Here is a 104,438-nt window from a genome sequence, read left to right on the forward strand (position 1 = left end):
CGACGCTGGCGGTCAGCCACCGGCCGGCGGTTCAACAGGAAGCCTCATCCGACGCGACCCAATCGCGCTACAGAAGCGATGGTGCACCAATGAGCGAGATCGTCTTCGACAGGGTGAGCCACGACTTCGGCGCCGAGCGAGTCGTCGACGACGTGTCGATCGTGCTGCACGAGCGGCGCGTCGGCATCGTCGGCGCCAACGGCTCGGGCAAGTCGACGCTCGCCCGCATGATCAACGGCCTCGTGACGCCGGTGTCGGGCCGGGTCGTGGTCGACGGCCTCGACGTGGCCCGGCAGGGTCGCGAGGTGCGACGACGCGTCGGATTCGTCTTCACAGATGCCGACAACCAGATCGTGATGCCCACGGTGCGCGAAGACGTCGCATTCACCCTGCGTCGCCACAAGCTCGAGAAGGCGGATGCCGCGGCCCGCGTCGACGCCGCCCTCGACCGCGTGGGCCTCACCGACCTCGCCGACCGGCCGGCGCACCGCCTCTCCGGCGGGCAGAAACAGCTGCTCGCCATCGCGTCGGTGCTCGTGGCGGAGCCGGCGATCGTCGTCGCGGACGAGCCCACCACCCTGCTCGACGCACGCAACGCACGGCGGATCGCCAAGCACTTCGAGGCGCTCGACCAGCAGCTCATCGTGGTCAGCCACCAGCTCGAGCTGCTCGAGTCGTTCGATCGCGTCATCGTCATGGAGGCCGGACGCATCGTCGCCGACGACGTGCCGGGCCCCGCGCTCTACGCCTATCGGACGCTGATCGGATGAGCGTGCGACCATGATCGGCATCTTCCATCCCGGCACCTCGCTCGTGCACCGTGCACCGGCGCTCGTGAAGCTCGCCGTGCTCGCCGCACTCGTCACGGCGGTGGCGCTCATCGGCTCGCTCGTGTGGCTCGGCGCGGCATCCGTGCTCGTGATCGTGCTGTTCACCGTCGCGAGGGTGCCGTTCACGCTCGCCGGGCGGCAGGTCGTGCCGATCCTCTGGGTGCTCGCGTTCGCGGTGCCCGTGCAGGTGATCTTCGGCGGCTGGGAGGCGGCCGCGGTGATGGCGGTGCGGCTCGTGCTCGCGGTCGCGATCGCCGCGCTCTACACGCTCACGACGCCGGTGACGGCGACGCTCGACGCGATGCAGGCGCTGCTGCGACCGTTCCGGCGGTGGGTCGACGCCGACCGGGTCGGCCTCGCGCTCGCGCTCACGATCCGTTGCGTGCCGCTGATCGCGGATCTCGTGCGCGAGGTACTCGAGGCGCGGAAGGCGCGCGGCGCCGAGGGGTCGCTCCTCGCCCTCGCGGTGCCCGTGATCGTGCGGGCGCTGCGCACCGCGGAGCACCTCGGCGAGGCGCTCACGGCGCGGGGCTTCGACGACTGATGGGGTGATCCCGCCCGCCGCGGCCAGCCGAACGGTCGATGTCGCTCCGCGCCAGCAGACTGGTCGTCGGCCGACCGAGGAGACCAGTACGAATGATGGGTGTCACGCACGCCACGAGCGGTGCCGCAGCGTGGATCGCGATCACGGGCGCCATGCCGATCCTGAGCCTCGGGGCGTACCCGCTCGACCCGGTCGGCGTCCTCGCAGGCGCTGCGGTGTGCGCCGGGGCGGCGCTCCTGCCCGACGCGGACCACCACAGCGCGACCATCGCCCAGGCGGTGCCGATCCTCGGCCGCATGACCGCCGCCACGGTCGAGACCCTTTCGGGCGGGCACCGGCACGGCGCGCACTCCCCGATCGGCGCCGCGATCGTCGTGGCCGGCGCGTGGGCGCTGACGCTGCTCACCCTCCCGACCGAGGAGCTGGGCACGATCGCAATCGGCGCGGGCGTCGGCGCGGCGGCGCTCACGTGCTTCGGCCTGAAGGCGCGCGACTTCGTCCGCACATGGGCGGCAGCGTGGGTGCTCGGGGCGCTGCTCGGGGCCTTCATCGTGGTGTTCGCCCCCGAGCAGGTCGCGTGGTTCCCGCTCGCCGTCATGGTGGGATTCGTCGCGCACCTCGCGGGCGACTTCCTCACGACGGGCGGGCTCCCCGGCCTGTTCTGGCCGTGGGTGCCCAGGCCGCCCGAGCCGTTCCGGCTGGTGCCCGTGCTGAACCGGCTGTGGCAGCCGAACGGCTACGTCGCCCTCCCGCTGCTCGGCGACACCGGCTCCTTCCGTGAGGCCATGTTCGGCGTCGTGCTCGGCCTGTACTGTCTCGCCGGCTTCGCCAACGAAGGCCTGCGAATGGTCGGGGTGGACCTGTTCGCTGCAGTGTGACCGTCAGGCGGCAGTGTGACCGTCAGAATGAGCCTGTGAACACCTCGCCGATGAGCGCTTTCGCGGTCGGCATCGAGCCGGCCGCATCCGCCGACGACGCCGAGCTCGTCACCGGACTCGCCGAGCTGGTCAACGGCGTGTACCAGCTGGCCGAGGCCGGGCTCTGGGTCGACGGAGCGCGCCGCACGAGCCCCGCCTACATCGCCGACCTGATCCGCCGTGGCGAGATCGCGACGGCACGGGCGGGCGATCGGGTGGTCGGTGCCATCCAGGTCCAGCGCCTCGATGACGACACGGCGATGTTCGGGATGCTCGCCGCGGACCCGGCACACCGGGGGCTCGGCATCGGCCGCGCCCTCGTCGGGTTCGCCGAGCGGTGGGCCGTCGACCGAGGGGGCCTGGCCATGGAGCTGGAGCTTCTCGTCCCCACCACTTGGAGCCATCCGTCGAAGGAGTTCCTCCGCGACTGGTACACGCGCATCGGGTATCGCGAGGTTCGCAGGGGCGGCCTCCAGGAGGCCTACCCCGAGCTGGCGCCGCTGCTCGCCACGACCTGCGTCCTCGTGGTCTACCGCAAGGACCTCGCCGGGGGAGCCGCGGGCGGTACCGCGCGCGGTTGAACCGGGCGGCACCGGTTCGCGCAGGCGCTGCGCAGTCCGCGCACCTGTGTGCTCATCCGTTTGTCTCGCCGCTCGAAGCCGTGCGCACGACGTATCGTGAGGTCGGATTCCCGGAACTCGATGAGGGGTGGACACGATGGCGTGGAGCACGGACCTGGCCGAACGGGGGCGCCTCGAGGAGGCCGCCCGTGCGTTCCATGTGCAGCAGGTCGCCCGCTGCGCTGACCTCGGCATCGACGCGAGCGGGTATCCGTTGAGCCATCTCGCGATCCGGGTTCCGACCTGGCGCGATTACGTCGTCGCCCGCGACGGCATCGAGGGGTTCGCAACGTCGAACCTCGAGAACGTATGGAACGGGCGACCGATCTCCAAGATCGTTCTCGCCGAACCGATCGAGGTCGCGGACGGCATCTCGATCCCCCTCATCGAACTCATCCCGCCCTTCCACCAGCGCGTGTACCGCATGGGGCTCGAGCACCTCGGTTTCGTCGTGGGCGATGGCCACCGCGACTTCATCGATGAGCACCGCGACGTGCTCACGGGCCAGCAGTTCCAGAGCCCGGTCTGCATGCCCGTCTACCGGCTCTTCGACGATTACACGCACGTCAAGTTCTACGGGACCTCGCTCGGCGATGTCTGCGTGCTCGAGGGCGCGCGCTTCGAGGGGTTCCAGCACGCGGACTGGCATCCGGCCGACGAGGACGCCGGTCCGTACGAGATCGGCTGCTAGGAGGAGCGCTTCGTGCGCCCGGTGTTCCAGGGACGGACGGTGCTCATCACGGGCGCCGCGGGCGGCCTCGGCGGGGAGATCGCCATGCGCTTCGCGATGGCCGGCGCGCGCGTCGTGTTGCATCACCGCTCGCCCGGAGACGGCATCGCGGCCCTCGCCGAGCGCATCGCGTCGGAGGCCGGTGTCGCTCCCGACACGGTGCGGTGCGACCTCACCGACGAGCGCGACCTCGAGCGGATGTTCGCGGACTCGCCGACGCGTGTACCCACCGGCCGCACGGTCCGGCCCCGTGAGATCGCCGACGCGTGCGTGTTCCTCTGCTCGCCCAGGCGGCGGGGATCACCGGCCACGAGCTCGTGGTCGACGGCGGCATCACGGCGGTCTCAGACTACTGAGGCCCGCGGCATTCGACCCGAAAACCTTGACTGCTCGCCCGGCGTGGGCGGTCCATGACAGGATCGCCGTGTGGCCGACCGACTGATGCTCCTCGACACCGCCTCGCTCTACTTCCGCGCGTTCTACGGCGTGCCCGACTCGCTGAGGCGGCCCGACGGCACGCCCGTGAACGCCGTGCGCGGGCTGCTCGACATCATCGCGCGGCTCGTCACCGACTTCGAGCCGACGCATCTCGTGGCCTGCTGGGACGACGACTGGCGCCCGCACTGGCGCGTCGAGCTCATCCCGAGCTACAAGGCGCATCGCGTCGCCGAGGTGGTGCCGGCGGGGCCCGACATCGAGGAGACGCCCGACCCGCTCGAGGTGCAGATCCCGATGATCCGGCAACTGCTCGCGGCGCTCGACATCACGGTCATCGGCGCCCCGCGGCATGAGGCCGACGACGTCATCGGCAGCCTCGCCACGCAGGCCGAGCTCCCGGTCGACGTGGTCACCGGCGATCGCGACCTGTTCCAGCTCGTCGACGACGCACGCGACGTGCGCGTCGTCTACACGGCGCGCGGCATGAGCAAGCTCGAGGTCGTCACGGATGTCACGGTCGTCGGCAAGTACGGCGTGCTGCCGAGCCAGTACGCCGACTTCGCGGTGCTGCGCGGCGATGCGTCCGACGGGCTGCCCGGCGTGGCCGGCATCGGCGAGAAGACCGCGGCGAGCCTGCTGCAGCAGTTCGGGGACCTCGACTCGCTCATCGCCGCGGCGGCCGATCCCGCTTCGCCCGTCTCGAACACGATGCGAGCCCGCATCACGGGCGCCGCGGCCTATCTCGAGGTCGCGCCGACCGTCGTCGAGGTCGTGCGCGACCTGCAGCTCGGCGCGTTCGATGCCGCGATCCGCCCACTGGGCGTGGCGCGCGTCGCGGAAGTCGAGGCGCTGGCGACCGAGTGGAACCTCGGCGGTTCGGCGCAGCGCGCGCTGCTGGCGCTCGGCAACACGGTCGACCCGGCCTGAGCCCGAGCTGCGCCGGAGTTCGGCGAATCGTCCCCGGCAGCCCCAAAGCCGTATATAATATACAGCACAGACGTATATAAGGAGGTCGAGATGCCCGTCACATCCGTGAACATCGACAGCGAGCTCCTCGAGGAGGCGAAGCGCGCATTCCACGTGCGAACCAACCGTGAGGCGATCAACCTCGCGCTGGAAGACGCTGTCCGGCGCCAGCGCCAGCTTGACGCCATTCGCACGCTCAGCCGGATTCCCGTCGTGACCGACCCGCAACGGGTCGAGCATGAGTAGCGCCCTGCTCGAAACACCCCACGCGGTCGCGACTTCCTCGGAGACGCGATACCTCATCGACAACTCCGTCTGGGCACGCCTCGCAACCGATCAGACGGTGCAAGCAGCTTTCGAGGCGATCGTGATCGCCAACCGGCCGTCGTCGATCCTCATCTGCCCTCCAGTCGTCGCCGAGTACAGTTTCTCTGCCCGCAACGGTGTCGAGCACGATGCCATGATGGAGTCCCTTTCCGCATTCACTGAATGTGATGAAGCACCGAACTCGGCCCAGGTCCTCCTCGTCCAGAACTCCCTCTGGAATGCCGGTCTCGTGCGCACTGCCGGCGCCATGGACACGATCATCGCGACCTATGCAATCCAGAACGAGGCGATCATCGTCCACTATGACCGGGACTATGAGCTCATTGCCCGCGCTGTCTCGCAGCTGCAGCACCAATGGATCGTGCCTCGCGGGTCCCTCTGACAGAGCCCAGAACCCCGACGCCGGTTCCTACGTAGCGGGAGCAGCGCCGACTGCACCGCGCAGTCGAGCGCGAACGGCGTTCATCTCCGCCACGAACGCGTCCTCAGCCGCATGAGGGAACGGGACGCCGTGCGTCCCGGCGAAGATGTACGGAGCCTGCTCCGCCTCGGGCTTCCCCGAGTTGCGCTCGTTCTCGAACACCTCGAACCACTTGTCGTAATGGCCGATGAGGTCCATCGCGTGCTCCTGGAGGTGTTCGGGCAAGAGGTGGTACCTGGTGAGCAACGTCTGCCTGATGATGCCATTGCTCTCGGCGATGACCCTGACCTCGAGGACGGGGTTCGGTTCCCGCCAGCGCCTGAATGCCTGCTTGGTGCGGGCCAGGTTCCCGCAGACCGGACCGAGGACTTCGTAGAGCAACGCCCTGTCCGCTTCGCGGATCTCTGCGATCTTGCGGAACTCGTCGCCCACCGTGGCTTGAATCCTCGTCTCGACGTTCTTCTCCCATCGGAGGGTCAGCAGTCTGATGAACGTGACGATGACCGCGCCGCTGAGCAACGACCCGATGAACGTGTTGAGGATCGCGGTGGCATCCATCTCTCCAACCCCCTTGGTTGGCATCGACGATCCTCGTGGCACGGTGCAGTGTCAATGGCGCCGACGACGACGAAAACCCCGAACCTGGCGAGAGGTTCGGGGCTTCGGTGCACCCCCAGGGACTTGAACCCTGAACCCACTGATTAAGAGTCAGTTGCTCTGCCGATTGAGCTAGAGGTGCGTGATTCCGGATGTCTCTGACAACCCGAACCGAGGGACCACGTTATCAGGAGAACCACCCCTTCCGCCAATCGAGCGGATGACGCGGCGCGGCGCCCGCGGGACCGAGCCGCGGACCCGCCCGATAGCCTGAACGGGTGACCGCCGACTACGCCGAAGACCTCGATCTCGCCCTCGAACTCGCCGATCTCGCCGACACCGTCTCCCTCGGACGCTTCCGCGCCGTCGACCTCGATGTTCGGACGAAACCCGATCGCACCCCGGTCACCGAGGCCGACCTCGCCGTTGAGCGCCTTATCCGCGACCGGCTCGCAGAGGCCCGCCCGGGCGACGGCATCCTCGGCGAGGAGTTCGGCACCGAGGGCGACTCGACCCGCCAGTGGATCATCGACCCGATCGACGGCACCGCGAACTTCCTCCGCGGCGTGCCCGTGTGGGGCACTCTCATCGCGCTCGCCGTCGACGGGGTCCCCGTCGTCGGCGTCGCGTCCGCCCCGGCGATGGGGCGGCGCTGGTGGGCCGCGCGCGGCATGGGCGCGTGGACGACCGCGTCGGCAGGCGAGCTCGGTGCGAGCTACGCGGCGGATGCGGCATCCGCTCGATTCCCCGGCGCTCGACGCATGCGCGTCTCAGGCGTCGAGCGACTCGCGGATGCCTCGCTCAGCTTCCAGAGCCTCGCCCAGTGGCGCCAGGCCGGGTATCTCGACCGGCTGCTCACGCTTTCGGAGCAGGTGTGGCGCGACCGCGCCTACGGCGACCTCTGGTCGTACGCCCTCCTCGCCGAGGGCCTCATCGACATCACCGGCGAGTTCGACGTGAAGCCGTACGACCTCGCCGCGCTCGTGCCGATCGTCGAGGAGGCAGGCGGCCGGTTCACGTCGATCACGGGCGAACCCGGGCCGTGGCACGGGAGCTCGCTCGCGACGAACGGGCGGCTGCATGACGCCGTGCTCGTCGTACTCGCCGACGACGCCGCAGAGGCCTGACGCATGGAGCTGTGCATCTTCACCGAGCCCCAGGAGGGCGCGAGCTACGACGACCAGCTCTCGCAGGCGAGCGCGACCGAGCGGCTCGGCTTCGACGGCTGGTTCCGCTCCGACCACTTCCTCGCGATGGATGCCGTCGACCCCCTGCCAGGCCCCACGGATGCGTGGACCACCCTCGCGGGCCTCGCACGCGACACCCGGCGCATCCGGCTCGGCACCCTGGTGTCGTCGGCGACGTTCCGGCATCCGTCGATCCTCGCGATCCAGGTGGCACAGGTCGACGCGATGTCCGGCGGACGCGTCGAACTGGGCCTCGGCACCGGATGGTTCGCCGAGGAGCACGAGGCCCTCGGCATCCCGTTCCCGCCGAAGCGGTTCGACCTGCTCGAGGAGCAGCTCGAGATCGTGACCGGGCTGTGGTCGACCCCGGTGGGCGAGCACTACGACTTCACCGGCGAGCACTACACGCTCGAGCATGCCCCGGCGCTTCCGAAGCCTGTGCAACAGCAGGTGCCGGTCATCATCGGCGGCGCCGGCCCACGACGCACCCCGGCGTTGGCAGCGCGGTTCGCGACCGAGTTCAACATCGGGTTCCGCTCCGAGGATGTCGTGGCCGAGACGTTCGACGGCGTGCGTCGCGCGTGCGAGCGGATCGGGCGCGACCTCGCGAGCCTGCGCAGGTCGGTGGCGCTGCCCACGGTGGTCGCGACGAACGACGCCGACTACCTGCGCAGGCTCGCGGCGATCGGCGCGAACGCCGACACGTTCGCCGAGGTCAACATCGCCGGCACGCCGGAGGCGGCGGTCGAGAAGCTGCTGCGCCTGCGCGAGCTCGGCGCCGACCGGGTGTACCTGCAGCTCGTCGACCTGCGCGACCTCGATCACCTCGAGCTCATCGCCGCCGAGGTGCTGCCGCACGTGCGGTGAATCCGGGCGGCACCTCTCTGGGCACGACGTGGTCCGGCGAGTCACCATGGGGAGACCATCCCATCGCGCGTGGTTGCGAGCCGCCGATAGGCTGGCGCCGCCGCATTCCGCTCGCGGCATCCGACGTCTCACCCCGCAACGCACCCATCGCATCAACGCGCCCGGAAGGCCTGCCATGTCCACTCGTCGCCCGTTCGTCCGCCTGCTCGCCGTGGGTGCCGCCCTCGTCGTGGCGCTCCCCCTCACGGGTTGCAGCGCCATCCGCGACCTGCTGCCTGTGCCCGCCCCGCAGCCCGAGCGTGACGAGACCACCCAGGAGATCGTCGAGGAGGGCCAGGCCGACGTCTTCGCCCTACGTGTGGGCGATTGCATGAACACCGTAGAGGAGGACCTCGTCACCGAGGTGCCCGTGGTGCCGTGCAGCGAGCCGCACGACGACGAGGTGTACTTCGACTTCCAGCTCGACGACGGCGAGTACCCCGGCGACGATGCCGTGCTCGAGCAGGCCGACGCCAGCTGCCTCGAGCAGTTCGAGCCGTTCGTCGGCCTCGCCTACGAGACGTCGACGCTCGACTTCTACGCCTACCGCCCGTCGGAGGAGAGCTGGGCCCAGGGCGACCGCGTGGTCTCGTGCGTGGTGTGGGACCCAGCCGGCCAGGTGACCGGCTCGCTCGCCGGCGCGGCCTACTGAGCGGATGCCGCGACGGCGCGGCGCCGTTTCAGGGTCGCAGCTCGGGCAGTCCGCCGCCGCGCCGTGGACCCGCCCATAGGTCGATGCCGGCATCGACGGCGTACCGGTCGATCTCGGCGAGCTCATCATCGCTGAACTCGAGGCGATCGAGCGCGGCGACATTCTCCTCCAGCTGGGACACGCGGCTCGCGCCGATGACGAGACTCGTCACCCGCTCGTCACGCAGCGCCCACGCGAGCGCGAGCTGCGCGAGCGTCTGCCCACGCCGTTCGGCGATCGCGGCGAGCCCGCGGATCCGCCCGAGCGTCGCGTCGGCGAGCATGCCGCGATCGAGCGACCCGTCGGTGGCGGCGCGCGAGTCCGTCGGGATCCCCTCGAGGTACTTGCCGGTCAGCATGCCCTGCGCGAGCGGGGTGAATCCGATGACGCCGAACCCGAGTTCGCCGGCGGCGTCGAGCAGTCCCTCGGTCTCGATCCAGCGGTTCAGCATCGAGTACGACGGTTGGTGGATGAGCAGCGGCGTGCCGAGCCGAGCGAGCATGCCGGCGATCTCACGGCTCGCCTCGGCGCTGTACGACGAGATGCCGACGTAGCGCGCTCGACCCGAGTGCACGGCGTGGTGGAGCGCGCCGGCAGTCTCATCGAGCGGGGTGTCGGGGTCGGGACGGTGCGAGTAGAAGATGTCGACGTGGTCGAGTCCGAGCCGCTCCAGCGAGCGGTCGAGCGATGCGAGCAGGTACTTGCGACTGCCGCCGACACCATACGGCCCCGGCCACATGTCCCAGCCCGCCTTCGTGGAGATCACGAGCTCGTCGCGGTACGGCGCGAGGTCGGTGGCGAGGAGGCGCCCGAAGTTCGACTCGGCGGCCCCATAGGGCGGCCCGTAGTTGTTCGCGAGGTCGAAGTGCGTGATGCCGAGGTCGAAGGCGCGACGCACCATGCCGCGCTGACCGCCGAGTGGTCGGTCGTCGCCGAAGTTCTGCCAGAGCCCCAGTGAAAGCAATGGGAGTTTCAGCCCCGACCGTCCGGAACGGCGGTAGATCATGCGGTCGTAGCGGTCGGATTCGGCGAGGTAGGTCACTCCGACATCCTGCGCCGCGCTCGCGCGCGCGTGCAACACTCGTCTGGCTCATCGAGCACGCGCCCGAACTCGACCGATTTGGGGAGTCATTGCCGCGCACCTCACCGCCTGCGGCTCCACGCGACCCCGGCAAGGCACAGCACACCACCGATCATGCCGAGGATCGTCGGCAGTTCGCCGAGGATCAGCCACGACATGAGCACGACGATGGCAGGCACTGCGAGCGTCGCCGATGCCGTCGCGCCCGCCGTGCTGCGCTGGAGCACGTTCGCCCACAGGATGAAGGCGATCGCCGACGGGAAGACGCCGAGGTAGACCATCGCAAGCGTCGCAGGCACCGGCGCGACCGCGACCTCCGTGACGAGCTGCGGCAGGAACGGCGTGAGCGCGATCGCCCCGACGGCGCAACCGACCCAGGTCGCCCCGAGCGCATCCGTCGTCTTCAGCGCCACCTTCTGCACGAGCACGCCGCTCGCGTAGAGTGACGCGGCCAGCAGGCCGAGCGCGATGCCGACGGGATCACCGTGCGGGCCGACGCCGCCCGCGGCGATGAGCACGACGCCCGCGAACGCGACGCCGATGCCGATCATGAGCGACCTCGGGAACCCCTCCTTCAGCACGACCCCCGCGACGAGGGCGACGAGCAGCGGGGCGATGTTCACGAGCATCGCCGTCGTGCCGGCGTCGAGGTGACGCTCGGCGATGTTGAGCACGAGCGTGTAGCCCGCGAACCAGAGCAACCCGTATCCGACGACGAGCACGAGTCCGCGACCTCGCGGGAACGGCGGCCGCCGCACGAGGGCGATCGCCGCGAGCGCGAGGGCGCCCACGAGCTGGCGTCCGAGCGCGAGCGCGCCCGGTGAGAGCGAATCGCCGATGCCGCGGATCGCGATGAACGCCGACGCCCACAGCACGAGCACGATCGCGGTCGCCGCGAGCGCGCGCCAATCGAGCGCGCGAGGCGTCTGGATCTGCAGTCGAACGGGCGGGTCGGCGATGTCGGAGGAGGTGCGCATGTGTCCAGCCTCGACGCACTATGGAATTCAGCACAAGCGAACGATGCTTCCGTACTCTTCAGTTTCACTGTACGATCGCGACGTGGTCGATCCCCAGCGTCTCCGCGTCTTCCGAGCCGTCGTGCAGACCGGCTCGATCAATCGCGCCGCCGCACGCCTGGGCTACACGCCGTCGGCCGTGAGCCAGCACGTCGCGGCACTTCAGCGCGAGACCGGCCTCGTGCTCGTCGAGCGTCACGGCCGAGGCATCCAGCCGACCGCCGCCGGCGTCACGGTCGCCGACCATGCGACACGGGTGCTCGACCAGCTCGCCGACTTCGAGAGCCTCGCCGACGATCTGCGCGAGGGGCGCAGCGGTACGCTCCGCATCGGATGCTTCATGTCGGCCAATCGCGCATGGATGCCGGGGGTCGTCGCGCACCTCGCCGTCGAGTTCCCCGACCTGCGCATCGAGCTGAGCCTCGTCGAGCTCCGCGGGCAGCACTCCGCCGACTCCGACCTCGAGGTCTACATCGCCGAGGCGGTCCGCGCCGACCGCGATCCCGCCGCGGCCGACGGAGCTGCCGATGGCTACGACCTCGAGCCGCTCCGCACCGAGGGGTACGTCGCCGTCGTGCCCGACGGGCACCCGCTCGCCGCAGGCGACTCGGTCGCGATCGCCGACCTCGCCGCCCAGCCGTGGATCGACAACGACCACGCCCGCGGACCGTGCCGCGAGATCGTGCTCACGGCGTGCACCGCACAGGGCTTCTCGCCACGGTTCCGCATCGCAGCGCCCGACTATGCGACGGCGTTCGACTACGTCGCGCAGGGCATCGGCATCACGGTCGTGCCGCGCCTCGGCGCCTACCTGCTACCGAGCGGGGTGACCGCGCTCCCCGTCGCCGATGACGAGGTGCGACGCCGCATCATGCTGCGCGTGAAGCGGTCGATGCGCACACACCCCGCCGCGCAGCGCACTGCCGAACTGCTGCGCGCGGCGGCACGGGGCTGAACTCCACGACGAAGGCAGCCCCGATCGGGGCGGCCTTCGCGTCCATGTCGTGCGACAACGGCCGATGGTGGAGTTGGGGAACGTCAGCCAGACTCGTCTCGGCTTCTCAGGGGCTGATCGAGACGGAGGGTGCACGATGGCCAAGCTGATCTACTCGGGGTTCACGTCGCTCGATGGATATGTCGAGGATGAAACCGGCAACTTCGATTGGGCGGAGCTGGACGAGGAGGTCTACGCGTTCATCAACAACCGCGAGAGACAGATCGGCACCTATCTCCTCGGGCGGAGGATGTACGAGACGATGGCCGTCTGGGAGACGCCGGATGTGATTCCCAATGGGACCGCAGCCATGCTGGGGTACGCGCAGATCTGGCAGGCGGCTGAAAAGATCGTGTACTCGACGACGCTGCATACGGTCGCTGCCGCCAAGACGCGGCTCGAGCGGAAGTTCGAGGCGGACGTTGTGCGGGAACTCAAGTCAGGAGCGACCCGCGATGTTGCGGTGGGCGGGGCGGCGCTCGCAGCGCACGCCATTCGAGCTCGCCTGGTCGACGAATACAACCTCCTCATCGCGCCGATCATCGCGGGCGGCGGCAAACCCTATCTGCCAGGCAAGGTCGCCCTCGAGCTCGAACTTCTCGATGAGCACAGGTTCGACAACGGTATGGTCCACCTTCGCTACCGAGCGAAGAGCTGATGAGAGTGACACCCGTCGAGGATGCCCTGAACACCCGGGCCATGTCCGCACGTGTGGGGAAGAGCGGAAATGGGGCCGAGACGGGCTCGTGACCACTCCCCGTGAACGGAGAAAACCCCCGGGTGTGACCGGGGGTCTTCGCCGTGTGCGACAACGGCCGATGGTGGAGATGGGGGGAATTGAACCCCCGTCCATCGCTGTGATTCCACGCCTTCTCCGGGCGCAGCCTGTGCAAGCGTTCTGCTCGGCCCCGACCTTTGCCACAGGCACCTAAGTCGACAGGCCCAGCCTGAAAGAGTCCCGCACGTCGCTCAGGCGACGACGCGCAGCAAGTCCCCTAGATGACGCCAGCAACCGGGGCGGGAACGAACCCGGACTGACGGACTATCGCACTCGCTTAGGCAGCGAGGGCGAAGTCAGACTGCTTCTTATTGGCAGTTATTGTTTCGCAGAGATCGTTTACGAGATAACCCTGCATCCTCGGCCCGCTTCTCGTGGGTTCGCAGGCGATGTCGAAACCGATCATCCCCATGTCGCACCGCGCCGGTCGTTGCCGGTTCGGCGAGCCGTTGTCGCACGCTGTGGAGTTTCCAACCCGCGTCGTCCGAAGATTCCGCGGCCTTTCAGCTTACAACAGCGACCATGGCGCTGTCATTCCTTCGAGCGGTTGCTGCGGCATCCGCTCGGTGATTCCGGATGACGCGGCGTACGCCGTTCCCTCGGCAATCGTTCATCAGCCTGTAACCTACGCTCGATCCGTTGCACGTAGCGTCCCGACATGGGAATTCCCGAAGTCAGCGCCCGCATCGCGCCGCGGCGCGCACACGACGGCGCCCGAAGCCGCCCCCGCGCGGGAGCCGCATGATCGGGCGGGTCGATCCGTTCATCGGCACCGAGGCCACCGACCTGCCACCCCCCACCGGCATCGCCGCCACGTGGTGGTGGCCGAAGCCGCAGGTGGGCAACACGCATCCGGGCGCGACGTACCCGCTCGGGATGGTGTCCGCGTGCGCCTACTCGGGGGCCTACCCCACCGGCTACGGACGGTACGACCTCGGCACCGAGGGCGTTCCGACGACGATCCACGACGAGGCCGTGGCATCCGGGTTCACGCACTTCCAGCAGTCGGGCACGGGCGCCATCCGCAAGTACTACAACTACTTCCGGGTGACCCCGATGCTCGAACCGCTCGACGAGCTCGGCCGCAACTGGGGCCTCGTCGACGAGGCCGCCGAACCGGGGTACTACGCTGCGACGCTCGACTCCGGCATCCGCGCGGAGCTCACCGTGGGTCCGAAGAGCGCGGTGCACCGGTACACGTTCCCCCGGCATCGCAACGCCCGCATCGTCATCGACTTCTCGCTCGGCGGGCTCGCGATCCCGCACGGCGAGACCATCCCCCTGAGGGCGCACCTCGAGTCGATCGGGCCGGGCATCGCGCAGGGCGAGATCGTGGTCGAGGGCGCACCGCTCGCCGTCTACATCGAGTGCGACGTCAAGTCGTGGCGCCAGATGCTCTGGTACGACCGCCGGCTGATGCCCGGCGGCACGAGGCTCGCGTTCGATCACATCCGCCCCACCACCCTTCGGCCGTTCGGCCTCATGTGGGCGGGGCCGAGCGAACCCGGACAGCACATCGAGGTGCGCATCGGGTTCTCGCTCCGCGGCGTCGAGCAGGCGCGCGAGAACCTGCGGCAGGACTGCGGCATCGGGCCCGCCCGGTTCCCGCAGCGCCGGGACCGCACCACGAAGGCGTGGCGCAAGCAGCTGAAGGCGATCACCGTCGACGCGGCATCCGCAGACCGCCAGACGGTGTTCTCGACGGCGCTCTACCACTCGCTCATCAAGCCGTGCCTCGCCCCGCAGGAGAGCCCGTTCTGGCCCTCCGACGGTCCGTTCGTGTTCGACCTCAGCACGATGTGGGACATCTACCGCACGCAGCTCCCGCTCATCACCACACTCCTGCCCGAGCGGGCGGTGGAGCTCGGCACGGCGCTCCTCACGATCTGCGAGGAGGAGGGCAACTTCCCGATCGGATACCGGATGGCGCGGGGCAGCGACCGATTCTCACGGCAGGGCAGCGCGCTCGCGCAGACGTTCCTCGCCGACCTCTGCCAGCTCGGCCTGCCCGGCATCGACTGGGAGTGGGCGCTCGTGCACATGCACACCGACCTGCGCCGCACCTACGGCGAGGACTTCCTGCTGCGGGGCGTGGCGCACCCGATCAGCCACACGCTCGACCTCGCCTACGGCTACTGGTGCACCGCCAAGGTCGCGGCGCGCGTCGGCGACCGGGCGCTCGTCGAGGAGTTCACGACGCTCGCCGCCCGGTGGGTGAACGCGTTCGACGACGGCACCGGCCTGCTGCAGGACTCCACGTTCTACGAGGGCAGCCGCCACAACTACTCGTTCCGCCTGCTACACGACATGCGCAACCGCATCGGCCTCGCCGGTGGCGATGACGCGTTCGTGCGCATGCTCGACGCCTTCTTCGGCTACGGCGCCGAGCCCGTGCGCCAGCCCGGTGTGCGCCCGGGGCTCGAGGAGCTCGCGAACGGCTACGCGCTCGGACGGTTCGAGGGCCTCAACAACGAGCCCGACATGGAGGCCCCGTGGGCCTACCAGTACGCCGGACGACCCGACCGCACCGCCGAGGTCGTGCACGCCGCCGTGCACCAGCAGTTCGGCACCGGACGCGGCGGCCTGCCCGGCAACGACGATTCGGGCGGGCTCAGCTCCTGGTACGTCTGGGCCTCGCTCGGCCTGTTCCCCGTCGCCGGGCAGAACCTCTTCCTCGTGAATGCGCCGTCGTTCGCCGAGTCCGAGATCCGCCTGGGAGAGGGCGAACTCCGCATCGAGACCACGGGATTCGCAGAGCCCCGCGCCGACGGCCCCGCCCAGTACGTGCAGTCGGTCGCGTTGAACGGCGATCGGCTGGATCGCACGTGGCTTCGCGGCGACGAGGTGCACCGCGGCGGCCGATTACTCGTGGAGCTCGGCCCCGAGCCGAGCGAGTGGGGGCGGACTGCCCGCCCACCGTCGGCCTCCTCCGACTGAACCCGACCGCACACCGCACGACGCACGCCCCCATCGAACGAAGGACGCGCCATGAACGCCAAGCCCCGCAACCGCCTCGTCATCGTCAATCGCGCCGACCCCGTGATCTGCGGGCACTCGGTCGAGGGCCGCAACCTCGCGGAGGCCGCCCTCGAACGCGGTTTCGACGAGGTGCGCATCGTCACGTGGCGGATCGAACGCCTCCAGGCCACCGGCCTCCCGCTGAAGCCGCTCGATCGCATGCTGCCATACAGCCCGGGCATCATCGTCGAGCGACCCGAGCCGGTCGGCGACTACAAGGTGCCCGACGGCCGCTACCTCGCGGGTATCACCGGCCGACTGGTAGAGCTGTTCACCGACGGCGTGCCCACCGTGTGCCTCTCGCTCTACCTGAGCCCCCACACGGTCGCCGTCACCGATGCCGTGCGCGCCGCGTGGAGCACGGGCCTGCCGGTGAAGGTCACCACGATCGCCGAGGCCGTAGGGTCGGATGTCACGAACGTCGTGCGCTCGTGCGTCGACGAGGGGCGCTTCGGCGCGGCGGCGCACATCCTCTCGAGCTACCTCGCGCAGGACCACTGCGTCGCCGTGTCGGAGTACACCCGCGACCTCATCGTCGCGTCGGCGGCCGAGGTCGACGCGTTCCACGGCACCCGCTTCGCGGAGCAGTGCCGCGAGCGCATCCGCATCTCGTACCCGGCGATCGACACATCGCAGTACCTCGACCTCGACCCCGCCCTCGTCGACGGCGTGCTCGCCGCCCGCGGCCTGGAGCGCGACGGCTACGTGCTGTTCCTCTCGCGCCTCACGAAGGCGAAGGGCGTCGACGACCTCATCGCCGGCTTCGAGCGCACGCCCGCGAACCAGCGCCTGCACCTCGTGATCGCAGGGCGCGGGCCCGAGGCCGAGGCGCTGCGGGAGCTCGCCGCCGCGTCGCCGCTCGCCGACCGCATCGTGTTCCTCGATGACGTCGACGACGCAGAGAAGCCCTACCTGATGGCCGGATGCGCCGCCTACGTGCTGCCCAGCAAGCCACGGCCCGAGTTCGTCGAGACCTTCGGCATCGCCCTCGCCGAGCAGATGCTCGCGGGCGGCGGTGCGGTGATCACCACGGACACGGGCGGCATCGGCGAGGCCGTGGGCGAGCACGCGATCATCGTGCCGGTCGACGACCCCGACGCCATCGCGGCCGCGATCGACGCGGCGCTCGCGCTCGCGCCCGAGGAGCGCGCCGCCCGTGCCGAGCGCGCTCGCGCCTACGCTCTGCAGTTCGACCGCGGCGTGGTGTTCGAGCGGCTCTTCGACGGGGCGGGAGTGATGCCGGCGCGCACCCCGGCGTGACCTTCGCCCCTGCTCGCGGGCGGCAGGAAGCCGCAGTCTGAGGACATGACTTCTCGGGGTGGGGCTCCCGATCGCGGTGGAATGCGCGGTGCCGCGATCACGCGGTGGGCGTCGACTCGTCACGTCTACGTGGACAACCTCAAGGTCATCCTGATCGCCCTCGTGATCGTCGGCCACGCCATCATCGGATACACGGAGTTCGACGCCTGGTCGTACGCCGATGTTCGAGAGGTGACGCTTGCGCCGGTGACGGCGATCGTCCTGTTCGTGCTGGGAGCGCCGTTCGGACTGCTGGTGATCCCGCTGCTGTTCCTCGTCGCCGGACTGCTGACCCCGCCGTCGGTGGAGCGCAAGGGCACTGGTCGCTTCGTCGGTGACCGCCTGCTGCGCCTGGGTGTGCCGTTCATCGTGTTCGCGCTGCTCATCTGGCCGCTCCTGGAGTACGCGCTGTTCCTCTGACTGGGGAATGCCCCCGATCTCTGGACCTACCTTCGCGCCGAGCCAACGCTGGACACGGGCGTGCTCTGGTTCGTCGGTGCACTGCTCGTCTTCTCCCTCGCCTACGGAGGCTGGGTCGGGCTGCGGCGGGGTCGCGCTGGGCGGCGCCCGCCCGGCGAGGTCCACGTCGGCCAGCTGCTGGGGCTCGCCGGCGCGGTGGCCGTTGCCACGTTCCTCCTTCGCCTGGTGGTCCCGTTCGAAGGCGACAACTGGTTCGTCGATGTGAACCTGTGGCAGTGGCCCGCGTGCGCGGCACTGTTCGGCTTGGGCGTCGTCGCCTCCCGGAAGGACTGGCTCACGGCCGTTCCCGACCGGCTTCGCAGGCAGGCCCGTGCGGTGACACTGACGGCGGTCGGTGCGGCGGCCCTCCTCGCACTGGTAGTGGCCGGCTTGGGCGTCGACCCGAACAGCTCTGGGGCGGATGGCACTGGCCCGCGTTCGCGTTCGCAGCCGGCGAGAGCACGCTCTCCGTGTTCGGACCGGTGTGGCTGCTCGGGGTGGCGCAGCGGCGTCTCGATCGACCGCTCCGCTGGGCCGGCCCCGCCGTCAGGCGAAGCGCCTACGGCGCGTTCCTCCTGCAGGGTCCCGTCCTGATCGGGCTCGCCCTCGCCCTTCGTCCGGTGCCGTTCCCGGCCGAGGTCAAGTCGCTCCTCGTGGCCGTCGGTGGTGTCGCAGGCTCGTTCGCCCTCGCCTGCTCCTCATCGAGCGGGTGCCCGGGGTGGCGCGCATCCTGTGATGCACCGCCCGCCCCTGCCGCGCCCTCTCGACCGCACGTATGCTGAGGGCGACCGCGCGCCGGCGCGGCCGCCGGCGCGTCACGGCACCGGCATCCGCGCCAGATAGGGGCACCTCATGCCGACCACGATCGCCGTCACCGGCCGCGCCGACGAGCGCATCGCGCCCGAGCTCGCAGCGGTCACGCTCTCGGTGGGCGGCTCGGGTGCCGGGCGCGACGACGTGTACGCACGCACGAGCGCGGCGCACGAGCGCCTGCTCGCCGAGGTGCGCGCGCTCGAGGCATCCGGTGCCCTCGACACCTGGTCGGCGGGCCAGCTCCGCGTCTGGTCCTACCGCCCGTGGAACACCGAGGGCAAGCAACTGCCCGTCGTGCACCAGGCGAGCGCCGACGTCGAGGTGGTGTTCAGCGACCTCGCTCGGCTCGGCGAATGGATCGGCGACGCCGCGACCGGCGATGAGCTCACCGTCGGCGGCATCGACTGGCGGCTGACGGATGCCACGCGCCGACGCGTGCAGGAGACGGCGCAGCGCGCGGCCGTCGCCGACGCCGTCGCGAAGGCGGAGGTATACGCCTCCGCGCTCGGCCTCGGCGTGCCGACGCCCGTCGAGCTCGCGGACCACGGGATGCTCAGCGCGCAGCCGCTCCCTGTCGCGCCCAAGGCGATGATGATGCGGGCGGCGGCCGACATGGGCGGCGGCGCGCCCGCGACGGAGTTCGCGCCTGCGGAGCTCGTGATTGAGGCATCCGTCGATGCCCGCTTCACGGCCGAGCCCGCCTGACGCAGGCAACGTCGACCGGGCGGGCGATCAGGCGTCGGGATCGATAAGCAGCCGCTCGAGCGCAGCGAGGTCGTGCAGTCCGAGGCCGGACGCGAGCAGGTAGTCGCGCGTCGAGCCGTGCGCGCGCTCGACCGTGTCGAGCGCGCCCTCGATGGCCTCGCGCGGGCTGCCGCCCATGAGGATCCGGAGCTCGGGGGTGTCGGGGATGCCGTAGCGGCCGATGAGCCTCACCATCTCCTCGAGCCACTCGCCTGCGAGGTTCGCCTCGGTGCGCGCGTAGTCCTCGATGACGGCCTCGCGGTCGACGCCGGCCGCCAGCAGGGCGAGGGCGACCACGATGCCCGTGCGATCCTTGCCGGCGGTGCAGTGGACCACCACCGAGCGCTCCCCCGCGCTCGCGATCTCGCGCAGGGCGCTCACGACCACCGACGCGTGCTGGGTGACGATGCGCTCGTAGAGCGCGTCGAGCGAGATGCCACCCGAGCCCTGCGAGGCGCCCGATCCCTCGAAGACGGGCAACCGCAGCACCTCGACGTCGAGCCCCTCGAGGTCGTCGGGCATGAGCCGGGCCTCGTTCTCGTCGCGCAGGTCGATGACGATGCCGACCCCGAGTGCGCGCAGTTCCGCACGGCCGGCCTCGCCGATGCGGTGGAGGCCGTCGGAGCGGTAGAGCACCCCGTCGCGCACCGTGCCGTTCCGGGCCGGCATTCCGCCGACGTCGCGGAAGTTGTAGGTCCCGGGGACCGGGATGCGGGTGGAGGTCTCCATCGCGATGAGCCTACCCCGCGGTTCCGACGTGGCGGCTGGGAGGCGGCCCCGAACGCTGGGGCCCTCGAGCGGCCCCCGCGGCATCCGCTTAGTCACCGAGGTTGCGCCGGCTGGCCATCGCGCGGTCGGCCTCGCGCTTGTCCTGCCGCTCGCGCAGGGCCTGGCGCTTGTCGTACTCGCGCTTGCCCTTCGCGACCGCGATCTCCACCTTCGCCCGCCCGTCGGCGAAGTAGATCTGCAGGGGGACGATCGTGTAGCCGCCCTCCTGCGTCTTGTGGCTGATCTTCACGATCTCGTGCTTGTGCAGCAGGAGCTTGCGCTTGCGCCTCGGCGCGTGGTTGTTCCACGTGCCCTCGGTGTACTGGGGGATGTGCACCGCGTCGAGCCACATCTCACCGCCGTCGATGAACGCGTAGCCGTCGACGAGCGAGGCGCGACCCTCGCGCAGCGACTTCACCTCGGTGCCCGTGAGCACGATGCCCGCCTCGTAGGTGTCCTCGATCAGGTAGTCGTGGCGCGCCTTGCGGTTGGTCGCGACGACCTTCTGACCGCGTTCCCTGGGCACGGCTGGCTCCTTCGAATCGAGTGAACGGATGCCCCGGAGCATCCGGAGCAGCCTTTCACTCTAGCCGATTCAGACCTTCAGGTACCGCCCGATGGCGATGCCTGCAGAGATCGCCGCGAGCAGCACGCCCACCGCGACGAGCACCGGAACGACGATGAGCGCGTCGGTGAGGTCGACGAACGTGAACGACAGGCTCTCGGCGAGGTAGCCCTGCACGAAGAACTGCACGATCGCGATCACGGCCGCACCGGCAAGCAGCGACCCGATGAGCCCGGCGAACACGCCCTCCAGCACGAACGGCGTCTGGATGAACCGGTTGGACGCCCCGACCAGGCGCATGATGCCGAGCTCGCGCCGGCGCGAGAACGCCGACAATCGGATCGTCGTCGCGATGAGCAGGGCCGCGGCCACGAGCATGATCGCCGCGATCGCGATGGCCGTGTAGCTCGCCGCGTTCAGCACATCGAAGATCTGGTCGAGGTAGCGACGCTGGTCGACGACCTGCTCCACACCCGCGAGCCCAGCGAGGCTCTCGACGATCACGGCAGCCTGCGAGGGTTCCACGAGGTTCACCCAGAACGTCTCGTTGAGCACCTCGGGCGTCACGTAGTCGGCCGCGGGTGTGCCCTCGAACTGCTCCTGGAAGTTCGCGTACGCCTGCTCGTGGTCCTCGAAGTAGAACTCGTCGATGAACGGCGCGAGCGTATCGGAGTCGAGCTGCGCCTCGACGGCCGCCTTCTGCTCCTCGGTGGCCTCGCCGTCGGTGCAGCCCGCCGCCGTCGACACCGAGGTGCAGAGGTACACGGCCACCTGGGCGCGGTCGTACCAGTAGTTCTTCATCTGCGCGATCTGCAACTGCAGCAGCGCCGCGGTACCGACGAAGGTCAGCGAGATGAACGTTACGAGCACGACCGAGACGACCATCGAGGCGTTGCGGCGCAAGCCGTTCGCGGCCTCGGAGAGGACGAGTCCGAACCTCATCGCGTCGGACCCACTTCCTGTTGGTCGTCGCCTTCTCGCGGTCCGCCCGGCGCCCGCAGTCCCAGCCGCTCGGCCAGCGTCAGGTGCTCGGATGCTCCGCTGTCGGGCGTCGCGGCCTGCGAGTCGCCTTCCGACTCCGCGGCGGGGTCGTCACCGCCGCCGGCGGGCGCGACCGGCACCGACGCGGTGGCGGCCGCGGTGATCGCCGCCGCGGCATCCGTCACCTCGTCTCGCTCCTCGGGCTCGACATAGAGCGGCTGCTTCTCCTCCATGACCTTCTTGCCGACCTTCGGGGCGGCGGCCTTCACGGTCCTTGCCGCCGCCTTCGTGGCCGGAGCCTCCGTGGCCGTTGACTTCGCGGCCGGAGCCTTCGCGGCCGGCGCCTTCGCGGCCGGCGCCCTCGTGGCCGGCGCCTTCGCGGCCGGCGCCTTCGCGGCCGGCGCATTCGTTGCCGGCGCCTTCGCAGCCGGCGCCCTCGTGGCCGGCGCCTTCGTGGTTCTCGGCTTCGCCGGCTTCGCCGACGCCGCGGCGACCGCCGCGATCACGGCCGACGCGTCCTCCTCGGCGGCGATCTCAGTGGGCACCGGCGCCGCCACGATCGCTGGTGTCTCCTCGACGGCGAGGGCCGCGTCGACGTCGGCGAGCGCGGCGCCGTAGCCCGCGCCTCGCTCGTCGCGCACGACCTCGCCAGCGGAGAGCTCGATCACCCTGCGCTGCATCTGGTCGACGATGCCCGCCTCGTGGGTGGCCATGATCACCGTCGTACCGCTGGCGTTGATGCGTTCGAGGAGCGTCATGATGCCGGCGCTCGTGACGGGGTCGAGGTTGCCCGTGGGCTCGTCGGCGAGAAGGATCTGCGGCTTGTTCACGATGGCGCGGGCGATGGCCACACGCTGCTGCTCGCCGCCCGAGAGCTCATGCGGCATCCGCTTGCCCTTGCCGTCCAGGCCGACGAGTTTCAGGGTCTCGGGCACCGCTGACTGGATGAAGCCGCGTGACTTGCCGATGACCCGCAGGGTGAACGCCACGTTCTCGTAGACGTTCTTGTTGGGCAGTAGCCGGAAGTCCTGGAACACGACGCCGAGGTCGCGCCGGAAGTACGGCACCTTGCGGCTCGAGATCGACCCCAGGTCCTGCCCGAGCACGTGGATCTTGCCCCTGGAGGGCTTCTCCTCCTTGAGGATCAGCCGGAGGAAGCTCGACTTGCCGGAGCCGGAGGCGCCGACGAGGAAGACGAACTCGCCGCGGAGGATCTCCACCCCGACGTCGTCCAGGGCGGGCCTCGACTGTCCCGGGTAGGTCTTGGTGACGGAGTCGAATCGGATCATGTCGGATCGAGCCTAAGCAACGCGCCGTCGATCGGACCAGCGACTCGCCCCAACTCACAGGATGCGCCTCGCGCCGGAGGTGCACGCCGACCGTGACCGCGTGCGGATCGCGCGCCGCATCCGTAGGTTGGATACCGGAACCGAACACGAGGCGGGAGGCGTGATGACCGTTCCCTTCATCGGCATCGTCGCCGACCGCAAGTCCGCGAGCTCCGGCGCATGGGTGGACATCCCCACCGACGGGCTCCCCCACGCCTACGTAGCCGCGATCCAGGAGGCGGGCGGCGGGCCGCTGCTGTTCCCGAGCCTCGACGTGCACGTGGACGACCCGCAGCGCCTGCTCGACCTCGTCGACGGCCTGTTCCTCCCAGGCGGGCGCGACCTCGATGCCACGCTGTACGGGAGCGAGGCGCATCCGACGAACGACGCGCCGCTTCGGGTGCGCGACGAGCTCGAGATCGCCCTCACACAACTCGCCCGCGAGCGCGCGATGCCCGTGCTCGGCGCCTGCCGGGGAATGCAGGTGATCAACGTGGCCCTCGGCGGCACGCTCGAGCAGCACCTCGGCGATCGCCTCGACCTCACGCCGCATCGCGAGGAGTACGGCACGCACACGTCGCACCCGGTTGCGATCGAGCCGGGCACGCTGCTGAGCGACATCACGCACGAGGCCGAGTTCGACATCTCGTCGCACCATCACCAGGGCGTCGACCGGCTCGGCGAGGGGCTCGTCGCCGCCGCGCGAGCGCCCGACGGCGTCATCGAGGCCATCGAGGCCGTCGACGGCGCCTTCTGCCTCGGCGTGCAGTGGCACCCCGAGGAGCGGCTCGACCCCGAGGGCATCGCACTCATCCGCGCGTTCGTCGCGGCTGCGCGCACGAGGGCGCGGGCGAAGTTCGCCGTGCGGTCGTGAGGCTGCGCGATCCTCGACGGTCGAGCTAGTCCTCGGTCTTGCGCTTGCGCCACTTGATGCCGGCGGCGATGAACCCGTCGAGGTCGCCGTCGAACACCGCCGAGGGGTTGTTGACCTCGAAGTCGGTGCGGAGGTCTTTCACCATCTGGTACGGCGCAAGCACGTACGAGCGCATCTGGTCGCCCCAGCTCGCGGTGATGGTGCCCGCGAGCTCCTTCTTCTGGGCGGCCTCCTGCTCCTTCTGCAGCAGAAGCAGTCGTGACTGGAGCACGCGCATGGCCGCGGCGCGGTTCTGGATCTGCGACTTCTCGTTCTGCATCGACACGACCGTGCCCGTGGGCAGGTGGGTGATGCGCACGGCGGAGTCCGTCGTGTTGACCGACTGTCCGCCGGGGCCGCTCGAGCGGAACACGTCGACGCGGATGTCGTTCTCGGGGATGTCGATCTCCTCGGTCTCCTCCATGAGGGGGATGACCTCGACGGCCGCGAAACTCGTCTGCCGCTTGCCGGCCGCGCCGAAGGGGCTCATCCGCACGAGACGGTGCGTGCCGGCCTCGACGCTCAGGGTTCCGAATGCATAGGGCGAGTCGATCTCGAACGTGGCGGACTTGATGCCCGCCTCCTCGGCGTAGCTCGTGTCCATGACGGTGGCGGAGTAATTGTGCTTCTCGGCCCAGCGCAGGTACATGCGCATGAGCATCTCGGCGAAGTCGGCGGCGTCGACGCCGCCTGCACCGGCACGGATGGTGACGACCGCCGGGCGGGGATCCCACTCGCCGTCGAGCAGGGTCTGCACCTCGAGGTCGCCGATGGTCTTCTGCAGCGCGGCGAGCTCCTCGCGCGCCTCCCCCGCGGTCTCCTCATCGCCCGCTTCGTGCGCGAGCTCGATGAGCACCTCGAGGTCGTCGAGGCGGGAGTCGATGCTCTTCACCCGCGCGAGTTCGGACTGCCGGTGGCTGAGCGCGCTGGTCACCTTCTGGGCGTTCGCGGTGTCGTCCCACAGGTCGGGGGCGCCCGCCTGCTCCGAGAGCCGCGCGATGTCGGCCTCTAGGGCGTCGACGTCGACGACGGAACGGATGTCGCGGAAGGTGGAGCGCAGCGCGGCGATCTCCTGCGTGAGGTCAAGATCCAACATGGCCTCACCAGCCTAGTCGGGCGCGCTGAGAGGCGGGTGCGCGTGCCGGGCGGCGCCATCCGTGGGCCAGCGGCATCCGTGGGCCTGCGGCATCCGTGGGCCCGATGCCCCTATCCCGGACGCGTTCACCGCGGCAGAATCGACGGAGGCAGGTGCACATGGATGTCACGGAGTGGTTGCTCGACTCGGATCCCTCGATCCGCTGGCAGGTCATGCGCGACCTCACCGACGAGCCAGCTGAGATCGTCGCGACCGAACGGGCCCGCATCGCCGCGCAGGGCTGGGGCGCGCGGCTGCTCACGCTGCAGGGTGACGACGGGCAGTGGGGCGGCGGCACGTACTCGCCGAAATGGATCTCCACCACGTACACGCTGCTGCTGCTCCGACTCCTCGGGCTCGACCCCGCATCGGAGGAGGCGCGGGCCGCCGTGGACCGGGTGCGTGACGGCGTGACCTGGGGCCGCGGTGGCCGGAGACCGTTCTTCGCCGGGGCGACGGAGCCGTGCGTCAATGGCATGGTGCTGGCGATCTCGGCATACTTCGGCGTCACGGGCGCCAACACCGATCGCCCGCTGGAGCGGCTGCTCGGCGAGCAACTCGATGATGGCGGGTGGAATTGCGAGGCACCCTTGCATTCCCGGCGATCCTCGTTCCACACGACGATCCTGGTGCTCGAAGGGCTGCTGGAGGTCGAGCATTCGGTGGCCCGCGATCCGGCGATCGCGTCGGCCCTGGCGCGCGGCGAGGAGTACCTCCTGGAGCGGCGGCTGTTCCGATCGCTTTCCACCGGCGCGGTCGTCAAGCCGACCTGGATGCTGTTCTCGTTCCCGCCGCAGTGGCACTTCGACGTGCTCCGCGGGCTCGAATACTTCCGCAGCGCGGGTGCTCCGCCCGACCCGCGCTGCGCTGAGGCCATCGAGCTCGTGCACGACCGGCGGCGAAGCGACGGCCGATGGCCGCTGCAGCACACCCACCGCGCGAGGACCCATTTCGAGATGGAGGAGGGAGACGGCAGGCCGAGCCGCTGGAACACGCTGCGCGCGCTGCGGGTGCTGCGCTGGTACGAGGGCGAGCCCGTCGGCTGAGGCGCTGTCCGGCCGGAAACGCGGCGGCGTACACTGCGAGGCAGCGCGAGGTCGGGGGGACCTCGGCGCCGAAGGGGGCGACCATGTCGGGCCACGCGTACCTCACGTTCTTCGACGACGCGCCGGGCGAGTCACCCGCGGTCGGCCATGAGAACTGGATCGAGCTGCTGTCGTGGAGCTGGGGCGTCACGGCGAGCGCGGGTCCCGGCGGCCCGGGCGGCGGTGCCGGCGGCGGCGCCGGACGACCCGACCCCTCGGCGCTCGTCTGGGAGCACGCGTTCGACGCGGCCTCGACGAAGCTGCTCGGGTTCGTGGCATCCGGTCGTCATCTCCGGAAGGCGGAGCTGCATGTGACGCGTCCCGGCGGCCACGGCGGACGCGAGGCGTGGCTGACGGTGCTGATGGAGGACGTCACGATCACCTCGGTGACCACGACGGGATCCGCCGACGGCGAGGTGGAGCAGACCGTCGGCATGGAGTTCCGCTCGGTGAAGTTCGGGTACCGCAGGCAGTCGCCCGACGGCTCGCTCGCGGATCCGGCCACGTTCAGCTGGAACATCGCGACCGGGACGGTGACGACGGCGCCCTGACGAGCGGCGCCCGCGGCGGGTGTAGCGTCGAAGGCGATGACCGACGCCACGCACCCGTTCTCGTGGCGCTCGATCATCCTCCCGGCCTACCTGCCGACCCTGCTGTTCTCGGTCGGCGAGGGCGCGATCATCCCGGTCATCCCGGTGGTCGCCACCGAGCGCGGCGCCTCGCTCGCGATCGCAGGGCTCATCGCGGCCATGATCATGGTCGGCGAGCTCGCGGGCGACCTGCCCGCAGGCTGGCTGGTGGCCAGCATCGGCGAGCGCAACGCCATGATCGGCGCGTCGATGCTCGCCGTCATCGGCGTGCTCATCGCGCTCGTCTCCCCCACCGAGCTCGCACTCGGCATCGGCATGTTCCTGCTCGGCCTCGCGACGGCGGTCTTCGGGCTCGCGCGCCACGCGTTCCTCACGAGCTACGTGCCCGAGGCGGTGCGGGCCAGGGCGCTGTCGACCCTCGCCGGGGTGTTCCGCGGCGGCTGGGCAATCGGACCGTTCGTGGCGGCGGCGCTCATCGCGTGGACCGGGTCGTCGGAGGTCGTGTTCTGGGTGCTCGTCGCGGCGTGCTTCGCCGTGGTCGTCGTGCTGCTCGTGCTGCCCGACCCCGAGCGGGTGTTCGGCGCCGCGCGGCTCGCGCGTGCGGCATCCGCTGCCGATGGCGTTCGCACGGCCGGCGAGGCCGAAGCGGATGCCGCGTCGCACGGCGTGTTCCGGGCCATCGTGACGTACCGCGGTGTGCTGCTGCGGATCGGCAGCGGCGTGGGGCTGCTCGCCGCCGTGCGGGCGAGCCGCACGGTGATCCTGCCGTTGTGGGCGGTGTCGATCGGGATGCCGCCCGAGGCCGCGGCGCTCGTGATCGGCATCTCGGCGACTGTCGACTTCGCGCTGTTCTACGTGAGCGGCCAGGTGATGGACCGCTTCGGGCGGCTCTGGAGCGCGATCCCGGGGCTCGTGGGTCTCGGCATGGGGTTCGTCGTGCTCGCGCTCACGCACGACGTGCCGGGGGCCGAAGCGTGGTTCACCGGCGTCGCACTGCTCTTCGGCGTCGCGAACGGCCTGTCGAGCGGGGTGATCCTCACGCTCGGCGCCGACCTCGCGCCCAAGGCGAACCCGGCGCCGTTCCTCGGTGCGTTCCGCACCATCGGCGACGCGGGCGGTGCCGCTGCGCCGCTCATCCTCGCCGGCGTGACGTCGGCGGTGTCGATCATGGCCGCGAGCGCCACGATGGGCGTGCTGGGGCTCGTTGGCGCGGCGATCCTGTGGCGGTACGTGCCGCGCTACGTGCCCCGACGACCGCGCCGGTCGGGCGGCTGAGGTCGGCCGGCCTGCTCAGCCGAGCCGCTCGAGCGCCGTCTCGGCCGCCTCGACGTCGTCGCGGGCGCGGTCGACCGCGATCGCGGCCTTCGCCCGCACCCGCTCGGCCTCGCGCTCGTCGCGTTCGGCCTCGGCGATCTCGGTGCGCAGCTCCTTCAGGCGGGTCTCGAGGTCGTGGCGCTCGTCGCGGAGCTCGTCGGCGTTCCACTCGGCGGCGGCAAGGAGGTCCTGCGCCTCGTCGAGCGCTCGCTGAGCCGCCGCGGCACGCCCGCGGGCCTCCTCCACGTCGGCCTCGGCGCGCGTGCGCTGGCCGGCCCGGGCCGCGGCCTCGCGTTCGGCGGCCGCGGCATCCGCTTCCTCGTCGCCTGCCCTCAGACGACCGCCCCGGCCCGAGCCGCGAACGGTGCCGCCGACACGTGAGGGCGCGGGGCGTTTCCGGGTGGGACGACCGGCGGATGCCTCGCCGGCCACGGCCCCGTCGAGGTCGACGTCCTCGAATCCCACGGCCTGCAGGCTCCGCACGAGCCGGCCGGTGCGCAGCGCCTCGCCTGCCGCCTCGTCGACGGTCGCGGCGATGAGGGTCTGCTCGACCTCGTCGAGCACGGCTCGCGAGGCCGAGCGGTCGGCGGCATCCGCGATGCCGCTCGCCTGCTGAATCAGCCCGGAGACGAGCTTGCGGCGCTCGGAGCCGAGGCCCGTCAGCGCCTTGCCGTCGCCTGCGGCCTGCGCGTCACGCAGGTCGGCGCCGAGGTCGAGCAGCTCATCGACCGCGTCGGGGTGCTCGCGTACCAGCTGGTTGACGATCCACGCCGCCGGCGACGGCTTGCGCAGCTCGCCGATGCGCTGCCCGAGCTCGCGGTCGTCGAGCCTGGCCTCCTTCGCGCGTGCGTTGCGGGCGGCCGTGAACGCCTCGGGCACGAGGGCGTAGAGCTCGTCGGCTGCGGCGGTGAGCGCGTCGGTCGCCATGGGTCCCATCATGGCCCGTGACGGCGACGGATGTCTCGCCCCACGGCGCAGGCCGGGCCGCCCGGTCCTTCGTCAGCCCGAGACGGTGAAGACCGCGAGGAGGAGAGCCTGGCTGGCCAATACGAATCCGCCCACGATGATCGCGGCGAGCGACACCCACGACGGCCCCGTTCGCGGGTCGCGCCTGAACTGCCGGCGGCCGAGCACCCCGAGCACGACCGCCCCCGCGCCGGCGACGACCGCCGGAACCGCCGGCAGCATGAACGAGCCCACCGCGATGAGGAGCCCGATGATCGCGTACAGCGAGGTGCGCCGCGGCTTCGCGGGGCGACCGTCGCTGCCATCGGCGCTCATCGTCAGCGCCCGCCGATCCGGTCGACCTGCATCACGAGGATCACGCGATCGGCCCGGTCGGCCGGCGCGTGCGGGTCGGTCTCGCCGTAGCGCTTCGCGAGGTGCACGTAGAACGCCCCCTCGGGGTCGGGGATCACCTCGGCGAGCCGACCGCGCACCTCCACGTATCTGAGCGGGTTGTCGGGGTCGAGCGCCTCGAGGGTCATGTGCGGGTTGCGCTGCAGGTTGCGATACTTCGCACGCTTCGTGGTGTGAGTGAAGCGGATGACTCCGGCGTCGTCGTACTCGAACCACATCGGGTTGACCTGCATGCTGCCGTGGTGGCGCACGGTGGCGAGGTGGCCGAAGACGGGTGCGGTGAGGATGCGGGCGAAGTGGTCCCTGAGGTCGGCGGTCATGCCCTCCAGTCAATCGCACGTGCGCGCCGTCTGCGCCCCTGACCCACGACACGGCGCGTGTCGTCTGCGTGCTGCGTGCCAACGGATGCCGCGGTCCACTAGATTCGGCCTCAGGGGGTACGGTCCCGAGCACCAACCCGAACGGAGTCAACGGATGACACGATCCGAGCCGGCACGCATCGAATCCGCAATCCCCTCCCATGCCGGCAGCGGCATGCTCGAGCCCCCTGAGCCGGGCCGCAACGAGACGGATGCCCTCGTCGACCGGATCATCGCGGAGGAGTTGCACGAGCTGCGCCAGGCGTTCAGCCAGGGCGCGGAGTTCGCGGTGACGCACATGGACACGCCCCGCGAACGGACGCTGCACCGACTCGAGTGCCCTGCCCTGGAGCCGCACCTCGACCGACACGCCCTGTGGACGGACCATCATCGCCGGCGCCTCGACGCTGATCGTCGGCACCGCCTGAGCGTGCCCGCCCTGGTGACGCGAGACGCGGCGCGCAGCCTCTCCGGCGTGCGGAGCTGCAAGGTCTGCTGGCCGAACGTGCACGGCAGCGAGCCGCGACCGCTCCGACGCCTCAAGGCACGTGGACTGCGCACCCACCATGTCGGACACATGCTCTCCACCGAGGACGGCAACTCGCTCGGCACCATCGTGCGGTCGGCGCTCCGGTCGGGTACCGATCTCTTCGGGGTGAGCCAGGACTCGGTTGAGGTCGTCACGACCTCACGGACGTTGATGTACTCACCGTCGGACCACGTGTTCATCTGGGATCTCCCGACCGACGAGGACGCGATCCGCCGCAAGATGCAGCTCTTCCAGCGGCTCGGTTCGAACGTCGAACCGGCTTCCTGGCACTGACCCTGTCCTGACAGGCTGATCAGTGGAAGACCGACTGATCAGTGGAAGACCGAGCGCGCCGTCACCGTCACTTCGATCGGCACCGCGAGGGGCACGAGATCGGTGTGCAGCGGTGCGTGCCACACCGACCGGAGCGTGACGGTCGCGGTGCGTCCGTCGTCGGATGCCGCACGGACCAGCTCGAGGTCGTCGAGGTCGCTCGCCGTATCCGCCAGGTAGGCCGCCGCCGCCGCGCGGACGTCTGCCGCGTCGAGCTCGATCGCGAGACGGTCGCCGTCGATGCGCACGGCGTCGAGGCTCCACGCCTCCGCGGCCGCCAGCGCTGCACCGTCGGCGACCGTGAACAGTCGCTTCCGCTCGAGATACAACGTCGTCGCCGATACGACCACCACGATGATCGAGAGGCCGAGGAAGCAGTAGAAGATCGTGAGCAGCAGCGTCGACCCGCCCTCCTCCCTCGCGAGGCGCTCGCCCTCGACGCTCCTCACCGGGCGCCTGTCGCGAAGCGTGAGACGGTCTGCGTCGCGCTCGCCTCGATCGGCACGCTGCCGACGGCGGTGAGGGCGAGGAAGTCGGGCACGAGCGGCAGCTCGACACGGGCGAGCACGGAGACGCTCACGCGAGCGCCGGGTTCGCGGCAGTCCGGGCGATCGCACGACATCGACACGGATGCCGCGGCAGCGTCGATCCCGTAGTCGCCGAGCGTCACCCGCACCGCGCGGTCCACCGCGGCATCCGAGGCTGCGGCATTCGCCGCGAGCACAGCGACCCGCGCTGCCTGACGTGCGGCTCCCTCCACGCCGAGCGCACCGGCCTGGATGGCCGCGACGGCGAGCACGAGATACACGAGGGGCACGATCAGGATGATCCCGACCGTGAGGAACTCGAGCGAGGCGGACCCCCGGTCGCCTGCGAGCGGCGCGTCGAGCGCGCGGACTCGAGCCGACGTGGTTCGGATCGGACGGGCAGGTCCATCACTCCACGACCTCGATCGCCGCATGACCCGACACCTCCAGTCCGCGCTGGACGCCGAGCAGGCCGACGACGGGGAGCGTCGCACGCACGGAGACCTCCACGGCCGGCACGCCCCCGATCGAGGCCGAGCCGGCCGTGACGTCCTGTGCGTACTCCGCCGACACCGCCGCCGTGATCAGGTCCTTCGTGCGTGCGATGCCGTCCGCGCTCGACGAACCGCCGAGCGCGGCGTATCGAGCACCCTCGGCGGCCGCATCGAGCAGGGTATTGCGCACGTGGAGCGCCAGTGCGAGCTGTACGACCGCGAGCGCGAGCACCGTGAGCAGGATGCCGACGAGAGTGAACTCGGCGACGGCCGATCCCCGTTCCTCCACGACGAGCGCACGCAGCAACTGTGGCGCGCCGGTGGCGCGGCGGTCGGTCAGAACCCGAGTACGCGTCCGATCGCCTGATCGAAGACGCCGCTCAGCGCGGGGCCGGCGAGCCCCCAGATGACGATCACGAGCCCTGCGGTCATGAGGGTGATGAGCACCCATCCGGGCACGTCGCCGCGATCCTCCCGAAGCCGTTGGATCATCCGATGTCGCATCTGGGTTCCTTTCGTCGGTGCATCCGTCGGTGCGTCGTGCGCTTGCCTTGGGTTCGTTCATCAGAAGCCCGCCTGCAGCACCAGGTAGCCGGGGAAGAGAGCGAAGGCCACGGTGACCGGCAGGATGAGGAAGATCAGCGGAACGAGCATCGCGATCTCCTTGCGGCCCGCGAGCTCGATGATCGTGCGCTTCGCCTGTTCGCGCACGTCGCCGGCCTGGGCACGGAGCACGGCGGCGAGCGGCGCGCCGCGATCGAGCGCGCCGAGCACCTGGTCGAGGGCTCGTGACAGCGCCGGATGGTCGAGCCCGTCGCGTAAGTCGGCGAGCGCGGTACTGAGGGGAACACCGGTCCCGACCGCGGACACGACGCGCGCGAACTCGCCGGGGAGCTCGCCCGACCCCGTGCCTGCGACCCGGCGGATCGCATCGAACATGCCCTCGCCCGCGGTGAGGCTCAGGGTGAGGAACTCGAGCACGGTGGGCAGCTCGGCGGAGACGCGGGCGAGACGGCGCCGCGCACGCTGCTGCAGCAACCAGTCGCGTACCACCGCCCCGAGTGCCGCGGCGATCACCGGCAGAGCGAGCCGGATCACCGTCGGCATGGCGGTGACGGTCGGAACCGCGAGGGCGAGCGCCGCGCCCACCACGAACCCGGCCGCCGACCAGGCGAGCTGCAGGCCGCGGAAGCGCTCGACGCTCGCGGTCGAGCCGGCCTGGCGCAACCGCTTCGCGATCACCTCGTTGCCGCCGAGCCAGGCGGCGGCGACGCTCTTGAGCCGATGCGCCACCGGCGCGACCACCAGGCCGAGCACCGGGGCGGGATCCGACGGGCGACGCGCCAGCATCGCCCGTGCCTCGGCGGAGAGATCCGCCACGTACGGGGCGACCCGCTCCACGAGCCTCGGTCGACCGACTCTGGGCACGGCCGACACGATGAGCCACAGGCCGAGGCCGAGCACGGCGCCGAGGAGGATGCCGATCGGTGCGATCGCGTTCAGCGAAGCCATCGCCGCTCCTCGGGAAGCCGGCCGAGGGCGATCATGGCGCGGTACGCGACGAGGGTCACCCCGACGCCGACGAGGATGAGGGCTGCGCCGGCCGCGGAGTCGTAGGCGACGAGCGTCTCGTGACGCGACGCGAGGACGAGCAGCAGCAGCCAAGGGGCCGCGACGCCCAATCTGGCGGCGTTCCGGATCCACGACTGCCGGGCGACGACCTCGGCCCGCAGCGCGGCATCCTCCCTGAGATAGCCCGCGAGCCCGCGGAGCACCGCCGTGACGTCGCTGCCGCCCACCTCGCGTGCAATCCGCAGCGTCTCGAGGATGCGATCTGCGACCGGATCGGCGAGGGTCGCTTTGAGCCGATCGAGGCAGACGAGGAAATTGCCGGTACGACGGAAGTCGGCCTCGAAAGCCGCGAAGGCGCTCCGCGTCGACGCCGGTCCGAGCTCCCCCAGGGCGGCAACGCTGTCGGGCAGCGACATTCCCGCGCGCACCGATGCCACGAGGTGATCGACCACGTCGGGCCAGACGGCGCGATTCGCCGCGCGTCGCCGGGTCGCACGCCCTCGGACGGCGAGCGGTACCAGCGCGCCGCCGAGCAATCCCGCAACCGCGGTGAGCACGGGGATCTGGAACACCGCGTGAGCCAGAGCACCGGCGAGGATCGCGAGGACCACGCAGACCGCGGCCACGGCCATGAGCGGCGCGCCGCCCACACCGGCCAGCGCGAGGTCGTCGCGGATGCCGCGCAGTGGCGAGGCCACCGGGTTCCTGCCATCGTGTCGTGCCGGCCACAGCAGGGGCGACAGCGTGAGGAGCACACCCAGTCCGAGGATGCCGCCGAGGATCAGGCTCACCGAGCACCTCCGGCGAGCACGATCTCGGGGTCGAGTCCCGCGGCGAGGAACTTGGCGGTCCGAGCGGGCCGCGCACCGGTCGGCAGGAGGTCCCCGCGACGCCGGGTGAAGATCGCCTCGACGTCGACCGCGGCATCCGTCGTCGAACCGGTCGGCGCGGCGATCTCGACCACTCGGCGCGTGCCGTCGCGGTCGATGGCGAGGTGCACGACCAGGTCGATGCAGCTCGCGACGGTCGGCACGACGAACGCGGAGTCGATGTTGCGGAAGATTATCTAGGGGCAATGGAAGATTTCCGGGCCCACGGCTGGAAGTTGCGATGATTCCGGTTGTCAAGCACGTAGATGACGAGGCCTAGCGATTCGAACGCCATGCTGCAGTTGCTCGTCCGAAAGCGAACACGGCAGCGGGCGGGTTGCCCGGCACCTCGTACTCGAGTGCTTGCGGTGCTGGTCGCAGACGTTGTCAGGTATGCCTCCGGGTGCGGCGGTCCGTTTGACAGCGGCGGCCTTGTAGGCCTGCTCGATGGACGGCCAGGCAAGGTATGCGGGCTGCGTGGTCACGTGGGTACGCCGGCGACGTCGAGCAGGTGGTCTCTGAGGTCGGCGCCACTGTCGAAGTTGTCGCGGTGGGCGAGGTGTTCGAGGTGGTCGGCGAGCCGGTCGCGGTTCAGGATGCCCCGGTCGACTGCGTCGCGGGTGGCGTCGGCGACGAGGGAGAGGTCGGTCCAGCTCTCCACGAGGTCAGCGATGGTGCGCGCGGCGGTGAGGGTTGGAACGCCGTCGACGGTCGTGATCTCGTCGGATGCGAGGTTGCGGATGCGGATGCGGATGTCCTCTCGGCGGGTGGACCGGCGGGTCGGGGCGATGAAGTCGAGGCGGTCGAGCCAGAGGTCGCCGATCCCGTGCAGGCGCGCGGCGGCGGCGCCTGCGACCACGACCCGCGGCTGTTGTCCAGTGCTCGACTGACCGGTCTTTGTGGGTTCGAGGCCGAGCCAGGCGGCGAGGATCTCCTCGTGCTCGTGCGAGGGGACGCCGGCGAGCCGGTAGGTGCCGTGCGCGAGGCGCTCGAGGGCGCCGGCCCGGGCCATGCGGGACAGCTGCAGCCGGGTCACACCGGCCTCTGCTGCCTGGGCGGTGGTCACCAGGCCCCACTGGATCTCGGCGATTGCGCCGAGCCGTCGCGTCACGTCCGCGAAACTCATACGTCAATTGTGTCTGTATTTGATACATTTGCGGTAGCTATCGATCTAGCTCGAGCACCCGGATAGACCCTTTCGGCAGCAGGGTGGTGCGTTGACCGGTTGAGATAGCGAGCGTTTGTGACTACGGCACAAGGGGCGGCTCAGGTGCCCTCTCCAAAGCAGTGAATAGCTCATCGAACTTCATGAACGTGCGCCCCCTCACCTGCTCCCAGCGCTCCTCGTGTGCGCGGATACCCCATAGGGCCATGAGCCTGCTCATGAATGCGTCCAGCACGGTTGTGAGCGCGAATAAGTAGGTCCGAGCGTTACGGATCGGGAGCCCCATGCTGAAAGCAGCGACCTGATCGGCCAATACGGTAGCCCTGCGCGAGCCGAGACCGCCGACCGTGCTTGACTCTCCGTGCGCTACGCCGGAGAGGTGGGAGTACATAGCTGCTGGCTTGTCGATTTCCGCTGCCACCATGATTGCCACCGCCAACGCCCTATAGCCCGGGACAGTTTCGGTCACACCCTCCACCTGGACGGTCGCCAGGTGAGTCCGCGCCTCGCCAAGCGGATCAGCAACAGCTTCTCCGCGGGCATGATCATCAAAAACTCGTACCGACGCGACGTCATTGCGCGCGGCGGTCTCCTGCTCCCTTACCGCCGTGGCGGCGGCACGATGCTCCATCTGTGCGGCGTCCGCAGAGTCAAGCAACCACCAACCTCGACCGAGTGTCTCGATGCAGCTGCGGGTGAGCGCTGCAATAGATGGGCCGAACTCCTCTTCCAGGCGAATCAGGCGGGCAAGGGCGTGGTAGTGATCGGAACCGGCAGCAAGAGCGACCGAAACATCAGTGAACGCTGTAGAACTCATGGATCGCCCGGCAAGGATCACACTCGCGCGAGAATCGGGAGCGGGCTCGCTCTCCCATAGGGCGGATCCAATCCTGCTCGCAGCGGTTCCGAGGTCAATGAGCGGCCGAGAGATCTGGTGGCGCATCTCTGGCGGCACCGTGTGGAAGAAGTCCATACCGCGCACCGTAGCGCGGTGAACTTCGATCCAGTCGCCCCGGGCGACGATCGTGGACTAAGGTTCGAACCGCTGTCGGGGATCATTGCCGTATGGCGGATGACCGTGAGAGCGCAACTGTTGTCGAGCTACCGGAGCTGGATGAGGTCCTCGACGAGCACCGGTTGGCGCTCGATCCTGGCCCGGCGGTGGGGGATGCCCGCGCATCTCACTGTGCTGTACCCGTGCGGCCGGGGAATCTGGATGACGCCATCCTAACGGGGTGACCAACGAGGCCGGCCGACTCTTCCCCGTGCCGGCCGACCTCTAGAGCTCGTTAGCCCTTGATGTTGCGAGGATCGTTCCCCTTGGGGATCGTGTCCTTGGCGCGGATCTGGCCATTCCTGCCGTGAATGTCCAGCTCACCACCGCCCGCATTGCGCACAATGTCGCGGCCGCGGTCTATCGCATCCGCCTGAGTGTCGTGGTGTGATGAAGCACGGGTCGCCCCTGGCTTCACAACATCCCACCCGCCATCGGAGTTAGGTACCACGTGTCGGTCGTTGTTGTTGCTCATGTCTCACCTCCTCTCGCGGAGTTCCGTCCCGCAATTGGTCCCACGAGTTGTGAAACAACTCACAGTCGACACGCTCGGTACCGGCAACCACTCAGCGAGCTGCCGCGTACAAGGCTCGATTGACGCGGCCGACTGGTCGTCAGCACATCCAGCGCAAGTGAGTATCGAGGCTCGAACCTGTTACTCACCGCGCCGTTCCCACAACCGGATCGATCTGTGGGACAGTCGTGGCAGTCGTCACTGTCGAGGTGCGCCAGCGTCCTATAGCGCGTTGGTGGTGCCGTCGATGATGACACGCAGACCATGTTCGAAGACATCGTCACTCGGGATTCCGCCGCTTTGCCGCATCGCATTCAGAAGTCCGCCTTTCGGCGCAACGAGCCGCGGGAATAGGCTCTGCGATATGAGCCAGTCAGTCGAGCCGTACCAGGCCAAAGCCGTCGTCGGCGATTCGGCGACGTGCCCAGGCGGCCAATGCCAGTTCACGTTTCCGACGGTTCCCGCCGGCAAGCGTCTGCTGATCACGAGTGTTTCGGCCCAGCTCGGCCGGACCCACGACACCATCGTCCTGGAAGGCAACGGAGTGTCGTACTTCGTGACGAAGACCCACCCCGACCTCGGCAATGTGACCGCGCCGGTTAGCCTCTATTACGAAGCCGGAAGCACTCCCACAGCGCGTGTCTTCGCGCCCGATACAACACAGCACACGTCTCTGATCATCACGCTCGTCGGCGAACTGCACGGCGTGTAGCGGGGCGCACGTTGCGTGGACCGACCTAGTCGTCGGAGTGATCGTCGACCGGCCGCACGCTCGCGCACTCGTGCGCGCGCAGACCGCAGCGGCCGCGGACGACGCACAGGAGGCCGACACCCTGGCGGGCTCACTGCACCGCGACAGGATCGCGTTCGCACGCGTTGGCCCCCTTTCGCGCCATGCCCGGATGCGGATCCCCACGGCTGCTCCACCCAGACTGCGCCTGGTCGCATTTCTGGCGGCGCAGCTGGCCTCGCGAATTCCACCCTGTTGCCTCATGTCAATACCTCCGGCGCGGGGCAACGACCCGCAGCACGCGGAGGTTTCTGATGAGTCAACGCGCCCACTTATGCCTCGCGTGCCCCGACCGCTAAGCTTGGCCAACTTACGAATCGAGGCGCGTTGTGACCGAACCGTCGTCCGCTCTCGACGCGAAGGTGTGGCTGCCGATCGCCGCTCTCGTCCTCGGTGCGGTGAGCATCTTCTTCAATCCGTACTTGCTGGTGTCGGCGATCGCAATCGTGCTGGGCATCATCGCCATGGTCGGCGTGCGTCGGGCAGGCAATCAGCGCACGTACCGACTCATCGCCATTCTGGGCATCGTCGCAGGAGCAATCGGAGCGGTGTCGGTGATCGTCAGCAATACGATCAGCGCACTGTAATTGCGATCAGAAACAGCTGAGCGGCCTTCATCGTGTCAAGCCCACGGTGTCAAACAAGATGCGCTTGGGTTCCGATCCTCCTGCCGCAGGGGGATCCGCTTGCGCTCGACGCAACTGGAGCTGTGCGACCTCCCGATACGCAACCGACCGAGTTCGCGCACCGTTGTCGTCACGCAGTCAGTCGGGTGGGTTGGCTTCAAGCGCGATGATCTCTTGAACGATCGCACGGGCGGCGGTGAGGAAGGGTCGGTTTTCTGTTGGTCGATAACCCGCGTCGCGGTCAGTGGAAACGATCCTCTTCAAGTGGTCACCCTGGGTGTATTCGTGCGCGACTACCCACAGGTCCGCGAGCGTCAAGATGGTCGCTGCTGACCCGGTCCAGTCGGTGAGACCGTGGCGAATGATGCCGCGCTCGTTCTCGTTCGTCTCGAAGACAGCCAGGTGGTAGGTCATGCCGGCGTGGGTCGCATCGCTTAGGGCACCGTAAAGCGGCCCTGCCTCAGGGCAGAGTGCGGTGAGCTTCCCGATGGTCTTTTGAGGCTGGACCCGCGCCATCTGATCGTCCTGGGTGAAACCCGCGACTGCGACCGCCCAGGCGATTTGCTCGAGCACGTGGCGAGCTACCGAGTCAGCCTCGTAACGCAGCCGAAGCTGGTACAACAAGTGCGCGGCGAACATTGAGAACTTGAGTCGCTGGAGCGCGACGGCTCCCGCGTACATCCCGAGAGTCAGGGAAGCGTCCGGGTTGGTCTCGAGCGAATCGAGTGAATCCTCCACATGCCGCTGCGCCACGCGATACGCGTGCACATACCTGGACCGCGCAGGCTGCGCGGTATCGTGGCTTTTGAACTGGTGATCTTCGTAATCTCTTCGGACTTTATCGATGCTCTTGACGCCCAGCGACGTCGCAATCGCTACAGCGCGAAGATTCTCGGACAAGCCGCTGTCGTGGTCGAAACGTCGGTCGTACAGGATTGTGCCCGCGCCCAACGATGAAATAACAGCGAGATCTTCGAGAGTTTGAAACAACGCGGAAGCGTGCATTTGTGGGATCGATTCGGATCCAAACTGAAACTCGGCCACGTGTGAACGCTACTGGGTCTCGGTCATCCGGAAAGTCCCAATGCCAGTCGGGCTTGGCTCGCCTCAAGGCCAGAGCGACAGCCCTTGGCCTTGAGTTCGCATCTGCGCGGAGTCCGCAAGCGGATCCCGATGCGGGCGCCGCCTCTGGATCATCGGTTCGCAGGTAGTGGCTCGATGACGCCCCGGGTTTCAGCCAGCGGCAGCCTGCATCACGGCTGCCAGGAACGCGGCGGCCTCGACTTCTGAGACTCCCTCCGGCGCCGTGATCCAAGCGAGGTTCACGCCGTCGGTGGCCGTGATGCGCGCGGAGCCATCATCCTCCTGTTGCACGACCGCCGCGACGGCGCCGTCGACCACGATCGGTGCCGTGTCGGTCAGCCTGTCGATCGCCCAGCCCGCCCCGGGCATGAGCTCCGTCACGAAGCGATGCGAGTTCGACCAGTTGCAGCGCAACTCGCCCACGGTCACGGTGGCGGCAGGCACACCGGGACCGACCAAGCCCGTGAGTGTGGTTCCGGAAACGGCCCCGCTTTCGCCGGGGTATTTCTCCGCCACGCCGGCACTGAGAGCCCCGCACTGCATCGGTTTCCACATGCCGGCAGGAAAGGCGACCGGCGTCGCCGGATGATCGGTCGCTCGCTCCTCGACGATCGCTGCGAGCCCGTCGATGCTGTCAGTCGGGAAGAGGCCGGTGCCTCTCTCGACCTGGAAGACCCCGGCAAGCCAGTACCCGGCGACCACTCGGCCGAAATAGCACGCTCCCTCCGTGCCGACGTCGTTCTGGCCCCAACAATAGGGCTGGCCGCCCGGGTACGAGTACTCTGCGATCGCGGCCTCGAGGCCTTCTGCAGGGATCACGGTCAAGGCGACGTACCACGCATAGTCGCCACCGCCCCATCCGCAGGCGAGCCCGCCCAACACCTCGACGGCCGAGGCGCGCCCGCTGGATTGGACAGACAGCGGAGTCACGTCCGCACCGACCAGGTCTTCGATCTCCGCTTCAGTGACCATGGAATCGCAGTCACCCGCGAACGCGAATGACGGTTGCTCGCCGGGTGCCAGGGTTGCCGCCGCGGTTGCACCGAGTGCAACTGGCGTCGTCGCCGGTTCGCCGGCGACCGGCGAACTGGCGCATGCCGCCAAGAACAACGCGGCGGCCGCCGCAGCGACGAGCGACGGAAGACGTGGCATGTCGAAGAACGTATCGTCCCGAAGGACGTGGCGGAAGCACCAGCCGGTTCCGCGGTCGCAGTCGAGGCGCTCGAGCACGGATCGAGACGTGCGCTCCCAGATGCGGATCCCTCACCGGGTTGGGCGGTGCCTAGAGCAATACGCTGTGCGATCATCAACCTCATGAGCGAGCAACTGCCGCCCGCGATCGCCGCGGAGGTGCGCGGAATGTACGAGTTCCGAATGGGAGTACATCGCGTGGGTTTGGTGCTAGCGAATGGCATGCAGGTCAACGACGTGCTCGTCTCGGCCGGTCGAGTCACTCGTGCGCTCGGCCATGAGCATGTGCCATTCGATGCCTCTCATGTCGTGGAGGTCGTGGACCAATCCACCCGTGCACTCCCTCCGGGCGCCTACCCGGCAGACGCAGACTGACCGGCGCCACCCTGGCCGAACACGCGGTGCTTTGACCGGCTGAGACCGCCAACGATTGCCGAGCCCGGAACACGGACCCGCCGGGGCGACGAGCAGGCCAGTTGTTGCGTTGCGCGATCCCTTTCATGCATACGCGGCCTTCCGTTATCGGACCTGCGACCGCGGATGCGGTGTCTGCGTCGGCGGCGTCGCCGTCGGGCAGGTTGCCCGACGTGGCCGCGCGTTTGACGCCGATCCACAAGGGGCGCAGGACCGGCTCCTGTCCCCGCGTCCTCACGGACGAACGCGGATGATCGTCTTCCCCGTGCGTCGCTCTGTCGGGTTGAAGGCGGCGACGGCGTCGTCGAGGGTCGAAACGTTACCGATGTTCGTCCGCAGTCGTCCGTCCCGCACCCGCTGGACGATCTCACTCAGTTGGGCACGATCGGACTCGACAACGAAGTCGACCGCCAGGCCGTCGGCGGGCCGCGCCTCGGGCGGTCCGACGACGGTCACCAGTGTTCCTCCGGCTCGAATCAGGCTTGCGGACCTCTTCCCGATGTCGCCGCCGATGACATCGAAGACCAGATCGACTTCGCCGACGTCTTCGAGGACGTCGTTCTCGAGGTCGATGAACTCCTGCGCCCCGAAGTCGAGCGCCCTCTGACGGTCGGTGGCGCGTCCGGTGCCGATGACGTAGGCGCCGGCCTCTCGTGCGAGTTGCGTCACCATCGACCCGACTGCGCCGGCCGCGCCGTGCACGAGGACACTCTGCCCCGCCTGAAGACGGCCGTGCTCGAACAGTCCCTGCCACGCGGTCAGGCCCGAGATCGGCAGGCTCGCGCCCACGGTGAAGTCGACGTCGCCCGGCAGCGGCGCGAGGTTGCGTGCCTCGACGGCCGCGTACTCCGCCAGGGTGCCGTCTCGTGTCCAGTCCGTGAGGCCGAATACCCGCTGTCCCACCGAGAGCCCCGTCGTGCCATAGCCGAGGGCGGTGACCACTCCGGCCAGCTCGTGCCCAGGGATCGACGGTGTTCGGTCGCGGTCGAGGCGATCGGTCCAGGTCGAGGGCCATGTCAGCTCAGTCGGGACGAATCCCGACGCATGAACTTGAACAACGACGTCGTTGATCGCCGGTTTCGGCTCGGGCAGCTCCATCAGCGTCATCCCGGCCGTTCCCGCAGCCTGATCAGTTACCACAATCGCCTTCATCCGGCACCTCCTTGTATCCAGTCCGCTTGGGGAGCCGCCGGCACGGCCGCACGGTCCTGACTCATTCCTACCGAGGACGAAATGTAATATCGACTCCAATCAGGGGGATGCGTGACGTCTCCGCTGGAAACGTCTCTCAATGGGGCCATCGGACACCTGCGAACGTTCGCCGTTTAGCCTCGCGCCTTCATGGACGGCGTTCGGCGGGTCGGTGCCCGGCCAAGCAGCTCATCGCCACCGCGGGACGGTATCCCCCGGTACCCACTGAATCCCCCGGTGCCCGCCGACCGATGCCTCAGCGGGCGACGACGTAACTCGGGTCAAGTCACCGGCGCGCTTGCGTCACCTCGGCTGACCAACGACGTGCGGCGGGGCGCCACAACAAGATGGTGGCGGAGCCCACAACCAACACGCCCAGAGCGAGGAATACGTAGCCGGCCACCAAGCCAACGACGTTCGCTGCAATGACGAGCAGAGCGGTCCATCGCGGCCACACCATCCCGTGCCACGCGCCCAGGGCAATGCTCACTTGAGCTATGCCGACGGCGGTGATTATGAGAAGCAACGACAGCGAGCCCGGCGCGAGGTTCCCGATCGCGCCGAAGACGAGTGTGCCCATGAGCGGAATCAAGAAGAAGCCACCGCCTGCGGCCATTAACCCGCTTGCCCACGTGGTCTGCGACGGTCGTTGTTGCATCGCGTAGGTCACCTCGAACTTCATTTGGCCCCCAGCTGAACGTCACGCGTGCGGATACAGAAATGTAGCGCGTGCATGGTGCAGACGGTGGAGGGCGACAGCCCGAAGTGATCCCACAAGCCATCGTCGTACGGACGCGCATCGACCCTCGCAGCGTGCGGGATATTCCATGCAGGTGGCACGGAGAAGGGGCGCCGCGGATCGTTACCGGCCGGGATCGGGCAGGCTGAGGAGTGTCTACCTACCAGGCCGAAGGTGCAGGGCACCACCGGGGACTAATTTGCGACTCGCACTGCGGGAGGCATCCAAGACCCGTCGAGGATCGACGGGGCGTCGTCCTTCGGCCAGTAGAGCCGCAGGAAGAGCGCGAAAGGGCCGCTGGGGGACGGCAGCCAGTTGGCCTCATTGTCCTTGCCGGGTGAGTCGTGCTGTATGTGGAGGTCGAGGGAGCCGTCGTCGTTGAAGGTGAAGTCGTCTCGCTGGCTCAGGTTGACTCGGTCCAGCGGGTTGGGCACGAAGAAGCCTTCGCTGTCGTACATGGTCAGCGACCAGAAGCCGTTGACTGGCGGCAGCTGCCCGCTGGCGAAGTGGAGCACGTAGGTGTTGGCGCCGTTCAGCGCGTTCCCGTCGGCGTCCACCCTGGTCAACGGGTAAACAGCATCCTCGGGTCGATTCCAGCCCGGGCCCTGCCAGTTGAGGAGCGCCCTGTGCAGGTAGTCGGTGCCGTAGACCCCGGTGGGGAACGAGGTCACCCAGCCGTTCCGGATTCTTCCCGCGTTCGGCGCATGGGCCTTCATCGCTGTCAGGGCGGTTTGGGGTGCCTGCGCCAGTCCCTTGGCGACGGTCGGGTCGAGCGCGCTGACGTCCCAGTCCTCGCCCGGCACAAGCCCGATCTGCGCCATCTTGGCGACCATCGGGGCATCGGTCGTCGTCGGCGGATTGTGCTTCAGAAGACTCGCCAAGAGCTTGAAGTACGCCGCGGCATCCATGTTCATGACTTGCGTTGTCGTCGAGGTCGTCATGTCGATGTCGGAGTTGACTTCGCCCCTGGGCGGAGTGAACTCGCCGCCGTAGGCACTCAGCGGAACCAAGGCGACCCCGTCCTGGAAGGCGTGCACCCTTTCGTAGTCCTCCGGCGTGCCGGTGGTGTAGATGCGGCCAAGGATCCAGACCAGGTTGGTGGCCGATCGGTACTGGATGACTCCCGCGGGCAGGTCACCCGTCCAGTTCGGGCCGGTGATGGCGTACGTCTGGCGCCCGGTGCCCGTCGAGCGAGTGCCGGGGGCTTGAAACACCTGGCTCCAGCCGTCCAGCAGCCCCATCACGAAGTAGCGGCCCTCAGCGTCTGGAATGTCGAGTATGTAGGGTTCTTTGCCGAGATCCAGCCACGCCACGGAGTACAGCGTGTCGGCATTGGCGCCCGGCACGTCCCGGTACGTCACGGGAGGAAATTCCCGCGCATGGGCGAACTGTCCCATCGGCGCGCGCATACCGGCGGGCTCGGTCGTGTTCGTCGTCACCCGCCGGGTCATTTCCAACGTCACCAACGCGTAGCCGTAGACATAGACCTCCGCACCGACCTCGGCAGCCTGCTCTTCACTGAGCTCACGTTGGGACTTCATAGCTCGCTTCCGTTCGTTTGAAGAGGGTTCTCAACGTTCAGAGACGCGATGCGGGTCCGTTCCATCTGCCACCTGATCCGCCGCACCGCCGGAACGCAAACCCGGGGCAGACCCCCCCACCGCTGGCGCTCAGACTACTCGCGGCATGCGACTCGCGGAACGAAACTCTGTATGCCGGGTGGTGCAGTCCGCAACACGGTCCCGCGGCGCACCGCGGCCTCTGTCCGGCGTCGACGTGAGAACTCTCGGTGCCATGCTTCCCGCATGACCCGCCCGCAGCCGGCGCCCGGTGACGGGGCGCTGAACGATACAGCTCAACGAAGGAACGCAGGAGCGGATATCTCATACCCCGCGCACGGTTCAGAGAAGGACCCCACTGAAGTCGCGGCAGCCGTATGGGTGTCCGTGGCCGAAGTGGACCGCCGGCTTCGTTCCGGGGTCATGGCAGTACCCTGGGCAGCACGGCTCGACGCGCGATGGGCCCCGACCCTGCGAGCCATCGACACGATAGACGATCGGCTAACGAGCGTCTCCACAATGCCGGCCCGCCGGCGAGCACGAGTCCCCAGCTCTGGTCGCAGAACCCGGCGGTGGCGGTGCGATCGTTTCGCGCCGGGTCATCGCAAGCACGGATTGCTCAGGCCCTCGGGCTCAAGCTCGAGCTGAAGGACCGCAGCTGACTGCGGAGCGGTTGCCCAGGCCATCACTCAGGAGTAGCGCTCACGGAGGCACCTTCCTGCTTCCGGTCGCGTTCTCGCTGCGCAATTGGCCGTATGCGATCTCCAGCCTTCGCCGTAGTTGGCGATTCTCGTCTTGGAGCTTCTTGTTGCGCGTGGTCAGCGCCTCGATGCGGGTCAGCAGCGAGGCTGCGCTTGCCCGTTGGTCGGTCGGGGTTCCTGCAGGGCGGCCCGTGTTCTTCTGCTGCAGGCTCCGCGCGGCCGTGATCAGGTCGCGCTGGGAGTAGATGTAAGCGCGAGAAACCGACGCGGCGCGCGCCAGCTGGGTGATGCTCAGACATTGACCGTCTTGGTTTGCCTGGTTGATGACCGCGATGACACGAGCGCGGGCCTGCTCACCCCGCCTGGCGGCAGCCTCGAGGACGTGTTGCCTGTTGTCAGCTCGCATGCGCTGGGCGCTCCTGCTCGTCCGTTGTGGGCTGTCCCCCGACCACGATCTGTGCCGGTGCGCAGCTCTTGCAAGCGTCAATGATCCTGGTGAGGTTGCCGGCGATCTGGCGGTTCTTCTCTGCGATCCGTGCGTGGCCGGCGGCCTCGGACTTCTCTATGAGCGTCAGCGTCGTGCGCAGCTGGGTCTCGTGCTGGGGCAGGAACTCCGGAGTGGTGATGAACAGGGGGCAGGTCAGGCACGGGTTCGCGTGCGCGCAGTCGCTCTGAACCGGCATGCCGCAGTAGCCATTGGGTAGTGTCTGCTTCGCCCGGGCGATCCCGGTGCGAAGCCACTGCGCCGCCGCCAGTGGATGACTGCCGTCGAGCTCGACCTCGTTTCCCTCGGCGTTGATCTTTCGCGCCTTCTCCCACGCGCGTCGCACCGTCCTGTCGTGTAGGCGGGCATAGTGGCTGGTCATCTCCGGGGACGAGTGATCCATCAACTGCTGGACGATGTGCTGAGGCACGTCGTTGTTGATCAGCCGTGTGCCGAAGGTGTGCCGGAACTGATGTGGGGTTACCCGCACCGGCTGGCCGTGCTCGTCGGTCAAGGCGAGCTGGCCGAGCCATTCCTGGACCGCGTGCCGGAACCCGCCGGCGGTCGTCGCCCGCGTGCCGTCGATGTTCGCCGTGCGGCCGGGGAACATCTTCGTCGCGGTGCCACCCGAGTACCGGTCTTCCACCTCGCGGCGCTGCTGGCGAAGCCGCTCGGCGAGCTCGTCGTCGACGGGGGCGTAGGCGTCGCGTTTCATCTTGTGGTTGAGGTAATGCAGGTACGGGTTGCCCTCGTCGTCCTGAACCAGGCATTCCAGACCCAGGTGCACGGCGTCCCCGGCGCGCAGGCCGCAGCGGATCATCAGCTCGAGGATTACCCGGTAGGCGGGATCGCGCATTGTGGCGAGGCTCTCGGGCGTTTCAATCTGCGCCATCACAAACTCACTAATCGCGCGCCCCGGCATGTGCCGGGTGTCGCGCGGGACGTCGTCGCCGTGCAACATAGTCGAGGCTGGCAGCTCCGGCGCCCACTGGAACTGGTGAATGGTGCGCAGGAAAGTGCGGATCGCGTACAGGACAGCCGTGCGAGTGCGGTCGACCGGGAACCGGATCGCCGCTTGCGCCATCCACGCCTCGATATGCCCGCGGCCGAACTCCGCCGCGGAAGCCGGCGGCGTGGAGCCCGCCTCCAGGCACGAGCTCAAGTGCTGCAACGCCATCATGTCCAACCCCGTGGTCGTGACCGAGATCCCGAGGGCCAGCCGGTGGCGCAGCCACCGCTTGGCGAGCTCGCGCAGCCACGGCTGCCTGATCGGCACGAAGTCGAGTGTCCGCTTCGGGTACTCGGGATACCCGATGTAGGCGAGCCGCCACTCGTCGCGCGGATACTCGCGGTCCCAGCCCATCCCATTCAGCAGAACATCGAGCTCGTTCCAGCCCCACCTGAAGAACATTGCCGCGTAGTTGTTGATCCCGGTAGCCCGCCCACTGGCGGTTCCGATGCGGCTGACCCACTCGGAGGCAGGCACGTCGAGAATGCTCGTTTCATCCGCCTCGCGCAACGCCCGCATTGCGATGTTCCACCCATAGAGGTCCGTGCGCTTCGTGCCGCGATCCACCCAGGACTGGAAGACGTACTGAACCTCCAGCGCAAGTCGTGGCGGCAGATTGCTCAGGTTGAGGACCGGGATGCTCGTGCGCTCCACATACCCCACGAAATCCTCGAGCGTGGCGTCCGGGCGGGATTTACGGAAACCGTCCCACCGTTTCTGATCGGACGAGCAGAACGGCAGGTTGCCGTGCCGCCACACCTCGCATCGCGGGATCGTGCACGTGAGCGGCGGATCGGCCACGTGAATCGGGGAAATCATCGCCGCCCACTCCGCGGCCTGCGCATCCGGGCGCTCAGTGCGCCAGCGTTTCACGTGCCGGGCGCACAGACCGTGTCCGGATCTGCCGTACTCGCAGCCCTGCACGAGGCACGGCCGGGGTGCAGTGTGTGGCGAGGCGGTCGTGACCCATTCCTCCCACACGGCCCCGGCTTGTTGTGCGTGGAACCACCTCAGTGAGTGCGCTCCACACATATTGCGACGCGACCACGCCGTCTGGGCACAGCCCGGGATGTCGCAGTGCCCGAATTTGAACAGCCTGTTGCCCGGGGGCGGGACCAACAGCGGTGTCCGGTACTCGGGTCGGACCGCAGCGGCCAGAGCGGCCATCGCCGCATCCACGGGCGTCAGCATCCTCTCGGGCATACTCATCTACAGCTCCTCCTCATTGATGTTCGCCCAGGCCTTATCGAACCATCCGGCGGCGATCAGCGCGTCCCGGGCGTCCGCGGCGGTCAGGTGGCCATACGTGCCCAACGTGGTCTGAATACTCGCGTGGCCCAGCAGCTTCTGCACGACCGCCCAATCAGCTCCGCGGCGAATCAGCTCGGTCGCATATGTGTGCCGCAGATGGTGCGGGGTGAAGCCGCTCAGCCCGGTCGCCCGGCGCAACCGCAGCACCAGCGATCGGACGCTCGAGTACTGCAACGCGTGCCCGCGCGGCCCAGCCCACAGGTTCACGAAGACGTAATCGGAGTCGACCAGGCCGTACTCGTCGTCCATGTACGCGGCGTACATCGAGAACAACTCCGGGTTCACCGGCACACTCCGCGGCTTCCAGCCCTTCACCCGTGCCCCGTTAGCGTTCTGCCGCGGCTCGATGTCTACCGCCTGTCGAACCATGCTCAAGTCGCTATGCCGAAGCCCCAGCAGCTCTCCCACCCGCATCCCAGTCTCGAACAACACCGTCAACAGGAACCGGTCTCTCAACCGTGTGCAGGAGTCGAGCAGCCGATTCAGGTCGTCACGGATAACGACCTGAGGAAGCGGGGCAAGCGCCGCCCGCAGCCGGATCTCCCGCCGCGCGGCGCCGCGCTCCGCGTGTGCGAGGAAGCCCTTGAAGCCGCCGCGACGCGATCCCGAAGACCACTGCGACAACGTCAGCTCCACCCCAGGATCCGAGCGGCTGTGGAATTCGTAGAATGCCGAGGCAGCCGCCAGCTTGCGCTGCAATGTTCGCTCCGAAACCGCGCTACCGACCCCCGGGAGAACCGGAATCCCCGAGTTGCGCAGGTGCCGGGGAACCCGCAGCCATGCAACCCATTCCCCGATGTCGCGAAGCTGCAGCGACCGCCAATCCAGGTCGCCGTCACCGAGCCACGCGAACAGATCCTGGAGGTCGTGAGCGTAAGCCTTGACAGTGTTCGGCGAATAGTTCAGATGATCCAGGTGCGCTAGGAACGACTCCGCCGGGTCCACCGGGCGATCGTCGAGCCCGAGAAGAGTAAACGACCTTCGCCCGGACACACCAGAGACCAACGCCTGCACCGGCACTTGACCACCACCCTCACGTCGATGACAGCCACGTTGACTGTCAATCACGCAGCGAGAGCGACACCATTCCGTGCGTTGATCTCGTCGTTGACACAAGTGATACTGCACCAGATAAGCCCAGCCAGGAGCGGAAGCGTGCAGAGCTTCACGAGGGCGTCCTGCGCGGTGTTCGCGTGGATCGTGGACATGCCGGGCAACCCCGAGTTCAGCGCGATGAGCAGGTCGAGGCTCTCGGCCTCGCGCACCTCGCCCACGATCAGCCTGTCGGGCCGCATGCGCAGGGCCTCCTTGATGAGACGGCGCAGTGTGATCTCCCCCGTGCCCTCGAGGCTTGGCTGCCGGCACTGCATCGACACCAGGTCACGCACGTCGAGGTTGAGTTCGAACGTCTCCTCGACCGTGACGACGCGATCGTCGACGCGCGCCGCCGACATGAGCGCATTCAGCATCGTCGTCTTGCCCGTGTGCGTCGCGCCGGACACGAGGATGTTCGCGCCCGCGAGCACGCTCATGCGCAGGAACTCCGCTGCCTGCCGGGTGACCGAGCCGAGCTCGACGAGCTGGGCGAGCGAGCGGATGCTGCGCTGGAACTTTCGGATGTTCACCGCCCAGTGCGCACGCGTGACATCGGGGATGGCGACGTGCAGTCGCGAGCCGTCGGGCAGCGACGCGTCGACGAAGGGCGAGGAGAGGTCGACGCGCCGACCGGAGTGCTGCAGCATCCGCTCGACGAGCTCACGGACCTCGCGGTCGGAGAGCACGACCGTCGTAAGCTCGGCAACGCCGTCGCGGGCGACGAACACGCGCGTGGGGGCGTTGATCCAGATCTCCTCGACCGTCGGGTCGTCGAAGTACGGCTGGAGCAGCCCGTAGCCGGTGATCGCGGCGAGCACGTCGCGTGCGGTGCCCGCCTCGTCGCCGAGCTGGGCGTGGGCGCCGCCGAGAGCGCGCTCGCTGTAGCGGCGGATCTCCTCGTGCGCGTACCGCGCGGCCACCGAGCCATCGGCTGCGAGGTCGACCCCCTCGCGCAACACCCTCGTGCGCACGCGGTCGGCGATCGTGCGCACGGGGTCGGTCATGGCCTCAATACTGGAGTGCCGCGGATGCCACGCCGTGGACTTATCCACAGCTGTGGATGCCGCGACGAACACGGTGGGCAGCGTGCGGGACTGTCGAGGAATCGTCGCCGACGACTAGACTCCTCCCCGTGTCGAGCACACGCGAGCGACGCATGATTCTTCCTCCTCGCTGGTTCGTGCGCGTGGCTTGGCGTGTACACCGCGGCTTGTACCGCGTCACCGGCGGACGAGTCGGGCTCCGGCGCCCGAAACCCAAGGACTACGGCACGATCCATCTGACCACCACCGGGCGGCGAAGCGGCCGCGAACGCGGTGTGATCCTAGGCTACTTCGAAGACGGTCCGAACCTCGTCACCATGGCCATGAACGGCTGGGCAGACCCCGAGCCGGCATGGTGGCTCAATCTGCAGGCCCATCCGGATGCGAAAGTGGTCGTCCCCGACGGCACGCGCCTCGTGCATGCCCGCGCTGCGCGGGGAGACGAACGATCGCGTTTGTGGTCCACGTGGCGCGAGATCGACACGGGGCTCGACGACTTCGCCGCTCTGCGGTCGTCCGAGACCGCAGTGGTGATCCTGGAGCCACGGCCTGATCCGGTGCTCTGACCTCGCCGGGCTGCTCTGCGGCGAAGATGTGCAGGTACCACTCGCCCGGCTCGCCGTCGGGCGTGGTCGTTCTCGTCCACACGTCGCCCGCGAAGTTGTTCTTCCAGCGCGTCGGCAGGCCGTCGCCGTCGGGGCCCGCGCCCGGGTGAAACCAGAACCGCTTGCGCCTCCGACCCCGGCTCGGCGGCAAGCGCCTCCGTGAACCACGGATGGCGATCCGACACGTGGTTCGACACAACATCGATGATCGTGCGGATGCCCCGCTCCCGCGCCTCGGCGATCAGCCGCTCCGCATGCGCCTGCGTGCCGAACGCGGGGTCGATGTCGCGGTAGTCCTCGTAGACCACGGCGGTGCGCGACTATTCGGCGGTCATCGGCTCGTGCACGTCGGGCGCGCCGACCCGGGCGTCGGCGATTGCGGTCGGGTGAGGCATCCGCTCACCCCTTCAGGCCCGAGTGCGCGAGGCCCTCGACGAACTGCTTCTGTGCGATGAGGAACACCACGAGCACGGGCACCACCGTCATGGTCGCGGCCGCGAGCTGGGTGTTCCACATCTCGCCGCCGTAGGCGTCGGTATAGCGGGTGAGCGCCTGCGGCAGGGTGAACAGCTCGGGCGAAGTGAGGTAAACGGTCGGCTCGAGGTAGAGGTTCCACGACGCGAGGAAGGTGAGGATCGCCACCGCGGAGAGCGCAGGCTTCGCGAGCGGCAGGAAGATGCGCCACCAGATGCCCACGCGGCCGAGGCCGTCGAGCCGGGCCGCCTCTTCGAGCTCGCCGGGCAGCGAGATGAAGAACTGCCGCATCACGAACGTCGCGAGCACGCACGGCGCCGCGAGCGCCGTGACGAGGATGAGCGGCCAGTGCGTGTTGATGAGCCCGACCTGCTTGAACATCTGGAAGAGCGGCACGATCGTGACCTCGCCGGGCACGAGCAGCCCGATGAGCACCACGAGGAACAGCAGGTTCCGCCCCGGGAAGCGGATGCGTGCGAAGGCGTAGCCCGCGAGGCTCGAGACCAGCATCGTGATGAGCGTGACGAGCACGGCGATGTAGACGCTGTTGAAGTACTGCTGCGCGAACGGCTGGAACGTGAACGCCTCGGCGTAGGCCGCCCACGTCGGCGAGTCCGTGAAGATCGTCGGCGGCGAGGCGAAGATCTCGCTGAGCGGCTTGAACGACGAGGCGATCATCCACACCGTCGGCACCACGAAGGGCGCTGCGAGCACGATGAGGGCGACGTACAGGATGACCCGACGTACGACGGCGGCGCCGGGGCGCGGTACCTTTCGTTGCGTCACGCCGGTCGGCGGCGGGCTGGCCCTCACGCCGGTTGCGCCGGCGGTGCCCGCGGCGCCGGACGTCACGCGCGATGTGCCTGACGTCGGAGGAGCGGTGTCAGTCTTCATAGAACACCCACTTTCTGCGGAGCTGCCACTGGAGCACGGTGAGCAGCATCACGAAGGTCAGGAGCATGAGAGCGAGGGTCGAGCCGTAGCCGATGTTGTTGAAGTCGAACGCCTGCTGGAACACGTAGTAGACGAGCACCGTGGTCGAGAGTCCCGGCCCGCCCTGCGTGAGCACGGCGATCTGGGCGAACGCCTGCAGCGCGCCGACGATCGTGATGATCGCCGTGAGCAGCAGCGTCGGCGAGATGAGCGGCAGGGTGATGCGCGTGAACATCGTGCTGTTGCGGGCGCCGTCGATGCGCGCCGCCTCGTAGAGCTCGCCCGGCACGCCCTGCAGTGCCGAGAGGAAGAGCACCATGTTGATGCCGACGCTGCGCACGACCTGGGTGACGATGACGGCCGCCATCGCTGTCGGCCCCTCCTGCAGCCAGTTCGGGCCGACGACACCGAACTGTGCGAGGAAGCCGTTGATGCCGCCGTTGTCCTGGAGGAGGAAGCCCCAGACGAGCGTCCACGCCACGACCGAGACCACGACCGGCGAGAAGAACAGGGTGCGGAACAGCGTCACCCCGCGGAATCGGCGGTTCAGCATCACGGCGAGCGCGAGGCCGAGCGCGATGTTCAGCGCGACCACGCCGCCCGAGAAGATCGCCGTGGCGCCGAGCACGCTCGGCAACTGCGGGTCTTCGAGGAGCGCGGCGTAATGGTCGCCGCCGACGAACTGCAGCTCGCCGGTGAAGATGTTCCAGTCGTTGAGGCTGTAGTAGATCGCGAGACCCACCGGGATGAGCACGAAGACGAGCACGCCGATGAGCTGCGGCGAGATGAAGAGGTAGCCGGTGAGGGCGTCTCGCCGGGCCATCGTCCAGAGACGACCGGCGCGCTTCGAGGTCGACGGGGGCGGGGCATCCGTCGCCGCACCCCGAGGGGCATCCGCGGATGCCCCTCGGGTCGTCGGGCGTGTCGTCGTCATGGTCACTTCGCGAGCAGCGGGTCGATCGCCGTGCAGACCGAGGAGAGCACCGACTCCACGTCGGCGTCGGGGGTCCACATCGCGTCGAGCGCGGTCTTCGCCTTCTGGGCGATCTCGGCCGGGCTCGTGTGGTTCGGCAGGGTCACGGCGTCGGAGATCTGGTCGACGACGACGGTCTGCAGCTGCTCGGCCGTGAGCTTGGTGTTGACCTCGGCGAGCTTCTCGCCCGTGAGCAGCGACTCGCGGGGCGGCGGGAAGAACTGCGCGAGCTTCGCGGCGTTCTCGGGGTTCGTGAGGAACGCGAGGAAGTCGGTGGCCTCCTGCACGTGTGCGCTCGACTCGAGCACGCCGACGCCGGCCTGACCGATCACCGAGTACGTGCCCTCCGGACCCGCGGGCAGCGGGTAGACGGCATACTCGAACGAGCCGTCGAGCAGCGACGCGCGGGAGACCTGCGCGATCGTGAACGCCGAGTCGCCGGCGAAGAAGTCGGCGGTGGTGCCTGGGCCCGGCATCGACTTGTCGACGTAGATCGCATCGTGCAGGAACTGGAACGCCTTGACCATCTCGTCGCTGTCGAACGTGCACTCCGTGCCGTCTTCATTCCACGCCGAGGCGCCCCAGCCGGTCCACACCGTTGCGAGGGTGTTCCACGACGCGTAGTTGAAGTCGCGGATCACGAAGCCGCCCTTGCCGGTGGCCGCGTTCGCGGCCGAGCCGACCGCCGACACCTGGTCCCAGGTGAGGTTGTCGGTGTCGAGCGTCTGGCCGGCCTCGGCGAGCAGGCTCTCGTTCACGTAGAGCGCGAACGGCGAGTTCGAGAACGGGTAGGCGTAGAGCTGGTCGTCGGCGGTGAACTCCGCGGTGACGCTGCCGAGCAGGTCGTCGTAGTCCCAGCCCTTCGTCTCGCTGAGCGTGTCGGTCAGCGGCACGAGGGCATCTGACGCGATGAGGTCCTTCGACAGGTCGCCCATCCATGCGAGGTCGGGCGAGTTGCCACCCGCGATCTGCGTCGTGAGCGTGGTGTTGTAGTCGGCGAACGGAAGGCTCTCGAACGTGATCGACTTGATCTCGGGGTGGTCGGACTTGTACTCCTCGGCGATCGAGTCGAAGAGGGCCAGCTGGTCCTCATTCGACGTCCACACGGTCATGCGCAGGTCGACGCTGTTGGGCGGGGCGGTCGTGGCGACCGGGCCACCCGAGCCCGCGGATGCGCTGCATCCTGCGGCCGCCACCGCGATCGTGGTCGCCAGCGCAGCCAGGCCGACCAGCTTCGTTGCTGTGTTCATTCGCGTTCTTCCTCTAATATCCGATGATCTCGGGCCAATGGATTTCGATCCCCGCCTCGACGAGGCGGGCTTGGAACTGGCTGACCAGCTCCGGATCCGAGACGACGTCTCTCGGAAGCAGTGAGCGTTCGATGCAGAACGCGGCGAGCTCGCCGGCGGACTCGCCGACGTTCCACTCGACGGGATGCAGGCGATACGCGCCGTTCGTGATGTGAGTGGTGCCGATGTTCTTCGCCGCCGGCAGCAGGTTCTTCGTCGCGACGGGAACGAGCGCCCCGAGCGGGATCTCGAACGGTGCGCACTCGACGTCGATGTAGTTGTCGCCGCCGGTCGACGGGTGCAGATCGATGCGGTACATCCCGACCCCCACCGACTGCTCGAACCGCGCCGGGCCCGCATGGCCGCGCACCGCGACCGACACATCCTGCTCGCGCACGGTGGTGATTGCCCGGATGCGACGCGACTCGCGGATGTACGGTGCCTGTGCGAACCCGTCGTCGGTGCCGACGACGTCGCCGCGCAGCCGCAGCCCGGGCCATCCGGTGCCGCCGTCGGGCCGCGGGGCCTCGGTCTGCAGCCAGTGGAAGAACGAGCGCGACTGCTCCTTCGCCGCGGCGAGATGCGCCTCCCGCGTCGGCGTGTCGATGATCGAGCCGTCGAGATAGTCGAGCTGCGGCCAGTTGGCCAGCACGATGTCGCTGTCGTAGAACCCGGGCGCGAAGCTCTGCCGCGCCGCGATCCGGCGGAACTCCCACAGGTCGGTGTCGCCCGCGTCGAACCGCGGATCCTCGACCGCCCGCGGTGCGTCGAGGTCGGGGTTCACCCGCAAGGTGCGCACCTCGGGCTCGAGGGTGCGCGGGTTCGGCGCCGTGAACGAGAGCATGCCGTCGCCCCAGAACGACGGGGCGTACTCGCGCCAGTAGTCGTAGTCGCGCGGCCGCACGATGGTGTGGTCGGCGCCCTCCTCGTGATCGAAGGCGAAGCACCAGGCGATCGACTGCACGTTCGACGGGTCGGCGACCTGCGGCGCGCTCGGCTCGCCGGTCTCAGCTTGCGACTCGGCGCCGACGACGTAGGCGGTGCCGGTGAGCGGCAGCAGGTCGCCGGTCTCGGTGGCGTCGAGCACGATCGGCGCGATGACCTCGATCGTCTGCCCGCCCCGCACGTGCTCGAGCGTCACGGAGCCGACGAGCTCATCGTGCACGCCGGCGGCCACCGGAACGTACGGCTGCAGCACGGTCAGGCGGCCGCTCGAGAGGTAGGGCGCGAGCAGTTGCGTGATCACGGCGACGGCGACGCGCGGCTCGTGGCAGAGCTTGCTGACGCGGCCGAGGCCCGGGTTCAGCTGGGGGTCGCGCCGCGCGGCATCCGTCAGCGGGTAGGAATCGCGGTAGTACTGGCGGATGCCCTCGCGCAGGGCCCGGTAGCTCGCGGTCACGCCGAACTGCTCCACCCAGATGTGCTCGTCGGGCGGAACCGCCTGCGAGGTGAGCTGGCCGCCGAGCCACGGATGCTCCTCGCTCAGCACGACCGTGCGTCCTCGTCGCAGCGCCGCGAGCGCCGCGGCGACGCCGCCGAGCCCTCCACCGATGATCGCGACATCCGCCATCACCCGCCTCACTTGGCGGAAGTCCGCTCGACCAGGGTCTCGCCGAGCTCGACCATGCCCTGCAGCAACCGCTGCGTCTCGAGGTCGTCCCATTCCTCGGCGGGCGTCGTGACGAGCTGCTGCAGGAGGCTGAGCGCCTCGGCCGCAACCTGGAGGCGGAGTGTCTGGAAACCGGCGAGCGCCCGGCCGTTCACGCGGTGGTCGCGCACCTCGGCGAGGGCGGTGAGCGAGATCGCCGTCGGCACCTCGATGCCGGCGCCGGCGAGCACGTGGGCGACGTCCTCGGCGAGGAAGGCGTCTTCGGTGAAGATCACGGTGGCGCCGGCCTCGGCCGCGGCGCCGACCAACCCGGTGAGATCGCCGTCTTCGGCGGCGACCAGCGTGAACCGCAGGCCGCCCGACGCCGTCGACGCCTCGATCTGCTGCATGCGGTCGCGAGCCGTCGGGCTGTGCAGGTTGCGGTGCACGTAGAGCGCACTCGTGTGGCCCAGCGCGATTGCCCGTTCGATGAGCTCGGCCGTGAGGCTCACGTAGTCGATTCCGACGTACGGCACTTTCGCGGTGGTCTCGTCACGTCGACCGACCGCCACGAACGGGAACCGCTCGTCGACGAGTCGCTTGAGGTCGTCGCCGTCCATCTGCTGGCCGAGCAGGATGCATCCGTCGGCGAGGCGCAGGCGGGTCTTGCGGTGGAAGAGGCTTCGCGTGCCGTTCTCGACCGGCGAGCTCGTGAAGAACAACAGGTCGCAGCCCACCTGCTCGGCCGCGCGTTCGAGCCCGTTGAGCAGCGGGCCGTAGAAGTCCATGCTCTCGGGCGACAGTGCCGGCTCGTAGGTGAAGACGCCCATGATCTGGTTGTCGAGGCCCGCGAGGCGGCGCGCGGCGGGGTCGGCCACGTAGGTCGACTGCTCGATCGCCTGCTTGACGCGCTCCCGGGTCGCCGCCGGGATCCGCACGTTGGAGCCGTCTCGGTCGTTCAGGACCATGGAGACCGTGGTCTGGCTGACGCCGGCGATGCGAGCGATCTCGCGTTGGGTGACGTTGCGCGTCTTCGGTGACATGCCGTGTTTCCAATCGAAGCTGATAATGCCTATTTGCGGGTCGTGATGGTGACGCTAATACGCATCATCAAGAATCGCAAGCCGTCTTGACCTCGCGCTTCCGATGTGGGCATGATGAACGTGCATGATTTGATAATAGGTATTATCATTTGCCCGAGCGGATGCTCCGGCCCGAGCAGGAGAAGACGATGGCGTCTGCAGACCAACGACCCGGCCCCGCACGATCCGGCGTCTCACGACGTGGCTTCCTGGGGGCCACCTTCGCCGCCGGAGTGCTCCTCGTGGCGGAACCGAGCCCAGTCTCGGCGACCGCCGCGACCGGCGACGTGACGCTCACCGCGAGCGGCATCAGCATCCTCGCCAGCGTCGGCGGTCGCGTGGCGATCCGTGACGGGTCGAACACCGTCAGGTCGCAGGGCTCGAAGTTCCAGGTGAAGGACACCGCGGCCGGCATCCAGCTCTCCACGGGCGGAACGCCGACGCTCATCACGCTCGCCGACGGCACGCCCGCGATTCGCATGGACTACGTGATGCCGGCTTCCGTCGGCACCACCACGGTCTCCGGGCTGTTCACGGTCTCGACGAACCGCGCGCACCTCGAGTGGCACATCAGCGGACCGTCGACGCTGATCCCCGACGGATTCCTCTTCAGCCGCGCCATCGCGGGCGCCACCGAGCCCGATCGCTTCGTGCCTATCACGGAATGGGTGCGCGACGCCGGCGGCGGCATCCCGTTCGAAGTCAACATGGGCATGGCGCACACGTCGACATGGGGCGAGCTGCACGGCATGTTCCTGCTCGAGCGCTCCAAGCAGGCGTGGACCAACGGCACGTGGGTGCACTCCCCCGGCACGTTGCAGCCCGACGGCAGCTATGTGAGCCAGGCCGACTTCATCTTCAGCTCGACCCGGCCGTCGGCAACGGCGGCCATCGGTACGAGCCGCGAGCTCGGCATCGAGATCTGGACCGACCGCGACTTCAACATCTGGGATGCCGCCGGCGAGACCATCTCGGTCACGGCGCTCGTCGCGAACGGCGGGTCGGGCGAACGCAGCGTCGACCTCACGTGGTGGGTGAAGGACTTCAACGGGGCCGAGCTCGCGGCTGCAACGGTGACCGGCGTCGTCGCCGCGGCCTCCACCTGGGAGCACACCTTCACCATGTCGGCGCCCCGCCATGGCATCTCGGTCGCCGAGGTGTCGGCCGTGTCGGGAAGCGACGAAGCGTTCGCGCGAACGACGCTCGCCGTGCTCACGGCGCAGACGTACACCGCCGGATCCCAGAGCATGTTCGGCATCGCGAACTACCCGTGGCTGCAGGTGCCGTCGGCGACGGCGGTGCTCGATCTCTGGCAGCGGGTCGGCGTCGACCGGGTGCGCATCTCGTACGCGGGCGGGCCGGGACTGCCGCCATCGGCATTCGACGAGCGCGGGATGTCACACAACATCGAGCTGCAGCCCTCCCTCGACGTCACCGATGCGGCCGCCGCGCAATGGGCGACGACGAACGTCGCGACCGCGATCGCGGCCGGCGCCGAGTACTTCGAGGTCGGCAACGAGCTCAACCGCCCGTTCAACACCGGCGTCGCCGCGCAGGCCTACCTCGACAAGGCGTTGCGCCCTGTCGTGAATGCCGTGCAAGCCAGCGGGGCGCCGCTGAAGATCCTCAACAACGGCCTCGCCGGCATGGACAAGCCATGGGTCGAGAACTTCATCGCCGGCGGCGGCTGGGACCTGATCGACGGCTTCGCCTTCCACCCCGGCCGAGGCAACTTCACCCCCGACTTCGATCCCGAGGGTGACGACTGGTCGGCCGGCGCCACCGGCCTGTACTGGAACTTCTACGGCGGCCTCCGCCAGCTGAAGGCGCTCATGGCCGAGCACGGCGAGAAGGAGATCTGGCTCACCGAGGCCTACGCGTGCACCCGCCCCAACGGGTGGTGGAACGACACCTACCGGCACGCCGCCGAGAACGTGTTCCTCACGTTCGCGCTCGCGAAGGCGGAGGGCATCCGCTGCGTGAACTGGTACCAGTTCCATGACAGCGTGCTCGGCAACGCGCGGGCCGCCGACCCCGAGAACGTCGAGTACCACTTCGGCCTCATGAACCGCGATGTCAGCGCCAAGCCGTCGCTGCTGGCCTATGCGACGGCGGCGAAGGCGTTCGACCAGGCCGCGTTCCTCGGCTGGCTCGACTTCGACGACCCGAACCTCAGGGGATTGTTCTTCGACACCCCCGACGGCGAAGCGGCGGTGCTCTGGAGCCGCGCCGACGGCTACTTCCTGAACGCCGACCACGACCCCGCCGGACGGTACTTCCCGGCTCCCGAGGTCTGGGTCGACCCGTGGCCGACCAAGACCCCCCTCAGCGTGGTCACCATCGGCGAATCGGCACGCCAGGTGGATGCGATCGGCCAGACCACCGCACTCCCGGTCAACGCGCACACGACCACCATCGTGCTCGACGGCGCCCCGCGCATCTTCTACGGGCTCCGGCTCACCGGCAGCAGCGAGGCGGCGTCGTCGAGGTTCGGTCTGGTCACGGTGCGCGCACACTAGGTGAAGGGGTCGGGTGCCTCCAACGCGAGCTGACCATCAGCGAACTGCGCGCCCGACTTCGCGATCTGTCAGATCGCCGTGCGAACCCAAGACGGTGCGCCCTGGCGCTGCACGAAGCGCTACGCGAGCACGAGGAGCAGGCAGCCGCCGAGACCGACCGCGTCGTCCCATGCGCCCGATCGCACCATCGTCGAGACTTCGGACAATCACAGGGGTCTGTCCGCGTTCTTGTGTAAATGGTCATCGGCTCGGTTGTTCAGTTGAGTCCTAGGCGGTCGCCGTAGGTCATGGCCAGCACGTTCAGGATGCCCTTCCAGCCGGCGGTTTCGCCAGTGGGATTCGTGCGGTTGTGTTGTCGCTGCCGGGCTGCGAGGTAGAGCACCTTCAGCGCGGCCTGTTCGTTCGGGAAGTGCGTTCTTGCGGCGACGGTGCTGGAATTGGCGAATGCAGCGGACAAGAGGATGGGTATCCCGATCACCGACGGCCGGATCCTCAAGACTGCCGCACACGTCGCCGAGATGATGGGCGTTGCAGTGTGTTCCGCGTGGCGGGTGGACTCGTCGGTCCTCGCACCCCTGATTCCGATCGCCCGGGGTCCGGTCGATGCGGTCGAGCAGAACCGGGCCCCGGAGACGGTTGACCCGAGCAGGCCTCGGAAGCGGTCGCGGCCTGTCGGATCGGGCGCGAAAGCCTGGTAACGAAGTTCGCCGCGCAGCCGTAGTGCCATTCCGCGGCACCCTGTTCTGGGTTGGAGAGCGTTCCGTAGCAGCAGATGCATCTCGGCTGGCCCCGAAGCGGACCGGTCAGGAAGGCGGTGTGGGCACCCTATCGGTAGGGTGCGACAGCCTCAGCGGCTGCGGACCCGGTCGCCGATTCGCGCGGCGAGGTCGTCGAGTTCGTCGAGGATGTCGGTGGCACCCCAGACTCGGTTGCGTTGGCGGTCGGTGACCTGGTGGATGATCCCGTCGTCGGCGAGCCGGTCCATCGCGGTGTAGACGCTGGAGAGAGGCGCACCCGTGAGCTCTTGCGCCTCTTCGGCGGAGAGGATCGGGTGCTCGGCGAGGATCCCCAGAACCTTGGCAGCGGCACTCCCGCGTCGCGGCTTGGAAACCTCTAGCCACGCGTCGGGGAGCAGGGCGAGACGCTCCGCTGAGGTTGCGGCTTCTGTCGCTGCGATGCTCGCCCCCGATGCCGTGTCGAGGATGAACTCGCGGACCTCGCCGAGCCGGTATCGATTGACGAGGTCGAAGTAGCGGTCACGCTCGGCGAGCATTGCGGAGGCGACGGGCACGACGGTCTTGCTGGTGAGGCCGCGGCGGCGCCAGATCGCGTTGATCACGGCGCGCCCGATGCGGCCGTTGCCGTCGGTGAACGGGTGGATGGATTCGAACTGGGCGTGCGCGATTGCGGCTTGGGTGATCGGGTCGAGGTCATCCCGGTTCGCGAAGGCGATGAGGTCCGCCATGTACCCGTCGACGGTCTTCGGTGGCGGAGGGAGGTGCACAGCCCGAAGCGGGGAATGGTCGGACCCGCCGATCCAGTTCTGCACATCGCGGAGCGTGCCCGCGTAGCCGCGGTCGATCGGGTCGTCGGCCATGAGGATAGCGTGGGCGCCGAGGATGTCCTCGAGTCGGATGACACCATGTTCGCCGGCACGCACGATCATCTGGCCGAGCGCGACGGTCGCGGCGACCATGGAGGTCGCGGACTCGTTCGCGCGGATGCCGGCGACCGCTCGCGCGTAGTCCTCCATGCTGGCGTCGACGTGCTCGATGCGGGACGAAGCGACGGACTCCGTGCGGAGGAGAAGCGCACCAAACGCCCGGATGTGGCTGCGGGGGTCAGCGTCTACAGCGAGGACGTCGCGGATGGCTGTGTTGATCACGCCAGCGAGTTCGGCGTCGACGTGGAAGTCAAGGTTGGCGATGCTCGGTGGGAGCGAGACGGTGATCTCCCGGAGCGTCCGGTCCTCGCGGCTGCCGTGCCGGCCGCTCTGCCGCCACGGGACGACTGCGTGCTCGTGAGCGGGCCATCCGCCTTGGAGGCTGACGTCGGCGGCTCGGGTATCGCGCGTGCTGAACTCCCCACGGTTTGCGGAGTTCGCGCTGCGCGGATGCTTGCCTGGGGCGAACGTCACGTCGTCACCTCCAAACTCGGAATAAGCGTACTCCTATTCCGACTTAGACTGATAACTCGGAATAACGACACTTCTATTCCGACTTGTCAGGCCATCCCCAGGTCGGCGTTGCCCCAGCGTGCACCGCACGCTCGGCCGCCTCCACCCAGTGCGCCGCTTCGCCCGACCACCCTCTCCCCATCTTCGACGTCGAGCACGAGCTGCTGGTCCGGTGCGAACCGCCGACGCCGGGGAGGGTGACCAGGGCGCCGATGTGGAAGCCGGACAGGTGCTGAGTTCCTTCACGACGGGGCGCTGGACACCCGCCGCTCGGCTACTCAGCGCTCCCTCTGGCCGGGGGGACACAGGGATGCCGGCGACGACCGTCGCGAAACGAATATGGTGACATCTAGTAGTTGATCTGATACAGTACTGGTCATGATCCAAGACACCGCAGACGAGGCGTTCACCGCCGACCTGCTCCGCGGCCACACCGACACGATCGTGCTCGGCGTGCTCCGACGCCACGACAGCTACGGCTTCGAGATATACAAGTCGATCCGCGAGGCCACCGGCGGCGCGTATGAGATCAAGGAGGCCACGCTCTACGCGAGCTACCGACGTCTCGTGCGCGACGGACTCGCTGAGGCCTACTGGGGCGACGAGTCGCAGGGCGGCCGCCGCAAGTACTACCGCATCACCGATGCCGGCAGAGCCGCATTCCGTTCCAACATCTCGACCTGGGTCGCGACCCGCGGCATCATCGACGACCTGCTGGGCACCGCGGTGCCCGCACACACGAAAGGCACCCGGGCATGAACGCCACCGACCCCATCCGACGCAGCACCGACGTGCACCGACTCCTCGACGAGGCGTTCGCCGGCGTCGAGCTCACCCCCGAAGTGCAAGACCTCAAGGAGGAGATCCGCGACAACCTCCTCTTCCGTGTCGCCGAGCTCGAGGCATCCGGTGTCGAACCATCGGATGCCGCGCGGCGCGCCATGCGCGAACTCGGCGACGTGCGTGCCCTTGTCGACGGCGGCGCGAGTGCGCCCTCGTCTGGGCGCTCCGAGTCGGCCGCCGAGGCGGCCATGCGGTACCGCGTGCGCCCGAAGCCCGGCTTCGTCGTGCGCACGGTGCTCCTGTCGATCCTCGCGGCGGCGGCGCTCGTGGTGCTCGTGCTCGGGCTCGCCGACGTGATGTCGCTCGGCACCGGCGTGCTGATCGGGCTCAGCGCGGTCTTCGGCGTCGCCCTTGGGGTCGTCACGGCGGATGCCCTGCGCCAGGAGACTACGGCGAATCATCCGCTGCCCACAGGTCGCGCGGTCGCGTTCGGAGCGTCGACCGGGGTGCTGCTCGCCGGGCTCGCGTTCACGGCAGTCGTGATCGTGCGACTCGACCTCGCGTGGATCATCCTCGGCGCCCTGCTCGTCGTCGCCGCGATCGCCGTACTCAGCTACCTCGGCGCGACGCAGACCAACCGGCACAAGGCGTGGATGCTCGAGCAGGAGCGCGCGGCCACCTTCGCGAACCGATTCGATGAGGATCCCGCTGCCGCAGCCCGGTTCGGCATCTATACCGCGGCGATCTGGACCGTGGCCTTCGTGGTCGCCATCGTGCTCGGCCTCACGGTCGGCTGGATCTGGGCGCCCGTGGCGCTCGTCGGCGGGTTCGTGGTGATGCTCATCACGCTGGCGCGCATGCTGTTCGGCGCGGAGGCCGGCCGCAAGTCCTAGCGGTACGCGGCCTCGCGGATGCCACGGGCGCGCCACCCTTACGCGGGCGGCGCGCCCGTCGGCGTGATGGCCCTGCGCCTAGACTGATCGGGCACTCGCGGGAGTGGTGGAATCGGCAGACACGCAGGATTTAGGTTCCTGTGCCTTCGGGCGTGAGGGTTCAAGTCCCTCCTTCCGCACTCGAGTTGAGGCCCAACTTCCCCGTAATTCCGGGAGAGTTGGGGTCATTCCGTCCCGGTGAGCTCGCCCGGTGGACACGTTTTGGACACAACCGAATTGAAATGCACCCGATCGAGAGCATCGGGCCCCTGATCCCAGCAGTTCACCTGATCGAAACCGGCCCAAAACCCGCGTGATTCCAAGGAAGTGCCCGCCAATCGCGGTGAGTCGTGAGGGTTCAAGATCTCCGTGGGTTGATGCTCATCTCGCGCATGAGGCGTGGGTCCACGTGGACCTTCGGACCTGGGCCGGCATCCGCGCCGCGCCGTCCGTCGAGTCGCGCGGGAACCTCGTCGAGGGCGACGACCTCGCTCACGATCGCGTCGGGCACGACGGCGCCGCTCGCGAAGCTCTCGATCGCGCCGGCCAGTCCGGGCGACGCGGACAGGATGCCGACCGCCGTGATGTCCTTGAGCGCGATCTCGCGACTGTCGACCAAGCTCGGAGTGGATGACAGCCCGATGTACACGACGCGTCCGGCCGGTTTGGCGAGACGGACCGACAGCGCGGGCATCGCATCGTTGCTCGTGGCCTCGATGACCGCGTCGAACTGGTTCTCGTCAGCCGCGGCGAGTTCGCCGAGTTTCCACGTGTGCTGCACGCCCAAGGACCTCGCGAGCGCCAGCGAGCCGTCGCGGACTCCCCCGACATGCGCCTCGGCGCCCGAAGCCAGTGCGAACTGGGCGGCGAGGAGTCCGATGGTGCCGGAGCCGAGGACCAGCACAATGTGGCCGGGCTCGATGTTCGCCGCCCGCGCGGCGCGCAGCGCGTTGCCTCCGGGTTCGACCAGGGCCGCGGCGGTCACGCTGACGTGCTCGGGGATCTCGTAGGTGAACCGCGTCGGGATGAGCAGCTTCTCGGCCAGCGCACCCGCCCAGTTGCCGCGAATCCCGACCTCCTCGCGGTTCGGGCAGACGTGGTGGTGGCCCGCGAGGCAGTACTCGCAGTAGCCGCAGCCGAGCATCGTGTCGCCGGTCACGCGCGTGCCGATCCAGGCTTCGTCGGCGGGGTCGCCTGCCGCAACCACACGCCCGGTCCACTCATGCCCGAGCCGCAACGGGAACCGCGTGTGGCCCTGCTCGATGTAGGCCATCGCTCCCGTGTAGAGCTCCACGTCGGTGCCGCAGATCCCGACCCGTTCGACGTCGACGAGCAGCTCCCCTGCCGCCGGGACGGGGTCGGGCACATCGAACACCGCCGCCTCCCGGGGCGCGGTGACGACCAGCGCGCGCATCAGCTCACCGTGGCCGGGTCGGCGGCAAATGTGGTCATGGATTCCTGGGTCCATTGCGGGATGGCTGCCATGCCAACATTCTGAGTGTTGGCGGACCATTCAACACGATGGAAAACGGGGTTCAATGGTGAATCATCTCCGCAGTGCCGACTGGTACCAGGGAACCGACCGCAACGCGTACATCCACCGCGCGTGGATGCGGCGCGGACTCCCCGAGGACGCGTTCGACGGCACGAGGCCGCAGATCGCGATCGCGAACACCGCGTCCGATCTGACCCCGTGCAACATGCACCTCAACGAGGTCGCCGAGAGCGTCAAGCAGGGTGTGTGGGCCGGCGGCGGTGTGCCCTACAACCTCCCCGTGGTGTCCCTGGGCGAGACGCAGGTCAAGCCCACCGCCATGCTCTGGCGCAACATGGCCGCGATGGCGATGGAGGAGATGTTCCGCGCGAACCCGATCGACGGCCTCGTGCTCCTCGGCGGCTGCGACAAGACGATCCCCGCGCTGCTCATGGCCGCGGCATCCGTCGACATCCCGGCCGTGGTGGTGCCCGGCGGGCCGATGCTGACGGGTCACTTCCGCGGCCAGGCACTCGGCTGCGGCACCGACGTCTGGCGACTCAGCGAGGAGGCCCGCGCCGGAACCATCACCAACGGGGAGTTCCTGCAGTCCGAGCAGTCGATGATCCGCAGCAAGGGCCACTGCAACACGATGGGCACGGCGTCGACGATGGCCATCGTCGCGGAAGCACTCGGGATGACCATCCCCGGCTTCGCCGGCACGCCCGCCGCCGATGCGCGGTTGCTCTCGCTCTCCCACGACACCGGGCGGCTCATCGTCGACATGGTCGCGGCGGGCCGGAAGCCGAGCGACATCATGACCAGGGAGTCGTTCCTCAACGCCATCATCGCGGTGGCGGCGGTCGGCGGATCGACGAACTCGGTCGTGCACCTGCTCGCGATCGCCGGTCGGCTCGGGATCGACCTCACGCTCGACGACTTCGACGCGGCAGGCAGCAGGGTCCCGGTCCTCGCCAACCTGCAGCCGAGCGGCACCTTCCTGATGGACGACCTGTACCGGGCCGGCGGCGTGCTCGCCCTGCTGTCGCAGGTCAAGGACCTGCTGCATCCGGAGCCGATCACCGTGACGGGCGTGCCGCTCGTCGACTACCTGGTCGACCGGCCGGTGTACGACGAGACGGTCATCTTCCCGCGCGAGGCACCGTTGATGGACGACGCCGGGATCGCGGTGCTGCGGGGAAACCTCGCGCCACGCGGCGCGATCATCAAGCCGGCGGCGGCCACGCCCGCGCTGCTGCAGCATGTCGGCCCCGCCGTGGTGTTCGACAGCATCGAAGACCTGCGGGCGCGCATCGACGACCCCGACCTCGACGTGACCGCCGACTCGGTGCTGGTGCTCCGCGGCTGCGGTCCGCGCGGTTATCCCGGCATGCCCGAGGTCGGCAACATGCCGCTTCCACGGAAGCTGCTCGAGCAGGGGGTGCGCGACATGGTGCGGATCAGCGATGCGCGCATGAGCGGGACGGCGTACGGCACCGTCATCCTCCACGCGGCGCCGGAGGCCGCGGCCGGCGGCCCGCTCGCATTCGTCCGCACCGGCGACATCATCAGGTTGGACGTCACGGGCCGGTCCCTGAGCTTCGACGTGACCGACGAGGAGCTGCAGTCCCGCAGCCGGACTCCCGCGAGCGACGCCGCCTACGCCGCGCCCGTCCGCGGCTGGGAGAGGCTCTACGTCGACCACGTCATGCAGGCCGACACCGGGGCGGATCTCGACTTCCTCGTGGGCGCGAGCGGCGACAAGGTGAGCCGAGAGTCCCACTGAGGCGGATTCATGCGATCTCCATGATGCGACGCGGAGGCCGATGGAGTCCGATGGAGGAGGCAGCATCGCTGCCGACCGATTCAGTTCCACCAAGGCAAGGGATCCATCATGTCTGACACAACGAACGACGACGCTCCGGTGCTCGACCTCCTCGCACGAATGACCGCGGACTCCGTGGACGCATCCAACCTCGATCTCCAGACGTTGGTACTCGTGCGGATCGCGGCGCTGGTCGCGGTCGGCGCACCACCGGTGTCATATGCGCTGAACCTCGAGGTCGGCGGGGAGCTCGGGCTCGATGCTGACACCCTCCGCGGCGTCCTCACCGCGATTGCACCCATCGTCGGTACGGCACGGGTTGCCGCAGCGACGGGCAACATCGTCAAGGCGCTCGCCGCCGAGATCGAGCTCGCTGATCTCGAAGTCGCCGAGCTCGAGGACGAGAGCGACGACTGACGACCTTCCCGATCCCGCCTTCCGCGCACGCCCTCGACCCGGCGGTCGGCGCCGCTACCGCGGCCGGCGGGTCGCCTGCTCGGGGGCCGCGCGTTCCCCGGCGCCCGCGACCGCGTCGGTCGCCGCCCAGCTCGCGAGCAGCTTCAGGCGCTCCTCGCTCGCCGACGCCGGCTCGGCGGTGTAGGCGAACATCGTGAGCCCCGGGTCGGCGGGCAGTTCCATCGCCTCGTACGCGAGCTCGAGGTCGCCGACCACGGGATGATGCAGCCGCTTCACGCCGGTGCGGTGGAAGCGCACGTTGTGGTTCGCCCACTTCGTTCGGAACGTCTCACTCTGCGTGGAGAGCTCGCCGATGAGCTCCATCAGGCTGCGGTCGCCGGGATTGCGGCCCGCGTAGGAGCGCAGGATCGCGACGATGTCGTTGGCGCCCTGCTCCCAGTCGGGGTAGAAGTCGCGCGACCTCGGGTTCAGGAAGACGAACCGCGCGTTGTTGGCCGGCCGCACGGGGTCGGCCAACACCTCGGAGTACAGGGCGGAGCCGAGCTGGTTCGTGGCGAGGATGTCCATGCGCTCGTTCCGAACCCAGGCCGGGATGCCCGTCCACGCGTCGAGCAGGCGCTGCACGCTCGGACGCACCTGCTGTGAGGCCGCACGGCGGCGAGGGCTCGTCGTTGCCCGCGCGGCGCGGGCGAGGTCGAAGAGGTGCGCAGTCTCGGCCTCGTCGAGCTGCAGTGCACGCCCGATCGCGCCCAGTACCTCGTCGGACACGCCGCTGAGATTGCCTCGCTCGAGGCGTGCATAGTAGTCGACGCTCACGCCGGCGATCATCGCCACCTCCTCGCGGCGGAGCCCCGGCACCCGGCGGTGCCCGCCGTAGGCGAAGAGGTTCGCCTGCTCGGGGCTGATCTTGGCCCGACGGGTGCGAAGGAAGTCGCGGATCTCCGCGCGATGGTCCATCCCACAACCGTACGTCGCGCCACTGTGAGTTGGGAGGCACTGCCAGTACACGGATGACCAGGGACTCCCCCGCCCGCGACATCCGTCGTTGCATGGAAGCATGACGACGACCGACTCCACGCCGCTGATCTCCGAGCACGATCGGCCGGCCGCCGCGCATCCGACCGCGATCCTCGCGATCATCCTCGTCAGCTACTTCATGATCATCCTCGACATCTCGATCGTGCTGACGGGCCTGCCGCAGATCCGCGTCGAGCTCGGCTTCTCCACGGTCGGCCTCGCGTGGGTGCAGAACGCCTACCTGCTCGTGTTCGGCGGGCTCATGCTGCTCGGCGCGCGCGCCGGCGACCTGCTCGGCCGGCGCCGCATGTTCATGATCGGCCTCTCGGTGTTCACCGCGGCGTCACTTGTGATCGGCGCGGCACCGTCGGCGGCCTTGCTGCTGGTCGGCCGCGCGGCCCAGGGCCTCGGCGCCGCGGTCCTCGTGCCCTCGACGCTGGCGCTGCTCACGTCGAGCTTCCGTGAGGGGCCGGAGCGGACTCGCGCCGTCGCCGCCTACGGCGCGGTGGCCGGCATCGGCGCGAGCGTCGGCCTCGTGCTCGGGGGCGTGTTCGCCGACCTGTTCTCGTGGCGTTCCGGCTTCCTCATCAACGTGCCCATCGGGATCGCGCTGATCCTTGCGGCACGACGCTATCTCGCCGAGACGCCGCGGGTGCGGGGCCGGTTCGACGTGATCGGGGCGCTCTGCTCCACGCTCGGCATGGGCGCGCTCGTCTTCGGCATCCTGCACGGGGCCGACAGCGGGTGGGGCGAGCCCCTGACCATCGCCGCGTTCGCGGCCGGCGTGGTGCTGCTCACGGCGTTCGTGCTGTACGAGCGCCCGTCGGGGCATCCGATCATGCCCCTGCGGCTCTTCCGCAGCCGGGCGCGCTCGGGCGCGTACGGCGTGCGGATGCTGTTCGTCGGCGCCATGATGGCGTACTTCTTCTTCCTCACCCAGTTCCTGCAAGAGGTCTTCGGGTTCACGCCGCTCGTCGCCGGGCTGGCCTTCCTGCCCATGACCGTGGTGAACTTCGCGGTCGCGCTGGCGGTGCCGCGCCTGACGCGTCGCTTCGGCAACGCGACCCTGCTCATCGTGGGCATCGCCGTGACCCTCGTCGGCATGGCGTGGCTCAGCCGCCTCGGTGCCGACAGCGCTTACCTCACCGACATCGCCCTGCCGATGGTGTTCATCGGCATCGGCCAGGGGCTCGCGTTCGCGCCGATGACCGCGGCGGGCATCAGCGGCGTTCCGCGGGTGGATGCGGGCGCGGCATCCGGCCTCGTGAACGCGTCGCACCAGCTCGGCGGCTCGCTCGGCCTCGGCATCCTCACCGCGGTCGGGGTCACTTCCGCTGCCGGCGCGACCGGCGCCGACGAGGCGCTCGCGCAGCGGGTCTCAGGCGCGCTGACCGGCGGGTCCGTGCTGCTCGCGCTGGCCCTCGCGGTCTCCGTGGTCTGCATCGCACGGATGCCGCGACGCGGCCGAGCGCGCCGCCCACTCACCGAGGGATTCGACGCACCTCTCGAGCCGTGATCAGAGCCACGGACCGCGCCAGCCGCCATGCTCGGCGACGAGCGCATCGGCCTCGGCCGGCCCCCACGTTCCCGGCGCGTACGCGTGGATCGGCGACGGGTTGTCGACCAGCGGTTGCATGACTCGCCAGGCGGCCTCGATGGTGTCCTGCCGGCCGAACCGGGCACGGCCGCCCCTGAGTGCAGCGAGCAGGAGGACCTCGTACGGGGTGGGTCCCTCGCCACCCTCGGCCGCGAACTCCATGTCGAGCGAGACCAGGCTCGGCTTCGGGGCATCCGCTCGTTGCGCGTTGAGCAGGATCCGCATTCCGGTCGACGGGTCGAGCCGCATCACGAGCTGATCCGGCTGGCTGTCGGCGTCGCGCAACCCGAAGCCGAGGTTCGGCGAGGGCTTGAAGACCAGCCGCACCTCGGTCTGGGTCTCGGGCAGCAGCTTGCCGGTGCGGATGAAGAACGGAACCCCCGACCAACGCCAGTTCTCGACCTCCAGGCGAAGGGCGCAGAATGTCTCGGTGGTGGATTCGGCCGCGACGCCGTCGATCTCGCGATACCCGTCGAACTGGCCGCGCACGTAGTGCTGGGGGTCCGCTTCGCGCGTCGCGCGGTACAGCAGGGTCTGCAGGTCCTTGACCGTGTCGAGGTCACCGTGCGCCGGTGCCTCCATCGCAACGGCTGCGAACACCTGCATGAGGTGGTTGACGACGACGTCGCGGAGCGCCCCGACCGGATCGTAGAAGTGGCCGCGGTCCGAGACGCCGAAGTCCTCGGCCATGGTGATCTGCACGCACTCGACGTAGTTGCGGTTCCAGACAGGCTCGAGCATGGTGTTCCCGAAGCGCAGGTAGAGGATCTCCTCGAGGCCCATCTTGCCGAGGTAGTGGTCGATCCTGAAGATCTGCGACTCATCGATGTGCTGGTGCAGCTCGGCGGCGAGGGCCCGAGCCGACTTCAGGTCGTGGCCGAACGGCTTCTCGATGACGACCCGGCCGTGCTTTGTGAGACCGGCATCCGCGAGGCCCTTCACGACCGTGGCGAACAGGCTGGGCGGGATCTCGAGGTAGAACACCGGGGTCTTCGCGCTGCCGATCGCGGCACCGACGCGCGCGTAGGTGGCGTCATCGGCGAAGTCGCCCTGCACGTAGCTGAGCCGCGCGGCGAAACGTGCGAAGACCGCGTCGTCCAGCTGCTCGCCGGTGGCGACGATCGACGCGCGAGCCCGCTCGACGAGCTGGTCGATCGTCCAGTCGTCCACGGCGACCCCGACGATGGGGCAATCGAGCAACCCGCGCCGCTCCAGCCGGTAGAGCGACCGGAAGGTCATCACTCGTGCCAGGTCGCCGGTGATCCCGAAGACCACCAGGACATCCGCGTTCGCGTCGTTCGCAGCATCCGTCATCGTCATGCTCCCTTCTACCTCGCCTTACGGCCCTTGCTCAGCACCGGATCGACGAATCCCGACCCGTGGTCGAGCTGGTAGTCGAGGTTCACGGCGGCGTTGATGAGAGACAGGTGGCTGAACGCCTGCGGGAAGTTGCCGAGCTGCTCCCCCGTGAGCCCGATCTCCTCGGCGAAGAGCCCGAGGTGGTTCGCGTAGGTCAGCATCTTCTCGAAGGTGAGCTGGGCCTCCTCGAGGTAGCCCGAGCGCGCGAGCGCATCGACGTACCAGAACGTGCAGAGGGTGAACGTGCCCTCCGAGCCACGCAGCCCGTCGGGAGACGCGCTCGGGTTGTAGCGGTAGACGAGGCTGTCGGAGACGAGCTCCGTGTCCATCGCGGCGAGCGTCGAGAGCCACATCGGATCGCGCGGAGCGACGAAGCCCATCAGCGGCATCACGAGCAGCGACGCGTCGAGCACGTCGGTGCCCTGATGCTGCACGAACGCGCCGCGCTCCGCGTCCCATCCGTCCTTCATGATCTCCTCGTAGATCGCGTCGCGCTGCTCCCGCCAGCGCAGGATTGGAGCCGGCCGGCCGCGCGATTGGGCGAGACGGATGCCGCGGTCGAGCGCCACCCAGCACATGAAGCGGCCGTACGTGAAGTTCTGCTTGCCCCCGCGGGTCTCCCAGATGCCCTCGTCGGGCTGGTCCCAGTTGTCGCAGACCCAGTCGAGCATGTCGCTGATCTGGGTCCAGCCGACGTGCGGGAGCTCCAGTCCGTGGGTGTCGGCGAGATGGATGGAGTCCATCGCCTCGCCGTAGATGTCGAGCTGGAGCTGGTCGGCCGCGCCGTTGCCGATGCGCACCGGCCGCGATCCCCGGTATCCGGCGAAGCCCTCGAGGCTCTCCTCGACGAGGTCGGATGAGCCGTCGACGCGGTACATGATCTTCAACGGGCCGGAGCCCTTGCCGACGCTCTCGTGCACGCGGTCCATCAGCCAGCCGACGAACGCCTCCGCCTCCTCGGTGTAGCCGAGCCCCAGCAGGGCGTACACCGAGAAGGATGCGTCGCGGATCCACGTGTATCGGTAGTCCCAGTTGCGCTCGCCGCCCACCTGCTCGGGCAGGCCCGCCGTCGGCGCAGCCACGAGGGCGCCGGTCGGCGCATAGGTCATCAGCTTGAGGGTGATCGCGGAGCGGTCGACCATCTCGCGCCACCGCCCGCGGTACGTGGAGCGGTTGTTCCAATCCCGCCAGAAGCGAGTGGTCGCGAGTTGCATCGCGTTCATCTCGTCCAGGGGGATGCGCGTCGGTTCGGCGCCGCCCGTCTCGAGCATCACGCCGGCCATCTCGCCGGCGTTGAGGCTGCCCGTGACACGGATGCCGTCGCCGGCCCGTTCGATGTGACCTGCGCGCTCGGTGCCGTGGAGGACCGGGTCGCCGACGCGATGGAGGGTGAGCGTCAGGTCGTCGGAGACGAACTTCGCACCGCTGCCGTCGGAGGGCACGATCCGGTGCGACGCCCGTCCGTAGTCGAACTTCGGCTGGACCTCCGCCACGAACGACATCGTTCCCCGCACCACCCGCAGCATCCGCACGAGACGGTGACGGTCGGTCGCCTCGCCGTCGGCGACCGGCATGAAGTCGATCAGCTCGCCGACGCCCTCCTCCGTCAGGAAACGAGTGACGAGGATGGCGGTGTTCGGCAGGTAGAGCTGGCGCGACACGTAGTCGTCGGTCTCGGGTCGCACGCTGCAGTAGCCGCCGCGCTCCGCATCGAGCAACGACCCGAAGATGCTGGGCGAATCGAAGCGCGGCGCGCAGAACCAGTCGAGCGTGCCGTTCGTATCGATGAGCGCAGCGGTCTGCAGGTCGCCGATCAGTCCGTGATCCGCGATGTTCGGGTAGTCACCCATGAGCTCCCCCAATCCCCCGAACCATCGTGGCATGGAAGATGGGCGAACGTCAGGCCGATTTTCGGCGGTCGCCGATGCTCACGCGTAACGTCCGCTCAGTGCTTGGCTCCACGGTGGTCGACGGGTTCGCTGAAGGCTGCCGACGACGGGGCGAGCTCCTTCGCCGAGGCATCCGGTGCAAGCGCGGCCAGCTCGTCCAGGTCCGGCTTCTCCGGCGTGAACAGCCAGGTCTGGAACAGCTCGTCCAACTGCTCGTCAGGAACATCGGAGATGTCCTTGGCGAGCGCGATGAACTCGTCGGTGGTGACGTGCCCGCCCGCCTGGGAGGCGACCCATTCCTGCAGGATCTGGAAGAAGTCCTGGTCACCCACCGTGAGCCGCAACGCCTGCAACGTCATCGCCCCTCGGAAGTAGACGGCGAAGTTGAACAGGTCATCGGGCCCGGGGTCACCGATGGTCACGTTCCAGATCGGGTGGTTGGCCGGGAAGATGCTGTCGTAGAAGTCGAAGAGCTGCTGAACGGTTCCCAATCCCTCGGCATCGCTCCACAGCCACTCGGCGTAGGTCGCGAATCCCTCGTTGAGCCAGATGTGCTGCCATTGCTCGACAGCGAGGTCGTCGCCGACCCATTGGTGGGCGATCTCATGCACGAAGACGCTGTCGCCGCTGAACGTGTCGGTGAAGAACAACCACGAATAGACCGGCCGAGTCTGAGTCTCCAGCGCGAACCCCAGTTCGTTCAGGTCGTCGACCACGCCGCCAGCGGTCGCGAACGGGTACGGCCCGAAGTAGCCCTCCAGGAACTCGATGATCTCCGGCTGGCGATCCATGGACTGCTGCGCGGTCGCTCCGAGCGGAGTGGGCGCGTCGGCTTGGGTTGAAACGATCCAGTCGTTGGGGTTCGGTGCGCTACCCGGCGGCGCGCCCGGCACCGTCCAGCCGTCCAACTCGTCGCCGTCGGCCTCGAACGACGTCGAGCCCTCGCCGGTCGAGACGACGACATCGTCGACGACCACTCCGTTGAATTGGAACAGGTCATCGCTCGCATAGCTGATCGAGACCTCGACGTCCGTGCCCGCGTAGGCCGACAGGTCCACGGCCCACTGCTCGTAGCCGCTGCTCGCCCCGCTCGCAGCCCACCATTCCCCTGTGGTGCCCGCGGGAACACAGCCGCCCGCACCCTGCGATTGGTAGTGCCGCAGGAACGGGTGCAGACCGAACCAGAACGGACACACCAAGCCGGTGTCCTGGCTGGTGTGTCCGTTGAGGTCGGGCAGTGTCGTCCAGTCACCCTTGTTTGCCGTTCGTGCCTCGACGAAGGCGAAGTCCCAGTTGAACTCGGTCTCCCGGTCGATCCAGAAGGACAGTTGCGCCCCTTCCGCCGGAACGCTGATCGTCCGGCTCAGGCGCTTGTACGACGGGTCAGCGACTTGCGACCATGCGAACTGCTCACCACTCCGAGGGGCGAACGCCTCGAGCAGGTCGGAGTCCAGGGCATCCCAGAATTGCAGGCCGTCAGCCGTGTAGGCGTCGACGTCGAACTCGCCGATCGCCATCATGGCCAGGTAGGACGCCATCGGCTCCACGGCATTCCAGGTCCAGGTGGTCTGCCCTTTCCGGGTGCGCTCCGACTCGAGCGCACCGTTCGAGATCGCCTCGAGGCCCTCGGGGACGGTGATGGCGATCGTGTACGACGCCTTGTCAATGGGGTGGTCGTTGACCGGGAACCAGGTGTCCGCGACGTGAGGCTGGCCCAGAACGAGCGCCCCGTCGTCGGTGTGGAAGAAGCCCGAACCATCCGGCAGCGTCTGCGGCACGCCGTCGTAACGCACGACGGTGGTGAACGAGCTGCCGTCGCCGATGCCCCGGCGCGGAGTGACGGTGAGCTCGTCGCCGTCGCGGCTCCAATCGGCTTGCTGCCCGTCGACCCTGATCGACCGAACCGTCAGCCCATCGAAGTCGAGGTTGAAGCTGGACAGGTTCTGTGTCGCGGATGCGGAGACGGTCGCGGTGCCGGTGAGGACGTCGGTCCTTGGATCGTAGGCGACCTCCAGCCCGTAGTGGTCGACGTCGTACCCTCCGTTGCCGTCGAGTGGGAAGTACGGATCCCCGATTCCCGGCGCACCGGGCGTGTAGTCCTCTTGAGCTTGGGCCGTTCCAGGCGCGACCGCCAACACGGCAGCCGTCGCGACGACCAGGGCTGTCTTGCAGCCGAACGAAGTCCGGGCAAAGGAGACGGCCATGGCTTCCTCCGATTTCCTCACGCACAACCATGTGCCTACTGATCGGTGAATGTGCCTTTCGGACGCCCCTCCATGGTGACGGAGTCGCGCACAATCGGCAACCGGCACGAGAGAGGAACGCGGCATCCGCCCCGCTCTTCTGGCCGCGCGTCACATGCCGGGATGACTGGTGCAATCGACGCTGAGGCCGGTGACGGCGCCCTCGGAGTAGGCGGTGATCGTAGTGGAGGGACCGTGTGGGGCAGAGACGAAGCCGAAAGTCGGCGTCGGGGTCGGCGTCGGAAGGTCCGCAAGTGGTGTTGAGGCTGCCGTTTCGGAAGCCGCGGGGGTGGGCTGGCCGCTGAGCCAACTCGTGTCGGATGTGCCTCCGGTGAGCAGGGTCGTCAGCCGACCGTGATTTCCCCGATCAACCCGCGTAGTCCGACACGTGCGGCTCCGCGACATCCGTGTCGATGCCGAAGGCCGCGGCGGCGTCGAGCAGCGCCTGGGCCCGAGCGATGCGCGGCAGGTCGCTGCCGTCGCGGATGCCGCAGTGCTCGAGCGTGTCGAGCACGTCGAGCGCCCACGCGAGCTCGGCGCCCGAGGGGCTGAGCGCTGCGTTCACCACGGCCGCCTGCTCCTCGCGCAGGCAGAGCCGGCCGGTCATGCCGAGGGAAGCAACGTGCTGCGACGCGACTTCGAGCGCCGCCGGGTCGCGCGGGACGGTCGGCCCGTCGATCGGTCCGGGCAGTCCGGCTGCCCGGCTCGCAGTGACGAGCCGCGAGCGCGCGAAGAGCAGGGCGAGCGGATCGTCGGCCGCGCCGGTATCGCGGCGGAAGTCGCCGCTGCCGAACGCGAGCCGCGCCACGCCGGGCGTCTCGGCGATGTCGAGCGCCGCCTCGACACCGCGCGCGCTCTCGACGAGCGCGACGATCGGCAGGGCGCCGTCGAGCGCGTCGGCGGTGCGGCGCACGTGCTCGGGCGCCTCGACCTTCGCGAGCACGACGCCGGCCACCAGGTCGGCGCCGCGCAGCAACGCGACATCCGTGCGCCACTCGTCGGAGGCCGCGTCGCCGATGCGTACCCACGGCCGCTCCCCGGCCGCGGCAAGTGCGACGAGCGCGCGGCGTGCGCGCCCCTTGTCGTCGGGCGCGACCCCGTCTTCGAGGTCGACCACGATTGCATCGGCGGCGGATGCGGCGACGCGACGCCCGAGGCCGTCGGCCGATCCCGGCACGAGCAGCCACGACCGGGCGAGCCCGGTGGGCACCGCGGATGCGGCACCCACCGGGACGCTCGAGGTCACGGCCTGGTCAGTGGCCACGGCCCTGCGCCGCCTTCTCGTCGTCGAGCTCGCCCACGATCGCCGCGATGGCGGCGGTCGACGGCCGCTCCTCGCGCTCGACCTCCGCCTGCTCGTCGGGCGAGAGGTGGTCGTCGACGCTCATGGTGGCCTCGTCGAACGGCCGGTCGCCGGCGAGCACGCCGCGCAGCTGCTCGCGGTCGAGCTGCTTCGTCCACGTGCCCACGAGCAGCGTCGCCACGGCATTGCCGGTGAAGTTCGTGAGCGCCCGCGCCTCGGACATGAACCGGTCGATGCCCACGATCACGCCGACGCCGTCGACGAGGTCGGGGCGGTGCGCCTGCAGGCCGCCCGCAAGGGTCGCGAGGCCCGCGCCGGTGACGCCGGCGGCGCCCTTCGAGGCGACCATCATGAACAGCAGCAGGCCGATCTGCTCGCCGAGCGAGAGCGGCGTGCCCATCGCGCTCGCGATGAACAGCGACGCCATCGTGAGGTAGATCGCCGTGCCGTCGAGGTTGAACGAGTATCCCGTGGGGATCGTGATACCGGCGACCGGCTTCGAGACGCCCGCGTGCTCCATCTTGGCGATGAGGCGCGGCAGCACGACCTCGCTCGACGACGTCGAGACGATCAGAAGGTACTCGCGGCTGAGGTACTTCATCATTCGGAAGATGTTCACCCGGCTCACCGCCCAGAGCAACGACCCGAGCACCCCGAAGATGAACACGGCGCACGTGATGTAGAACGCGATCATCAGCGTGCCGAGGGAGATGATCGCCGCGACGCCCGTGTTGCCGACGACGGCCGCGATCGCACCGAATGCGCCGATCGGGGCGACCCACATGATCATCGCGAGGATGCGGAACACCAGCGCCTGAATCTGGCGGATAGCGCCGAGGATCGGCGCGCCCTTCGAGCCCATCTTCTGGAGCGCGAAGCCCACCAGCAGCGCGACGAACAGCACCTGGAGGATGTTGCCGTCGACGAGCGACGACAGCAGCGACGTCGGGATGATGCCGAGGATGAATTCGTCCGTCGTCTTCGGCTCCAGCGTGCTCGTGTCGTACGAGGAGCCCGCGATGTTCAGGCCCTCGCCCGGGTGGATGAGGTTGCCCACCACGAGCCCGATTCCGAGGGCGAACGTCGACATGATCATGAAGTAGAGCAGCGCGAGGCCGCCCACCTTGCCGACGGTCGCCGCCTTGGCGATCGACCCGACGCCGAGCACGATCGTGCAGAAGATGATCGGGGCGATCATCATCTTGATGAGCAGCACGAACGCGTCGCCGATGGGCTTCAGCCCCACGGCGAACTCGGGGGCCGCAAGGCCGACCGTGATGCCCGCGAGCACCGCGACGATCACCGCGATGTAGAGGTAGTGCGAGGATTCGATCCTCCGCCGGGGCTTCGTGCCCTCGGTGCGAGACTGGAGCGCCATTGCCGTCCCTGCCTTCCTTGGTCGGTCATCGCCGGTCGGCGACGAATCGGGTGGTACGGGGCAAGGATGCGCCGACGGATGCCGCGGCATCCGCTTGTGTTCATACTGTTCGCGGCGCGGGGCGACACGCCTGTCTAGGCTGAACTCGAGCAGCGTTGCGAGGTGGGCATGAAGGCGTGGATCGGCGGCTGGAGCATCGCCACGAAGCTCTTCGCCCTGCAGCTCGTCATGATCGTGTCGCTCGCCGCCATGGCCGTGATCTGGATCTGGGCCGACGCGCGGGCGGATGTCGAACGGGATGCCGCCGCGAAGAGCCTCGCCGTTGCCGAGACGCTCGCCGCCGATCCGTACGTGGCCACCTCGCTGGGCACCTCCCAGCCGTCGGCGCGGCTGCAGCCGTACGCGCTCGACGTGATGGACGAGGCGGGCGTCGACTTCATCACCATCATGGCGCCCGACCGCATCCGGTACACCCATCCCGATCCGGAGCAGATCGGGCAGGAGTTCCTCGGCAACATCGACCGGGCGCTCGAGGGCGAGGCGTTCACCGAGACGTTCACGGGCACGCTCGGCCCGTCGGTGCGGGCGGTCGTGCCGGTGTTCGGCGACGACGGCGACGTGATCGCGCTCGTGGCCGCCGGCGTGACCGTGTCGAACACCGAGGTCGCGCTCGGCGCGCGCATCGCCACGGTCATCGTGGCCGCGCTCGCGATGATCGCCATCGGCGCGCTCATCGCGTGGCTGCTGAGCCGCTACCTTCGGCGGGTCACCTGGGGCCGCGGCGCCGAGGAGATGAGCCGCATGTTCTCGTACTACGAGGGGGTGCTGCACTCCATCGGCGAGGGGCTCGTGCTGCAGGATCGTTCGAACGCGGTGGTGCTCTACAACGACCGCGCAGCCGAATTGCTCGGCCTGCCCCGACGTGGCGGTGGCCGGGACATGGCCGTGCCGCTCGCCGCGCTCGACCTGCCGCCCGCCGTGGCCGAGGTGCTCGGCCGCACCGGCGCCGTGGTCGACGAGATCGCGATCACGCCGACGCACGTGCTCGTGATCGACCGCGACGTCATCGTGTCGCGCGAGGGGCGCGGCGGCGGCCGCGGCGGCGGGCGCATCGGCACCGTCACCACGCTGCGCGACCACACCCAGCTGCAGGAGCTCACCGGCGAGCTCGCGACGATGACGACGCTCTCCGACGCCCTGCGCTCGCAGGCGCACGAGTTCGCCAACCGGCTGCACACGATCATCGCGCTCATCGAGCTCGACCGGGCAGCGGATGCCGCGGAGCTCGCGAGCTCCGAGCTCGCCCTCAGCCAGGCCCTCGCCGACCGGCTGCTCTCCGCCGTGGAGGAGCCGGTGCTGCTCGCGCTGCTGCTCGGCAAGGCCGCGCAGGCGAGCGAACGCGGCATCGCGTTCGAGATCGACCTGCCCGACCGGCTCGAGGCGACGTCGGTGCCGGCGCGCGACCTGATCACGATCGTCGGCAACCTCATCGACAACGCACTCGACGCGGCCGCCGCCACCGCGGCGCCGAGGGTCGAGGTGTCGGTGCGCACCGAGGGCGATGAGCTGCGAGTCGCCGTGGGCGACAGCGGCACGGGCCCGGACGCCGCCGATCGCGTCTTCGAGCTCGGCGTCACCACGAAGCAGGCCGCCGGTCACGGGATCGGGCTCGCGCTCGTGCGCCAGGCCGTCACGCGCCTCGGCGGCCGCATCCGCGTCGTGGGCTCGACGTTCGAGGTGACCCTGCCGATCGCGCGCACCGCCGTGCCCGTGGCCGAGGCGGGCACCGATGAGTGAGGCGATCCGCGTGCTCGTGGTGGAGGACGAACCGGTCACGGCGGAGGCGCACGCGGCCTACGTCGAGCGCGTCGCCGGATTCGTGCCGAGCGGCATCGCGCACACGGGGCACGAGGCCATCCGGATGCTGCGCGACGCACGCGAGGGTCGCATCTTGCCCATCGACCTCATCCTCCTCGACGTGAACCTCCCCGACACCACAGGCATCGAGCTCTGCCGCTCGTTGCGTGCCGCGGGCATCGAGATCGACGTCATCGCCGTCACGGCGGTGCGCGACGCCGCCGTCGTGCGGTCGGCCGTGTCACTCGGCATCGTGCAGTACCTGATCAAGCCGTTCGGGTTCGCCGCCTTCGCCGAGAAGCTCGCCGCCTACCGCGACTACCACGCGCGCGTCGGTTCGGCCGTGGTCACCGACCAGCAGGAGGTGGATGCGTCGTTCGCCGCCTTGCGAACCTCGTCGGGAACGGACCTGCCCAAGGGACTCACCCGCGAGACCCTCGACCGGGTGCGCGGGGCGGTGCGGAACGCCCCGGCAGGTGCGCTGTCGGCGACCGAGCTCGCCGCGGCGCTCGACCTCTCCCGGGTCACCGCGCGCCGATACCTGGAGCATCTCGCGGACACGGGCGTGGTCGAACGCGCCAGCCGGTATGGCACGCCGGGTCGGCCCGAGGTGGAGTACCGGCGGCGGTGATCGCAGCCGACCGCTACGGCCGCGGCGGCCCGGCGCGCAGACGATCACGCGCGTACTCGGCGACACGCTCGGCCGGCACGTACCAGTCGGCCTCGAGCCACCACGTGACGCCGGCGTCGGCCCACGGGCGCACGACCGCGGCATCCGCTTCGGGGTCGGTACCGCTCGTCGTGCCCTCCTGCGTGACGTCGAAGGGCCGGCCGCCGAGACCGAGCCGCTCGCGCTCGGCGCGGATCCATGCGATCGCCTCGGCGGCGATCTCGGGCGTGTACGTGCGCTGCTGCTCGATCGGGTCGACGCCGTCGGCGGCGCTCGGGTCGTAGTTCGGGATCCACCCGTCGTAGCGCACGACCCGCCGCATGGAGCGCATGCGCGGCCACACGCCGACGACCCACGTGGGGATGCGCGGCTGCTGCACGGTGGCGGGCGGTAGCATCCGCTCGGCGCGCTTCGCCCGGTAGTGTGTCCCCTCGTACTCGAACGGTTCCGCTCGCCAGAGGCGCTGCAGCATGTCGAGGCCCTCGTCGAGCAGCTCGGCGCGCACCTTGCGGCCGGGGTCGTCCTCGAAGATCCAGAAGCGCTGGTCGAACTCGGCCGCGACGCCGAGTCCGACCGAGAGGATGACCCGGCCGTTCGAGAGCCGGTCGACCGTCATGGTCTGCCCGGCGAGCTCCCACGGTCGGCGACGCGGCACCGGGGTGAGCATGGTGCCGAGGCGGATGCGCTCGGTCACCATGGCGGCCGCCGCGAGCGTGGCCCATGCGTCGGTCGCCCAGATGCCCTCCCACACGAAGAAGGCATCCCAACCGGACGCCTCCGCGAGTGGAGCGAGCTCGACCGCGAGCTGCGGATCGTTGCCGGGGAAGATGAACCCGTGCTTCATGCGCCGAAGCTATCGCCTGCCGCCGACACCGGCCTCCCACGCGATCTCGTGGTTGTAGAGCCAGTCGTTGCGGGTGTCGTCTCTCGCCTTCCTGAGGAACATCGGCAGCATCGCATCGCGGATCGCGATGCCCAGACGCGACTTCGTCACCCGCTTCTGTTTGTTGATCGCCTGCGCGTAGCCGACGACGGCCTCGGCGCGCGGCTGCCGCAGACGCTGGTACTCGGCGAACGCGGCCGCGTGGTCATCCAAATCGCGCAGGCAGCGGGCGAGGGTGATCGCGTCCTCGAGGGCGAGGGATGCCCCCTGCCCCGCGCTCGGCGAGGTGGCGTGCACCGCGTCGCCGACCACGACGACGCGTCCGCGGCTCCACTGCGGCACGTGCGCCAGGTCGTCGATCGGGTAGCCGCCGATCTCCCCGGTGGCGTGCTCGAGGATCTGCGGCACGGGATACGGGTCGTCGGCATGCAGCTCCCGGAGCGTCGCGAGCCACTCGTCGGCGCCCACGGCGCGCAACGCCGCGCGGTCGGCCGCCGGGTGCGTGATGCTCGCGAACCAGTAGACCTCGCCGTCTTCCCGCACGAGGTAGCCGAAGAACGACCGGCGGCCGAAGACCATGTGCTGCGTCTCGGGGGTCGGCGCGAGGCCGGGCACGCGGGCGAATCCGCCGAGGCCGACGAGTCCCGAGTACGCCAGCGCCGGAGCACCGGGGTCGATGTGGCGGCGCGTCGGCGAGCCCACGCCGTCGGCGCCGACGAGCAGGTCGCCGGTGGCCGTGCGACCGTCGGCGAAGATCGCGCGCACCGCGGCATCCTTCTGCTCGACGCGGTCGAGCCGGGCACCGAACATGATCGGGATGCCCGCCTCGTGCACGGCTTCGCGAAGCACTCGGTGCAGGATGCCGCGGCGCACCACGACGCTGCCGCGCTCGGGTTCGCGGGCGGGCCCGTTCGGCACCGTGCCGAGCCGCTTGCCGGTGCTCGACCACATGACCATGTGCGGCGCGCGGTGGCCCTCGGCGACGAGGCGCTCGCGCAGGCCGAGCTGGTCGAGCACGGCGAGCCCGTTCGTGGCGACATTGAGGAAGAGGCCCGCGTAGGCATCGGGCTCGGCGGCGGCCTCGAAGATCTCGACGTCCCAACCGGCGCGATGCAGGAACAGCGCGGTTGCCGGACCGGCGACGCCGCTTCCGATGATGAGTGCGCGAGGCATGGGATGCTCCTTCTGTAGACTGAAGAACGAGACTCTCGTTTTCAGAGTTTCTCGATAGTAGAGAGAATACGTGATGATGGCCGAGACGTCAACGCGTGAGCGCGAGATGGAGCGCGCGGCCGAGGTGATGCGCGAGTTCATGGCGCGCGCCGTGCTCTTCCAGGACGCCGTCGCGAAGTGGGGCGGCCTGAACGGCACCGACCTGCAGTGCGCGAGCCTCCTCATGAGCGAGGGACCGGCGACTCCGGGCGAGCTCGCCGAGCGCACTGGACTCACGGCGGGCGGCGCCATCACGACCGCGATCGACCGACTCGAGCGGGCCGGGTTCGTGACGCGCGATCGGGACCCGAACGATCGCCGTCGCGTCATCGTCACCGCGGTGCCCGAGGCGATCATCGGCCGGTTCGGCGAGGTCTACGGCCGGGTGGGCGCCCGATGGAACGCCTACCTCGACACCCTCAGCGACGAGCAGCTCGCGTTCGCCAACGAGCTGTTCGCCCACGCGGCCGAGATCAACCGCGAGGAGATCGAGCTGCTGCGCGCGAAGTGAGGCCTCGGATGTCCCGAGCGGATGCCGCGGGACGGGTACGCACGCCTCTCTCGTTGCAAGGTTCCCGCCCGGGGTGGAGACTCGCAGACGAGGTAGCGCGTGTTCTCTCACGCACCATTAGGATCGTGCCGGACACCAATGGAGACCCTCACCCTCGTTCTCGCCATCGTCGGAGCCGTATCGGGCGTCACCGGTGCGGTGATCAGCGTCCTGACATACCGCAAGAGTCGGCCGCGAATCGTGGTGAAGTCGACCATGGTTCTCACCACCGGACCGGAACGCTCTTATTTCGAGATCGACGTGAGGAATGACGGTGAGTACGGGATCGAAATACTCGCACTCGGATTCGCGGTGTGCCGGAGACCGAATGGGAGGCTCGATCGGTGGCTCGATCGACGCGGCCTCATCCGTCGAGTCAGAGCGAGGCGTCGCATCAATCGATCTGGAGTTTGGTACGACGAACTCGGAATCGAAGTTCTCGACGACGGCTCGGAGGCGAACAACCAGTTCTTCATGGAGCCCGGCCGACACCGTACATTGCGCGTGGAGAGCGGGGCGGCGGCGGCTCGCGAACCCGAGCGAGGTGAATCATGGGCCTACGCCGAAGACACGCGAGACCGAAAGTTCCTAGCCGGTCGACCCGAGTACATCCGCAAGTGAGCCGTCTCGCGGGAGCCCCCTGCGAACGGCCAGGCGCTCGCCGACTGAGACGAGCGGATGCCCGAGCCGATGCCGCGGGCGGCGTCATCCCCGCGGATGATTCCCGGCGCGAACCCAGTCGGGCGCGGCATCCGCTGGGTAGACTGCAACGACACCACGCCGCCTGCTGACCCGGTATCCGCCGTGTCCGACTGGAGCCCCATTCATGATCCACACCGCACTCATCCCCTTCCTCGACCCCGAGGGGATCATCGCCGCGGCCGGCCCCTGGGCACTGCTGGTGGTGTGCTTCATGGTGTTCGCCGAGACCGGCCTGCTCGTGGGCTTCCTGCTGCCGGGTGACACGCTCCTCGTCATCTCGGGCCTGCTGTCGCACGCGACGCCGGCGGCGCCGAACGGCGTGTTCGGCGTGTCGGTGTGGATCGTGGCGCTGCTCATCGGCATCTCCGCATTCATCGGCGGCGAGGTCGGTTACGAGATCGGCCATCGCGGTGGACCGAAGGTGTTCGAGCGCCGGGAAAGCGGGCTCTTCAGCGTCAAGAACGTGGAACGCACGAACGCCTTCTTCGAGCGGTTCGGCGGGCTCACGATCATCCTCGCCCGGTTCGTGCCGATCGTTCGCACGTTCGCGCCGGTTGCCGCCGGCGTCGGGCACATGCACCGCGCCCGGTACTCGCTGTACAACTTCATCGGCGCGGTCCTGTGGGGCTTCGGCCTCACCATGTTCGGCTACCTCATCGGGTTCATCCCGCCGGTCGCGTACCTCGTGCGCGAGTACATCGACGTCATCCTGCTCATCGCGGTCGGCGGCACGGCGCTCATCACTGCCTGGCACTACTTCAGCGAGCGACGCAAGGCGAAGAAGGCCGCGGCGGCCGGCGAGGACGTGGTCACCGACCACACCGAGGCCGAGCATCTCGTGCTCGACCCCGAGGTGTTCGAGCGCGGCCCCGAGGAGCGCTAGGGCGATCGGTCGGTCGGGTCGGGCTACCGTCGAGGGATGGAAGATCTCGACTGCCCGCGCAACGCGAAGCGGCCGACGATCACCGTGCCGGTCGCCGTCACGCAGAGCTGCGAGCCGCCGCTCGACCTGTTCCCGCGTTCCATCGCCGAGCGCGCCGCGAGCGACATCTGCCAGTACTCGGCGCCCGGTCGCGGCGGTCACTTCCTCCCGTTCGAGGAGCCCCGGCTCATCGCCCACGAGCTCGGCGCCTTCATGCGTTCGATCGGCTGGAGCGGTCCGCCCCGGAGCGGTCGCGACGGGCTACACTCGGCGGCATGAGCTTCCTCTACGAGGAGAAAGCTTCATCCTCATCTCTTGTCGACGTGATCTGGCACACGGTCGACACGAGCGATGGCACCTACCTCGCGGCCGCCGACGCGTGCTGGGACATCATCTTCACTCGCACGGGCACCGGGTCGCGCGTGCTGCTCAGCGGTCCGTCGTCGCGGCCGACGCCCGTGCCCTACAACGTGGGCAACCGCAACGTCGGCGTGCGCTTCACGCAGGGCACGTACTTCACGCACGTCGAGCCGCGCTCGATGTGCGACCGCACCATCCGCCTGCCGATGCCCGACCACGAGCACTTCGAGCTCGCCGCGCGCACCTGGCCCATGCCCGACTACGCCAGCATCGACGACCTGCTCGCGGAATTCCACGCACACGGGCTCCTCGCCCACGACGCGGTCATCGAGGCTGCACTGCACGGTGGCGACCCTCCGGTGTCGCCGCGCACGGTGGAGCGCCACTTCACCCGGATCACGGGGCGCAGCCAGAAGCAGGTTCGGCAGATCGCCCGCGCCCGCGACGCTGTCGCTCGCCTGCGCACCGGCGAGGCGATCGCGGATGTCGCGTACGAGCTCGGCTACGCCGACCAGTCGCACCTCACGCGAGACGTGAAGCGACTCACCGGGTACACGCCGGCCGAGTCCCAGCGGCGCGACGAGCCGGTCTGACGCCCGCGCGGCGGCGCCGCGATGCTGACGCGGGCCACGTACCGGCGGGTGTCGTTCCGGTTCAAGACGCCGCCCGCGGCATCCGCTTCACTCGTCGCGTCGTCACCACGAGAGAAGGTACCGCCATGGATGTACGGCCCAACACGATCGCGATCTCCGACGCCGAGCTCGCCGACCTGCAGTCGCGCCTCGAACGCACGCGATGGCCCGCAGCCCTCACCGACGGGTGGGAGCGCGGCACGCCCGTGCCCTACGCCCAGCGCCTCGCCGAATACTGGCGCACCCGCTACGACTGGCGCGCCGCAGAGGCGAAGTTGAACCGCCTGCCGCAGTTCCTCGCCGACGTCGACGGGCAGCCGATCCACGGGCTGCACGTCCGCTCGACGGATGACTCGGCGGTGCCGCTGCTGCTCGTGCACGGCTATCCGTCGTCGTTCGTGGAGTTCGCGGGCATCGCGGCGAGGCTCGCCGATCCCGAGCGCGCCGGCGACGCGGATGCCGCCGCCCCGTCGTTCCACGTCGTGGTCCCCTCGATTCCGGGCTTCGGGTTCTCGACCCCCCTCACGAGCCACGGCTGGGACATCGCGCGGACCGCCCGAGCGTTCGACGAGCTCATGCAGGCGCTCGGCTACGACCGCTACGCGGTGTTCGGCGAGGACGTGGGTGCGGGCATCAGCGAGCAGCTCTGCCTCGACGCCGGCGACCACGTGCTCGGCTCCATCGTCGCGACCGATCCGGGCGCGATCGCCACCCAGTACACGCCGCCCACCGATCACCTCACCGACGACGAGCGCGAACGCCACGAGCGGCTGAAGGACGGCCGCACCGAGGACTTCGGCTACCTGGCGCTGCAGACCACGCGGCCGCTCAGCGTCGCATACGGGCTGACGGACTCGCCGATCGCGCAGGCGACCTGGATCGTGGAGAAGTTCCAGGAGTGGACCGACCCCTCCCGCGACCTGCCGGAGGATGCCGTCGACTTCGATGACCTGCTCACGCTGGTCACCGTGTCATGGTTCGGCCGGGCCGGCGACGGTGCGGCCAACATGCTCTACGAGGCCGCGCACGCACAGGTGGCGTGGGGACGCAGCCACGACCGACCGCAGGGCATGGTCGCGTTCGGCGAAGAGCCGCTCATGCGTCGCATCCTGGACCCCGACGGGCACCTCGCCTTCTGGAACGAGCACCCGAGGGGCGGGCACTTCCCGGCGATGGAGGCGCCGGACGACCTCGTCGGCGACATCCGCGCGTACTTCGCGCGACTGCTCGCCGTCTAGCGGGGGGCGCGACCGCGTCGAGACCAGCGGCTGCGGCATCCGACTCACGGATGCTGCGGCTGCTCCTGCTCGGCGCGGCCTGCGGGCTCCAGCTGGAACGTGGAGTGCTCGACGTCGAAGTGTGCGGCGAGGCATCCGCCGAGCTCGTCGAGGAGCTCGCCCGTGCGACCCGACGCGAATACCTCGGGCTCGACCTCGACGTGGGCGCTGAACACCGGCGAGCCCGACGTGATCTGCCACACGTGCACGTCATGCACCGCCACGACTCCCTGGGTTTCGAGCAGGTGATCGCGGATCTCGGCGACGTCGGTGTCGGCCGGGGCAGACTCGAAGAGCACCCGCATGACGTCGCGCAACAGCGACAGCGCCCGCGGCACGATGAGCCCGGCGATCACGATCGAGGCGATCGGGTCGGCCGCGTCGAAGCCCGTGAACACGATCACGAGGGCCGCCGCGATGACGAGCACCGAGCCGATGAGATCACCCAGCACCTCGAGGTACGCGCCGCGAACGTTGATCGAGTCCTTCGCCCCGCCCCGCAGCACGAGCAAGGCGGCGACGTTCGCGGCGAGGCCAAGCACGGCGACGACGAGCATGGGCACGCCCTGCACCTCGTGTGCCTCGCCCTCTGCGCCGGTGACGAGCCGCCCGATCGCCGAGACCGCCACCGACACGGCGACGACGATGAGGATCACGCCGTTCACGAGCGCGCCGAGCACCTCGGCGCGGCGGTAGCCGTAGGTCTGCCGGTCGGTCGCCGGGCGGGCGGCGACCATCGCGGCGACGAGCGCCACGACGAGGCCGATGAGGTCGCTCGCCATGTGGCCGGCGTCGGCGAGCAGCGCGAGCGACCCGCTCAGAATGCCGCCGATCACCTGCACCACGAGGAACGCGCCGATGATCGCGATCGCCACCCAGAGCCGGGTGCGATTCGCGGTCGCCACGTGGGCGTGGTCGTGATCGTGTGCCATGTCCCTTCCAGCGTAGGCGCGGATGCCGCGACGCGGCCGTGATGGGAATGAGTCGCGTTCTCAGCCGAGGCCGGTGCGGAAGCCCTCGCGCCAGCTCGGGTACCTCAGCTCCCAGCCGAGCTCGCGCTTCGCCTTCGCGTTCGACGACCCGCGCACCTTGGTCATGAGCGACACGCCGTGCTCGCCGATGAGCGGGCGCGCCATCCATGCGGGAATCCGCATCGGCCGTTTTGCACCGATCGCACGCGCGAGCTCGGGCAGCCACTCCGACACTGGCGCCGGTTCGTCATCGACGATGTTGTACACGCCCGGCGCGCCGCGCGTCACGGCCGTCGCGGCGGCGGATGCCGCGTCGTCGATGTGACAGAACGACCACACGCCGGTGCCGCCGCCGACGACCGGGAGCTTCCGCGACATGACCATCTCGACGACTTCGCCGCCACGCCCGATGGCGTTGCCCGGGCCGTAGAACCCGCCGTACCGCAACACCAGCCCACCGGCATCCGTCGTCCGCTGCTCGACATGGCGAATCGCGGCGAGCGACTCGCGCGACGCCTTTGTCGGGTTCGGGTCGAGCCGGTCCTCCTCGGTCTTCACCGGCCCGCCCGTGCGCTCGTACGGCCAGCCCGAGTAGCTCTGCGCAATGAAGCGCGCGACACCCGCCTCGGCAGCGGCCGCGAGCAGGTGGTCGGTGCCGCGCGTGCGCAGTGCGTTCGTTGCGGCGAAGCTCTCGTCGAAGTGCTTCATGTCGCCGACCTGCCCGCTCAGAGCGGTGAGCTGGTGCACGATCACATCGGGGCGCGCGTCGAGCACCGCACGCCGCACGGATGCCGCGTCGAGGCCGTCCACGACGACGCCCCTCGCACCCGCCCGCTCGAGCTCCCCGAAGCGCGCCTCGCTCCGTGACGTGCCGACCACTTCATGCCCGGCCGCGACGAGCAGGGGCACAAGCCTCGTTCCCACGGCGCCCGTAGCGCCGGCGATGAATACGCGCATGATGTCCCTTTCTCCAGTCTCACCCCCTCCGACGGATGAGGCTCGAGTTCTGTGACACCCCCGCGGGAATCGCGCTGTGCCATGCTCGGATCATGCCCACCTCCACCGCGGCACTCGCCGAGCTCCGTCCGCTCATGTTCTCGATCGCGTACCGAATGCTCGGCAGCGTGACGGAGGCCGAGGACGTCGTCCAGGATGCGTACCTGCGCCTGCTCGAGCGATCCTCGGCCGGCGAGCCCATCGAGCGCCCCGAGGCGTTCGCATCGACGGTGGCGACCCGGCTGGCGATCGACGCCCTGCGCTCGGCGCGCCGCACCCGCGAGGTCTACGCGGGCACGTGGCTGCCCGAGCCGTTGCCCGACGACGACGCCGACCCCGCCCACCGCGTCGAGCGCGACGAGACGCTGTCGTTCGCGTTCCTCGCCGTGCTCGAGCGGCTCGGTCCCGTCGAGCGGGCGGTGTTCCTGTTGCGCGAGGTGTTCGTGATGGACTACGCCGACATCGCAGCCATCGTCGAACGCGACGAGGCGACGTGCCGGCAGGTCATGCATCGCGCCCGCGCCCGCATCGCCGACGGGCGCCCGCGCTTCGATGCGGATGCCGCGCGCGACGCCGCACTGCTCGACACGTTCTTCGCCGCCCTCGATGCCGGCGACGTCGACGCGCTCGCGAGCGTGCTCGCCGACGACGTGGTGTTCTACGCCGACGGCGGCGGAAAGGCACCCGCGGTGCGGCATCCGCTGCACGGCGCCGTCGCGGTCGCGCGGTTCCTCGCGGGGCTCGTGCGTCGCGGCGCGGGCATGCACGTGCACCTGGACCGCATCACGGCGAACGGCGAGCCGGCGCTGCGGGTCAGCGCGCCCGACGGCACGACGCTGAGCGTGCTGATGGTGCACGCGGGGGACGGTCGGGTGTCGGTCATCGGGAATCAGCTCAACCCCGACAAGCTCCGCCACCTCGGCCCGGTCGGCGACCTCAACGCGCTCCTATCGGGTGACGGCTAGCGTGCGTTCCCAGATCGGGGGGTCTGCAACATCGCGATGTCCAATCGGACGCCCTCGATCCCCATGACACGGTCCACCCAGCCGCCTTCGACCGGCCCCTCCCCCAGCACCTCGAGTCCGCGCTGGGATGAGTTGCACGACCTCGCCGAGGCTTCGGCGACGCAGTTCGCAGCTGCGATGACATGGGGACGACGCACGCATTCCTTGACAGGCGGATAGGCCGAGAGGAGGGTGTGCGAAGGGGCGTGATGGCTCATGTCATATGTGTCGATGGTCAGTGTCGGCCGACGATGCAGACGGGCGCACCGGGAGCGAGGAACCTGACATGACCCAGTCGTTGCTCTCTCGCAGTGCTGGCCCGCTGGCAATCGTCGCGGGTGCTCTGGTCGTCGTGACCCGCGTGGTGATCATGCTGACGACCCCCGCCGACATCGATTCGCTCAAGGTCTTCGTCCTCTCGATCACTCATGCGATCAACGGCGTCGCGTCGGTCGTGGCCTTCGCGATGCTCGTGTTCGCCCTGGTCGCTTCGTATGACCTCCAGGCCCGCGAAGCCGGGGTGCTTGGCGTGATCGGACTCGGCGCGGCCATCCTCGGCACCGTATTCATGGCGGGAGACTGGTGGTACGAGGCATTCGCTGTACCGAGGCTCGCGGAAGTCGCCCCAGAGGTGATGGACACGTTTGCGTCCAGCCGACTGCTCCTCGGCGGTCTGACGAGCTTTGCGCTGTTCGGGATCGGCTGGGCCCTGTACGGGATCGCCAGCGTTCGTGCTCGTGTCTTCCCAGCTGCAGTCGCTTGGGCGATCGTGGCGGGTGGTGTGCTGTCCGGGGTTCCCATCGGCGTCGTCTACCTCCCCGGGAGCGTCATCCTCGGGCTGGCCTTCGTTGCGCTGGGGGCATGGTGGTTGCGCTCAGGCAACGCTCGCACTGCGCGCGAGGCGAAGGGCGTCGACAGCTGACTGAACGAGCCGGTGCCGCTCAGCCATCGAGGCGGTCGGCGACCCGCTCGAGCTCGGGCAGCAGCTGCACGAACGCGCGCGCACGATGACTCCGCGCGTCCTTCTCCTCGGGGCGGAGTTCGGCGGCCGTGACCTCGAGCCCCTCGGGCTCGAAGATCGGATCGTAGCCGAAGCCGTTCGAGCCGCGCGGCTCGTAGGCGAGGGTGCCGCGCCAGCCGCCCTCTGCCGCGAATTCGTGCCCGCCGGCGAGCACCGACTCGGGCACGACGAGCGCGATCGTGCAGTGGAACTCCGCCCCGCGGTGCGGGCGCCGGACGTCGGCGAGCTGGTCGAGCAGCAGCCGCACGTTCGCCTCGTCGTCCGCATCGGATCCCGCCCACCGGGCGGAGAAGACGCCTGGCGCCGCACCGAGCACGTCGACGACCAGGCCCGAGTCGTCGGCGAGCGCGATGCGCCCCGTGTGCTCGGCCGCAGTGCGCGCCTTGATGAACGCGTTCTCGGCGAAGGTCACGCCCTCCTCGACGGGTTCGGGGCCGTCGTACGGGAGCACGACGGCCTGCGGCATCCGCTCGCCGATGATGCGCTGGAACTCGCGCACCTTGTGCGCGTTGTGGCTCGCGAGCACGAACTCCAGGCTCATGCGCCGGCTGCCTCGGCGCCCGCGGCGAGCGCGGCCACCTGCCGAAGGGTGAGCTCGGCGGTGCCGGCGAGTGCGAGGTCGAGGAGCGCGTCGAGCTCCCGCCGGTCGAACGGGGCGGCCTCTGCGGTGCCCTGCACTTCGACGAAGAGCCCGCGGCCCGTGGCCACGACGTTCATGTCGGTCTCGGCGCGCACGTCCTCGACGTAGGCGAGATCGAGCATGGGTGTGCCGTCGATGATGCCCACCGAGACGGCCGACACGGTGTCGATGAGCGGCTTCGCGCGCTGTCCGATGAAGCGCTGCTCGCGCGCCCACTCCACCGCGTCGGCGAGCGCGAGGTAGGCGCCGGTGATCGCGGCCGTGCGCGTGCCGCCATCGGCCTGCAGCACGTCGCAGTCGATCTGGATGGTGTTCTCGCCGAGGCCCTTCGTGTCGACGACCGCCCGCAGGCTGCGGCCGATGAGGCGGCTGATCTCATGCGTACGACCGCCGATGCGGCCCTTCACCGACTCGCGGTCGTTACGGGTGTTCGTCGACCGCGGCAGCATCGCATACTCGGCGGTGACCCAGCCGCGGCCCTTGCCGTTCATCCAACGCGGCACGCCGTTCGTGAACGAGGCCGTGCAGAGCACCTTCGTGCTGCCGAACGAGATGAGGGCGCTGCCCTCGGCGTGCGCGCTCCAGCCCCGCTCGATGGTCACGGGCCGCAGCTCGCCGGGCGCGCGGCCGTCGGCGCGAACCAGGTTCGTCGCGGTGTTCGATGCGTGCGGGTCGGATGCCTCGGTCATGCGTTCTCCTGTCGAAGCCGTGCGTGGTGGGGAAGGGTGAGCGCGCCCGTCTCGACGAGTTCGACGCTCGGGATCTCGGGGGCGATGAGACGGTGCGCGAGGTCGAGGAACGCACTCGTCGAATCGCCCGTGGCCTCGTAGCGGTAGGTGGGCGGCGTCGATGCCCGACGCTCCAGGCCGTTGGAGACGAGCACGCGGTAGACGTCGTTGGCGGTCTCGACGTCGCTGGAGACGAGCGCGACCTGCTCGCCCATCACGTACGAGATCGCACCCTTCAGGAAGGGGTAGTGCGTGCAGCCGAGTACGAGCGTGTCGACGTCGGCCTCGCGCAGGGGCGCCAGGTACTCCTCGGCCACCGAGAGCAGCTCGTCGCCACTCGTGACACCGGCCTCGACGAACTCCACGAAACGGGGGCACGCCGCCGAGGAGAGCTCGAGGTGCGGCGCTGCGGCGAAGGCGTCGTCGTAGGCGCGCGACTGCACGGTGCCGACGGTGCCGATGACGCCGACGCGGCCGTTGCGCGTGGTGGCGACGGCGCGCCGCACCGCGGGCTGGATCACTTCGACCACGGGCACGTCGTAGCGCTCGCGCGCGTCGCGCAGCATCGCCGACGACGCGGTGTTGCAGGCGATCACGAGCATCTTCACGCCCTGCGCCACGAGGTCGTCGAGCACCGCGAGTGCGTAGCCGCGCACGTCGGCGATCTTCTTCGGGCCGTACGGCGAGTGCTCGAGGTCGCCGATGTAGAGGATCGACTCGTGGGGCAGCTGGTCCTTCACGGCACGGGCGACCGTGAGACCGCCGACGCCGGAGTCGAAGATCCCGATCGGTGCGTTCGTCACGACATCCAAGCTTAGGCGAGCGCCGCGGCGTCGTAGGCGGCACGGATGGCGCGGGCGATCCGTGACGCGGCCGGATGCCGGTGCCGGTGGTGCCAGGCGAGCCGCACCTCGATCGGCGGCGCGTCGTCGATCGGCACGAACACGACGCCAGGCCGCGGGTAGTGGTGCGCGGTGCCCGACGCGGTAACGCCGATCGCGTCGCCGGCCGCGATGAGGTCGAGCCACTCCTCCACGTCGCCGGTCTCGGTCATCGGGGGCACGTCGAGCCCGGCCGACGACCAGAGCGCGGCCGACGTCGTGCCCGTGTGCCGGTCGACGCCGACGACGAACGGCACGAGCTCGGCGAGCCCGACCGACGGCCGATCGGCGAGCGGATGGTCGACGGGCAGCGCGACGACCCTCGGTTCGACGCCGACGAGCTCCGAGTCGAGGTCGGCGCGGTCGACGTCGTGCCGGATCACCGCGAGATCGACGACACCGTCGACGAGCCCGCCGTCGCGGACGTTCACGCGCACGAGCCGAATCGGCGCGTCCGGATGCGCGCGGTTCCAGCCGCGGAGCACCGGTGTCGTGTGCGCGCCGAGGGCGGCCCACGCGTAGCCGACGCGGATCACCGAGCGTTCGCCCCGCACCTCGGCGACGGCGCGGTCGAGCTCGGCGAGCACACGGCGCGCGGTCGCCGCGAACGCCGCACCGGCGTCGGTGGGCTCGACCCGGCGGGTCGTGCGATGCATGAGCCGCGTGCCCAGCGCGTGTTCGAGCGCCGCGAGCGACCGCGACACCGACGCCTGGGAGGTCCCGAGCAGGTCGGCGGCCGCGGTGAACGACCGCTCGTCGTCGACCGCGACCAGCGCCCGGAGTTGGCGCACCTCGATGTCCATGCGTTGATCGTATCAATCATCTTGGATTGCATTTCTCTTCGCACGAATCGGTGCGTAGCGTGGCGTGCATGTCAGCGGAACGGATCGCAGCGGGCGCGGCCGTGGGCGGGGCGGTCGCAGTGCAGCTCGGCGCCGCCATCGGCGCCACGATCTTCCCCCTCGTGGGGCCGGGCGGGGTCACGGCCGTGCGTCAGGCGGTCGCCGCGATCGCGCTCCTCGCAGTCGCCCGCCCCCGGCTGCGCGGCCTGACCTGGCGTGCGGTGCGACCCGCCCTCCTGCTCGGCGTCGTGCTCGTGACGATGAACCTCGCCCTGTACGGCGCCGTCGAGCGCATCGGGCTCGGCCTCGCCGTCACCCTCGAGTTCCTCGGGCCCCTCGCGGTCGCGCTCCTCGGGGCGCGTCGCCGCCTCGACCTCGTCTGCGCGATCATGGCCGGCATCGGCGTGGCGTTGCTCACGGGCACCGTGCCCGGTCTCGATCCGGTGGGCATCCTCCTCGCCCTCACCGCCGCCGCCTCGTGGGCGGCCTACATCCTGCTCAGCCAACGGGCTGGCCGTACCCTGCCCGGCGTGCAGGGCACGGCGATCGCGAGCCTCGTGGCCGCCGTGATCACGTCGCCGCTGCTCGTCGTCGCACTCGTCGGACTCGATCCGTCGCAACTGCTGCCCGTGGCGGTGGTCGGCCTCGCCGCCGGCATCCTCTCCTCGGCGCTCCCCTACTCGATCGACCTGATCGTGCTCCGACGCGTGCCGCGGCAGCTCTTCAGCGTGCTGCAGAGCGTGCATCCCGCGGCCGCAGCCGTGGCCGGGCTGCTCGTGCTCGGCCAGGCGCTCGGCGCATGGCAGGTCGTCGGCCTCGTGCTCATCACGGCGGGCAACGTCGTCGCCGTGAGCCGCGCGACACCCGTCCCCGCCGACTCGCCGCGTCGAATGGTCGCCGAGGCGTGAGCATTAGGCTGACCCTGTGACCGGGTCAGCTGCGCTCTTCACCGACCGCTACGAGCTCACGATGGTGGATGCCGCGCTGCGCGACGGCACCGCCCACCGGGAGAGCCTCTTCGAGGCGTTCGCCCGCCACCTGCCCGACGGCCGGCGCTACGGCGTCGTCGCCGGTACCGGCCGGCTCCTCGAGCTCATCGACCGCTTCCGCTTCGAGGACGCCGAGCTCGAGTGGCTCCGCGAGCACGAGGTGGTGCGTCCGGCCACCCTCGACTGGCTGGCCGACTACCGCTTCCACGGCGACATCTGGGGATACCGCGAGGGCGAGGCCTACTTCCCCGGCTCGCCGCTGCTCACGATCCAGGCGACCTTCGCCGAGGCCGTCATGCTCGAGACCATCGTGCTGTCGACCCTGAACTACGACTCCTCGGTGGCGAGTGCGGCCGCCCGCATGGTGTCGGTCGCGCTCGGACGACCCATCGCCGAGATGGGCTCGCGGCGCACGAGCGAGCGCGCCGCGATCGCGGCTGCCAGGGCCGCCTACATCGCCGGCTTCGACTCGACCTCGAACCTCGAGGCCGGCCGCACCTGGGGCATCCCGACGATGGGCACTGCGGCGCACGCGTTCACCCTCCTGCACGACTCCGAGGAGGCGGCGTTCCGGGCGCAGGTCGAGGCGTTCGGCCCCAAGACCACGCTGCTCATCGACACCTACGACATCGCGCGGGGCGTCGAGACGGCCGTGCGGGTCGCCGGCACGGAGCTCGGCGCGGTGCGCATCGACTCCGGCGACCTGCCCACCGTCGCCGCCGCGGTGCGCGAACAGCTCGACTCGCTGGGCGCCGTCGACACGAGGATCACCGTCACGAGCGACCTCGACGAGTTCTTGATCGCCGGTCTCTCGGCCGCACCCGTGGACGCCTACGGCGTCGGCACCGCCGTCGTCACGGGGTCGGGGTATCCGGCCGCCGGCATGGTGTACAAGCTCGTCGCTCGGCGCGACGATGCGGGCGAGTGGGTCGCCGTCGCGAAGGTGTCCACCCAGAAGCTGAGCGTCGGCGGCCGCAAGAATGCCGCGCGCCGGCTCGACTCGACCCGCACGGCCCGCGAAGAGCTCGTCTTCATCGGCGACGGCCCCGAGGGCGAGGCGGAGTTCGAACCGGGCAGCCGACTGCGGCCGCTGATGGTCCAGCTCATGGCCGACGGCGTCGCCGAGCCCATGTTCCTCGGCCACGAGGGAACCCTGGCGGCGCGCGCGCACCGGGCGGAGGTCATGCAGGAGCTGCCGATCGAGGCGTTCCGCCTCGGCCGCGGCGATCCGGTGATCCCGACGACGTACCGCTGACCGAGACTGCGCTACTCGGCCTTCATACGTTCGTAGATCTCCCTGCAGGTCGGGCACACCGGGAACTTCTCGGGGTCGCGCCCCGGGGTCCACTTCTTGCCGCACAACGCCTTCACGGGCTTGCCCGTGACGGCCGACTCGAGGATCTGCTCCTTCTTCACGTAGTGCGAGAACCGCTCGTGGTCGCCCGGCTCGATCGCCTCCTCCTGGAGGAGCTTCTCGAGCTCGCGGTCGAGCACGGAGGTGCCTCCGCCTGGGGCGTCGGGGTCGGCGATGCTCGCGCGCACAGGTTCGATCATGCGCTCGATTCTACGCGCGGATGCCGCGGCGCCGGCCGGTGCGCACCTATGCGCGCAGCGCGGCGCCGACGATCTCGGGCCCCCGCCGGTCGAAGACCCGGCCGCCGACCGAGACGCCCAGCGCCAGCACCGCGACGCCGAGACCGACCCCCGCGGCGAACGCCACAGCATGCCACCCCGGGTCCTGGAGCAGCCCGAGCGCGGCGAACGCGATGGCGGGTGCCGCGACGAGCAGCGAACCGAGCATCGTGATCGACTGCACGAGTGCGGTGACCGCACCCGTGGACTGGGGCTGCTGGAACGGGCTGTCGCCCGGCTTCACGGCGGGGTACGGGAACCTGGCCGAGGTGATCGAGCCCACACCCAGTCCGCCGAGGAGCAGGGCGGTGCTGACGCCGACGAGGGAGGGCAGCAGCCGCCAGTCGTCGAGCACGAACACGGTCACGGCGCTGCCGAGCCCGATGACGAGCAACCCTGCGATGAGCACTGGCACCAGTCGTCCCGCGCGGTCGGCGGCGCCACGCACGCCCGAGACGACGTGCAACCACACGGCCGTGTTGTCGTAGGCGGTGTCATTGTGCAGCGACCAGCCGAGCAGCAGGCACATGAGCGGCACGGGGATGAGCGCGGTGTACGAGAGCGGGATGCCGGCGATGCCGAGGGGCACGATCACGAGCACGGGCACGATGGGAACCATGATGATCGACACCCAGTACCGCGCGTCGCGGAACCAGTAGGTGAGGCTCCGCGCGGCCACCGCGCCCGTGGCGTTGTGCGGCATCCGATCGAACCAGCCGAGGCCGCGATAGCTCTTCGCGGATGCCTCGCGGCCGGGCGTCTCGAGCATCCTGGCCACGAGCCGCTGCCAGGCCAGCCAGATCGCCCAGAGCGTGAGGACCGCCACGCCGAACTTCAGGATCGCGATGCCCCAGTCCCCCGCCGCCGCGTCGCCGGGCGCCGCGAACGCCGCGCCGAGCGGCGTCCAGCCGAGCGCGCCGGCGATCGACTCCAGCACGCGCAGGCCGGAGTTGGCCCAGTCGAGCGTGACGAGCACCACGATCACCGGCGACAGCAGCACGATGAGCAGCACGCCGAGCACTCCGCTCGCCTCGCGCGCGCGGCGCGTGGAGAGCAGCACCGACGCGAGGCCGGTCGCGACGCGAGCGAGCAGCAGGCACGTGCCGAACGCCAGGGCTGCCGACATGAGGGCGATGAGCGACTCGCCGGCACCGCGCGACCAGGTGACCACGGTGCCGGCCAGCACGATCGCGAGCACGAACGCCGGGATCCCGATCGTCGCCGCGACCGCGAGGCCGAAGGCGAGCGTTCGGGCGGGCAACCCGAAGAGCGCGAACCGGCGAGGGTCCATCGTGTCGTCGACACCGAACGCCAGCGGGAAGATGACGAAGCCGATCATCGTCGCGGCACCCGCGACGATGAACACGTCCCGGATGAGCTCGACGTCACCGACGAACCGCAGACCGACGAGGGTCATGAACAGCAGCGCGGCGATCCCCAGCCCGTAGACGAGCCCGAGCACGATGCCGACGACCTGCCAGGGGCTCCGCCGGAAGATGTTCCCGAGCAGGCGCAGTTTCAATCGGAGAAACTGTGCAACCATTCCATGCCTTCCGCTGCCTTGCGTCCGCCGGCGAGCTCGACGAAGCGTTCTTCGAGAGCCTGCCCGGCGCGCACCTCGTCGAGCGTGCCGGAGGCCAGCACCCGGCCGCCGACGATGATCGCCGCGGAGTCGCAGACGCGCTCAATGAGGTCCATGCCGTGGCTGGACAGCAGCACGGTTCCGCCGCCGGCCACGAAGCGCTCGAGGATGTCGGTGAGGTTCGCGGCCGAGACGGGGTCGACGGATTCGAACGGCTCGTCGAGCACGAGGAGCCGCGGCGCATGGATCATCGCGCACGCCAGCGCGATCTTCTTCGTCATGCCGGCCGAGTAGTCCGCGACAAGGCGGTCGACGGCGTCCTCGAGCCCGAACGCGGCGATGAGGTCGGTGCTGCGCTCGCGCACGGTGCGCTGGTCGAGTCCGCGGAGCGCGCCGGAGTAGTAGAGCAGCTGTGCGCCCGTGAGGCGGTCGAAGAGGCGGAGCCGGTCGGGGAGCGCGCCGGTCGCGCGCTTGGCCGCGCGCGGGTCGGCCCAGGCGTCGACGTCGTTGATGCGCACGGTGCCGGCATCGGGGCGCAGCAGGCCGGTGACCATCGAGAGCGTCGTGGTCTTGCCCGCGCCGTTCGGCCCGACGATGCCGTAGAAGGAGCCGGCCCGAATGTCGAGGGAGATGCCGTCGACGGCGGTGTTGTCGCCGAAGCGCTTCACGAGCCCCTGGATCGCGAGCACGCGCGGCGCATCGGGCGCAGGCGCCGGCCGAGCGACCCGGATGGTGCGCTTCTTGCGCTGCACGGGCTTGCGGGGGGCGGGGATCACCACGACGGCTTGGTCGCCCGCGGCATCGGCTGCCTCGGGCTCGGTGACGACCTCGGCCCCGGCCACCTCGGCCCCGGCCACCTCGACACCCGCGGCGTCGGCCAGTGCCTCGTCGAGCGTGATCGTGGCAGGCGGATCCTCGACGGGCGCACCGGCCTCCGCCTCGATCACGGGGTCCACGGGATCGGCGGTGGCGCTGACGGCGTCGGCTTCGGCGGCGGTAGCCGGGTCGCCGACGGTCGATGCGGCGGCGCCGGACGCAGCAGTGACGGATGCATCGACGCCCGCATGTGACGCCGTGGAAGGGGGTTCGGCGATGGCGTCGTCGGCGATCGCGGCCGCTGCGACGGCTGCGGCGGCTCGCGCGGCCGCGGCACCCGCGCCAGGCTCCAGGGGCCGCTCGCGAGTGGTCTCATCGACCTCGTCCGTCGCGGTCGGCCCTGCCGACCGAGCAGGCGCTGCCAGCTCCGGCTTGCGGCTCGCGCGCTCGGCCGCGGTGGTCTCGGTGGTGAGCGCGGCGGCGACGCGCTGCGACTGGCGCTTCGTGGTCGCGGCCGCGGCGGCACGACTGCGTGAGGCCGGCGTAGCCGAGGCGGCCGACGTCCGTGCGACGCGGGAGGTCTTCGCGGCCTCTTCGCGTGCACTCGCGGCCTTCGACGACGCGGCGCGCGACGCCGCCGTGCGCTTCGAGGTCGCCGGCTGCGCTGGCTCCCCGTCCGCCGTGGACGCCGCATCCGACTCGGACGCGGTGGGCTTCGACGACGCGGACGGCGCCGCCTTCGACGCGGCGGTCTTCGACGCGGCGGTCTTCGACGCCGTCGACCTCGGCGTGCGCGGCTTCGCGCCCCCGGCCGCGGTCTTCGACGCGGTCGGCTTCGTCGCGGCCGGCTTCGTCGCGGCCGAGTCCCCAGCGTCGCCGTCGCCCGGCACCGCGGCCGACGCACCCTCGGCCGATTCACCGGCAGCCGTCTGCACGCGGCTCACCGACCCGCGTGGAGCGCGCGGCGCCCTCGACGTCCCCCGATCGGCGGACACCCCCGTGCCGGTGCCTTCGGGAGCTTCGTCGTCGTATTCTGAGCGCGAAACGGAAGTCACCCAGACAACCTACCAACCACTCCCCTCCGAACGAAGGCACGACGTCCCCCGAAGATGCTGAAACCTGTGCGTTCCCTGAACGGCGCATCACGATCCCACTACGACCGTCCATCGTTCGAGGCGCCGGGAGGCGGCGATCGATATCCTGTAATCCGGCATAACGGCGTGTCCACATGTGAACTTCCGGGTGAACTTCGGGCGAACGCTCGGCGACGAGCGCCCGGGGCATCCGACCCACCGAAGGAGATGCAGTGACCACCCAGATCGTGATTCTCGCGGCCGGCATGGGGAGCCGGCTCGGGCGATCCCTCCCCAAGCCCCTCACCGAGCTCAGCGACGGCCGCACCATCATGCGCCAGCAGTTCGACAACATCGAGCATGCGTTCGGAGCCAACGCCAACGTGACGATCGTCGTCGGCTACAAGCTCGAGCACATCATCGAGGCGTTCCCCCACGCGTCCTTCGTCTACAACGAGGAGTACGACCAGACCAACACGTCGAAGAGCCTCATGCGCGCCCTCGCGGCGTCGCAGGCGGGCGGCGTGCTGTGGATGAACGGCGACGTCGTGTTCGACCCGCGCATCCTCGACCGCGCGCTGCCGTTCATCGCACGCGACCAGTCCTTCGTGACCGTCAACACCGCGAAGGTGTCCGACGAAGAGGTGAAGTACACCACGACTCCTGAGGGCTACATCAAGGGGCTCTCGAAGACGGTCAAGGGCGGCCTCGGCGAGGCGGTGGGCATCAACTACGTGTCGAGTCGAGACAAGGCCGCCCTCCTCGCGCACCTCGCGCGCGTCGGCGACCAGGACTACTTCGAGCGCGGCATCGAGCTCGCGATCGAGAAGAACGGCATGCTCGTCGAGCCGATGGACATCTCCGACCTGTACGCGGTCGAGGTCGACTTCGCCGAAGACCTGGAGCGTGCGAACCACTTCGTGTGACCGGCGCACCACAGCAGTGGAGAGCGGATGCCTCGCGGCATCCGCTCTTCGCGTCTCGCGCTTTTCAGGGACTCACGCCGACTGCGCGACGCCCGCTTTCGCCAGCCTGGTCGCGATGACGCGGCCGACCCAGGTGAACAGCACGGGACTCGCAACCCAGAGCGGCAGGGCGATCGCCCAGGCCCACCAGGCGTAGTGCTCGGCGCCCAGCCCGATGAACACGGCGATGGCAAGCACCAACCCGGCGAACGCGGCTGACGCGTAGAATATCCACGCATCCCAGCGCGTGTAGCGGGTGATGAGGAACGGCAGTTCGATGAGCGCGCCCACGAGCAGGCCCGTGCCGACGAAGCGGCCGATCCACCAGGGCGCGAATGCGGCGCCGACGAGCCCGGCGATCACACCGGCCAGCACGGCGGTGCCGGGACGCTTCAGGAGCGCAAGCGCGACCACGCTCGGCAGGAAGTGCGTGCCCGCGGTGATGCCGTACAACAGCGGACCGAAGGCGGCGAACGCCGCAGCGAGGTAACCCGACGCCCCTGCCACGAGACCGCCGCCGACCCCGATGGCGGCGCAGCTCAGCAGGACGCGGGTACTGGTGCGGTGCACGATGCTCCTTCCGACCGGGCGCGGCACGCGCCGCCCGCATGCATCAAACCTACAGCCGACGGGCATCTACGATGAGAGCGTGATGAGCGCAGTATCCGTCGGGAGTGCCGGCGACGCGCATCCGCTGCAGCGGACGCCGTGGCTCCGATATCGACACTCCCTCTGGCTCCTCACGACGCGCGACCTGAAGGTGCGCTACTCGACGTCGGCGCTCGGCTACGTGTGGTCGGTGCTCGACCCGCTGGTGATGGCGGGCATCTACTGGTTCGTGTTCACCCAGGTCTTCCAGCGGCCGGTCGGCACCGAGCCGTACATCGTGTTCCTGCTCTCTGCGCTGCTGCCCTGGATGTGGTTCACCGGCGCGATCTCCGACTCGACACGGGCGTTCCTGAAGGACGCGAAGCTCGTGCGCTCCACGATGATCCCGCGCACGATCTGGGTGAATCGCATCGTGCTCTCGAAGGGCATCGAGTTCCTGCTTTCGCTGCCGGTGCTGGCGCTGTTCGCGATCGTGTTCCGCGCCGAGGTGGGCTGGGAACTGGCCCTGTTCCCCCTCGCGATCCTCCTGCAGGCCATCCTCACCGCCGGTGTCGCGCTCATCGTCGCCCCGCTCGTGGTGTTCTTCCGCGACCTCGAGCGGGCGGTGAAGCTCATCCTCCGGTTCCTGTTCTACGCGTCGCCGATCATCTACGGCGTCTCCAACCTGCCGAGCGAACTGCACGTCTGGGCGGCCTTCAACCCGCTGACCGGCATCTTCGGGCTCTACCGCGCCGCCTTCTTCCCCGACGAGCTGGACTGGTTCAACGTCGTCATCGCCGCCGCCATGTCGATCGCCCTGCTCGCTGTCGGGCTCCTCGTGTTCCGAGGCAGCGTGCGCCAGGTGCTGAAGGAGATCTGATGACGGATGCCGCAGCCGCCGCCCTCGCTGCGACCGAGACCCATGCGATCCGCGTCGAGGGACTCGGCATCCGCTTCCGGCGCAACCGGCGCGGACGTCGGTCCTTCAAGGACCTGCTCGCCGGTCGCCGCCGCCGCACGCGCCCCAACGAGTTCTGGGCACTCCGGAACGTGTCGATCGACGTGCGCCCCGGCGAGGCGATCGGCGTGGTGGGACGCAACGGACAGGGCAAGTCGACGCTGCTGAAGCTCGTCGCCGGCGTGATGGTCGCCGACGAGGGCACCGTCGAGGTGACCGGCGGGGTCGCCCCGCTCATCGAGATCACCGGCGGGTTCGTCGACGACCTCACGGTGCGCGACAACGTGTACCTCACCGCGGGCCTGCACGGCATGACGCGAGCGCAGATCGACGAGAAGTTCGACGAGATCCTCGAATTCGCCGACATCGGCGACTTCCTCGACACGCCCTACAAGCACCTGTCGAGCGGCATGAAGGTGCGCATCGCGTTCGCCGTCATCTCGCAGCTCGAGGAGCCGATCATCCTCGTCGACGAGGTGCTCGCCGTCGGCGACAAGGCGTTCCGCGAGAAGTGCTACCGGCGCATCGAGGAGCTCCTCGCGGGCGGGCGCACGCTCTTCTTCGTCTCGCACAACGAGCGCGACCTTCGCCGCTTCTGCACCCGCGGCCTCTATCTCGACAAGGGCGCGCTCGTGCTCGACGCGCCGATCGACGACGTGCTCGAGCGCTACAACGCCGAGCACGGCACCCTCAAGTAGGACCGAGCAGGCGAACTCGGGGCCGCCGCGGCGGGGTTCGGTCAACCGGATCGCAGTGCGCTGCGAGCGCGTTGTCGGCGCTGGACCCGACTGCCCCCATCGACTGGGTCACGCCCAGTTCGGCGCAGAGCTTGGCGTAGTCCTTGCTCGTGTAGACCGACCCGTGGTCGGAGTGGAAGATCGCCCCGGCCAAGCTCCCGCGGGTCGCGGCCGCGGCGATGACGGTGGCCAGGTACAGGTTCGTACCGTCGGCCAGCGGCAGGTAGGTGATATCCCCGACGTAGCGCTGGTTCGGCCCTTCGGCGGTGAAGTCCCGCCCGAGCAGGTCGGGCACCTTCTGCCCCGAGGGCTCGGGGATCGTCGTGCGGACCCGCCGCCGCTTGATGTAGCCGCGGATGCCGTGCTCACGCATCACCCGAGCGACCCGCTTGTGGTTGACCCGCTCCCCGGCAGCCTTGCCGTCGTTGAGTTCGGCGGTGATCCGAGGAGCACCACAGGTTTTGTCCTCCTCATGGACGGCTCGGATCCGCTCGGCCAGCGCGGCATCAGCAGCCGCACGAGCCTCTCGGGCCGGGGCAGCTGCCTGCCATGCGTAGTAGGACGAACGCTCGATCTCGACGAGCTCGCACAGCCGCTTCACCTCGAAGGTGGTGGAGTGATCGGCACCGAACTTCGGCGAGACTCCTCGGAGTAGTCCTTGCGGGCCATGGTTCTGGATCATCTCGCTTCCCCAGCAGGTGCTGGATTCAGCGTGTCCAAGAACCAGGGTCAGGCCCCTTTAGCGCCTCCCCCCGGAGGGCGACACTGGAGGGCCGAGAAATTCTCCATCGCTCACGCAGCACGCGTAACCCACGCAAATGTCCGCAGCCGGGCGCTCGTCCGGGATCGGCGCCGGCTCGATGCTGGCGGCAGCGCGGCTGGACCATCCCGGCGCGCGATGCCGGCGGGGCGTCGGCGATATTATTGTGCGCGTGGAGTACGTGTCCAGGGCGCCCGGTCCGCCGCTCGACGGGCTGATCGACGACCTCTACTACTTGGAGGGCGCCCCGCCGTACTCCCGGTTGATG

Annotated in this window: 104 protein-coding genes, 2 tRNA genes, 1 other RNA gene and 2 pseudogenes; 49 read left to right on the forward strand and 60 right to left on the reverse strand. The window is 69.3% G+C overall.

All coding sequences use genetic code 11. The features are described 5' to 3' along the window. The first annotated feature begins 89 nt into the window (after window positions 1-89). From ASG80_RS06810 to ASG80_RS06850, 9 genes are all read left to right on the forward strand, one after another. On the forward strand, window positions 90-770 hold the full coding sequence (locus ASG80_RS06810; protein ID WP_056729429.1) for an energy-coupling factor ABC transporter ATP-binding protein: 681 nt from the start codon (window positions 90-92) through the stop codon (window positions 768-770). 10 nt (window positions 771-780) lie between these two features. Beyond that, entirely contained in the window at window positions 781-1,374 is a 594-nt protein-coding gene (locus ASG80_RS06815; RefSeq protein WP_056729430.1) for an energy-coupling factor transporter transmembrane protein EcfT, read from the forward strand. A gap of 92 nt (window positions 1,375-1,466) precedes the next feature. Further along, complete coding sequence (locus ASG80_RS06820; RefSeq protein ID WP_056729431.1) at window positions 1,467-2,252, forward strand: metal-dependent hydrolase; 786 nt, start codon at window positions 1,467-1,469, stop codon at window positions 2,250-2,252. A gap of 35 nt (window positions 2,253-2,287) precedes the next feature. Beyond that, complete coding sequence (locus ASG80_RS06825) at window positions 2,288-2,872, forward strand: GNAT family N-acetyltransferase (protein ID WP_235508217.1); 585 nt, start codon at window positions 2,288-2,290, stop codon at window positions 2,870-2,872. A 136-nt stretch (window positions 2,873-3,008) separates the two neighbouring features. Continuing rightward, window positions 3,009-3,602, forward strand: coding sequence for a VOC family protein (locus ASG80_RS06830; RefSeq protein WP_156401699.1), 594 nt, complete (start codon window positions 3,009-3,011; stop codon window positions 3,600-3,602). A gap of 12 nt (window positions 3,603-3,614) precedes the next feature. Then, a complete protein-coding gene (locus tag ASG80_RS23885) occupies window positions 3,615-4,055 on the forward strand; it encodes an SDR family oxidoreductase (protein WP_082589855.1) in 441 nt (146 codons plus the stop codon). A 12-nt stretch (window positions 4,056-4,067) separates the two neighbouring features. Continuing rightward, window positions 4,068-5,006 (forward strand): 5'-3' exonuclease, encoded by a 939-nt coding sequence (locus ASG80_RS06840; RefSeq protein WP_235508218.1) that lies wholly within the window; start codon window positions 4,068-4,070, stop codon window positions 5,004-5,006. A 90-nt stretch (window positions 5,007-5,096) separates the two neighbouring features. Beyond that, entirely contained in the window at window positions 5,097-5,291 is a 195-nt protein-coding gene (locus ASG80_RS06845; protein ID WP_056729434.1) for a type II toxin-antitoxin system VapB family antitoxin, read from the forward strand. Continuing rightward, window positions 5,284-5,754 (forward strand): PIN domain-containing protein, encoded by a 471-nt coding sequence (locus ASG80_RS06850; protein WP_056729435.1) that lies wholly within the window; start codon window positions 5,284-5,286, stop codon window positions 5,752-5,754. The genes ASG80_RS06845 and ASG80_RS06850 overlap by 8 nt, the downstream gene beginning before the upstream one ends. A gap of 27 nt (window positions 5,755-5,781) precedes the next feature. Here ASG80_RS06850 and ASG80_RS06855 read toward each other — a convergent pair whose 3' ends face one another. Both ASG80_RS06855 and ASG80_RS06860 read right to left on the reverse strand, forming a co-directional pair. Continuing rightward, a complete protein-coding gene (locus ASG80_RS06855) occupies window positions 5,782-6,375 on the reverse strand; it encodes a hypothetical protein (RefSeq protein WP_156401700.1) in 594 nt (197 codons plus the stop codon). An 84-nt stretch (window positions 6,376-6,459) separates the two neighbouring features. Further along, window positions 6,460-6,532 (reverse strand) — tRNA-Lys (locus tag ASG80_RS06860). Window positions 6,533-6,668: 136 nt separating this feature from the next. Here ASG80_RS06860 and ASG80_RS06865 point away from each other — a divergent pair. The 3 genes from ASG80_RS06865 (at window position 6,669) to ASG80_RS06875 (ending at window position 9,135) form a co-directional block, all read left to right on the forward strand. Then, on the forward strand, window positions 6,669-7,517 hold the full coding sequence (locus tag ASG80_RS06865) for an inositol monophosphatase family protein (RefSeq protein WP_056729437.1): 849 nt from the start codon (window positions 6,669-6,671) through the stop codon (window positions 7,515-7,517). 3 nt (window positions 7,518-7,520) lie between these two features. Further along, complete coding sequence (locus ASG80_RS06870) at window positions 7,521-8,444, forward strand: LLM class F420-dependent oxidoreductase (RefSeq protein WP_056729438.1); 924 nt, start codon at window positions 7,521-7,523, stop codon at window positions 8,442-8,444. Between the two features lie 175 nt (window positions 8,445-8,619). Next, the gene (locus ASG80_RS06875) at window positions 8,620-9,135 is read left to right on the forward strand and encodes a septum formation family protein (protein ID WP_056729439.1); all 516 of its coding nucleotides are present in this window, start codon (window positions 8,620-8,622) and stop codon (window positions 9,133-9,135) included. A gap of 28 nt (window positions 9,136-9,163) precedes the next feature. Here the strand turns inward: ASG80_RS06875 and mgrA are convergent, their stop codons facing one another. After that, the gene (mgrA, locus tag ASG80_RS06880; protein ID WP_369816231.1) at window positions 9,164-10,180 is read right to left on the reverse strand and encodes an L-glyceraldehyde 3-phosphate reductase; all 1,017 of its coding nucleotides are present in this window, start codon (window positions 10,178-10,180) and stop codon (window positions 9,164-9,166) included. A 137-nt stretch (window positions 10,181-10,317) separates the two neighbouring features. Beyond that, on the reverse strand, window positions 10,318-11,232 hold the full coding sequence (locus ASG80_RS06885; RefSeq protein ID WP_082589859.1) for a DMT family transporter: 915 nt from the start codon (window positions 11,230-11,232) through the stop codon (window positions 10,318-10,320). Between the two features lie 82 nt (window positions 11,233-11,314). Here ASG80_RS06885 and ASG80_RS06890 point away from each other — a divergent pair, with 82 nt between their 5' ends. Next, entirely contained in the window at window positions 11,315-12,226 is a 912-nt protein-coding gene (locus ASG80_RS06890; RefSeq protein ID WP_056729440.1) for a LysR family transcriptional regulator, read from the forward strand. 136 nt (window positions 12,227-12,362) lie between these two features. Further along, window positions 12,363-12,923 carry a dihydrofolate reductase family protein gene (locus ASG80_RS06895; protein WP_056729441.1) on the forward strand — a complete coding sequence of 187 codons (561 nt, stop codon included), beginning with the start codon at window positions 12,363-12,365 and terminating at the stop codon, window positions 12,921-12,923. 161 nt (window positions 12,924-13,084) lie between these two features. On the opposite strand, the gene ssrA is transcribed toward ASG80_RS06895, so the two are convergent. After that, window positions 13,085-13,453: a transfer-messenger RNA gene (gene ssrA, locus ASG80_RS22835) on the reverse strand. Between the two features lie 331 nt (window positions 13,454-13,784). Here ssrA and ASG80_RS06900 point away from each other — a divergent pair. From ASG80_RS06900 to ASG80_RS06920, 4 genes are all read left to right on the forward strand, one after another. Continuing rightward, window positions 13,785-15,980 carry a glycoside hydrolase domain-containing protein gene (locus ASG80_RS06900; RefSeq protein ID WP_056729442.1) on the forward strand — a complete coding sequence of 732 codons (2,196 nt, stop codon included), beginning with the start codon at window positions 13,785-13,787 and terminating at the stop codon, window positions 15,978-15,980. A gap of 51 nt (window positions 15,981-16,031) precedes the next feature. Next, window positions 16,032-17,321, forward strand: a complete 1,290-nt coding sequence (locus ASG80_RS06905; RefSeq protein WP_056729443.1) for a glycosyltransferase — start codon at window positions 16,032-16,034, stop codon at window positions 17,319-17,321. Window positions 17,322-17,366: 45 nt separating this feature from the next. After that, a complete protein-coding gene (locus ASG80_RS06910) occupies window positions 17,367-17,780 on the forward strand; it encodes an acyltransferase family protein (RefSeq protein WP_082589861.1) in 414 nt (137 codons plus the stop codon). A gap of 891 nt (window positions 17,781-18,671) precedes the next feature. Then, on the forward strand, window positions 18,672-19,337 hold the full coding sequence (locus ASG80_RS06920; RefSeq protein WP_056729446.1) for an SIMPL domain-containing protein: 666 nt from the start codon (window positions 18,672-18,674) through the stop codon (window positions 19,335-19,337). 27 nt (window positions 19,338-19,364) lie between these two features. Here ASG80_RS06920 and ASG80_RS06925 read toward each other — a convergent pair whose 3' ends face one another. The 4 genes from ASG80_RS06925 to ftsE all read right to left on the reverse strand — a co-directional run bounded on the left by ASG80_RS06925 (window position 19,365) and on the right by ftsE (window position 22,979). After that, window positions 19,365-20,105: a tyrosine-protein phosphatase gene (locus ASG80_RS06925; protein WP_056729447.1), complete on the reverse strand. Its 741-nt coding sequence runs from the start codon at window positions 20,103-20,105 to the stop codon at window positions 19,365-19,367. Window positions 20,106-20,193: 88 nt separating this feature from the next. Continuing rightward, the gene (gene smpB / locus ASG80_RS06930; protein WP_056729518.1) at window positions 20,194-20,670 is read right to left on the reverse strand and encodes an SsrA-binding protein SmpB; all 477 of its coding nucleotides are present in this window, start codon (window positions 20,668-20,670) and stop codon (window positions 20,194-20,196) included. A gap of 69 nt (window positions 20,671-20,739) precedes the next feature. Next, window positions 20,740-21,651, reverse strand: coding sequence for a permease-like cell division protein FtsX (gene ftsX, locus ASG80_RS06935; RefSeq protein ID WP_056729448.1), 912 nt, complete (start codon window positions 21,649-21,651; stop codon window positions 20,740-20,742). Then, entirely contained in the window at window positions 21,648-22,979 is a 1,332-nt protein-coding gene (ftsE, locus tag ASG80_RS06940; RefSeq protein WP_056729449.1) for a cell division ATP-binding protein FtsE, read from the reverse strand. Before ftsE ends, ftsX begins: the two co-directional genes overlap by 4 nt. Before the next feature lie 163 nt (window positions 22,980-23,142). Between ftsE and ASG80_RS06945 the strand changes: the two genes are divergently transcribed. Continuing rightward, window positions 23,143-23,892, forward strand: coding sequence for a gamma-glutamyl-gamma-aminobutyrate hydrolase family protein (locus ASG80_RS06945; protein ID WP_235508222.1), 750 nt, complete (start codon window positions 23,143-23,145; stop codon window positions 23,890-23,892). Between the two features lie 25 nt (window positions 23,893-23,917). Here ASG80_RS06945 and prfB read toward each other — a convergent pair whose 3' ends face one another. Then, a complete protein-coding gene (gene prfB, locus ASG80_RS06950; RefSeq protein ID WP_056729451.1) occupies window positions 23,918-25,027 on the reverse strand; it encodes a peptide chain release factor 2 in 1,110 nt (369 codons plus the stop codon). 158 nt (window positions 25,028-25,185) lie between these two features. Here prfB and ASG80_RS06955 point away from each other — a divergent pair, with 158 nt between their 5' ends. From ASG80_RS06955 to ASG80_RS06965, 3 genes are all read left to right on the forward strand, one after another. Continuing rightward, window positions 25,186-26,112, forward strand: a complete 927-nt coding sequence (locus ASG80_RS06955; protein WP_056729452.1) for a hypothetical protein — start codon at window positions 25,186-25,188, stop codon at window positions 26,110-26,112. A gap of 83 nt (window positions 26,113-26,195) precedes the next feature. Further along, on the forward strand, window positions 26,196-26,702 hold the full coding sequence (locus ASG80_RS06960; protein WP_056729453.1) for a type VI secretion system tube protein Hcp: 507 nt from the start codon (window positions 26,196-26,198) through the stop codon (window positions 26,700-26,702). A 36-nt stretch (window positions 26,703-26,738) separates the two neighbouring features. Beyond that, window positions 26,739-28,016: an MFS transporter gene (locus ASG80_RS06965; RefSeq protein ID WP_056729454.1), complete on the forward strand. Its 1,278-nt coding sequence runs from the start codon at window positions 26,739-26,741 to the stop codon at window positions 28,014-28,016. 15 nt (window positions 28,017-28,031) lie between these two features. On the opposite strand, the gene ASG80_RS06970 is transcribed toward ASG80_RS06965, so the two are convergent. The 3 genes from ASG80_RS06970 to ASG80_RS06980 form a co-directional block, all read right to left on the reverse strand. Continuing rightward, window positions 28,032-28,982, reverse strand: coding sequence for a hypothetical protein (locus tag ASG80_RS06970; RefSeq protein WP_056729455.1), 951 nt, complete (start codon window positions 28,980-28,982; stop codon window positions 28,032-28,034). Between the two features lie 72 nt (window positions 28,983-29,054). Next, window positions 29,055-29,336 (reverse strand): hypothetical protein, encoded by a 282-nt coding sequence (locus ASG80_RS06975; protein ID WP_056729456.1) that lies wholly within the window; start codon window positions 29,334-29,336, stop codon window positions 29,055-29,057. 2 nt (window positions 29,337-29,338) lie between these two features. Next, entirely contained in the window at window positions 29,339-29,734 is a 396-nt protein-coding gene (locus ASG80_RS06980; RefSeq protein WP_056729457.1) for a PPOX class F420-dependent oxidoreductase, read from the reverse strand. A 154-nt stretch (window positions 29,735-29,888) separates the two neighbouring features. Between ASG80_RS06980 and ASG80_RS06985 the strand changes: the two genes are divergently transcribed. After that, window positions 29,889-30,596 (forward strand): hypothetical protein, encoded by a 708-nt coding sequence (locus tag ASG80_RS06985; RefSeq protein ID WP_056729458.1) that lies wholly within the window; start codon window positions 29,889-29,891, stop codon window positions 30,594-30,596. A 38-nt stretch (window positions 30,597-30,634) separates the two neighbouring features. Here ASG80_RS06985 and ASG80_RS06990 read toward each other — a convergent pair whose 3' ends face one another. The 10 genes from ASG80_RS06990 to ASG80_RS22840 form a co-directional block, all read right to left on the reverse strand. Beyond that, window positions 30,635-31,084 (reverse strand): pilus assembly protein TadG-related protein, encoded by a 450-nt coding sequence (locus ASG80_RS06990; RefSeq protein ID WP_056729459.1) that lies wholly within the window; start codon window positions 31,082-31,084, stop codon window positions 30,635-30,637. Further along, window positions 31,081-31,596 (reverse strand): hypothetical protein, encoded by a 516-nt coding sequence (locus tag ASG80_RS23450; RefSeq protein ID WP_056729460.1) that lies wholly within the window; start codon window positions 31,594-31,596, stop codon window positions 31,081-31,083. The genes ASG80_RS06990 and ASG80_RS23450 overlap by 4 nt, the downstream gene beginning before the upstream one ends. Next, window positions 31,571-31,945 (reverse strand): TadE/TadG family type IV pilus assembly protein, encoded by a 375-nt coding sequence (locus tag ASG80_RS07000; RefSeq protein WP_235508219.1) that lies wholly within the window; start codon window positions 31,943-31,945, stop codon window positions 31,571-31,573. Before ASG80_RS07000 ends, ASG80_RS23450 begins: the two co-directional genes overlap by 26 nt. A 47-nt stretch (window positions 31,946-31,992) precedes the next feature. Further along, window positions 31,993-32,148 carry a hypothetical protein gene (locus ASG80_RS24405; protein ID WP_235508224.1) on the reverse strand — a complete coding sequence of 52 codons (156 nt, stop codon included), beginning with the start codon at window positions 32,146-32,148 and terminating at the stop codon, window positions 31,993-31,995. 72 nt (window positions 32,149-32,220) lie between these two features. Beyond that, window positions 32,221-33,168 carry a type II secretion system F family protein gene (locus ASG80_RS07005; RefSeq protein ID WP_082589867.1) on the reverse strand — a complete coding sequence of 316 codons (948 nt, stop codon included), beginning with the start codon at window positions 33,166-33,168 and terminating at the stop codon, window positions 32,221-32,223. Further along, entirely contained in the window at window positions 33,156-34,019 is an 864-nt protein-coding gene (locus ASG80_RS07010) for a type II secretion system F family protein (RefSeq protein WP_056729461.1), read from the reverse strand. Before ASG80_RS07010 ends, ASG80_RS07005 begins: the two co-directional genes overlap by 13 nt. Then, window positions 34,016-34,261, reverse strand: coding sequence for a hypothetical protein (locus ASG80_RS07015; RefSeq protein ID WP_056729462.1), 246 nt, complete (start codon window positions 34,259-34,261; stop codon window positions 34,016-34,018). The genes ASG80_RS07010 and ASG80_RS07015 overlap by 4 nt, the downstream gene beginning before the upstream one ends. Window positions 34,262-34,578: 317 nt before the next feature. Next, complete coding sequence (locus tag ASG80_RS07020; protein WP_056729463.1) at window positions 34,579-35,223, reverse strand: type IV toxin-antitoxin system AbiEi family antitoxin domain-containing protein; 645 nt, start codon at window positions 35,221-35,223, stop codon at window positions 34,579-34,581. A gap of 121 nt (window positions 35,224-35,344) precedes the next feature. Next, window positions 35,345-36,235: a hypothetical protein gene (locus tag ASG80_RS07025; protein WP_056729464.1), complete on the reverse strand. Its 891-nt coding sequence runs from the start codon at window positions 36,233-36,235 to the stop codon at window positions 35,345-35,347. 316 nt (window positions 36,236-36,551) lie between these two features. Further along, on the reverse strand, window positions 36,552-36,791 hold the full coding sequence (locus ASG80_RS22840) for a DUF2188 domain-containing protein (RefSeq protein ID WP_082589869.1): 240 nt from the start codon (window positions 36,789-36,791) through the stop codon (window positions 36,552-36,554). A 403-nt stretch (window positions 36,792-37,194) separates the two neighbouring features. Here ASG80_RS22840 and ASG80_RS07030 point away from each other — a divergent pair, with 403 nt between their 5' ends. Next, the gene (locus ASG80_RS07030; RefSeq protein WP_056729465.1) at window positions 37,195-37,542 is read left to right on the forward strand and encodes a hypothetical protein; all 348 of its coding nucleotides are present in this window, start codon (window positions 37,195-37,197) and stop codon (window positions 37,540-37,542) included. 407 nt (window positions 37,543-37,949) lie between these two features. Then, window positions 37,950-38,207, forward strand: a complete 258-nt coding sequence (locus tag ASG80_RS07035) for a DUF4190 domain-containing protein (RefSeq protein WP_056729466.1) — start codon at window positions 37,950-37,952, stop codon at window positions 38,205-38,207. A gap of 177 nt (window positions 38,208-38,384) precedes the next feature. On the opposite strand, the gene ASG80_RS07040 is transcribed toward ASG80_RS07035, so the two are convergent. Next, complete coding sequence (locus ASG80_RS07040) at window positions 38,385-39,290, reverse strand: hypothetical protein (protein ID WP_156401701.1); 906 nt, start codon at window positions 39,288-39,290, stop codon at window positions 38,385-38,387. Window positions 39,291-39,479: 189 nt separating this feature from the next. Next, window positions 39,480-40,559 (reverse strand): hypothetical protein, encoded by a 1,080-nt coding sequence (locus tag ASG80_RS07045; protein WP_056729468.1) that lies wholly within the window; start codon window positions 40,557-40,559, stop codon window positions 39,480-39,482. Between the two features lie 84 nt (window positions 40,560-40,643). Between ASG80_RS07045 and ASG80_RS23455 the strand changes: the two genes are divergently transcribed. Continuing rightward, entirely contained in the window at window positions 40,644-40,895 is a 252-nt protein-coding gene (locus ASG80_RS23455; protein ID WP_156401702.1) for a hypothetical protein, read from the forward strand. Between the two features lie 273 nt (window positions 40,896-41,168). On the opposite strand, the gene ASG80_RS07050 is transcribed toward ASG80_RS23455, so the two are convergent. The 7 genes from ASG80_RS07050 to ASG80_RS07080 all read right to left on the reverse strand — a co-directional run bounded on the left by ASG80_RS07050 (window position 41,169) and on the right by ASG80_RS07080 (window position 50,027). Then, a complete protein-coding gene (locus tag ASG80_RS07050) occupies window positions 41,169-42,086 on the reverse strand; it encodes an NADP-dependent oxidoreductase (RefSeq protein ID WP_056729469.1) in 918 nt (305 codons plus the stop codon). 325 nt (window positions 42,087-42,411) lie between these two features. After that, window positions 42,412-42,807 (reverse strand): hypothetical protein, encoded by a 396-nt coding sequence (locus tag ASG80_RS07055; RefSeq protein ID WP_056729470.1) that lies wholly within the window; start codon window positions 42,805-42,807, stop codon window positions 42,412-42,414. A 251-nt stretch (window positions 42,808-43,058) separates the two neighbouring features. Beyond that, window positions 43,059-44,405 carry a DUF1254 domain-containing protein gene (locus tag ASG80_RS07060; protein WP_056729471.1) on the reverse strand — a complete coding sequence of 449 codons (1,347 nt, stop codon included), beginning with the start codon at window positions 44,403-44,405 and terminating at the stop codon, window positions 43,059-43,061. A gap of 720 nt (window positions 44,406-45,125) precedes the next feature. After that, window positions 45,126-45,530 carry a DUF6262 family protein gene (locus tag ASG80_RS07065; protein WP_056729472.1) on the reverse strand — a complete coding sequence of 135 codons (405 nt, stop codon included), beginning with the start codon at window positions 45,528-45,530 and terminating at the stop codon, window positions 45,126-45,128. Then, window positions 45,520-47,826 carry a tyrosine-type recombinase/integrase gene (locus ASG80_RS07070; protein ID WP_056729473.1) on the reverse strand — a complete coding sequence of 769 codons (2,307 nt, stop codon included), beginning with the start codon at window positions 47,824-47,826 and terminating at the stop codon, window positions 45,520-45,522. Before ASG80_RS07070 ends, ASG80_RS07065 begins: the two co-directional genes overlap by 11 nt. Then, on the reverse strand, window positions 47,827-48,873 hold the full coding sequence (locus tag ASG80_RS07075) for a tyrosine-type recombinase/integrase (protein ID WP_235508220.1): 1,047 nt from the start codon (window positions 48,871-48,873) through the stop codon (window positions 47,827-47,829). Window positions 48,874-48,992: 119 nt separating this feature from the next. Beyond that, a complete protein-coding gene (locus tag ASG80_RS07080; RefSeq protein ID WP_082589871.1) occupies window positions 48,993-50,027 on the reverse strand; it encodes an ATPase, T2SS/T4P/T4SS family in 1,035 nt (344 codons plus the stop codon). A gap of 128 nt (window positions 50,028-50,155) precedes the next feature. On the opposite strand from ASG80_RS07080, the gene ASG80_RS07085 reads away from it, so the two are divergent. Beyond that, window positions 50,156-50,632, forward strand: a complete 477-nt coding sequence (locus ASG80_RS07085; RefSeq protein ID WP_235508221.1) for a nitroreductase/quinone reductase family protein — start codon at window positions 50,156-50,158, stop codon at window positions 50,630-50,632. Window positions 50,633-50,639: 7 nt separating this feature from the next. Here the strand turns inward: ASG80_RS07085 and ASG80_RS22845 are convergent. The 6 genes and pseudogenes from ASG80_RS22845 to ASG80_RS07110 all read right to left on the reverse strand — a co-directional run. Next, window positions 50,640-50,967, reverse strand: a pseudogene (locus tag ASG80_RS22845) (alpha-amylase family glycosyl hydrolase); the annotation flags it as partial. Window positions 50,968-51,070: 103 nt separating this feature from the next. Beyond that, complete coding sequence (locus ASG80_RS07090) at window positions 51,071-52,039, reverse strand: carbohydrate ABC transporter permease (RefSeq protein WP_082589873.1); 969 nt, start codon at window positions 52,037-52,039, stop codon at window positions 51,071-51,073. Next, window positions 52,029-53,012: a carbohydrate ABC transporter permease gene (locus tag ASG80_RS07095; RefSeq protein ID WP_082589875.1), complete on the reverse strand. Its 984-nt coding sequence runs from the start codon at window positions 53,010-53,012 to the stop codon at window positions 52,029-52,031. The genes ASG80_RS07090 and ASG80_RS07095 overlap by 11 nt, the downstream gene beginning before the upstream one ends. Before the next feature lie 2 nt (window positions 53,013-53,014). Next, entirely contained in the window at window positions 53,015-54,301 is a 1,287-nt protein-coding gene (locus ASG80_RS07100) for a sugar ABC transporter substrate-binding protein (RefSeq protein ID WP_056729476.1), read from the reverse strand. A gap of 13 nt (window positions 54,302-54,314) precedes the next feature. Then, window positions 54,315-55,910 (reverse strand): FAD-dependent oxidoreductase, encoded by a 1,596-nt coding sequence (locus tag ASG80_RS07105; RefSeq protein WP_200952518.1) that lies wholly within the window; start codon window positions 55,908-55,910, stop codon window positions 54,315-54,317. A gap of 8 nt (window positions 55,911-55,918) precedes the next feature. Next, entirely contained in the window at window positions 55,919-56,971 is a 1,053-nt protein-coding gene (locus ASG80_RS07110) for a LacI family DNA-binding transcriptional regulator (RefSeq protein WP_056729478.1), read from the reverse strand. Window positions 56,972-57,159: 188 nt separating this feature from the next. Here ASG80_RS07110 and ASG80_RS07115 point away from each other — a divergent pair, with 188 nt between their 5' ends. Further along, the gene (locus ASG80_RS07115; protein WP_200952519.1) at window positions 57,160-59,529 is read left to right on the forward strand and encodes a hypothetical protein; all 2,370 of its coding nucleotides are present in this window, start codon (window positions 57,160-57,162) and stop codon (window positions 59,527-59,529) included. A 256-nt stretch (window positions 59,530-59,785) separates the two neighbouring features. Here ASG80_RS07115 and ASG80_RS23460 read toward each other — a convergent pair whose 3' ends face one another. Then, window positions 59,786-60,256 (reverse strand): hypothetical protein, encoded by a 471-nt coding sequence (locus tag ASG80_RS23460; protein WP_156401703.1) that lies wholly within the window; start codon window positions 60,254-60,256, stop codon window positions 59,786-59,788. 120 nt (window positions 60,257-60,376) lie between these two features. Beyond that, on the reverse strand, window positions 60,377-61,666 hold the full coding sequence (locus tag ASG80_RS07125) for a Fic family protein (RefSeq protein WP_056729480.1): 1,290 nt from the start codon (window positions 61,664-61,666) through the stop codon (window positions 60,377-60,379). Between the two features lie 417 nt (window positions 61,667-62,083). Between ASG80_RS07125 and ASG80_RS07130 the strand changes: the two genes are divergently transcribed. The 3 genes from ASG80_RS07130 (at window position 62,084) to ASG80_RS07140 (ending at window position 63,560) form a co-directional block, all read left to right on the forward strand. Beyond that, a complete protein-coding gene (locus ASG80_RS07130; RefSeq protein ID WP_056729481.1) occupies window positions 62,084-62,464 on the forward strand; it encodes a PadR family transcriptional regulator in 381 nt (126 codons plus the stop codon). Beyond that, window positions 62,461-63,381 carry a permease prefix domain 1-containing protein gene (locus ASG80_RS07135; RefSeq protein ID WP_056729482.1) on the forward strand — a complete coding sequence of 307 codons (921 nt, stop codon included), beginning with the start codon at window positions 62,461-62,463 and terminating at the stop codon, window positions 63,379-63,381. The genes ASG80_RS07130 and ASG80_RS07135 overlap by 4 nt, the downstream gene beginning before the upstream one ends. 97 nt (window positions 63,382-63,478) lie before the next feature. Beyond that, a tRNA-Leu gene (locus ASG80_RS07140) sits at window positions 63,479-63,560 on the forward strand. 218 nt (window positions 63,561-63,778) lie between these two features. Here the strand turns inward: ASG80_RS07140 and ASG80_RS07145 are convergent. Next, window positions 63,779-64,834, reverse strand: a complete 1,056-nt coding sequence (locus tag ASG80_RS07145) for a zinc-binding dehydrogenase (protein ID WP_056729483.1) — start codon at window positions 64,832-64,834, stop codon at window positions 63,779-63,781. Window positions 64,835-64,958: 124 nt separating this feature from the next. Here ASG80_RS07145 and ASG80_RS07150 point away from each other — a divergent pair, with 124 nt between their 5' ends. Together ASG80_RS07150 and ASG80_RS07155 are read left to right on the forward strand one after the other, a co-directional pair. Further along, a complete protein-coding gene (locus ASG80_RS07150) occupies window positions 64,959-66,680 on the forward strand; it encodes an IlvD/Edd family dehydratase (protein ID WP_056729484.1) in 1,722 nt (573 codons plus the stop codon). A 108-nt stretch (window positions 66,681-66,788) separates the two neighbouring features. Further along, on the forward strand, window positions 66,789-67,136 hold the full coding sequence (locus tag ASG80_RS07155; protein ID WP_056729485.1) for a hypothetical protein: 348 nt from the start codon (window positions 66,789-66,791) through the stop codon (window positions 67,134-67,136). A gap of 54 nt (window positions 67,137-67,190) precedes the next feature. Here the strand turns inward: ASG80_RS07155 and ASG80_RS07160 are convergent, their stop codons facing one another. Continuing rightward, window positions 67,191-68,093: a helix-turn-helix transcriptional regulator gene (locus ASG80_RS07160; protein ID WP_056729486.1), complete on the reverse strand. Its 903-nt coding sequence runs from the start codon at window positions 68,091-68,093 to the stop codon at window positions 67,191-67,193. Window positions 68,094-68,193: 100 nt separating this feature from the next. On the opposite strand from ASG80_RS07160, the gene ASG80_RS07165 reads away from it, so the two are divergent. Further along, complete coding sequence (locus ASG80_RS07165) at window positions 68,194-69,669, forward strand: MFS transporter (protein ID WP_056729487.1); 1,476 nt, start codon at window positions 68,194-68,196, stop codon at window positions 69,667-69,669. Here the strand turns inward: ASG80_RS07165 and zwf are convergent, their stop codons facing one another. The 5 genes from zwf to ASG80_RS07190 all read right to left on the reverse strand — a co-directional run bounded on the left by zwf (window position 69,670) and on the right by ASG80_RS07190 (window position 77,922). After that, window positions 69,670-71,070: a glucose-6-phosphate dehydrogenase gene (zwf, locus tag ASG80_RS07170; protein WP_200952520.1), complete on the reverse strand. Its 1,401-nt coding sequence runs from the start codon at window positions 71,068-71,070 to the stop codon at window positions 69,670-69,672. An 8-nt stretch (window positions 71,071-71,078) separates the two neighbouring features. After that, window positions 71,079-72,959 (reverse strand): glycoside hydrolase family 15 protein, encoded by a 1,881-nt coding sequence (locus ASG80_RS07175; protein ID WP_056729488.1) that lies wholly within the window; start codon window positions 72,957-72,959, stop codon window positions 71,079-71,081. A gap of 95 nt (window positions 72,960-73,054) precedes the next feature. Continuing rightward, window positions 73,055-75,202, reverse strand: coding sequence for a M1 family aminopeptidase (locus ASG80_RS07180; RefSeq protein ID WP_056729489.1), 2,148 nt, complete (start codon window positions 75,200-75,202; stop codon window positions 73,055-73,057). Window positions 75,203-75,608: 406 nt separating this feature from the next. Beyond that, window positions 75,609-76,505 (reverse strand): CoA ester lyase, encoded by an 897-nt coding sequence (locus ASG80_RS07185; RefSeq protein ID WP_200952521.1) that lies wholly within the window; start codon window positions 76,503-76,505, stop codon window positions 75,609-75,611. Next, on the reverse strand, window positions 76,495-77,922 hold the full coding sequence (locus tag ASG80_RS07190; protein WP_056729490.1) for a cation:dicarboxylate symporter family transporter: 1,428 nt from the start codon (window positions 77,920-77,922) through the stop codon (window positions 76,495-76,497). The genes ASG80_RS07185 and ASG80_RS07190 overlap by 11 nt, the downstream gene beginning before the upstream one ends. A gap of 168 nt (window positions 77,923-78,090) precedes the next feature. On the opposite strand from ASG80_RS07190, the gene ASG80_RS07195 reads away from it, so the two are divergent. After that, window positions 78,091-79,719 carry an ATP-binding protein gene (locus ASG80_RS07195; RefSeq protein ID WP_056729491.1) on the forward strand — a complete coding sequence of 543 codons (1,629 nt, stop codon included), beginning with the start codon at window positions 78,091-78,093 and terminating at the stop codon, window positions 79,717-79,719. After that, window positions 79,712-80,410 (forward strand): response regulator, encoded by a 699-nt coding sequence (locus tag ASG80_RS07200; RefSeq protein ID WP_056729492.1) that lies wholly within the window; start codon window positions 79,712-79,714, stop codon window positions 80,408-80,410. Before ASG80_RS07195 ends, ASG80_RS07200 begins: the two co-directional genes overlap by 8 nt. 13 nt (window positions 80,411-80,423) lie before the next feature. On the opposite strand, the gene ASG80_RS07205 is transcribed toward ASG80_RS07200, so the two are convergent. Continuing rightward, on the reverse strand, window positions 80,424-81,293 hold the full coding sequence (locus ASG80_RS07205; protein WP_056729493.1) for an LLM class flavin-dependent oxidoreductase: 870 nt from the start codon (window positions 81,291-81,293) through the stop codon (window positions 80,424-80,426). A gap of 9 nt (window positions 81,294-81,302) precedes the next feature. Next, window positions 81,303-82,505 carry an NAD(P)/FAD-dependent oxidoreductase gene (locus ASG80_RS07210; protein WP_056729494.1) on the reverse strand — a complete coding sequence of 401 codons (1,203 nt, stop codon included), beginning with the start codon at window positions 82,503-82,505 and terminating at the stop codon, window positions 81,303-81,305. 76 nt (window positions 82,506-82,581) lie between these two features. Here ASG80_RS07210 and ASG80_RS07215 point away from each other — a divergent pair, with 76 nt between their 5' ends. The 6 genes from ASG80_RS07215 to ASG80_RS07240 all read left to right on the forward strand — a co-directional run bounded on the left by ASG80_RS07215 (window position 82,582) and on the right by ASG80_RS07240 (window position 86,948). Continuing rightward, complete coding sequence (locus ASG80_RS07215; protein ID WP_200952522.1) at window positions 82,582-83,055, forward strand: MarR family winged helix-turn-helix transcriptional regulator; 474 nt, start codon at window positions 82,582-82,584, stop codon at window positions 83,053-83,055. A 138-nt stretch (window positions 83,056-83,193) separates the two neighbouring features. Beyond that, the gene (locus ASG80_RS07220) at window positions 83,194-83,715 is read left to right on the forward strand and encodes a hypothetical protein (RefSeq protein WP_056729496.1); all 522 of its coding nucleotides are present in this window, start codon (window positions 83,194-83,196) and stop codon (window positions 83,713-83,715) included. Window positions 83,716-83,920: 205 nt separating this feature from the next. Beyond that, on the forward strand, window positions 83,921-84,679 hold the full coding sequence (locus ASG80_RS07225) for a DedA family protein (protein ID WP_056729497.1): 759 nt from the start codon (window positions 83,921-83,923) through the stop codon (window positions 84,677-84,679). Between the two features lie 36 nt (window positions 84,680-84,715). After that, on the forward strand, window positions 84,716-84,997 hold the full coding sequence (locus ASG80_RS07230) for a hypothetical protein (RefSeq protein ID WP_056729498.1): 282 nt from the start codon (window positions 84,716-84,718) through the stop codon (window positions 84,995-84,997). Beyond that, window positions 84,994-85,671, forward strand: a complete 678-nt coding sequence (locus ASG80_RS07235; protein ID WP_082589879.1) for a helix-turn-helix domain-containing protein — start codon at window positions 84,994-84,996, stop codon at window positions 85,669-85,671. The genes ASG80_RS07230 and ASG80_RS07235 overlap by 4 nt, the downstream gene beginning before the upstream one ends. Window positions 85,672-85,796: 125 nt before the next feature. Next, window positions 85,797-86,948 carry an epoxide hydrolase family protein gene (locus ASG80_RS07240; RefSeq protein ID WP_056729500.1) on the forward strand — a complete coding sequence of 384 codons (1,152 nt, stop codon included), beginning with the start codon at window positions 85,797-85,799 and terminating at the stop codon, window positions 86,946-86,948. Window positions 86,949-86,992: 44 nt separating this feature from the next. Here the strand turns inward: ASG80_RS07240 and ASG80_RS07245 are convergent, their stop codons facing one another. Further along, entirely contained in the window at window positions 86,993-87,919 is a 927-nt protein-coding gene (locus ASG80_RS07245) for a cation diffusion facilitator family transporter (protein ID WP_056729501.1), read from the reverse strand. Between the two features lie 60 nt (window positions 87,920-87,979). Further along, window positions 87,980-88,915, reverse strand: coding sequence for an NAD(P)-dependent oxidoreductase (locus tag ASG80_RS07250; RefSeq protein WP_056729502.1), 936 nt, complete (start codon window positions 88,913-88,915; stop codon window positions 87,980-87,982). Between the two features lie 92 nt (window positions 88,916-89,007). On the opposite strand from ASG80_RS07250, the gene sigJ reads away from it, so the two are divergent. Then, window positions 89,008-89,919 carry an RNA polymerase sigma factor SigJ gene (gene sigJ / locus ASG80_RS07255; protein ID WP_056729525.1) on the forward strand — a complete coding sequence of 304 codons (912 nt, stop codon included), beginning with the start codon at window positions 89,008-89,010 and terminating at the stop codon, window positions 89,917-89,919. A gap of 325 nt (window positions 89,920-90,244) precedes the next feature. Beyond that, window positions 90,245-90,880 carry a hypothetical protein gene (locus ASG80_RS07260; RefSeq protein ID WP_056729503.1) on the forward strand — a complete coding sequence of 212 codons (636 nt, stop codon included), beginning with the start codon at window positions 90,245-90,247 and terminating at the stop codon, window positions 90,878-90,880. 19 nt (window positions 90,881-90,899) lie between these two features. On the opposite strand, the gene rdgB is transcribed toward ASG80_RS07260, so the two are convergent. Genes rdgB through ASG80_RS07280 form a run of 4 tightly spaced genes read right to left on the reverse strand, consistent with a single transcriptional unit; the run spans window position 90,900 to window position 94,031 of the window. Beyond that, a complete protein-coding gene (gene rdgB, locus ASG80_RS07265; protein ID WP_056729504.1) occupies window positions 90,900-91,520 on the reverse strand; it encodes an RdgB/HAM1 family non-canonical purine NTP pyrophosphatase in 621 nt (206 codons plus the stop codon). Continuing rightward, a complete protein-coding gene (rph, locus tag ASG80_RS07270) occupies window positions 91,517-92,308 on the reverse strand; it encodes a ribonuclease PH (protein ID WP_056729505.1) in 792 nt (263 codons plus the stop codon). Before rph ends, rdgB begins: the two co-directional genes overlap by 4 nt. Further along, on the reverse strand, window positions 92,305-93,150 hold the full coding sequence (gene murI, locus ASG80_RS07275) for a glutamate racemase (protein WP_056729526.1): 846 nt from the start codon (window positions 93,148-93,150) through the stop codon (window positions 92,305-92,307). Before murI ends, rph begins: the two co-directional genes overlap by 4 nt. Window positions 93,151-93,161: 11 nt before the next feature. Beyond that, window positions 93,162-94,031, reverse strand: a complete 870-nt coding sequence (locus ASG80_RS07280) for a LysR family transcriptional regulator (protein ID WP_056729506.1) — start codon at window positions 94,029-94,031, stop codon at window positions 93,162-93,164. Window positions 94,032-94,099: 68 nt separating this feature from the next. Here ASG80_RS07280 and ASG80_RS07285 point away from each other — a divergent pair, with 68 nt between their 5' ends. Beyond that, window positions 94,100-94,978, forward strand: coding sequence for a DMT family transporter (locus ASG80_RS07285; RefSeq protein ID WP_056729507.1), 879 nt, complete (start codon window positions 94,100-94,102; stop codon window positions 94,976-94,978). A 16-nt stretch (window positions 94,979-94,994) separates the two neighbouring features. Then, window positions 94,995-96,314: a nicotinate phosphoribosyltransferase gene (locus ASG80_RS07290; protein ID WP_082589882.1), complete on the forward strand. Its 1,320-nt coding sequence runs from the start codon at window positions 94,995-94,997 to the stop codon at window positions 96,312-96,314. An 11-nt stretch (window positions 96,315-96,325) separates the two neighbouring features. On the opposite strand, the gene ASG80_RS07295 is transcribed toward ASG80_RS07290, so the two are convergent. The 3 genes from ASG80_RS07295 to ASG80_RS07305 are packed head-to-tail and all read right to left on the reverse strand — an operon-like array spanning window position 96,326 to window position 99,025. Then, complete coding sequence (locus tag ASG80_RS07295) at window positions 96,326-96,613, reverse strand: DUF3039 domain-containing protein (RefSeq protein WP_056729508.1); 288 nt, start codon at window positions 96,611-96,613, stop codon at window positions 96,326-96,328. A gap of 46 nt (window positions 96,614-96,659) precedes the next feature. Continuing rightward, window positions 96,660-98,234 (reverse strand): hypothetical protein, encoded by a 1,575-nt coding sequence (locus tag ASG80_RS07300; RefSeq protein WP_056729509.1) that lies wholly within the window; start codon window positions 98,232-98,234, stop codon window positions 96,660-96,662. Next, complete coding sequence (locus ASG80_RS07305) at window positions 98,210-99,025, reverse strand: ABC transporter ATP-binding protein (protein WP_369816232.1); 816 nt, start codon at window positions 99,023-99,025, stop codon at window positions 98,210-98,212. The genes ASG80_RS07300 and ASG80_RS07305 overlap by 25 nt, the downstream gene beginning before the upstream one ends. A 1,370-nt stretch (window positions 99,026-100,395) precedes the next feature. Between ASG80_RS07305 and ASG80_RS07310 the strand changes: the two genes are divergently transcribed. Beyond that, window positions 100,396-101,088, forward strand: a complete 693-nt coding sequence (locus ASG80_RS07310) for an NTP transferase domain-containing protein (RefSeq protein ID WP_056729510.1) — start codon at window positions 100,396-100,398, stop codon at window positions 101,086-101,088. Window positions 101,089-101,160: 72 nt separating this feature from the next. Here the strand turns inward: ASG80_RS07310 and ASG80_RS07315 are convergent, their stop codons facing one another. Next, the gene (locus ASG80_RS07315; RefSeq protein ID WP_056729511.1) at window positions 101,161-101,697 is read right to left on the reverse strand and encodes an ECF transporter S component; all 537 of its coding nucleotides are present in this window, start codon (window positions 101,695-101,697) and stop codon (window positions 101,161-101,163) included. 82 nt (window positions 101,698-101,779) lie between these two features. On the opposite strand from ASG80_RS07315, the gene ASG80_RS07320 reads away from it, so the two are divergent. Both ASG80_RS07320 and ASG80_RS07325 read left to right on the forward strand, forming a co-directional pair. Next, window positions 101,780-102,595, forward strand: coding sequence for an ABC transporter permease (locus ASG80_RS07320; RefSeq protein WP_056729529.1), 816 nt, complete (start codon window positions 101,780-101,782; stop codon window positions 102,593-102,595). Next, complete coding sequence (locus tag ASG80_RS07325; protein ID WP_056729512.1) at window positions 102,595-103,371, forward strand: ABC transporter ATP-binding protein; 777 nt, start codon at window positions 102,595-102,597, stop codon at window positions 103,369-103,371. Before ASG80_RS07320 ends, ASG80_RS07325 begins: the two co-directional genes overlap by 1 nt. 61 nt (window positions 103,372-103,432) lie before the next feature. Here the strand turns inward: ASG80_RS07325 and ASG80_RS07330 are convergent. Further along, window positions 103,433-104,044: pseudogene (locus ASG80_RS07330) on the reverse strand (IS3 family transposase); the annotation flags it as partial. Window positions 104,045-104,438 lie beyond the last annotated feature (394 nt).

The sequence above is a fragment of the Agromyces sp. Soil535 genome (assembly GCF_001428255.1).
Taxonomy (GTDB): Bacteria; Actinomycetota; Actinomycetes; order Actinomycetales; family Microbacteriaceae; genus Agromyces.

Excerpts from the sequence above, each read along its gene's own strand:
- ASG80_RS06810 (WP_056729429.1), top strand. The coding sequence starts at position 90 with ATGAGCGAGATCGTCTTCGACAGGGTGAGCCACGACTTCGGCGCCGAG.
- ASG80_RS06815 (WP_056729430.1), top strand. The coding sequence starts at position 781 with ATGATCGGCATCTTCCATCCCGGCACCTCGCTCGTGCACCGTGCACCG.
- ASG80_RS06820 (WP_056729431.1), top strand. The coding sequence starts at position 1,467 with ATGATGGGTGTCACGCACGCCACGAGCGGTGCCGCAGCGTGGATCGCG.
- ASG80_RS06830 (WP_156401699.1), top strand. The coding sequence starts at position 3,009 with ATGGCGTGGAGCACGGACCTGGCCGAACGGGGGCGCCTCGAGGAGGCC.
- ASG80_RS06845 (WP_056729434.1), top strand. The coding sequence starts at position 5,097 with ATGCCCGTCACATCCGTGAACATCGACAGCGAGCTCCTCGAGGAGGCG.
- ASG80_RS06850 (WP_056729435.1), top strand. The coding sequence starts at position 5,284 with ATGAGTAGCGCCCTGCTCGAAACACCCCACGCGGTCGCGACTTCCTCG.
- ASG80_RS06855 (WP_156401700.1), bottom strand. The coding sequence starts at position 6,375 with ATGCCAACCAAGGGGGTTGGAGAGATGGATGCCACCGCGATCCTCAAC.
- ASG80_RS06870 (WP_056729438.1), top strand. The coding sequence starts at position 7,521 with ATGGAGCTGTGCATCTTCACCGAGCCCCAGGAGGGCGCGAGCTACGAC.
- ASG80_RS06875 (WP_056729439.1), top strand. The coding sequence starts at position 8,620 with ATGTCCACTCGTCGCCCGTTCGTCCGCCTGCTCGCCGTGGGTGCCGCC.
- mgrA (WP_369816231.1), bottom strand. The coding sequence starts at position 10,180 with ATGATCTACCGCCGTTCCGGACGGTCGGGGCTGAAACTCCCATTGCTT.
- ASG80_RS06885 (WP_082589859.1), bottom strand. The coding sequence starts at position 11,232 with ATGCGCACCTCCTCCGACATCGCCGACCCGCCCGTTCGACTGCAGATC.
- ASG80_RS06895 (WP_056729441.1), top strand. The coding sequence starts at position 12,363 with ATGGCCAAGCTGATCTACTCGGGGTTCACGTCGCTCGATGGATATGTC.
- ASG80_RS06900 (WP_056729442.1), top strand. The coding sequence starts at position 13,785 with ATGATCGGGCGGGTCGATCCGTTCATCGGCACCGAGGCCACCGACCTG.
- ASG80_RS06905 (WP_056729443.1), top strand. The coding sequence starts at position 16,032 with ATGAACGCCAAGCCCCGCAACCGCCTCGTCATCGTCAATCGCGCCGAC.
- ASG80_RS06910 (WP_082589861.1), top strand. The coding sequence starts at position 17,367 with ATGACTTCTCGGGGTGGGGCTCCCGATCGCGGTGGAATGCGCGGTGCC.
- ASG80_RS06920 (WP_056729446.1), top strand. The coding sequence starts at position 18,672 with ATGCCGACCACGATCGCCGTCACCGGCCGCGCCGACGAGCGCATCGCG.
- ASG80_RS06925 (WP_056729447.1), bottom strand. The coding sequence starts at position 20,105 with ATGGAGACCTCCACCCGCATCCCGGTCCCCGGGACCTACAACTTCCGC.
- ftsX (WP_056729448.1), bottom strand. The coding sequence starts at position 21,651 with ATGAGGTTCGGACTCGTCCTCTCCGAGGCCGCGAACGGCTTGCGCCGC.
- ftsE (WP_056729449.1), bottom strand. The coding sequence starts at position 22,979 with ATGATCCGATTCGACTCCGTCACCAAGACCTACCCGGGACAGTCGAGG.
- ASG80_RS06945 (WP_235508222.1), top strand. The coding sequence starts at position 23,143 with ATGACCGTTCCCTTCATCGGCATCGTCGCCGACCGCAAGTCCGCGAGC.
- prfB (WP_056729451.1), bottom strand. The coding sequence starts at position 25,027 with ATGTTGGATCTTGACCTCACGCAGGAGATCGCCGCGCTGCGCTCCACC.
- ASG80_RS06955 (WP_056729452.1), top strand. The coding sequence starts at position 25,186 with ATGGATGTCACGGAGTGGTTGCTCGACTCGGATCCCTCGATCCGCTGG.
- ASG80_RS06960 (WP_056729453.1), top strand. The coding sequence starts at position 26,196 with ATGTCGGGCCACGCGTACCTCACGTTCTTCGACGACGCGCCGGGCGAG.
- ASG80_RS06965 (WP_056729454.1), top strand. The coding sequence starts at position 26,739 with ATGACCGACGCCACGCACCCGTTCTCGTGGCGCTCGATCATCCTCCCG.
- ASG80_RS06970 (WP_056729455.1), bottom strand. The coding sequence starts at position 28,982 with ATGGCGACCGACGCGCTCACCGCCGCAGCCGACGAGCTCTACGCCCTC.
- ASG80_RS06975 (WP_056729456.1), bottom strand. The coding sequence starts at position 29,336 with ATGAGCGCCGATGGCAGCGACGGTCGCCCCGCGAAGCCGCGGCGCACC.
- ASG80_RS06980 (WP_056729457.1), bottom strand. The coding sequence starts at position 29,734 with ATGACCGCCGACCTCAGGGACCACTTCGCCCGCATCCTCACCGCACCC.
- ASG80_RS06985 (WP_056729458.1), top strand. The coding sequence starts at position 29,889 with ATGACACGATCCGAGCCGGCACGCATCGAATCCGCAATCCCCTCCCAT.
- ASG80_RS23450 (WP_056729460.1), bottom strand. The coding sequence starts at position 31,596 with ATGCGGCGATCGAGGTCGTGGAGTGATGGACCTGCCCGTCCGATCCGA.
- ASG80_RS24405 (WP_235508224.1), bottom strand. The coding sequence starts at position 32,148 with ATGATCCAACGGCTTCGGGAGGATCGCGGCGACGTGCCCGGATGGGTG.
- ASG80_RS07005 (WP_082589867.1), bottom strand. The coding sequence starts at position 33,168 with ATGGCTTCGCTGAACGCGATCGCACCGATCGGCATCCTCCTCGGCGCC.
- ASG80_RS07020 (WP_056729463.1), bottom strand. The coding sequence starts at position 35,223 with ATGAGTTTCGCGGACGTGACGCGACGGCTCGGCGCAATCGCCGAGATC.
- ASG80_RS07025 (WP_056729464.1), bottom strand. The coding sequence starts at position 36,235 with ATGGACTTCTTCCACACGGTGCCGCCAGAGATGCGCCACCAGATCTCT.
- ASG80_RS22840 (WP_082589869.1), bottom strand. The coding sequence starts at position 36,791 with ATGAGCAACAACAACGACCGACACGTGGTACCTAACTCCGATGGCGGG.
- ASG80_RS07030 (WP_056729465.1), top strand. The coding sequence starts at position 37,195 with ATGAGCCAGTCAGTCGAGCCGTACCAGGCCAAAGCCGTCGTCGGCGAT.
- ASG80_RS23455 (WP_156401702.1), top strand. The coding sequence starts at position 40,644 with ATGAGCGAGCAACTGCCGCCCGCGATCGCCGCGGAGGTGCGCGGAATG.
- ASG80_RS07050 (WP_056729469.1), bottom strand. The coding sequence starts at position 42,086 with ATGAAGGCGATTGTGGTAACTGATCAGGCTGCGGGAACGGCCGGGATG.
- ASG80_RS07055 (WP_056729470.1), bottom strand. The coding sequence starts at position 42,807 with ATGAAGTTCGAGGTGACCTACGCGATGCAACAACGACCGTCGCAGACC.
- ASG80_RS07060 (WP_056729471.1), bottom strand. The coding sequence starts at position 44,405 with ATGAAGTCCCAACGTGAGCTCAGTGAAGAGCAGGCTGCCGAGGTCGGT.
- ASG80_RS07065 (WP_056729472.1), bottom strand. The coding sequence starts at position 45,530 with ATGCGAGCTGACAACAGGCAACACGTCCTCGAGGCTGCCGCCAGGCGG.
- ASG80_RS07070 (WP_056729473.1), bottom strand. The coding sequence starts at position 47,826 with ATGAGTATGCCCGAGAGGATGCTGACGCCCGTGGATGCGGCGATGGCC.
- ASG80_RS07080 (WP_082589871.1), bottom strand. The coding sequence starts at position 50,027 with ATGACCGACCCCGTGCGCACGATCGCCGACCGCGTGCGCACGAGGGTG.
- ASG80_RS07090 (WP_082589873.1), bottom strand. The coding sequence starts at position 52,039 with ATGAAGACTGACACCGCTCCTCCGACGTCAGGCACATCGCGCGTGACG.
- ASG80_RS07095 (WP_082589875.1), bottom strand. The coding sequence starts at position 53,012 with ATGACGACGACACGCCCGACGACCCGAGGGGCATCCGCGGATGCCCCT.
- ASG80_RS07100 (WP_056729476.1), bottom strand. The coding sequence starts at position 54,301 with ATGAACACAGCAACGAAGCTGGTCGGCCTGGCTGCGCTGGCGACCACG.
- ASG80_RS07105 (WP_200952518.1), bottom strand. The coding sequence starts at position 55,910 with ATGGCGGATGTCGCGATCATCGGTGGAGGGCTCGGCGGCGTCGCCGCG.
- ASG80_RS07110 (WP_056729478.1), bottom strand. The coding sequence starts at position 56,971 with ATGTCACCGAAGACGCGCAACGTCACCCAACGCGAGATCGCTCGCATC.
- ASG80_RS07115 (WP_200952519.1), top strand. The coding sequence starts at position 57,160 with ATGGCGTCTGCAGACCAACGACCCGGCCCCGCACGATCCGGCGTCTCA.
- ASG80_RS23460 (WP_156401703.1), bottom strand. The coding sequence starts at position 60,256 with ATGGCACTACGGCTGCGCGGCGAACTTCGTTACCAGGCTTTCGCGCCC.
- ASG80_RS07130 (WP_056729481.1), top strand. The coding sequence starts at position 62,084 with ATGATCCAAGACACCGCAGACGAGGCGTTCACCGCCGACCTGCTCCGC.
- ASG80_RS07135 (WP_056729482.1), top strand. The coding sequence starts at position 62,461 with ATGAACGCCACCGACCCCATCCGACGCAGCACCGACGTGCACCGACTC.
- ASG80_RS07145 (WP_056729483.1), bottom strand. The coding sequence starts at position 64,834 with ATGCGCGCGCTGGTCGTCACCGCGCCCCGGGAGGCGGCGGTGTTCGAT.
- ASG80_RS07150 (WP_056729484.1), top strand. The coding sequence starts at position 64,959 with ATGGTGAATCATCTCCGCAGTGCCGACTGGTACCAGGGAACCGACCGC.
- ASG80_RS07155 (WP_056729485.1), top strand. The coding sequence starts at position 66,789 with ATGTCTGACACAACGAACGACGACGCTCCGGTGCTCGACCTCCTCGCA.
- ASG80_RS07160 (WP_056729486.1), bottom strand. The coding sequence starts at position 68,093 with ATGGACCATCGCGCGGAGATCCGCGACTTCCTTCGCACCCGTCGGGCC.
- ASG80_RS07165 (WP_056729487.1), top strand. The coding sequence starts at position 68,194 with ATGACGACGACCGACTCCACGCCGCTGATCTCCGAGCACGATCGGCCG.
- zwf (WP_200952520.1), bottom strand. The coding sequence starts at position 71,070 with ATGACGATGACGGATGCTGCGAACGACGCGAACGCGGATGTCCTGGTG.
- ASG80_RS07175 (WP_056729488.1), bottom strand. The coding sequence starts at position 72,959 with ATGGGTGACTACCCGAACATCGCGGATCACGGACTGATCGGCGACCTG.
- ASG80_RS07180 (WP_056729489.1), bottom strand. The coding sequence starts at position 75,202 with ATGGCCGTCTCCTTTGCCCGGACTTCGTTCGGCTGCAAGACAGCCCTG.
- ASG80_RS07190 (WP_056729490.1), bottom strand. The coding sequence starts at position 77,922 with ATGGCGCTCCAGTCTCGCACCGAGGGCACGAAGCCCCGGCGGAGGATC.
- ASG80_RS07195 (WP_056729491.1), top strand. The coding sequence starts at position 78,091 with ATGAAGGCGTGGATCGGCGGCTGGAGCATCGCCACGAAGCTCTTCGCC.
- ASG80_RS07200 (WP_056729492.1), top strand. The coding sequence starts at position 79,712 with ATGAGTGAGGCGATCCGCGTGCTCGTGGTGGAGGACGAACCGGTCACG.
- ASG80_RS07205 (WP_056729493.1), bottom strand. The coding sequence starts at position 81,293 with ATGAAGCACGGGTTCATCTTCCCCGGCAACGATCCGCAGCTCGCGGTC.
- ASG80_RS07210 (WP_056729494.1), bottom strand. The coding sequence starts at position 82,505 with ATGCCTCGCGCACTCATCATCGGAAGCGGCGTCGCCGGTCCGGCAACC.
- ASG80_RS07215 (WP_200952522.1), top strand. The coding sequence starts at position 82,582 with ATGGCCGAGACGTCAACGCGTGAGCGCGAGATGGAGCGCGCGGCCGAG.
- ASG80_RS07220 (WP_056729496.1), top strand. The coding sequence starts at position 83,194 with ATGGAGACCCTCACCCTCGTTCTCGCCATCGTCGGAGCCGTATCGGGC.
- ASG80_RS07225 (WP_056729497.1), top strand. The coding sequence starts at position 83,921 with ATGATCCACACCGCACTCATCCCCTTCCTCGACCCCGAGGGGATCATC.
- ASG80_RS07230 (WP_056729498.1), top strand. The coding sequence starts at position 84,716 with ATGGAAGATCTCGACTGCCCGCGCAACGCGAAGCGGCCGACGATCACC.
- ASG80_RS07235 (WP_082589879.1), top strand. The coding sequence starts at position 84,994 with ATGAGCTTCCTCTACGAGGAGAAAGCTTCATCCTCATCTCTTGTCGAC.
- ASG80_RS07240 (WP_056729500.1), top strand. The coding sequence starts at position 85,797 with ATGGATGTACGGCCCAACACGATCGCGATCTCCGACGCCGAGCTCGCC.
- ASG80_RS07245 (WP_056729501.1), bottom strand. The coding sequence starts at position 87,919 with ATGGCACACGATCACGACCACGCCCACGTGGCGACCGCGAATCGCACC.
- ASG80_RS07250 (WP_056729502.1), bottom strand. The coding sequence starts at position 88,915 with ATGCGCGTATTCATCGCCGGCGCTACGGGCGCCGTGGGAACGAGGCTT.
- sigJ (WP_056729525.1), top strand. The coding sequence starts at position 89,008 with ATGCCCACCTCCACCGCGGCACTCGCCGAGCTCCGTCCGCTCATGTTC.
- ASG80_RS07260 (WP_056729503.1), top strand. The coding sequence starts at position 90,245 with ATGACCCAGTCGTTGCTCTCTCGCAGTGCTGGCCCGCTGGCAATCGTC.
- rdgB (WP_056729504.1), bottom strand. The coding sequence starts at position 91,520 with ATGAGCCTGGAGTTCGTGCTCGCGAGCCACAACGCGCACAAGGTGCGC.
- rph (WP_056729505.1), bottom strand. The coding sequence starts at position 92,308 with ATGACCGAGGCATCCGACCCGCACGCATCGAACACCGCGACGAACCTG.
- ASG80_RS07280 (WP_056729506.1), bottom strand. The coding sequence starts at position 94,031 with ATGGACATCGAGGTGCGCCAACTCCGGGCGCTGGTCGCGGTCGACGAC.
- ASG80_RS07285 (WP_056729507.1), top strand. The coding sequence starts at position 94,100 with ATGTCAGCGGAACGGATCGCAGCGGGCGCGGCCGTGGGCGGGGCGGTC.
- ASG80_RS07295 (WP_056729508.1), bottom strand. The coding sequence starts at position 96,613 with ATGATCGAACCTGTGCGCGCGAGCATCGCCGACCCCGACGCCCCAGGC.
- ASG80_RS07300 (WP_056729509.1), bottom strand. The coding sequence starts at position 98,234 with ATGGTTGCACAGTTTCTCCGATTGAAACTGCGCCTGCTCGGGAACATC.
- ASG80_RS07320 (WP_056729529.1), top strand. The coding sequence starts at position 101,780 with ATGAGCGCAGTATCCGTCGGGAGTGCCGGCGACGCGCATCCGCTGCAG.
- ASG80_RS07325 (WP_056729512.1), top strand. The coding sequence starts at position 102,595 with ATGACGGATGCCGCAGCCGCCGCCCTCGCTGCGACCGAGACCCATGCG.